The following is a 112364-nucleotide window of genomic DNA, read 5'->3' as shown; positions in this document are numbered from 1 at the left end:
GTTGGTCGAAGGTTACTGGTGCGCTCGGCGTGCCCTCGTAGAGGCGCAGTTCGAACCGCTTGGCAGGGGAAAAGGAATAGACCTGATGACGGATGTCATCACGATTGGGGAAGCTCACCGCTGTGCCGGTCGCTACGGCGAGCACCGCCGGCACGAACTGTTTGTCGATCTGATCCATGACCGCTGCGGCGCTTGGCTTGACCTGTGCCGTGCCCGTCAGGCTGAGTACGGCGCCCGCAACCGGCTGCCCCTGGGCGTCGACGACAAGCGCGCTAAAAGGCTGGGCCTGCGCAGACGCCGCAAATGCGCAACACAGCATAAATAAACTGGACCGCAAAACACCGTTGAACATCTGGCTGGCTCCGCCATCGTGATTACCGTTGGGACTACCGCCTTCCTTGGCAACCTGCTGGCCGCATCAGGCTAGCCTATCGCCATCACTTGATCAGCATAATTTTCATGTTCCGGCGTGCTTCCATCAGGCTCGATCAGCGCTGCACGCCAAACGGATCCTCTTGGCCACGGTCTCACTCTCAGTAGCTGCACTTTTCTGTGCGGTTTCAGCGCAACCCAAGGAGCCCGCTATGACAGTCCATCTCGATACCGATAACGGCACCTGTTCAACCACACTCGAAAACGCTACCCATACCAGCGCAATCAAGGACGTCCGTGTCTCGACAGATCCTGCGGCCCGCATGTCCATGGCGCATATCAGCGGTCACAGCGTTCACGTGACCGAAGACATGGCCGAGCACCTGATCGCCGCTGGCGCAAAGGACGATCGCAGGAACCTTGTTGTCGACGATTGAGTCCGCCGCATGAGCCACTGCCGACCAGCGGTAGGCGGTAGTGCATAAAAGAAAACCCCGCTGCCGGAACACCGGCAGCGGGGTTTTTTGGGTGGGCCAATGAATCAGCGACCCTGGTATTCGCTCTCGGCGTCTTCGAAGCGCTTGAGCATGCTCGGTGAAGCACCGGCGCCGACTTTGCTGAAGATCACGATAGCCAGGCTGGCGAGGATGAAGCCGGGAATGATCTCGTAAAGACCCATGCCAATGAATTCCTTCCAGACCACGACAGTGACCGCACCGACGACCATGCCAGCCAGCGCGCCATTGCGGGTCATGTGCTTCCACAGCAGCGAGATCAGTACCACCGGCCCAAAGGCGGCACCAAAGCCGGCCCAGGCGTAGGACACCAGGCCCAGCACCTTGCTGTCAGGGTTCGAAGCGATGCCAAGGGCGATGAAGGCGATCAGCAGCACCATCGCACGACCGACCCAGACCAACTCGGTCTGTGAGGCGTTCTTGCGCAGCATGGCCTTGTAGAAATCCTGAGTCAGGGCGCTGGAACTCACCAGCAGCTGGGCACTGAGCGTACTCATCACGGCAGCCAGCACACCGGAAAGGATGATGCCCGCCACCCAGGGGTTGAACAGGATCTTCACCAGCTCCATGAACACACGCTCACCGTTCTCGCTGACCGGGCCGGCCAGTTCCGGATGGCCTGCAAAATAGGCGATTCCGAAGAAGCCCACCGCCACGGCACCGGCCAGGGTCAGGATCATCCACGCCATGCCGATGCGGCGGGCGTTGGGGATGGTCTTCACCGAGTCGGCGGCCATGAAGCGCACCAGGATGTGCGGCTGTCCGAAATAGCCGAGGCCCCACGCCAGCAACGAGATGATGGCAACGAAGGACAGGCCGTTGAACATGTCGAAAGCGGCTGGGTTCTGGGTCGCGATGGTGTCCATCGCAGCGCCCATGTCGCCCAGTGCCAGGATCACGAACACCGGGGTGATCAACAGCGCGAAGATCATCAGGGTGGCCTGCACGGTGTCAGTCCAGCTGACCGCGAGGAAGCCGCCGATGAACACGTAAAGAATGGTGGCTGCTGCACCGATCCACAACGCGACGTCGTACGGCACGCCGAAGCTGCTCTCGAACAGCCGCGCACCAGCCACGACACCCGAGGCGCAGTAGATGGTGAAGAACACCAGCACGACCAGCGCCGAGAAGATGCGCAGCATGCGGCTTTCATCTTCGAAACGGTGCGAGAAGTAGTCCGGCAGGGTCAGCGCATTCTTGTTGCGCTCGGTGTGTACACGCAGGCGTCCGGCCACGAACAGCCAATTCAGCCAGGCACCGGCGATCAGGCCGATGGCGATCCAGCTTTCCGAAAGACCAGCGACGAAAATTGCGCCCGGCAAACCCATCAGCAGCCAGCCGCTCATGTCCGAAGCGCCGGCAGACAGTGCCGTGACAAAACTGCCCAGGCTACGTCCCCCGAGGATGTAGTCATCGAAGTTCTTGGTTGCACGGTAGGCAATGAAGCCGATCAACAGCATCGCGCCGATGTAGATCACGAACGTGATCAAAGTAGGAGTACTGATGCTCATTTTGTTCCCTCGTTAGTTGTTGTTGATGGGCGCGAGGGTATTCCCGATCCCACCTGGCAGAGGGCGATGGCGGTTCGCGCCATCACCGGGACGGGCTCACCTGAGCCCATCAGAGGCGGAAGAGCGATCCGCCAACTGTTCTGGTTGTTTTGATGAGCTGGCGGTCTCTGAACCGAGCCGCCAGCCATTTCCTGCCGAGTCGACGATCAGTCGTCACCCAGCGACAGCAAGGACGCGTTACCGCCGACAGCCGTGGTGTTGGTCGAGGTGGTGCGCTCGTTGACGAAGCGCAACAGGTAGCTCGGACCACCCGCCTTCGGACCGGTACCGGACAGGCCACAGCCACCGAACGGCTGCACGCCGACCACCGCGCCGACCTGGTTGCGGTTGACGTAGAGATTGCCGACCCGCGCCAGGGCTTCAATGCGCTCAGCGGTTTCCTCGTTGCGGCTGTGCACGCCAAGCGTCAGGCCGTAACCGGTGGCATTGATGTCGGCGACGACCTTCTCCAGATCGGCCGCATCGAAACGCACCACGTGCAAAACTGGACCGAACTGCTCCTTCTTCAGCTCGAGAATGCTGCCGATCTCGAACGCTACCGGCGCCACGAAATGGCCGTTGAGGCTGCCAGGCAGCTCTGCTTCGGCGATCAGCTTGCCTTCGGCCTTGAGCTGCTGGATGTGCGCCAGCAGGCCCTCGCGCGCTTCGGCATCGATCACCGGGCCGAGGTCGTTTTCGCGCAGGTGGGTCGGGCCGACCTTCAGCTCGGCCATGGCGCCCTTGAGCAGTTCGATCACACGGCCGGCGATGTCGCGCTGGACGTAGAGCACGCGCAGGGCCGAGCAACGCTGACCGGCGCTGGTAAAGGCCGAACCGACGGCATCCTTGACCACTTGCTCAGGCAGCGCGGTGGAATCGACAATCATCGCGTTCTGGCCACCGGTCTCGGCGATCAGGGCAGCAATGGCGCCCTCCTTCTCGGCCAGCTGGCGGTTGATGATACGTGCCGTGTCAGTGGAGCCGGTGAAGCACACGCCCACCACGCGCGGATCGCGGCAGAACACGCCACCGAGCGTGGCGCCGTCGCCGGGCAGGAAGGCAATCGCCTCCTTCGGCAGGCCGGCTTCGAACATCAGCTCCAGCGCGCGGGCAGCGATCAGGCTGGTCTGTTCGGCTGGCTTGGCCAGTACGGTATTGCCGGCCACCAGCGCCGCGGTGATCTGACCGAGGTAGATCGCCAGCGGGAAGTTCCAGGGGCTGATGCAGACGAACACGCCGCGGCCTTCATGGAACAGCTCGTTGCGCTCGCCGGTTGGGCCCTTGAGCTCTTCACGACCGAGCTTCAGGCGGGCCTGTAGCGCGTAGTAACGGCAGAAGTCCACCGCTTCGCGGACTTCGTCGATGCCGTCCTGCAGGGTCTTGCCTGCTTCCAGCGTGCACATGGCCATCAGCTCGGCACGGTTGGCTTCGAGCAGGTCACCAAGGCGCTCGAGGATCTGTGCGCGCTGTTCGATCGGCGTGGCGTTCCAGCGCGGCCAGAAAGCGGCCAGACCGTCGATAGCCTGCTTGGCCTGCTCGGCGGTGGCGAACTGAGCGGTGCCCACCTCCTGGCTGAGCTGATACGGGCAGTGCACCTTGTGCGGCGCACCGGTGAGCTTCTGTCCGGCGATTACCGGGGCGGCCTGCCACTGGCGGCCAAGGAACGTCTGATAGGCGCTGGACAGTTCGTTCCACTGGGTCTGGATGTTCATGTTGATGCCTTGCGAGTTGGTCCGGTTGCCGTACAGCGCCGGCGGAAGCGGAATGCGATGGTTGCCGAGAGTCTTGAATTGACGCAGCTGGGTCACCGGGTGGTCGATCAGGGAATCGACCGGTACGCGCGGGTCGACCAGCTGGTGGACGAACGAGGAGTTCGCGCCGTTTTCCAGCAGACGACGAACCAGGTACGGCAGCAGGTCTTTATGCGCACCGACCGGCGCGTAGATGCGCACGTTCTTGCGGTACTTCTCGATCACGGTGTCGTAGAGCGCGTCGCCCATACCGTGCAGACGCTGGAACTCGAATTCACGCGGCGTCTTCAGTGCGCCGACCATCGACAGGATGCAGCTGACGGTGTGCGCGTTGTGGCTGGCGAACTGCGGGTAGATCACGCCACGTGTCTGTTCGGACAACAGGTAGCGAGCGCAGGCCAGATAGGAGGTGTCGGTGCCTTCCTTGCGGGTGTAGACCGGATAGCCGTCGAGGCCCTGGACCTGGCACTGCTTGATCTCGCTGTCCCAGTAGGCACCCTTCACCAGACGCAATGGGATCCGTGCATTCAGCTCCTTGCCCAGCAGGGTCAGCCAGACCAGCACCGGCAAGCAACGCTTGGAATACGCCTGAATGACCAGGCCAAACTCGCCCCAGCCAGCGATGGCTGGGTCACGCATCAGCTTTTCATAAAGCTCCAGCGACAGCTCGAGGCGATCGGCCTCTTCGGCGTCGATGGTGATGCCGACATCCAGGCGGCGCGCCAGGATCGCCAGTTCGCGGACGCTGGCGAACAGCTCGGTCAGTACGCGCTCACGCTGAGCCACTTCATAACGCGGATGCAGCGCCGACAGCTTGATCGACACCGACGGACGTGGACCGAGGCCTACCTGGGGCTCTGCGCCAACGGTTTCCACGGCCTGACGATAGTCGGCCATGTACTTGCGCGCGTCCTCGACAGTCAGTGCCGCTTCGCCGAGCATGTCGAACGAATAGGTGTAGCCCTTTTCGCGCTCGGGGCGGCCGTTCTTCAGCGCCTCAGAGATGGTGCGGCCCAGCACGAACTGCTTGCCCATCAGCTTCATCGCCTGGTTCATCGCGGCGCGGATAACGGGTTCGCCGGAGCGTTTGACCAGGCGGCCGATGACATTCTTTGGGCGACCATCGGCGTTTTCCGGATCGACCACCTTGCCGGTCATCACCAGGCCCCAGGCAGCGAAGTTGACCAGCACGTTGTCGCTCTGGCCGAGGTGGCGTTCCCACTCGGCGGCATTGAGCTTGTCGCGGATCAAAGCGTCAGCGGTGGCCGAGTCCGGCACGCGCAACAGCGCTTCGGCCAGGCACATCAGCATCAGGCCTTCGTGGGTGTCCAAACTGTACTGGCGCAGCAGCGCGTCGAGGGTGTCAACGGCGTTATCACGGCCGCGTACGGCTTCGATCAAGCCACGTGCTTCGCGGCGAATGGCTTCGATGCCTGCCTCGCCGGGGTCGGCGAGTTGCAACAGCTCGTTCAGGTAGGCCGCCTCGTCAACGCTGTAATTCGCGCTGATGGCGGGGAAGAATTCGGCGGCTTTCAGATTGGCGAAATCGCCCTGCAAGACTTGACCGGCTTTGAACATCGCGCCGCTCCTCTCGTGGAGTGTTGTTGTGATGAATCAGGCCCGGCGGGTCGCCCACACCAATGATGGCGCAGCGGTGGCCGCCAAACGGGTAGGGGAATCTACGGCGAGAGAGTTTTGCGTTGTTGCAGATATCTACTGAACTTTTACAAAAACCTACGGCTTTACGTGGCCGTCGAAATACGGTCATAAAAGCTCACTAGAGCGGTGCAAAAAGTTAGCTGAAAAATGAAAAACGCACCGATGCGGTGCGTTTTATCGTTCTAGCCGTCGCTGTGTCGCAGCTTTTTAGGCGTCAGCCCCAGATAACGGCGCGTCGCCGTCGTCAAGGCACTCTGGCTTGAAAAACCGCACTCCTCAGCAATCCGAACCAAGGGCAGCGGACTCTCGCGTAGCAGCCGTGCGGCACGGTTGAGGCGGCTTTTGAGCAGGTATTGATGCGGCGTCAGGCCAACGCTGTCCTTGAATTGCGCGTGAAAATGGCTGGGGCTCAGGCAGACGACCTGCGCCAGCTCGGCAACGGTAATCCGTCGAGCAAGGTTGCTTTCGATGTGTGCATCCAGCCGGGCTACGTCCAGTGGACCAGTCGGCTGGCGCGTGCCTTCCCCGAACACCCGCAGGTGCAACGCACGCAACAACACGCCACCCAGCGCCCGCGCCAGCAAGGGGTCACTGCCGTAACGGGCCAGTTCGGCACCGGCATAGTTCAACAGGTTGTGAAAGTCAGCGTCGAGCGCGGGGTAACGCGGCGTTTCGAACAATTGCGCCAGCAGGCGTGGGTCGTCGGCACTCAGGTCATTCTCATCGAGGTCAATGATGAGCATGCGGTTGTCGCCCTTGCCGGCGAACTCGTGCTCGGCGTATCCCGGCACAAGGCAGGCACGCATACGGCACACCTCTCCACCCGTCCCGTCCACTTCAAATTCGGCGCAGCCCGACAGCGACATGACCAACTGGTGGTAGTCGTGAGCGTGTTCGTGAGCCTGGTCATCGAGGCGAAGCAGACGTGCGTTGAGCATGGGGGATACCTGACGTATTGCCGCACTCTACCGGAGGCAAACCCGTTTTTACAGCCAGCCCCAACGGTCGATGACGGGATTGGATTGAAATCATTTGTCGGATACCCATCTAAAGATCACGTACTCGCCACAGGTGCCGCATGAACGACGACATCCATCAGGACCTCGAGCAGGACCATTCATCTACCGGGCTGGTGTTGCCGGACCAGGAGCAGCCCGACAAGCTGTACATCATCCCGATCCACAACCGGCCGTTCTTCCCGGCCCAGGTGCTGCCGGTCATTGTCAACGAAGAGCCTTGGGCCGAAACCCTGGACTTGGTCTCCAAAACGCCGCATCAGCGCCTGGCCCTCTTCTTTATGGACTCGCCGGCGCAGGATGCTGCCAGCTTCGACCCGGACAGCCTGCCCGAGCACGGCACCATGGTTCGCGTGCATCACGCATCGAAAGAAGGCGGCAAACTGCAATTCGTAGCCCAGGGTCTGGCGCGGGTGCGAATCCGCGGCTGGCTGCGGCGCAAGCCGCCGTATCTGGTGGAAGTGGACTACCCGCAAAGCGACGAAGACCCGCGTGATGAGGTGAAGGCCTACGGCATGGCGCTGATCAACGCGATCAAAGAGCTGCTGCCGCTCAACCCGCTGTATAGCGAAGAGTTGAAGAACTACCTCAACCGTTTCAGCCCGAACGCGCCCTCGCCCCTGACCGATTTCGCCGCCGCGCTGACCACTGCGCCAGGCCCGGAACTGCAGGAAGTGCTCGACACCGTGCCGGTACTCAAGCGCATGGAAAAGGTCCTCCCGCTGCTGCGCAAGGAGGTCGAGGTCGCCAAGTTGCAGAAGGAGCTGACCGGCGAAGTGAACCGCAAGATCGGCGAACGCCAGCGCGAGTTCTTCCTTAAGGAACAGCTAAGGATCATCCAGCAGGAACTCGGCATCACCAAGGATGACCGCAGCGCCGACGCCGATGAATTTCGCTCGCGACTGGAGGGCAAGGTCGTGCCACCCGCGGCACAGAAACGCATCGACGACGAATTGCAAAAGCTATCAGTGCTGGAGACCGGATCCCCGGAATACGCCGTCACCCGAAACTATCTGGACTGGGCCACCTCCATGCCCTGGGGCCTGTACAGCGAGGACAAGCTGGACCTCGAACATGCGCGCAAGGTGCTCAATGCTCACCACGCCGGGCTCGACGACATCAAGAGCCGGATCATCGAGTTTCTCGCCGTCGGCGCCTTCCGTGGCGAAATTTCCGGCTCCATCGTGCTGCTGGTGGGCCCGCCCGGCGTGGGCAAAACCAGCATCGGCAAGTCCATCGCCGAGTCACTCGGGCGCCGCTTCTATCGCTTCAGCGTCGGCGGCATGCGTGACGAGGCCGAGATCAAAGGCCATCGACGCACTTACATCGGCGCCTTGCCCGGCAAGCTGGTCCAGGCATTGAAAGAAGTCGAGGTGATGAATCCGGTGATCATGCTCGACGAGGTCGACAAGCTCGGCAACAGCCATCAGGGCGACCCGGCGTCGGCGCTGCTGGAGACCCTCGACCCCGAGCAGAACGTCGGCTTTCTCGACCATTACCTCGACCTGCGCGTGGACCTGTCCAAGGTGCTGTTCGTCTGCACCGCCAACAGCCTTTACTCGATCCCCGGCCCACTGCTCGACCGCATGGAAATCATCCGGCTGTCCGGCTACATCACCGAGGAAAAGCTGGCCATCGCCAAGCGTCATCTCTGGCCGCGACAGTTGGAGCGTGCCGGCGTGCCCAAGGCTCGTCTGGCGATCAGCGACAGCGCGTTGCGCAGTCTGATCGAAGGCTATGCACGAGAAGCGGGTGTACGCCAGCTGGATAAGCAACTCGGCAAAGTGGTGCGCAAGGCGGTGGTCAAGCTGCTCGACGAGCCCGAGAGCAAGATCAAGATTGGCCCGAAAGATATCGAAAGCTACCTGGGCATGCCGTTCTGGCATCCCGAGCAGTTGCTCACCGGGGTTGGCGTGGTCACCGGTCTGGCCTGGAACAGCATGGGAGGCGCCACGCTGCCCATCGAGGCGACGAGGATCCATACGCTCAACCGTGGTTTCAAGCTCACCGGCAAGCTCGGCGATGTGATGAAAGAGTCGGCCGAAATCGCCTTCAGCTACGTGAACTCCCACCTGAAGGAGTTCAAGGGCGACCCGAAATTCTTCGACCAGGCCTTTGTGCACATGCACGTGCCTGAAGGCGCCACGCCTAAGGACGGTCCCAGCGCCGGCATCAGCATGGCCAGCGCCCTGCTCTCGCTGGCACGCAACCAGGCGCCCAAGAAAGGCGTGGCCATGACCGGTGAGCTGACCCTGACCGGGCTGGTTCTGCCCATCGGCGGGTTGCGGGAAAAAGTAATCGCCGCGCGGCGCTTGAAGCTCTACGAGCTGATCATTCCCGAGCTGAACCGGGGTGACTTCGAAGAACTGCCGGATTACCTCAAGGAAGGGCTGACGATGCATTTCGCCAAGCGCTTCAGCGACGTGGTCAAGGTCCTGTTCTGACAAAGCGGGGCCGTGAACCCTGCGCCACGGCCCCTCTGCCCGGATCCGCTGCCAGCAGAGATGGCTTTACGCGCGCGTCTGCGGGTCTTATGGTTCAACCGACGCCCGAGCGTTTCCTTTCCCTTGTTTGAGTCGGTCGCCTATGCCCGTAACCCGCCTGCTGTCGTCGTTCGCCCCTTTGCTCCTGCTTGCCGGCTGCGCCAGTGGCCCGTCCAGCAGTATCGCGCTGAGCGATGATGCTGACTGTCCTCTGACCTTGCAGCCCGGCCAGATGCTGATCCTGAGCCTGCCAAGCAATCCCGCCACGGGTTATCGCTGGAACCTGCGCGAGGTTTCGAGCGAACAACTGAAAAGCCTCGGCCCGGAAGTGTTCAGCTCGCCTGAAAGCGACGTCATTGGTGGCGATGGTCTGTCTACCTGGCGCTTCGAGGCAGCCGAGGCCGGCAGTGGCCGCCTCTACCTCACCTATCAGCGACCCTGGGAAGCCGACGCCGAACCGGCCGGCCTGTTCGACTGCCGAATCGAAGTGGAATAGCCGGGAACGGGCACCGGCCGTCCACTCGGGCACGGCCATCGGCGCGGCTTTCCGCTACAATGCCGCCCCTGTTTTTCAGCCTGCCCAGACGCCGCCGTGAGCCACGAACCCGATCGCCTGTTCGCCCAGCCCCTTGCCCAACCCCAGGACTTCGTCTTCAACGAAGACGTGGTCCGGGTGTTTCCCGACATGATCAAGCGCTCGGTGCCGGGCTACCCCACCATCGTCGAGAACATCGGCGTGCTGGCGGCGCAATTCGCCCAGCCGAACACCTGCCTGTATGACCTCGGTTGCTCGCTGGGTGCGGTGACACAAGCGCTGCGTCGGCACGTCAAGACCGATAACTGTCATGTAATTGCCGTTGATAACTCTGCAGCGATGGTAGAGCGCTGCCGTGAGTATCTGCACGGGCAGGATTCGATGTTCCAGGAGCTGCTCCCGGTTGAAGTGATCGAAGCCGACGTGCTCGCTCTCCAGTTCCAGCCGGCCTCGCTGGTCGCCCTCAACTTCACCCTGCAGTTCATCCCGCCTGAACAGCGGCCTGAGCTGCTCAGCGCCATTCGCCAGGCGCTGGTGCCGGGCGGCGCGCTGATCCTCTCGGAAAAGCTGCGTTTCGAAGACGACCAAGAACAGGATCTGCTGACGGAGCTGCATATCGCCTTCAAGCGTGCCAATGGCTACAGCGAGCTGGAAATTGCGCAGAAACGCAGCGCCATCGAGAACGTGATGAAACCCGACAGCCTGGAAACCCATCGCCAGCGATTGCTGGACGCCGGTTTTTCCAAAGTTGTGCCCTGGTTCCAATGCCTGAATTTTGCCTCCCTGATTGCCCTGCCATGAATCTCGACCTGACTCCCCTCGCCTGGCGCCTGGCCGGCACCCCGCTGGCGGCCTGGGCCAACGGCCTGCAAGCGCAACTCGACGCCAAACTCGCCATTGGCCACGGCGACTTGCCGCGCTGGCGACGTGCCGTCGAAGCACTGCCTGATATCCAGCCTAGTGGGGTGGAGCTACGTGAGGCCTTCCGGCTGGAGTCCGACTGCGACGAGGCCACACGCGCAATCACACACGATGCCCTGTTCGGCCTGTCGCCCTGGCGTAAAGGGCCCTTCGATGTGTTCGGCGTGCATGTCGACACCGAATGGCGCTCGGACTGGAAGTGGGACCGCGTCTCCCCACATCTGAACCTGACCGGCAAGCGCATCCTCGATGTCGGCTGCGGTAACGGCTATTACATGTGGCGCATGCTCGGTGCGGGCGCCGACTCGGTTGTCGGTATCGATCCGAACTGGCTGTTCTTCTGCCAGTTCCACGCCATGAAGCGCTACCTCGATTCCCTGCCGGTCTGGCATTTGCCGATGGCGCTGGAGGAGCTGCCGAGCAAGCTCGAAGGCTTCGAAACCGTGTTCTCCATGGGCGTGCTCTACCATCGGCGCTCGCCTGTCGATCATCTGCTGGACCTGAAAGACTGCCTGATCAAGGGTGGCGAACTGGTGCTGGAAACCCTGGTGGTTGACGGAAACGAGCACACTGCGCTGGTTCCTGAAGACCGCTACGCACAGATGCGCAACGTCTGGTTCCTACCATCGTTAGCCGCACTTGAGTGCTGGCTGCGCCGCGCCGGATTCGTCGATGTACGCTGCGTCGACGTCAGTATCACCAGCGTCGAGGAGCAGCGCAGCACCGACTGGATGCGCTATCAGTCGCTCCCCGAGTTCCTCGACCCGCAGGATCACAGCAAGACCATCGAAGGTCTTCCCGCACCGATGCGCGCCGTGATGATCGCCCGTAAGCCTTAACGCCGAGCCCGCCCGTTTCGCTGTTCTTGCACGATCTGCCGCAACGGCGTCGAAGCCTTCGCCAGCAGAAGGGGGCGGCTGAGGTCACGCAAGCGCAGCTGCCTGTCGCTGAGGCGAAGCAGACGCCGATACAAGCGGCGCTTACGCCATGCCTTGAACCAGTCGAGCGCTAACGCGTGCATCTCCACCGGCCACATCGCGGGTAGATACACGTTAGGAATGGACGGCTCTTGTATTCCCGCTGATCGATCACGCTTCAACTGCTCTTCTGTACAGTTCATCAGACGCTCCTGCCTAGAAGGGATGCATTAATGCACCCGTTGCCTGCCGACGACTTGATGTCGACAGAACCAGACTGAGCCTCGTTGACACTTCAAACAATCGACTAGAATAGAACCGTCATTTAAGAAATATTGAAGGGTTGACCAATGTCCGGGATGCCTGAACGACCGCCGCAATCCGCCATGCCTTTACTCGAGATCGATGTGCTGCGCACGTTCGTATCCATTGCAGAAAGCGGCAGCTTTACCCGCACCGCCGCGCAGATTTTCCGCACCACGTCCGCCGTCAGCATGCAGATCAAACGCCTGGAAAACACCCTGGGCTGCGCCTTGTTCAGCCGAGAGGCCCGGCGCGTCGCACTGACCGCTGAGGGCGAGCGACTCCTCAGTTACGCTCGGCGCCTGCTCAAGCTAAACGAAGAAGCCGTGGGCGCTTTCATCAAGCCGAGCCTGAGTGGCCAGGTGCGCTTCGGCGCGCCAGCCGACATCGGCACACATATCCTGCCGGGACTATTGTCGCTCTTTGCACGAACGCATCCCGGCATCGAGGTGAATGTGTCGGTAGGGCGTAGCGTCGACATGATCCAGCGAATCGATGCAGGTGAACTGGACGTCGCCTTGATCAGCGTTGGCAATCTTGGTCAGGACGACACCCGCGGCGAGGTCGTCCACCGTGAGCCACTGGTCTGGGCCGGTCGGGTGGGTGGCGTCGCGATGAGGCGCAACCCGTTGCCGCTGGCGCTGGCCAGTGCAGAATGTGCCTGGCGCCGCCAGGCTCTGGATGCACTTGACCGTGTCGGTCGCAGCTACCGCATCGCCTATTCCAGCGAGCAATGCGCTGGACAGGAGGCTGCCATGATTGCCGATCTCGCAGTTGCGCCCTACCCGCTGAGCCTGGTCAGGCCACCGCTCAGACGGCTGGACGAAGACGCCGACCTGCCAACACTCGGTGAGTACCAGATCAAGTTGCTAAGCGCGGCAAAATGCAGCGAGCCGGTGAAAGTGCTGTCGCAGCAGGTAGTGGCGGCCTTTGCGGCGTACCACTGATGAGCAGCTCAAGCGAATACGCGCGGGGGGGGGAGCGGAAATGGCTAAATGGTTGATCGGCGCAGGCGTCGTGTTGCTGTTGCTCGGCGTTGCCCTTCACTACGCGCCCGGACTGCTGAGCTGGTTCGGCAAGCTGCCCGGCGACATTCGCCTCGAATCAGAACGCAGCAAGACGTACATTCCGATCACGTCGATGATTGTGCTGAGCGTTGCGCTGACCGTACTGGTAAACCTGTTCAAACGCTAGGTGACCCGCCTTATGCGGGCCACCTAGCGTTGTCAGCCGCGAGCTGCGGCGGTGAGGATCAGGTGCTTCATTTCCTTAACAGCCTGCTTGAACCCGACGAATAAGGCATGAGCAACTATCGCGTGGCCAATGTTCAGCTCGTTGACGCCACGAATCGCGGCGATCGCTTCCGCGTTGTGGTAGTGCAGACCATGGCCAGCATTGACGATCAGCCCATGGCTCAAGCCGGACTCGACACCGTCGCGAATGCGGGCAAGCTCGCAGGCCCGCTCGGCCACGCCATGCGCATCGGCGTAACGGCCGGTGTGCAGCTCGATCGCCGGCGCGCCCACACGAGCAGCCGCTTCAATCTGCCGCGGATCGGCGTCAATGAATAGCGACACCTCAGCACCGCAAGCAGCCAGGCGGTTGACCGCTTCTCGAATCCGAGCTTCCTGGCCCGCGACATCCAGGCCGCCCTCAGTGGTGAGCTCCTGGCGTGTTTCAGGCACCAGGCAAACGTGTTCGGGCCGCAATTGCTCGGCAAATGCCAGCATCGCTTCGGTGACACCCATCTCGAAGTTCATCCGCGTCTGCAGCGCATCCTTCATCATCAGCACGTCTCGCTCCTGGATGTGCCGACGATCCTCGCGCAGGTGTACCGTAATGCCGTCGGCCCCGGCCTCCTCGGCATCCAGCGCAGCCTTGACGGGGTCCGGGTAGCGGGTACCACGCGCCTGTCGCAGGGTGGCGACATGATCAACATTAACGCCGAGCAGGATTCGATTCGCTTCAGTCACGCGGGACCTCCTTGATGTTCATGAACAGTTCGCGGCTAACCAATGGTCGACCGCCCAGATGCGGCGCCAACGCCTGACGCATGAGTCTCTTTGCGGCGGCCAAAGCCCCCGGCACACTCCAATCGGCCTCTGCCATGGCCAGGAGTTCCGCGCCATTGAACAGACCCGGCTGAAAATGCCCGACCGGCTCGAGCCCGGTCTCGGGCAGCAAACGATATAGCCCATCGCCAGCGATGGGCTGGTCAGCCACATCCCGGTCCAGGGCAAAGCCATAACCAAGCTCGGTTAGCAGGCGCCATTCAAACGAACGGAGAATCGGCTCCAGCGGTCGTTTAGCCGCCAGCGCTGGTAGAGTTGCAGCGTAGTGATCGAACATGGCGGGATGAGCATCTTCGGCCGGCAGCAACCGGATCAGCAATTCGTTCAGGTACATGCCACTGAATAGCGCGTTGCCATCGAGCCAGTACGCCAGGCCAGCACTGTCTAGCCGTCCGACGCTTTTCAGATCCCCGCGACCACGAAACTCGACCTCGAGTGGCACGAAGGGACGCGCCAACGTGCCCGCCTTGCCGCGCGCACCGCGCAACACTGCTCGTAGCCGCCCTTCGGGCGTGAAGAAATCCACAAGCGCGCTGCTTTCACGATAGGGCCGGCTGTGCAGCACAAAAGCGGATTGGGCAGTCATGGGAGGTAGGTCACGCGCAGAGACGGAACAAATGCCGGTTGCCCGACCGCCAAAGGCTGAGGCAGTCGGGCAGGTGTCGCAGAACTTGCGTCAGCTGTAGCCGAGCGAGTGCAGTGCGCGCTCGTCGTCGGACCAGCCGCTCTTCACCTTCACCCAGAGATTGAGCATGACTTTGGAGTCGAACAGCACCTCCATGTCCTTGCGCGCCTCCTGGCCAATGCGCTTGATGCGCTCGCCCTTGTCGCCAATGATGATTTTCTTCTGGCCGTCGCGCTCTACCAGAATCAACGCATGGATATGCAGCACATGGCCCTGCTGCTTGAAATCTTCAATCTCAACGGTGATCTGGTAAGGCACCTCGGCGCCGAGTTGACGCATGATCTTTTCACGCACCAGCTCTGCGGCCAGGAAACGGCTGCTGCGGTCGGTGATCTGGTCTTCGGGAAAAAAATGCTCGCCCTCGGGCAGGTGCGAAGCTACCAGCTTCTCAAATACATCCAGATTCTGCCCGTGCTGGGCGGAGATCGGCACGATCTCTGCTCTTGGCAGTTGTTGAGCCAACCATTCGAAATGCGGCAGCAGCTCGCCCTTGTCTTCGACGCGATCGGTCTTGTTCACCGCAACGATGACCGGACCTTCGACATACTGGACACGCTCAAGCACGAGCTGATCCTCATCAGTCCAGCGAGTGCGATCAACCACGAAGACGACCACGTCGACGTCCTTCAACGCTGAAGAGGCGGTGCGGTTCATATAGCGGTTCAGCGCCGTCTCGCCATTCTTGTGCAGGCCGGGGGTGTCGACGTAGACCGCCTGAACGGCCCCCTCGGTCTTGATTCCAAGCATGTTGTGACGGGTTGTCTGCGGCTTACGCGAGGTGATCGCGAGCTTCTGGCCCAAGACGTGATTAAGCAGGGTCGACTTACCCACATTGGGCCTTCCGACAATGGCTACATAGCCGCAGCGGGTGATTTCTTCACCTTCAACTCGTTCTTCAGTCATTACCGTTCTCCACGCCCAGCGCTATCAGTGCCGAGGCAGCGGCAACCTGTTCGGCAATACGCCGACTGGCGCCCTGCCCTTGTGTTTTCTCATGCAACAGTGACACTTGGCACTCGACGAAGAAGGTCCGGCAATGTGGGTCCCCTTGAATCGCCACGACTTCATACTTTGGCAATTCGCACGCCCGCGATTGCAAAAACTCCTGCAAACGGGTCTTTGGGTCCTTGTTCGTATCAACCAGCGTAAGCCCTTCCAGCTCGTTGGCAAGCCAAGCCAGCACGCGGTCACGCGCCGCCTCCATGCCGGCATCAAGATAGATGGCGCCAATCAGGGCTTCCAGGGTATCGGCAAGAATCGACTCGCGGCGGAAACCACCGCTCTTCAGCTCACCGGAGCCGAGCCGCAGGTATTCACCGAGCTCAAACCCCCGAGCAAGTACAGCAAGCGTTTCACCTTTAACCAGGCGTGCTCGAAGGCGCGACAGCTGCCCTTCCTTAGCCTGAGGGAAATGGTTGAATAGCGCCTCGCCAGCGATGAAGTTGAGAATGGCATCGCCCAAAAACTCAAGACGCTCATTATTGCGTCCGGCATAGCTGCGATGGGTCAGTGCCAGGAGCATCAGCTCCTGGTCCTTAAATTGGTATCCGAGCCTACGCTCGAGACGGGCTAACGAAGTGCTCACGGCATCCTTAGGCGATATTCTTTATCGAAGTTCGCCACCAGATCGAGATTACGGATCAGGGGCTCGCGTTTTTCATAGTCCAAGTGCACCTTGAACTCGTTATTTTCAATCACGACCTTCAGTGCCTCTTCGAGGTTCAGATCGCGGATGCCGTTGACATCCATGCCCTTGCGTACATGGCTGTAAAAGTCTCGTACGGTGCGGATGTCTGCGGCCTTGTCACTTTCGACCCCGGAGATGATCTTGTCCATCGACATATAGTCGAAGTAATGCGGCAGCATCTTGAATGCGGTACTGGCAAAAAACGCCACCAGTGCCAGCACCATGATCCAGCTCAGCATGGACAGCCCTTTTTGCGAACGAGCGAAACTCATGTCGACCTCTATGTCGTACGTTACCCGCGGATCGGGGCTGTGCAAATATAACGGTCCGGCTCGCTGGAACCGGGCGCTGATTCACAGACTTAGTGAATCAATCCGACGCGCGAAAAGTGCGGCAGGTTGCTGAACTTCGGATCGGGCCAGCTCATCCATACGGCGAAGGCCTTGCCGACGATGTTGCGGTCCGGAACCATACCGGCAAATTCCTCCGGAATCGCCGCGTCATGCCAGTAGCGACTGTCATTGGAGTTGTCGCGGTTGTCACCCATCATGAAATAATGACCAGCCGGAACCCGCCACTCGCGGTTGGGTTCGATCCGATAGCGGGCCATTTCCTTGCGAATCAAGTGCTCCACTTCGCCAAGTTTTTCCTGGTAGAGCTTGGCGCTGCCCAGACTCCCGGGCTCTTCGCCAATAAGCATTTCAGGAACCAGCTCGCCGTTAATGCTCAGCCGCTTGTCGCTGCTGTACCGAACCACATCGCCCGGCAGGCCTATGACACGCTTGATGTAGTTGATATTGGGATCGCTGGGATAACGAAACACCATGACATCGCCACGCTGCGGATCACTAACCTCGATGATCTTGGTGTCGACCACCGGCAGCCGAATGCCATAGGCGAACTTATTGACCAGAATGAAATCGCCGACCTCAAGTGTTGGAATCATTGAGCCCGACGGAATCTGGAACGGCTCGATCAGAAACGAGCGCAATACCAGCACGATTGCCAGAACTGGGAAAAACGATTTGCCGTACTCGATCAGAACCGGCTCTTTATTCAAAGCGTCCAGCGTTGACTGATCAGGCTCCCCGGTCTGGCCCTCGTAGTTAGCGATTGCAGCCCGACGACGAGGTGCGAACACCACCAAATCGAGCAGCGCCAGAAAACCGCACACAGCAACGGCAATGACCAGCAACAGCGGGAAGTTGATCGACATATCAGCTATCTACCTTGAGCACTGCGAGGAAGGCTTCTTGCGGAATTTCCACGTTGCCGACCTGCTTCATCCGCTTTTTACCGGCCTTCTGCTTCTCAAGAAGCTTACGTTTACGGCTCACGTCGCCGCCGTAGCACTTCGCCAGAACGTTCTTGCGCAAGGCTTTGACGGTGCTTCGCGCGACGATTTGACCGCCCAGCGCAGCCTGGATGGCCACGTCGAACATCTGTCTGGGAATCAGTTCCTTCATCTTCTCGACGAGGATTCGGCCTTTGTAATGCGCATTGTCCCGATGCACGATCAGCGCTAGCGCGTCGACCTTGTCACCATTGATCAGGATATCCAGACGGGTGAGATTGGCTGACTGGAAGCATTCAAAGCTGTAATCCAGCGAAGCGTACCCGCGACTGACTGATTTGAGGCGATCGAAGAAGTCGAGTACCACTTCGCTCATAGGCAGGTCATAGCGAACCTGGACCTGCGTTCCGAGAAACTGCAGATCGCGCTGGATGCCACGCTTTTCAACGCAAAGCGTAATAACGCTGCCGAGATGTTCTTGAGGTACAAGAATGTTGGCCCGGACGATAGGTTCACGCATGTCTTCAATGGAAGACAGATCGGGCAGCTTGGATGGGCTATCGACATAGATAGTCTCGCCGCTCTTCAACAACAGCTCATAGACCACGGTCGGTGCCGTAGTGATCAGATCCAGGTCGTACTCACGCTCGAGGCGCTCCTGGATGATTTCCATGTGCAGCATACCGAGGAAGCCGATACGGAAGCCGAACCCAAGCGCGTCCGAGCTCTCGGGCTCGTACTGCAGCGCGGCATCGTTGAGAGTCAGCTTTTGCAGCGCTTCACGAAAATCTTCAAAATCATCGGAGCTTACGGGAAACAGGCCCGCATAAACCTGCGGCTTAACCCGTTTGAAACCAGGTAGCATCTCGACATCAGGCGTATTGGACAGCGTCAGGGTGTCACCAACGGGGGCACCATGGATATCTTTGATGCCGGCAATGATAAAGCCTACTTCGCCGGCTTTGAGGTCGGCCGTACTGGTATGTTTCGGATTGAATACTCCGACGCTATCGACCTGGTGCACCTTGCCGGTGGACTTGACCAGGACCTTGTCACCCTTCTTGATCCGGCCATGGCGAACGCGGACAAGCGAGACAACACCGAGATAGTTGTCGAACCAGGAGTCGATGATCAGAGCCTGCAGCGGTGCATCGATTTCGCCGGTTGGAGGAGGAATGACCGCAACCAGACGCTCAAGCACATCGTCTACGCCCATGCCGCTCTTGGCGCTGCAAGCCACTGCGTCGGTCGCATCGATGCCGATGATATGTTCGATTTCGTCCTTGACCTTATCGGGGTCGGCCTGAGGCAAATCCATCTTGTTCAGCACTGGCATGACTTCCAAGCCCTGCTCAATAGCCGTGTAACAGTTGGCTACCGATTGCGCTTCTACGCCCTGCCCCGCATCGACCACCAGCAACGCACCCTCACAGGCGGCCAGCGAGCGGCTGACCTCGTAGGTAAAGTCCACGTGGCCTGGAGTGTCGATAAAGTTCAACTGATAAGTTTTGCCATCCTTCGCTTTGTAGTACAGCGTGACGCTGTGCGCCTTGATGGTGATGCCTCGTTCGCGCTCGAGATCCATCGAATCAAGCACCTGAGCGTTCATTTCACGCTCGGTCAAACCGCCACACATCTGAATGAAACGGTCAGCCAGGGTCGACTTGCCATGATCGATGTGCGCGATGATGGAAAAATTGCGGATATGACTCAGGTCGCTCACAGCTCAACACTCTAATACGTCGCGAGCCGATTGCCCGCCGAAAATAGCCGCAAAGTGTACCTGATAGGTCTAATCAGTGCCACGCCGCTCCCAGCGACTTGCAACACCAGGCCTCCTCGACATCAACTGCACACCGTAGCCATCAATAGGCGCGAAAAGCGATCGAACTAGCGCATATCATCACTGCGGGCATGCGGTTCTACGCCATATACGATGGAAATTTCACTGCCGCTGAGCAACACGCGAATTAAACCTGAGCGATTTGCGGAAGATGGTTGACGCAAAGAACGAGGAGATAGAAGTGGATGACTGGCCAGGCTGGCCTTGACATACCTGCAGCCACAAAGCCTGATTACACCGCCGCAGTGGCCATTGAGGCGCGCAGAACGACCGGTTGTAACGCTGGATCCATTGCTGTTTGCTGACTGCGCTTGCGCACGAGGAGCCAGGCCACCAGAAACCCACTAAGCCCGGCGAGCATCACGTATGGCTCGGCAGCCGAAAGCTCAGAAGCGACGAGTGCAGCGATGAAGAGCATGATCAGCGGAAAAAGGTAGACAAGCACTGCGCCACGTAGCAACACGCTTTCGCGGATACCGACCACAACGGTGTCCCCTACACTGAGCCGAAGGTCAGAGACCGCCAGTATTAAACCCCGGCGCTCGCGAATACCAAGTCTTTCACCCAGCCCCTGGCCGCAGCCACTCCTCGCAGAGCAGCCTGAACAGGTGCTATGGCGCTCAGTCTCAACCCAGACAGCACCGGGCGCCAACGCGACTACACGACCTGACTCCTCGATCATTGCGGCGTCTGATCAACTCCAGAGCGCATGGACAATGCGATTCGCTCCGCAGTACCTAGAGGAATTTCCCCAATGACAGTGACCATCACATCGCCGCCAGCCGTGGATATACGCTTCGATACGGCCACAGTCGGCCCCATCTGACTACGCGCATCCTCGACCACAGCGCCGCCCAATGGCTCGATAAATACCGATACACGAGCAATGCCATCACCGTAAGCCAGCCAAGTCACCGACTCTTGTGAAGCGGGGCTTGGACGCACGCTTGAGTCGATTAGCTGAAACCCATCAGGCAGCCAATCAGAGCGCCATTGAATTGATGCCGGCTCCGCTTGCCCTGCGGGAACCGAGACCGATTTGCAATCAGCTCCACCTTTTACCTCTGCGGCAGCCACCGAGCCTGGTGCAAAATGCGTGAACTGAAAGCGCTCGAGCAACTGTCCGCTTTCGTCAAGCAACAACGATTTAAGCGGCAGGGAGGTTTCACGATCGAGATGCAGCTCGAAGCCATAACGATGCTGATCCCGGGGACGAACCGCTAGCGCGACCGTGGGTCGCCCTGCAACTCGGGATTCGCCAATAACTTGAAAGTTGTACCACTTGGATAGCAGTTCCGGCTCCAGTTGCTGCTGGCGCCACGGCGTCACTTCTCTCACTTGGGAAGCCATGTCTTCAGATGCACACTGAATCTTCCCATTGAGCATCACAACCTCTGCCGCCGGACCATCAAGCTGCAAAAGTCGCTCATGCAGCTGTCGTTCTTTTACCAGCTGCCAAACAGAGTGACTGGAAAAACTTCCGTTGCGCTCATAGACAAAAGTGCCTTGATAGCTTTGCTTTTTCTCAGCGTCAGCAAGTCGCTGCATCAGCACATCGGCCTCAGCAGCAAAGGCCGGCATAGATAGCCAGCCTCCGAGCACCACAAACAGCGGCATTACACGCATGTTGTTCCTTAACGATCTTCCATGCTGGCAGCACGAGCATAGGGCAGAGCACTTTCCGAACCGCTACCGAAAGCGGCCTGCTGAGCATGCTGACGCACATAAGCCGGCAATCTCTTTTCATGCCAGCTTTCAGCCGGCGCCTCCGCACCCGACACCTGGGCACCGGAAGTAACCGTACCTTCGCTATAACCAGCTAGTACAGCGGGACCTTGAGTAGCTTGCGGGACTGCAATGCTCGGTTGCGCAGGTTGCTGAGCAATCTGAGGGCCGGCTACTTCACTCTGATTGTACAGGCGCACACCTGCCAACACAGCGACTGTAACCGATGCCGCTACAGCAAGACGACCAACATTACGCCAAGCGAAGCGCTGTGGCTTAACGGCGGTGATTGCAGGCTCATCAGCCAACGCCGCCGACACTGCCGAGGCAATATCCAGACGAGGCTCGATCAGCTCCTTATGCATTGCGGCACGCGCGATCTGGTAGCGCGACCAGGTCGACCGCATTTCATTGTCGCCCTCTGCGGAGAGCACTCGACGTAATTCCAACTCGTCCGCTTCGTTATCCATCACCGCGGACAGCGATTCATGCAGGGCTTCACGACTCATGGCGGTTCCTCTCTTGGCTATCGCCGCTGTCTCAGGATTCATGCAACAAGGGTTGCAATGCTTTATCGATGGCTTCCCGCGCCCGGAATATCCGTGAGCGGACCGTACCCACCGGACACTGCATGACGTTTGCAATGTCTTCATAACTAAGACCATCAAATTCACGCAGTGTTAGAGCGGTACGTAAATCTTCTGGAAGTTGCTGGATAGTTCTATGAACTGTGTCTTCAATTTCATCCCTGAGAAGCGCTCGTTCCGGCGACTCGATATCTTTGAGGGCGTGATCGCCTTCATAGAACTCGGCATCCTCGGAACTGACATCGCTGTCAGGCGGCCGCCTTCCTCGAGCAACCAGATGATTCTTTGCCGTATTGATGGCAATGCGGTACAGCCATGTATAAAAAGCACTGTCCCCGCGGAAATTCGCAAGCGCGCGATAGGCTTTAATAAAGGCTTCCTGCGCAACATCCTGGGCTTCGTGAGAATCATGCACAAAGCGCACGATCAACCCTAGAATCTTGTGTTGGTATTTCAATACCAATAAATCGAAAGCCCGTTTATCTCCCCGCTGCACTCGTTCGACCAGTTGCTGGTCCTGCTCCTGGGTTAGCATAAACACTCCTCCATGACCCGGAAGGGGTGCTGCGCTCGCCTACGAGCTGACCTGCCAGAATAGACCCGGGCTTTACACAAAAGTTCTCCCCCTCCAAGCAAGCATTCCTGCAACACACCTGACGGCATTGACGAGCGACGCGCCAAAACGAACCGTTTCGACGACACCCCTCTAATATCCACAGCAAAAAACCGCCGCCCACCGAACGATGGCCAGCCGGTCAGCATCCACAACTGTCTATAGAGACGAGCCTGCAAGAAAAGTTCCAAAGCATCCAGCCAAGTCCAACAAGGCCCGCTATTTTGCCGGGGGACGCGCCTATATACTAGCGCTCGCCTCAACGTGAGATTCGAAATGAGCCGACATTATCAATACGACGTTCTAGTCATAGGCAGCGGCGCAGCCGGTCTGACCCTGGCGCTCAACCTTCCACCCTCGCTTCGGGTCGCAGTGCTGAGTAAGGGCGAGCTGGCGAACGGCTCGACGTATTGGGCTCAGGGCGGTGTGGCCGCAGTACTGGACAACACCGACACAATCGAATCGCATGTCGCCGACACCCTCGTTGCCGGCGGCGGACTGTGCAAGGAAGAAGCGGTACGCTTTACCGTCGAACACAGCCGCGAAGCCATCCAGTGGCTGATCGAACAAGGCGTTCCCTTCACCCGCGACGACGCCGAACGCGAAGAAGACGGCTTCGAATATCACCTGACCCGGGAGGGCGGACACAGTCACAGACGCATCATTCATGCGGCCGATGCGACCGGCGCAGCGATATTTAACACCTTGCTTGCCCGCGCTCATGATCGGGAAAACATTGATCTGCTGCATCAGCGCGTCGCCGTTGACCTGATCACTGAACGCAAGTTGGGATTGAGCGGCAAGCGGTGCCTTGGCGCGTACGTACTGAACCGAAACACCGACGAAGTGGATACCTTCCACGCGAAGTTCACCGTACTGGCAACGGGTGGCGCCGCGAAGGTATATCTATATACCAGCAACCCCGACGGGGCATGCGGCGACGGCATCGCGATGGCGTGGCGCGCAGGATGTAGAGTAGGCAACTTGGAGTTCAATCAGTTTCATCCGACTTGCCTTTACCATCCAAAAGCCAAAAGCTTCCTCATTACCGAGGCATTACGCGGCGAGGGTGCCGTACTGAAATTGCCCAACGGCGAACGCTTCATGCCACGTTTCGATCCACGCGCGGAATTAGCGCCACGTGACATTGTGGCCCGCGCGATCGATCATGAAATGAAGCGCCTCGGCATCGATTGCGTCTTCTTGGACATCAGCGACAAGCCTTCGGAATTCATCAAAGCGCATTTTCCGACCGTATATGAGCGTTGTCTGGAGTTCGGCATCGACATTACCTGCGAGCCAATTCCCGTAGTGCCTGCGGCTCACTATACCTGCGGCGGCGTGCTGGTTGACCAAGCCGGCAGAACCGACATACCTGGGCTCTATGCAATCGGCGAAACCAGCTTCACCGGCCTGCACGGCGCCAATCGCATGGCCAGCAATTCGCTGCTCGAGTGTTTCGTCTACGCGCGCTCTGCTGCCCAGGACATGCTGCGCGAACTACCGGGCGTCGCCTCGCCCAACGTCCTGCCGACGTGGGATGCAACTCAGGTTACGGACTCAGACGAAGACGTCATCATTGCGCACAACTGGGACGAGCTGCGACGGTTCATGTGGGACTACGTTGGCATCGTTCGCACCACCAAGCGACTGATGCGCGCACAACACCGGGTTCGCTTGCTGCTTGGGGAAATCGATGAGTTCTACAGTAATTACAAAGTCAGTCGGGACCTCATCGAGCTGCGGAACCTAGCAACGGTTGCCGAGTTGATGATCGGGTCGGCCATGCAACGCAAGGAAAGTCGAGGCTTGCATTTCACGCTGGACTACCCTGAACAGCTACCCGAAGCGACAGACACTATTCTGGTGCCGCCCACCTACGACGACTGAACTTCAGTCTGAGCCGTAAGCGTCGGTGCTGCTCCGGCGCCATAGCCCCGCGCGGAATGCATAGCCCTTGAGAGAACCAGTCGCCCGGCAATTTGAATCGCAATACTACAACCAGCGGTAGCGCAATGCTGTCAGGTAACAATTGCACCGGCTGCCAACCGCCCTCCCGACTCCTTAGCGACCAGCCGTGCTGATCATGGCGCAGACCAAGCCATGAACAACCACGACAGAGCAAGAGGTGCGACGGTATAACCCAGGCTGCGTGCAGCGCGCACAGCAACAACCCGAGCACATTCAGCCAGGATGGCACCGGCAATAACAACAGTGTGATTACGGCCAGCATCACCATCAGCAGATACAGCGCCAACAGCGCGCCAGATGCATGCCACCGACATTCGAATGCCTGGCTACTATGGCTGGACACGGTCAAGAATCATTCGAACCATGTAGCGCAGATCTTCGTCGTCGGGCACGGCGCGCTCCATGAACCAGCCAAACATATCCTGGTCCTCACAGCTCAGCAGTTTGCGGTAACGGCGCTGATCCTCTTCGTCGAGCTGCGGATAGACCTCCTTGACGAAAGGCACCAGCAGCACATCCAGCTCGAGCATGCCGCGACGGCTCTGCCAGAACAGGCGATTGAGTTCGGATTGTTCGACCATGCAAAAGCTCCTGAGTTGAAGCGCGGCATTATACCGACTGCAGCGTTCAGGCGGCACACGCATTAACAGGGCCCGGAGTGGCAGTTGGCGCACACTGTATTTCACCGATGGCCTGCTATGATGCCGGTCCGGATTTCTCCACGGCGACTCGTCATGACTGACACTGCTTTCTTTTGCGTTTTGTCGCACGAAGGCGTCCTGGCCGTACGCGGCGCGGATGCTAGCAAGTTTCTGCAGGGACAACTGACCTGCAACCTCAATTACCTCAATGAACAGCATTCGAGTCTCGGTGCGCGCTGCACACCCAAAGGTCGGATGCAGTCCAGCTTCCGCATCCTCCCAGAGGGAGACGGCTATCTGCTGGCGATGGATCGCGAATTGGTCCAGGCACAACTGGCCGAGCTGACCAAGTTTGCCGCGTTCTCAAAATCCAAACTGCATGATGAGAGCGCAGAATGGGTTCGATTCGGACTCAGCGAAGGTGACGGTGCTCTTGTCAGCCTTGGCCTAGATCTTCCCCAGACGGCCGACGCCGTGGCCGCCGCGCACGGATTGATCGCCGTGCGCCTCAGCGATGGCCGCGCCGAGCTCTGGACCCGCTCGAAGGACGCCGAGACCACCCAGCTTCGGCTGGCGGCCCAGCTCCCCGAGGCGTCAACAGATCGCTGGCTGCTGGCACAGATTCGCGCCGGTATCGGCCAGGTGGCAGCCGCGACCCGTGAGCTGTTTATCCCACAGATGATCAACCTGCAGGCGCTGGGCGGCGTCAGCTTCAAGAAGGGCTGTTACACCGGCCAGGAAATCGTCGCGCGGATGCAGTATCTGGGTAAATTGAAGCGCCGGCTGCATCGCCTTGCGGTTCAGAACATCGATGCACCGGTGCCGGCCGCCGGGCTTGAAATCTACTCCCCGGTTCATGGCTCAAGCGTTGGCGAAGTCGTCATGGCAGCAGCCGCTGAGGGCGCGCTAGAACTGTTGGCCGTGCTGCAGGAAGATGCGGCGACTGATGGTCGACTTTTTCTAGGGTCTCCTGACGGCCTGCCGCTGACCCTGCTGCAGTTGCCCTACACGCTAGACGCGGACCGTGAGATCCAGCGCTAACCGTTGCCAGCCACATTCCACACCGAATTATAAGTAAGGAAAGACATGAGCACTCTTGCCGACAAGGTCCAGCAGGCGCTTACACAGGCTATCGAAAATGACGAACTGGTCCTGCCGACGCTTCCGGAAGTCGCGCTGCGGGTGCGAGAAGCCGCAGAGGATCCGGACGTAAGTATTCCGACGCTGGCCAAGGTGATCGGCAATGACACTGCCCTTACTGCTCGCATCATCAAAGTGGTAAACAGCCCGCTGCTGCGTACCAACAGGGAGATTAACGACCTACAGATGGCGATCAGCCGCCTGGGCATCAACTACACGTCAAACCTGGCGACCGGCTTGGCGATGGAACAGATGTTCCAAGCGACTACCGACGTGGTGGATCGCAAGATGCGTGAGGTCTGGAACAAGAGCACCGAGATTGCCGCTATCAGTCATGTGCTTTGCCGCAACTACACCCGCCTGCCGGCCGACCAAGCGACGCTCGCGGGCCTGGTTCATCAGATCGGAGTCCTGCCGATTCTCACCTACGCAGAAGAGCACAGCGCGCTGCTCAGCGATTCGATCAGCCTCAACCACGTCATTGATCGGATCCATCCGATTATCGGGGAAAAGATCCTTCGCGCCTGGGAGTTTCCCGACCCAATAGCCACGGTCCCCGGCCAGTACCTGGATTTTTCCCGAGCCTCAGTGAAGGTGGACTATGTAGATATCGTCCAGGTGGCGACATTGCAGAGCTATATCGGCACCTCGCACCCCTATACCCAACTCGACTGGAATCAGATCCCCGCATTCGCCCAGCTCGGCCTCGACCCGAGCACATTGTTACAGGAAGACGAAGATCTCTCCGCCGCGATGGACGCCGCGATGAGCATGCTCCAGTAAATAGCCGTGCGGGTGCCATTCAGCGCCCGCGTATACCGTCACTTCTGCTGTCACCTCCATCTTAATCCCGTCGACCAGCCTACCGTTCGCCTGCTGTGAGGAACCGCTACCGCGACCTCAAGTCACTTAATAGACGGCGTTCTTGCCGCATCTTGCCCGTGCCCTGGGCACATGCCCCGGCGCTACGAGCTTGTCAGGTTGAAGGAGACTTTAGATGAACCGCACGACCAACTTTTTCTTCTCCGGGACCGCAGCATTGCTGTTCAGTGTTGCTGCAAACTTCGCACTCGCCGCAGAAGGTGAAAATTTCGTAGACGAAGCATCGGCAAAAGGCATCGCCGAAATCGAAGCCGCCAAATTGGCCATGAGCGAAAGCGAGTCCCAGGACATCAAAACGTTTGCTCAGAAAATGATCGACGACCACACCAAGGCGAACAAGGCGCTCGCTGAGCTAGCCCGCCAACATGAAGACCTCGAAATGTCCGACGACGCTACGTTGATGGACCAGGCAAAGGCGATGATTCTTGAACTGCGTGAAGGCGAGAATTTTGATGAGGCCTATGCGAACAATCAGGTCGTAGCCCATGAGCAAACCATCGAGCTATTTCGTGAGTACGCCAAAAATGGTGAGAACGCTGAGCTCAAGAAGTACGCTGAGTCGACGCTCAAGACCCTAGAGCAGCATCTAAACAGGGCTCAAGAGCTGGCCTCGAAGCACGGCGAACAGCAATAACCGATCCGGTCAGCGGCGCTTCGGCGCCGCTCAGACTGACTCCGGCAACTTCCAGTCGATAGGCTCAAGGCCCCGCTGTTTTAGAAATTGATTGGTGCGACTGAAGTGACCGTTACCGATGAATCCCCGGTGCGCTGAAAGTGGCGAGGGATGAACGGACTTCAGTAACAGGTGCCGGGTCGGATCAATCAGCTTCGCTTTGCTTTGGGCATGGGCGCCCCACAATAGAAACACCACGTCCGAGCGCTTTTCGCTTATCACCTCGATGATCCGATCGGTCAGACGCTGCCAGCCCATCTTGGCGTGCGATCCGGCCATTCCCTGCTCCACAGTCAGAGAAGTATTGAGCATCAGCACGCCTTGATCCGCCCAGTACTGAAGATAGCCGTGGCTGGGTACGTCCAGATTCAGGTCGCGCTTGAGCTCTTTGAAGATGTTTTGCAATGAGGGCGGCGGCGCCACACCTGGCTGCACCGAAAAACATAGCCCGTGCGCCTGGCCGGCCCCGTGATAGGGATCTTGCCCGAGAATCACGACGCGAACCTGCTCCAACGGAGTCGAATTCAAGGCGCTGAATATCAGAGGCCCCGGCGGATAGATGACTTTCCCGGCCGCCTTCTCGCGACGCAGAAACTCGCCCAGCTGTTTCATGTACGGCTGCTCGAATTCTTCCTTCAGCGCTGCTTTCCAGCTGACTTCAAGTTTGACGCGGTCATCTTGATTCATGGCGTTGCCCTGGCTGCTGAGGCGCCGAACCCTAGGGAAAGGATCTGGCGGAGTCAATGCGCCAGTCTGAGCCTGTCCTTACCGCCAATAACTCTCAGAAAATGTCGGCTACCTCACAGCCAAGCGAAAGACTGCCCCCATACGACCAATGAGTGCGTGACGAAGGGCCGCAGCGCGCAGTAAAAAAGCCTCTCGCCAATAAAAACTACAACAAGGAATCAGCAATGAAACGGACTACGCTCCTCGCCCTCGGGCTGGGGTTCTGTCTGGCAGTTGAAGCTGCCGATCCGATCACCCTCGGCCTCAATTACCCTCGCACCGGTAGCTATAAAGAAGAAGGACTATCGCAGATGCGTGGGGCGTTGCTGGCAGTCGATGAAATTAACGCCAGAGGCGGCGTTCTAGGCAGACCGCTCCAGCTATCCAGCCGTAACTCTGCATCCAGACCCGAGAAAGCCGTCGCCAACGTGGACAAACTGGCCGACGAGGGTGCGGTCATGCTGTTCGGTGGCGCGTCCAGCGCCGTGGCCATCGCCGCAGGCAAGCGTGCCAAGGAAAGGGGTTTACTCTATTTCGGCACCCTGACCTATTCAAACGACACAACAGGCAAAGACGCCCACCGCTACATGTTCCGCGAATGCAACAACGCCTGGATGAGCGCGCAGGTGCTTGGCCAATACCTGAACAAGCATCTGCCGAACAAACGCTACTTCTACATCACCTCTGATTACACCTGGGGCCACACCAGCGAAAGCTCGCTACGCCAGGCCACTGGCACCCAGAACAGTAATCAGCACCCGGGCATCAAGACGGCGTTTCCCGGTGCACGCCTCTCCGACTACCGCGAAGCACTGACCCAAGTCGCCAGCAGCGATGCCGAAGTCCTGGTACTGGTCCTGTTTGGCGAGGACCTGGTGCGCGCCATGCGGATCGCCGACGAACTCGGCCTGAACAAGCGGATGCAGGTCGCAGTACCCAACCTGACGCTGAGCATGGTCGAAACAGCCGGCCCGGACATCATGCGCGGCGTACTGGGCACCGAACCCTGGACCTGGCGCGTACCGGAGCTGGAAGGCTCGGTAGCGGGCAAGCAGTTCGTGCAGAACTACGATGAACGCTATCAGACCCACCCGTCCAGCTCGGCCGCCTCGGCCTACAGCATCGTCTATCAATGGGCCGACGCGGCTACTCGGGCCCGTAGCCTCGATAGCGAACGGATCATTGCCGCGCTGGAGGGCCACCGTTACAGCCTACTCAAGGGCGAACAAGAATGGCGCAGCTTCGATCACCAGAACGTGCAGACGGTGTACGCGGTGAAGGTCAAGCCGCGCGAGGAAGTACTCAAGGATCGTTTCAAACAGGACTATTTCGAAATCGTCCATCGCCTCACCGGCGACCAGGCTGCCCCATCGCTTGCCGAATGGCAGACCGAGCGCCGCGCTGGCGGACAGACGCTCGCCCTCCAGTAAACGGACGCAAAGGAGCGGCTCTGGGATACCAGGCCGCTCCAAAGCCCATCGCACGTACCTCTCTCACCTTGCGCCGCTCCTGCAACAACTCCCGCTATGCACCCGCCCGCGCCACAGCGCCTCGCCAGATCGAAAAGATTGCAACTAGACTCGGTTGAAGGCATTCGATCCTGACGAGGATGACCAACACCATGAGCACCACTGCAGTAGAGCCGTATAAGTCCGGTTTTTTCGATTTGACCCATAAACTGACCGTCGAAAAGCATGGGCACACCGCGCTGATCACCATCAACCACCCCCCTGCCAACACCTGGGACCGTGACTCGCTGATTGGCCTCAAGCAAGTCGTCGAACACCTGAACCATGACGATGAGGTCTATGCGCTGGTAATCACCGGCCAGGGTGAAAAATTCTTCAGCGCCGGCGCCGACCTCAAGCTCTTCGCCGATGGCGACCGCACCCGTGCACGTGAAATGGCGAAGCGCTTCGGTGAGGCCTTCGAAGCCCTGCGAGAGTTTCGCGGGGTATCCATAGCGGCCATAAACGGGTTCGCGCTTGGGGGAGGTCTGGAGTGCGCTCTGGCATGTGACCTGCGCATCGTTGAGCAACAGGCGCAGCTAGGCCTACCTGAAGCCTCGGTCGGCTTACTGCCCTGCGCTGGCGGCACCCAGGCACTTGCATGGCTTGTAGGCGAAGGCTGGGCGAAGCGGATGATTCTCTGCGGCGAACGGATCAATGCGGACACGGCTATGCGTATCGGCCTGGTCGAACAGGTTGTGGAGCCGGGTGAAGCTCGAGGCCACGCTCTGTTGCTGGCCTCCCGCGTGGCGCGTCAGAGCCCGGTGGCCGTGCGCACAATCAAAACACTGATTGATTCGATGCACAGCCGCGGCCCGGCCAGTCTTGCAGCGGCAGAGCGTGAGGCATTCGTCGACCTGTTCGAAGCCGACGACACTCTGGAAGGAGTCAATGCGTTCTTGGAAAAGCGCGATCCTCGCTGGAGAAACCGCTGAGTAAAATCCGAAAACATACGCAGCGAAGGATCTACGCCAAACGCAACCCGGCAGACACCAATAGTGGCGCGTCCGCGATTCTTATCTACAGCGGGGGCGGTTAACCCCACGTGCCTCAGCGGCGATAGTGGCGACCGTCGAAATCGCGCCGGTGATGCATACGGTAGTCGCGACCATCGCGCACTAACGGTGGGCGGCGAAAACCTCTCGAATGATCACGATCCCAGCGCGAAGGGTGATCGAACCTGGAGTTACGCTCATCCTTCCACCGCTGCGGATGACGACCTTCTGTCCGTCTCCTATGGTCCCAGCTGTGCCGATCAGCCCCTCGGTGGCGATCGTAATACTGCGGAGGGAGCTGCCGCTGATAGCGAGGCGGAAGGTTCTGTGGATACTGCCTGTGCTGCGGATATGGGCTGCGCGGATCGTACTGATATCCGCGGCTTTCTACACGATAGCTGCCGCCATCAGGTTGGTAGACCCACACACCACCCCGGGAGTCGGCAAACGCATGGTTTCCAAACCCCAATGCCAGCAGCAAAAGCGCCATTGGTATCTTCACTATGCACCTCCACGAACCGTTCCGCCTGAGAGTTACGGCCTCACTTGATCAGACCACAGCAAATGGTCGGCTGGCTTTCAACCGGACAGGTGGTGCATGTCCATATGTGTCATCAGACCGCAGTTGCCTTGGGGCCACATCACCTCCCGGCCTTGTACGGCTGCTGCCGCTTCCCGATAATAGCGGCCTTTTAGCCTCGGCTCATGCAGAGCGCCACAGGAACCCGCGATGACCGAACTCGCCCTGATCATGGTTAGCGCCATCCTGGTCAACAATTTTGTCCTGGTGCAGTTTCTCGGTCTGTGCCCATTCATGGGTGTTTCGAAGAAAATCGAAACCGCCATTGGCCTGTCGCTGGCCACAACCTTTGTTCTGACCCTGGCGGCGATGTGCAGCTACATCGTTCAGCAGTATGTCCTCAAGCCCCTGGATCTGGAATTTCTTCGCACCATCAGTTTCATTCTGGTGATTGCCGTGGTGGTGCAGTTCACCGAGATGGTGGTGAATAAGACCAGTCCCTTGCTGTACCGCGTGCTGGGCATTTTTTTGCCGTTGATCACAACCAACTGCATCGTGCTGGGCGTCGCGCTCCTAAACGCCAACAAATCCGAGTTCACCTTTCTGACCGCTACCGCAAACGGCTTTGCCGCTGGCCTGGGTTTTTCGCTGGTATTGGTATTGTTTGCGGCCATGCGTGAGCGCATCGCCATTGCCGACGTGCCCAGATCCTTCCAGGGCGCTGCCATCGGCATGGTCACGGCAGGCCTCATGTCGCTGGCGTTCATGGGCTTCAGTGGGTTGATCAAGCTATGAGTCTGGTCGTGATAGCGGTGCTTGCGCTTCTCGCGCTGTGCCTGGTTTGTGGAGCCATTCTCGGCTTCGCCGCGGTGCGCTTCCGCGTCGAAGGCGACCCGATTGCCGAACAGATCAATGCGTTGCTGCCGCAGACCCAATGCGGTCAGTGCGGCTACCCCGGCTGCAAGCCCTACGCCGAGGCGATCGCCGGCGGCGACAAGATCAACAAATGCCCCCCGGGGGGCGAGTCAACGATCCAGGCACTGGCCGACCTGCTCGATGTCGAGCCTGAGCCGCTGGACGCGGTGGAAGGCGAAGTGCCTCCGCGGGTCGCCTATATCCGCGAAGCGGAATGCATCGGCTGCACCAAGTGCATTCAGGCCTGCCCGGTGGACGCCATTGTCGGCGCCGCCAAGCAGATGCACACCGTCATCGTGTCCGAGTGCACCGGTTGCGACCTTTGCGTCGAGCCGTGCCCGGTGGACTGTATCGACATGATTGAACTCGGCAGCAATCTGCAGAGCTGGAAGTGGGACCAACCGCTGACGCCAGGCCAGTTGATCGCCAGTGACCGGGAGCAGGCCGCATGACCTCACTGAACGTCTGGGATATTCATGGCGGCATACACCCTCCGGAGTGCAAGGAGCTTTCCAACCGCACGCCGATTCAGCGGCCACCCCTTCCCGCTCGTCTGGTGGTTCCGCTGGTCCAACATCTCGGTGCGCCCGCTGAGCCCTGCGTTACGCTGGGGGAGCGTGTGCTCAAGGGGCAGAAGATCGCCGAGGCCGCTGGCTTTGTCAGTGCGCCGGTTCATGCACCGACGTCCGGAACGGTCAGTTTCATCGGCCCCCAGCCCTACCCTCACGTGTCAGGGATGCTCAGCGCGGCGGTCGTGATCGACAGCGATGGCCAGGACGAATGGATCGAACTGCAGCAGCAACCGGATTACCGAGCAGCGCAGCCTGACCAGCTGCTGGAACAGATCCGTCAGGCAGGCATAAGCGGACTCGGTGGCGCCGGCTTCCCAACGGCCGTCAAGCTGAACGGGCCGCCCACCCGGGAAATTCGTGCACTGATCATCAACGGCACCGAATGCGAGCCCTATATCACGGCCGACGATAGGTTGATGCGCGAGAAGGCAAACGAGCTTGTCGCGGGGATTGAGATACTTGTTCAGCTGATCCAGCCGAAGCAGGTGCTGATCGGCATCGAGGACAACAAACCGGAGGCGATCGAAGCCGTCCGCACCGCCGTGGGCGAACGAGGATTCCTGGTCAAGGTGTTTCCTACCAAGTACCCCTCGGGTGGCGAAAAGCAGCTGATACAGATTCTGACCGGCGAAGAGGTCCCCAGCGGCGGCCTGCCGGCCGACATCGGCATGCTGTGCCAGAACGTCGGTACCTGCGTCGCCATCCATGACGCCGTACTGCTGGGTAAACCGCTTATCTCCCGTGTTACGACACTGACCGGCGAAGCCTTGGCGCGCCCCATGAATGTCGAGGCGTTGATCGGTACGCCAGTGGCTGATCTGCTGGAATTCGCCGGTCTCGACCCCGCCCGGCTCAATCGGTTGATCATGGGCGGACCGATGATGGGCTATACCCTGCCGTCAATGGACGTGCCGCTGATCAAGACCACCAACTGCCTGCTCGCCAGCACACTTTCGGAACTGCCTCCGCCACCACCAGCACTGCCATGCATTCGCTGCGGCGAGTGTGCAGAAGCGTGCCCGGCAAGCCTGCTACCGCAACAATTACACTTCTTCGCGCTGGGCCAGGAGCACGAGCAGCTCAAGGCCTACAACCTGTTCGACTGCATCGAGTGCGGCGCTTGTGCCTACGTCTGCCCGTCGAGTATTCCGCTGGTGCAGTACTACCGCGCTGCCAAGGGCGAAATCCGCGAACTGGAGCAGAAACAGCAGAAAGCCGAACACTCCAAGCAGCGCTTCGAGCTGCGCCAGGAGCGCTTGCGCCGTGCCGAAGAGCAGAAAGAGGCCGACCGTAAAGCCCGAGCCGAGCGCGCTGCAAAAGCCAAGGCGGCTCAAGCCGAGACCAGTTCAGTACCGAATCAGGACGATCCGGTCGCCCGCGTCCAGGCGCAAAAGGCGGGCCTGTCCGAGCAGCAGAAGAAGCTCAAGATCGAAGCCAGCATGGCGCAGGTCGCGCTGAAAAAGGCGGAAAAGCAGCTGGCTATCCATGCGACGCCTGAACTGGAAGCTCAGGTTACCGAGCTGCGTACCGCTGCTGCCAATGCGCAGAAGGCACTGGACGAAGCCGCTGGCCCTGCTGATGCTTCCCCCGCGGCTCCGCCGGTCAACGATGAGGCTGCCAAAAAAGCCAAAATCGAAGCGGCGATGCTGCGCGCTCAGATCCGCAAGCTGGAGAAGCTCGACGCCCGTGATACCGCCCAGGACGGCGAGCTGAGTCGCCTAAAGGCTCAACTGACCGAAGCGGAGAAAACACTAGCTTCAGTGCAGGAAACCACCCCTGCGACGCCAGCCAAACCCGCCAATGACGACGCGGCAAAGAAAGCCAAGATCGAAGCGGCGATGCTGCGCGCTCAGGTTCGCAAGCTGGAGAAGCTCGACGCCCGCGATGCCGACCAGAACGCCGAGCTGAGCCGCCTTCAGGCCCAGCTGACCGAAGCGGAGAAAACACTAGCTTCTGTGCAGGACACTCCCCCTGCGACGCCAGCCAAACCCGCCAATGACGACGCGGCAAAGAAAGCCAAGATCGAAGCGGCGATGCTGCGCGCTCAGGTTCGCAAGCTGGAGAAGCTCGAAACAAGAGACGCTGAGCAGGAGGCAGAATTGAGCCGCTTGCGGTCACAACTGGCCGAGGCTGAAACCGCGCTCGAGCCGCCAAAAGAAACCAAGCCTGCAGCCAAGACACCTGGCGAAGAGGCGCTCAAGAAAGCCAAGATCGAGTTGGCGATGAAACGAGCAGAACTCAAGAAAGCCGAAAAGGCCGGTGCCGAAGAGGCGCAGCTGAGCAAGCTGCGCGATGCTCTGGCGAGTGCCGAGCAGGCGCTTCATGACGCTGAGGCTGGATCCGGCAGGCCGGCACCAGACCTGGTGCGCACCGACAAGCAGCCCATAGATGAGCAGACCCGGACACTCAAGACCGAAGTTGCGTTTGCACGCGCCGATCTGCGCAAGCTCGAGCGCGACGACAACGGCGACCCAGCGGCCATCGAACGCGCCCAGGCACGCCTGAGCGATGCCGAGCGCAAACTTCAGGAACATACCTAATCGTCAGGAGCAGCGCCGTCGGCGCTGCACAGGGAGTGTGGTGATCGACAGGTGATCGCCCTCCCTTCCAAGTATTCACCGGAGAGCCAATGGCCCTGCCCCGCATCACCTCACCGCACACCAAAGGAAACAACCGCACCCAGCGAGTCATGTTGCTGGTGCTGGCGGCAACCTTGCCCGGCGTAATCGCCCTGACGTGGCTGTATGGCGCCGGCACCCTGATCAACCTGCTCTGGGCTAGCGCTGTAGCCCTTGGTTGTGAGGCGCTGATCCTGAGACTAAGGCAACGCCCAGTGCAATTCTTCCTGCGCGACGGCAGCGCATTGGTTACGGCGGTCCTGCTAGCACTGGCGCTGCCACCCTACTCGCCTTGGTGGCTGACATTGATCGCCACGGGCAGCGCCATCGCGCTCGGCAAGCAGCTCTATGGTGGACTGGGTCAGAACCCCTTCAATCCCGCCATGATTGGCTACGTGGTGGTGCTCGTTTCGTTTCCGGTGGAAATGACCACCTGGCCCGTGCCCCACACGGTCGGCTTGAGTGCCGGACTGCAGCACATCCTTGGCATCGCCTCGCTGCCCGATGGCTGGACACAGGCTACCGCGCTTGATGTTCTCAAGGTCAACAAGAGCCTGACCGTGGACGAGCTTTGGGCCAACCCAGCTTTCGGTCACTTCGGCGGGATCGGCTCGGAGGTCGTCAACCTCGCGTTTCTGGCCGGCGGCCTGTTCCTCCTGCACAAGCGCCTGTTCAGCTGGCATGCGCCGGTTGGCATGCTTGCCGCGTTGGTCGTCATGAGCTTGTTGTTCTGGAACGGTTCAGGCTCTGATAGCCATGGTTCACCGCTGTTCCACCTGCTCAGCGGCGCTACCATGCTCGGTGCCTTCTTCATCGTCACCGACCCGGTGAGCAGCGCCACCAGCAACCAGGGCCGACTTATTTTCGGTGCAGGCGTAGGCATTCTCGTCTATGTCATTCGCGCGTGGGGCGGCTATCCGGATGCCGTGGCGTTCGCCGTGCTGCTGATGAACCTGTCAGCTCCCACCATCGACTATTACACCCGTCCGCGCACCTACGGCCATCGCAAGGCCGAGCGCGGCTTCAAGCTGGGTGAATGACATGATCATCCCTGAACTCAGCCGCTCGATGCTCAAGAACAGCCTGGTGCTCGGCCTGTTTGCGATTTTCACCGTTGGTGGCGTAACCCTGCTCCAGCAGTTCACGGCAGAACGGATTCAAGCCTCGGAGCGTGCCGCACAGCTACGGGCCCTCAACGAGATCCTCCCTAGAGACAGCTATGACAATCAGCTGCTCGACAGCAGCGTTGTTGTGCAGGATCCGCTGCTCGGCACTCGCCAGCCCATGCCGGCCTATGTCGCAATGAAGAACGGCCAGCCAAGCGCGGTGATCCTGCAAGCCATTGCACCCGACGGATACAGCGGTGCGATCCAGCTGCTGGTAGGCGTGCAGGCAGACGGGCGAGTCGCCGGCGTTCGCGTGGTCGCGCACCGTGAAACACCCGGCTTGGGCGACAAGATCGAACTGGCCAAGAGCCCCTGGATACGCAGCTTTGAAAACCGCTCACTGAGCGATCCAGACGCGTCAGGCTGGGCGGTGAAAAAGGATCGTGGCGAGTTCGACCAGTTTGCCGGAGCCACCATTACGCCGCGGGCAGTAGTGGGCGCCGTGCATCGGGCCCTGCAATACTTTGCAGCCCACAAGCAGGAGCTGCTCGCTGCCGACAGGGCGCCGATAGCAGCCGAAGCTGCGCTGGAAGATGAGGTCGAGCCGGACGAGGTCACTACCCACTCGCGCGCCGGCGCCGCTGCGACCCGCGACACATTGCAGACCAACGATCCGCAAGCCGAGCAGGAAGGCCGAACCCAATGAGCAATCCAAGCTATCGCGAACTGAGCGTCAACGGCCTGTGGAAAAACAATCCGGCACTGGTCCAGCTACTTGGCCTGTGCCCACTGCTCGGCGTGAGCAACTCGGCGGTCAACGCGCTCGGGCTCGGACTCGCCACAGCCCTGGTGCTGATCTGCTCGAACGTTGGCGTGTCGCTGGTACGGGGCGTCGTCAATACTGCGGTGCGCCTGCCCGCGTTCGTGATGATCATCGCGGCACTGACGACCTGTATCGAGCTGCTCATGCAGGCCTATACCTATGAGCTGTACCAGATACTCGGCATTTTCATCCCGTTGATCACCACCAACTGCGTCATCCTCGGCCGTGCCGATGGCTTCGCCGCCAAGCATAATCCGTTGATTGCGGGCTTTGATGGCTTGCTCATGGGGCTCGGGTTCGCCCTGGTCCTCGTGGTGCTGGGTGGCGTACGCGAATTGATTGGCACCGGTGCGGTGTTCGCCAACATGCATCTGCTGTTCGGCCCGATCGCCAGCGACTGGCAGCTGACGCTGTTCAGCGACTACAAGGGCTTCCTGTTGGCCATCCTGCCACCAGGCGCCTTTATCGTGCTCGGCCTGCTGATTGCCCTGAAGAATCGTATCGACGAGCACCTCGCTGAGCGCGCCAAGGCGACGCAGGCAGAGACGCCAGTGCAGAGCCGTCGCGTTCGTGTCACCGGAGTGATCGAATGATGCTGGATGGAGCGCGGTAAATGAACGCGGCCAAACGCCTGGAGATCTTCCGCCGGTTTCATGCGGACAACCCGGAGCCGAAGACCGAACTGGCCTACAGCACTCCGTTCGAGCTCTTGATTGCCGTGATCCTCTCGGCCCAGGCCACCGACGTGGGCGTCAACAAGGCAACGGCCAAACTTTACCCTGTCGCCAACACCCCCGAGGCCATCTATGCGCTCGGCTATGACGGCCTGTGCAGCTACATCAAGACCATCGGGCTTTATCCAAGCAAAGCCAAGAACGTTCTTGAGACCTGCCGCATCCTGATCGAACAACACGACAGCCAGGTGCCTGATAACCGTGAGGCCCTCGAGGCGCTACCGGGCGTTGGCCGCAAAACGGCCAATGTGGTGCTGAACACGGCGTTTCGCCAATTCACCATGGCAGTCGACACCCACATCTTCCGTGTTGCCAACCGCACCAAAATTGCGCCCGGCAAGAACGTGCTCGAGGTCGAGCGCAAACTGGTCAAATTCGTGCCGAAGGATTACCTCCTGGACGCCCATCACTGGTTGATCCTGCACGGGCGCTACGTCTGCAAGGCGCGCAAGCCGCAATGCGGCAGTTGCCGTATCGAGGATCTCTGCGAATACAAGCACAAGACCTCTGACGATTGAGCGCCCCAGCAGAAAACCTATCGCCTGATTGAAAAAATCTTTTTTACGGCCTTCACTTTTGTCGCTATAAGGTGCGCCAACAGCGCGCCTTAGCCGTGGAGTGAGAGAAGTGTCCGAGAAAGAAGATATTCAGATTGAAGACGACTTCGTCGCCGAGGATGACGATGATACCGCCGAGACTCCGGCAGAGGTCGCGAAGACCAATCTGACCAAACGCCGGATCATCGACAACCTGCTCGAAGAGCGTCGTTTGCAGAAGCAACTCAACGAGTTCGACTTCGACCTCTGAACTGAAAAAGCCCCGTCGCAGGGGCTTTTTTGCACCGAATCAGTCGCGTCGCGAGGGCGATAGCAGCTCGACCTTGTAGCCATCCGGGTCTTCGATGAACGCCAGGATGCTGGTGCCATGTTTCATCGGCCCCGGCTCGCGGGTGATCTTGCCGCCTCGACTACGGATATCCTCGCAGGCTTTGTAGACGTCTTCGACCTCCAGCGCGATATGGCCGTAACCGTCTCCCAGGTCATACTTCTCGACGCCCCAGTTGTGGGTCAGCTCCAGCACGCTGTTATGTGCTTCGTCACCGTAGCCCACAAATGCCAGAGTGAACTTGCCTTCCGGGTAATCCTTGCGGCGCAGCAGCGTCATGCCCAGCACTTCGGTATAAAAGGCGATGGATCGCTCCATATCGCCCACTCGCAGCATGGTATGCAGCAGTCTCATGGGTATCTCTCCTAATCAGCGGTGCATAAAGCATAACCCCGGCTCGCGGCCGGGGTTATGGTCAGGCTGCGTAGCAGTCTCTATTAGAACTGCGTCCGGCCCTTGTTCGCGGCGATGCGCATGCGCAGCGCATTGAGCTTGATGAAGCCACCCGCATCAGCCTGGTCATAGGCGCCCGCATCGTCTTCGAAGGTCGCAATGTTGGCGTCGAACAGCGAGTCGTCCGATTTACGGCCGGTGACGATGACGTTGCCCTTATAGAGCTTCAGACGCACCACACCGTTCACATTGACCTGCGAGGCGTCGATCATCTGCTGGAGCATGCTGCGCTCAGGGCTCCACCAGTAGCCGTTGTAGATCAGGCTGGCGTACTTGGGCATCAGCTCGTCTTTCAGGTGCGCCACTTCACGGTCTAGGGTGATCGACTCAATGGCGCGGTGGCCCTTGAGCATGATGGTGCCGCCCGGGGTCTCGTAGCAGCCGCGCGACTTCATGCCGACGTAGCGGTTCTCGACGATGTCCAAGCGCCCGATGCCGTTCTCGCCACCGACCTTGTTCAGATAGGCCAGCACGTCGGCCGGGGTCATGTCTTTGCCATCAATGGCAACGATGTCGCCCTTGCGGTAAGTCAGTTCGATATAGGTCGGCGTATCCGGCGCCGTCTCAGGCGAACGGGTCCAACGCCACATATCTTCTTCGTGCTCGGTCCAGGTGTCTTCCAGCACACCGCCTTCATAGGAGATGTGCAGCAGGTTGGCATCCATGGAGTACGGCGACTTCTTCTTGCCGTGACGCTCGATCGGGATCTCGTGGCTGGCGGCATAATCCATCAGCTTCTCGCGCGAGAGCAGATCCCACTCGCGCCACGGCGCGATGACCTTGACGCCCGGCTTCAGCGCATAGGCGCCCAGCTCGAAGCGGACCTGGTCGTTGCCCTTGCCGGTGGCGCCGTGAGAAATGGCGTCGGCGCCAGTCTCGTTGGCAATCTCGATCAGACGCTTGGCGATCAGCGGGCGGGCAATGGAGGTACCCAGCAGGTACTCGCCTTCGTAAACGGTGTTGGCGCGGAACATTGGAAAGACGAAGTCGCGGACAAATTCTTCGCGCAGATCGTCGATGTAGATTTCCTTGACGCCCATGGCCTTGGCCTTGGCACGAGCAGGCTCGACTTCCTCGCCCTGACCGAGGTCGGCGGTAAAGGTCACCACTTCGCAGTTATAAGTGTCTTGCAGCCACTTGAGGATCACCGAGGTGTCCAGGCCACCGGAATACGCCAGGACTACCTTCTTTACGTCGGCCATTGCCATCCACTCCCGGGATTGTAAGGAAAGCGGGGATTCTACTGGTCGCGACGTTTGTTTTACAGGGGCGTAAGCGCCGCTCGCCTTCAGGACGAAGGTGTACCGCCCTCTGCTGCCGCGGTGGTGGTCGCCGGCCCGCGCTCCAGACGCAGAGTCACCCGCCGGTTCTTGGCCCGGTTGGCCTCGCTGCTATTGGGAACGATGGGGTAGCGTTCGCCGTGAAAGCGCAGCGTAATCTGTTCCTTGGGAACCCCATTGCCTATCAGATACTCTTCCACCGCCAGCGCCCGGCGACGGGACAGGTCGCGATTGGTCAGCCGGTTGCCGCTGTTATCAGAGTGACCATCGAGCTGGATGCGATTGACGCTGGGGTCGGCCTTGAGGAACTGCAGAATGATGTCGAGCTTGGCCTGGCCCAACGCGTCGAGCGCGACGTCACCGGCGGGGAATCCAACCTGCGACGTGCGAATCTGCTCGAAGTTGACCGGCAGCAGCTTGGCCGCACAGCTGCGAAAGTCCTCATAGGCTTTGCCAAAGCGCACTGGCAACAGTCGCACTTCCAGCGCATCACCACCAAGCCGGGTCCGGTGACGCACCACCGGGCTGCGGCCTTCGAGAAGACCACTCAACAGGCGGCCGGCTTGCAGGTAGGTGCTGTTGAACGGAATATCGCCGCCGACTACGGAAACCAATCCGAGATTGATATCGCCACGGCTCGGCTGCCAGGGCGCGGCTGCCGCCAGCAGCGTGGCTGAACCGTTGCCAAGCCAGCGATCCGGCGACTGCAAGCGAAAAGTTGGTTGCTCGCCCGCTCGCCGTACGAACTCTCCCGATCCAAACCCTGCGACCGGCTGCGTTAACCGACACTCGAACTGATCGCCTTCCACCTGCCACTGCGCACGCTCCAGACGAGTCTGGAACGTGAGGGCATTGGCTGGAGAAGCCAACAGACAGGCAATCACAAGAAGGCGCAAGCGCACGTAGGGCTCCACGGTGAACGACATTCAACCGGGGTATCGGTGCCTACCCCGAAAACTTGAACCCGCCGCGGCCCAGGTCGTGCCCACCGCATCATCGCCCGTTGCATGGCAACGTCCCGCCTGCAGCGATTTTTTCCCACGTTTCCGGTAGCATTCCCGCACGTTTTACCGCCTGGAACTCTGCATGTCCGACCGACTGACATTACTGCGCCCCGACGACTGGCACATCCACCTGCGCGACGGCGCAGCGCTGCCACACACCGTGGCAGACGCTGCACGCCAGTTCGCGCGCGCCATCATCATGCCGAACCTGGTCCCGCCGGTCCGAAATGCTAGCGAGGCGGACAGCTATCGCCAGCGCATCCTTGCCGCCCGCCCTGCTGGCAGCGCCTTTGAGCCACTGATGGTGCTCTACCTCACCGACGGCACGCAGCCCGAAGATGTGCGCGCCGCCAAAGCCAGTGGTTACGTGTTCGCCGCCAAGCTTTATCCGGCCGGGGCCACCACCAATTCGGCATCAGGCGTCACCCGCATCGACAACATCTTCCCGGTGCTCGAGACCATGGCCGAGGTTGGCTTGCCGTTGTTGGTCCATGGCGAAGTGACGCGCTCGGAAATTGACATCTTCGATCGCGAAAAGTACTTCATTGATGAGCAGCTCAGCCGCGTCACCGAGCGCTTCCCGAGCCTCAAGGTGGTGTTCGAGCACATCACCACGCGCGACGCAGTGCAGTTCGTCGAGGCTGCCAGCAGCAATGTCGGGGCCACCATCACGGCTCACCACTTGCTCTACAACCGCAACCACATGCTGGTGGGCGGCATCCGCCCGCACTTTTTCTGTTTGCCCATTCTCAAGCGCAACGTTCATCAGGAAGCGTTGCTCGATGCGGCTACCAGCGGGAACCCGAAGTTTTTTCTCGGCACCGACTCGGCGCCGCACGCCCAACATGCCAAGGAAAACGCCTGCGGTTGCGCCGGTTGCTACACCGCGTTTGCTGCGATCGAACTCTATGCCGAGGCCTTTGAGCAGCGCGGCGCACTGAATCGTCTGGAAGCCTTTGCCAGCCACTTCGGCGCCGACTTCTATGGTCTGCCGCGCAACACCGACACCATCACTTTGATCCGCGAGTCTTGGAGCGTGCCGGCCAACCTGCCGTTCGGGGAGCACAACGTCGTGCCCTTGCGTGCAGGCGAAACCCTGCAGTGGCGGCTGGAGGCAGAAGCATGAGCGACGATCAGTTTGACGACGAGCTGGAAGGCAACCAACCAGGCAAGCCGCGCTCGCCTATGGCGAGACGCTTTCGCGGCTTCCTGCCAGTCGTTGTCGACGTGGAGTGCGGTGGATTCAACTGCGCCACAGACGCACTGCTGGAAATCGCCGCCGTGACTATCGGCATGGATGAGCAAGGTCTGCTTTACCCGCAGGACACCCTCTTCTTCCGTGTCGAACCTTTCGCCGGCGCCAATATCGAGGCGGCCGCATTGGAGTTCACCGGCATCAAGCTCGACCACCCGCTGCGCATGGCGGTCCCCGAATCGCAGGCGATGAACGAGATCATCCGCAGCGTGCGCAAAGCAGTGAAGTCAGCCGGCTGCAAACGCGCCATTCTGGTCGGTCACAACAGCAGCTTCGATCTCGGTTTTCTGAACGCGGCGATTGCCCGCTGCGACATCAAGCGCAATCCGTTTCACCCGTTCTCCAGCTTCGACACCGCGACGCTGGCCGGCCTCGCCTATGGCCAGACCGTTCTCGCAAAGGCTTGCCAGGCAGCCGGCATCGACTTTGACGGACGCGAAGCACATTCTGCGCGTTATGACACAGAAAAGACCGCCGAGCTGTTCTGCGGCATAGTCAATCGCTGGAGGGAAATGGGCGGCTGGGAAGAGTTCGACGAGTAATCTCGGCATCGTCCTTCGCCCGTAACGAAAAAAGGCCAGTCGTGAGACTGGCCTTTCTTGTTACTGCTGGTCGCTTACAGCGGCTTGCCGCGATTGCCATGTTCGCTGACGAACGCCTGCATGGCTTTCAGATCATTCTTCAGCACAGTGCAACGCTCCGGACGCTCGAACAGGTCAGCCAGATGCGCTGGCAACTCCAGCGCCTTGCCAACCCCGGCCTTCTCCACCGCTTCAGGAAACTTGACCGGATGAGCCGTTCCCAGTGTAACCATAGGTGTCGCCAGGCTGCGGCGACACTCGCGCGCAGCATAGACGCCAATCGCCGTGTGCGGATCGAGCAGCTCGCCGGTCTTGGTGAACACCTCAGCGATAGTCTTGCAGGTCTGTGCATCGTCTACGGCCAGCGAATCGAACAGCTTGCGCGCCTCGATCCAGCGCTCCTCCTCGACAGACAACTTGCCGCTGGCCTTGAATGCGCTCATCAGTTCGGCGACCGCAGCGCCGTTACGGCCGTGCAAATCGAACAGCAAACGCTCGAAGTTGGAGGACACCATGATGTCCATGGAGGGCGACAGCGACGGGTGCAGTGTGTCCTTGTCGTAGCGGTTGCCACTCATGAAACGGTGGAGGATGTCATTTCGGTTGGTCGCCACCACCAGCTGACTGATTGGCAGACCCATGTTGCGCGCCAGGTAGCCCGCGAAGATATCGCCGAAGTTTCCGGTCGGAACGGAAAACGCCACCGAACGGGCCGGACCGCCTAGCTGCAGCGCCGCATGGAAGTAGTAAACAATCTGAGCCATGATCCGGGCCCAGTTGATCGAGTTGACCGCTACCAGCCGCGTACCCTTGAGGAAGCCTTGGTCAGCGAAGCTGTCCTTGACCATTTCCTGGCAGTCATCGAAGTTGCCTTCGATAGCGATGTTGTGGATGTTGTCGCCGAAGATGGTCGTCATCTGCCGACGCTGCACTTCGGAGACCCGGTTATGCGGGTGGAGGATGAAGATATCCACGTTGTCACAACGGCGGCAGCCTTCGATCGCTGCCGAGCCGGTATCGCCCGATGTGGCGCCGATTATCACTACGCGCTCACCGCGCTTGGCCAGCACATAGTCGAGCAGCCGACCCAGCAGCTGCAGGGCGAAGTCTTTGAACGCCAGTGTCGGGCCATGGAAGAGTTCGAGCACCCACTCGTTGCTGTCCAGCTGGCGCAGCGGTGCGACCGCACTATGGGCAAACACGCCGTAGGTTTCTTCCAGGATCTGCTTGAAGTCAGCATCCGGAATGCTGCCGGTAACAAACGGGCGCATCACCTTGAACGCCAGCTCGTGGTAGGGCAGCCCAGACCAGGATGCGATTTCCTCGACGGTGAAACGCGGCAGGTTTTCCGGCACGTATAAACCGCCGTCGCTGGCCAACCCGGCAAGCAGCACGTCTTCGAAATTCAGGGCGGGCGCCTGGCCACGGGTACTGATGTAGCGCATTGTTCAAACCTACGTTGGACGCTGACTGCGGGCCGCCAGAGCAGCCCGACGTTGCTGAGTTAGTTCAATTGCTCGACACGAATCCGCACCACGTTGCCCACCACGTCGGCAAGCGCTTCAAGTGCTGCGATGGCGTCGTCGATTCGCTGCTCGACCACTCGATGCGTGACCAGGATGACCGGAACCAACCCGTCTTGCTCCTCGGCTTCCTTCTGCATGATCGATTCGATATTGATGCCACGCTCCGAGAGAATAGTGGCGACCTGAGCCAATACGCCCGGGCGATCCTTGGCCTGAATGCGTAGGTAATAGGCACTTTCGCAAGCGCCGATCGGCAGGATCGGATGAGCAGAGAGTGAATCCGGCTGAAAGGCCAGGTGCGGGACGCGGTTGTTCGGATCGGTGGTCAGCGCACGGGCCACATCCACCAAGTCCGCTACCACAGCCGAAGCCGTCGGCTCCATGCCGGCACCGGCGCCGTAATAAAGGGTCGAGCCGACGGCATCACCGTTGACCATCACCGCGTTCATTACGCCATTGACGTTGGCGATCAGGCGATCGGCCGGGATCAGCGTAGGGTGGACGCGCAGCTCTATACCTGAGGCAGTGCTGCGCGCGACGCCCAGGTGCTTGATGCGGTAGCCCAGCGCCTCGGCGTAGTTGACGTCAGCCGTGGTCAGCTTGGATATGCCTTCGGTGTAGGCCTTATCGAATTGCAGCGGCACGCCGAAGGCAATGGAGGCAAGGATGGTCAGCTTGTGGGCGGCGTCTATGCCTTCGACGTCGAAGGTCGGATCGGTCTCTGCATAACCGAGCTCCTGAGCCTCCTTCAGTACGTCCTCGAAGGTCCGACCTTTCTCCCGCATCTCGGTAAGAATGAAGTTACCGGTTCCGTTGATGATACCGGCGAGCCAATTGATCTGGTTGCCCGCCAGTCCTTCGCGAATAGCCTTGATGATCGGGATACCGCCGGCTACCGAGGCTTCGAAGGCTACGATGACGCCCTTCTCGCGCGCCTTGGCAAAGATCTCATTGCCATGCACGGCGATCAGCGCCTTGTTTGCCGTGACCACATGCTTGCCGTTCTCGATGGCCTTGAGCACCAGTTCGCGGGCTAACGTGTAGCCCCCGATCAGCTCGACGACGATGTCGATCTCGGGGTTGTTGGCGACATCGAAGATATCGGCGGTAATCGGGGTGTCACCGGTGTTGCACTTGGGGTTCGCATGACGAGCCGCAATCTGCGCGACCTCGATTCCACGTCCAGCACGGCGCGCGATTTCCGCTGCGTTGCGCTCGAGCACATTGAAGGTACCGCCACCGACGGTTCCCAGCCCACAGATGCCAACTTTCACCGGTTTCAAGTTGCACTCCCCATTACCAACGGACGGCCCTACACGGCGGCCGAACAAAAGAGTCGCACATTACGAAGCACAGGAGCTTTAGTCAAATCGGCAGCGCTTGGCGGACCGGCGGCTAGCTGGACTTGCTCTGCAACCCCTGCCGCTGGTGCCACTGCGCAAGCGACTCATCCGGATACTCATCGAAGCAACGATCGTCTGGCCCCAGCTGCGGCTCGACCCACGACGCCTTCGACGCCAGCATCAGGTGTGTCGACTCGGGCGGGCTCGGCAGGTCGCTATCGATTGCCGAGGCATGTGGATGCACCAGATCTGGCCAGTTCCGGTCCCACAACCAGAGCGCGCTGCCACACAGCTTGCAGAAATGACGTTGCCCATCACTGATACGCACCGCGCCGGTTTTGGCATCGACCATCCTCGCCTGATAGATGCTCAGGTTTTCGCGGCCCTGCACCGTAAGCGTCCGGTGATCCCCACCCAGATTGATCGCATAGCCGCCCGCTCCGGCCGTTTTGCGACAGATCGAGCAATAACAGCGCATAAATGGATAGGGTTCGGCCGACTCCACAGAAAAACGAACGGCCTTGCAATGACAGGAACCTTCGAGCTTCATTTTCTCCACCTCCTCGATATGCCTTCTGGCTTTGAACACGAGAGGGGAAACAGTTCAGCCGCAGCTGAAATGGACAGCCTCTTCGCGACAGAAGAGGCTGTCCAGGCGGCTACTTGGCTTTCAGAGCGAGTTCCGCGAGCTGCGGCGCCGGCTGGTAGCCAGGGATGATCTGGCCATCCGCGAGGATAATTGCCGGGGTACCCTGAACACCGATCAGCTGGCCTAACTCATACTGCTCGGCTACCGGGTTGTCGCAGCTGGCGGCCGGTACATCCTCACGTGCCTTGGCTTTGTTCATCGCAGCCTGACGATCCTTTGCGCACCATACGCTGGTCAGGGTGTTGGCACCGTGACTGCCCATCCCCTGCCGCGGAAAGGCCATATAGCGAACCTCGACGCCAAGACGGTTCAGCTCCGGTACTTCACTGTGCAGCTTCTGGCAGTAGCCGCAATCGGTGTCGGTAAATACAGTAATATGAGTCTTCGGATTTTCAGGCGAGAAAACCACCATCTCGCTGGTTGGAACTGCGTCAATCGCTTTCGCAACGGATCGGCTCTGCGCCTGCTCGGTCAGGTTGGTCGCCTGGCCGTCCTTGAACTGATACATATAGCCCTGAATCAGGAACTGACCGTCCGCGCTCGCGTAGAGCTGACGCCCACCCTTCAGCTGAACCTGATAAACGCCGTTCATGGGGCTTTCGGCGATCGCCTCGATGGGCATATCGGGTTGAAGTGCGTTAAGCGACTCACGGATCGCCTGTTCAGCGTCAGCGGCCAGGACAACGGAGCTGGCGAGGCCCAGGGCAACGGCAGCAAAAATACGATTCACGCGCATGAAATCTCCTGGCGACTTCGATCGAGGGAAGGTCGGCAGATTAACATAGCCCCTGTCGCCTGTTGCAGGCGGCAGACCTTCGCTCATCGGCTTTGTGGTCTGCACCGCATCTTCTAACGTCAGCCGCTCAACCACGCGGATGGTGTTGCGCGTGGAGTTCCTGCAGCCTGGCGCGGGCAATGTGCGTGTAGATTTGCGTAGTTGACAGATCACTGTGGCCGAGGAGCATCTGCACGGTTCGAAGATCCGCTCCATGATTGAGCAGGTGAGTAGCAAATGCGTGACGCAGTGTGTGGGGAGAGATCGACACGGCTATTCCGGCCTGCCGGGCATGCTGTTTGACTCGATGCCAAAACGTCTGCCTTGTCATCAGATCCCCTCGTCGGCTTGGAAATACCACATCGCTGGCCTTGCCACTGAGCAGCTCGTGACGGGCGTCGCGAAGATAGCGTGCCAGCCAGTGCATAGACTCCTCGCCCAAAGGCACCAGGCGCTCCTTGTTTCCTTTACCGAAGGTACGCAAGACGCCCTGGCGAAGATTGATCTGTTCAAGACGAAGTTCGATCAGCTCCGTGACCCGCAGCCCGGTTGCATAGAGGACTTCGAGCATCGCCCGGTCGCGTAGCCCCAGCGGCTCGCCGATATCCGGCGCCGACAGCAGCGATTCGACATCAGTCTCCGACAACGCCTTGGGCAGTGGCCGCCCCAACTGCGGCAGATCCACTCGCAGCGTTGGATCGACCATGATCAAGCCTTCGCGCAACAGAAATCGATAGAACCCGCGAAGCCCGGACAACAGCCGCGCGGTTGAACGAGCCTTGTAGCCGTTAGCCAGGCGCCAGGCGAGGTGATCGAGAATGGCGTCCCGTCCCACATCGACAAGACGCACATTGCGCTCGCCCAGCCAGCCGTTGAATAGCGCTAAATCGCTGCGATAGGCGTCGCGGGTGTTGTCCGAAAGTCCTTTTTCGAGCCAAAGAGCGTCGAGGAACCGATCGATAAAGGGGTCGTCTTGAGCCGGCATGCACAGAAACACTGGACGGAAAGGCGGCCAGTGTTCCATAGACCGCTCGGACCGAACAGCCACCTTGCTCATTCCAAATAGACCTGATTGGCCCGAGCAGTGTCAGACTATCCAGTAGCTCCGCAACAACGGACCCACACGGAGTGTGAGCCTGATCTAACCGACCCGCCACTTTGAACACCTGGTAACCATGACCGAACAAGACATTCTCATCGCCCTCGCTGCGCTCGGCATCGCCTCGCTCGCCAGCCAATGGCTGGCATGGCGATTACGACTGCCAGCGATTCTGTTTCTCTTGCTAAGTGGGATCCTGGCCGGCCCCGTGCTCGGCTGGCTGGACCCGACTCGCCTGTTCGGCACACTGCTCTTTCCGCTGGTTTCCCTGGCGGTGGCGTTGATCCTTTTCGAAGGCAGCCTGACGCTACGCGTCTCGGAGTTGCCTGGCATCGGCACCGTCGTGCGCCGCCTGATTGGCATCGGCGCACTGACGACCTGGGGCGTGATCACCCTGTCCGCTCATTGGCTGCTTGGCTTTGATTGGGACCTGGCGTTGCTCCTGGGAAGCTTAACGCTTGTGACGGGCCCGACCGTGATCGTACCGATGCTGCGCGTGGTGCGCCCCAACGCGGCGGTTGCCAATATCCTGAGGTGGGAAGGCATCATCATCGATCCGATTGGCGCTTTGCTTGCAGTGGTGGTTTACAGCTTCATCATTACAAGAGGCACCGAGGCTGCCTGGACCCAGAGCTTGCAGACGTTCGGCGGGGTCCTGCTGTGCGGAATCGTGCTCGGGATAGCAGGAGGATGGACGCTGGGTCAACTGGTGAAAAGACACTGGCTGCCGGAGTATCTGCAGAATCTGGCGACACTGGCGTCAGTGCTCGGCGTATTCGTCACCGCCAATACCCTAGTGCATGAATCCGGCTTGCTGGCCGTCACGCTGATGGGGATCTGGCTTGCGAACATGCGGGATGTCGACGTGCGCGACATCCTTCACTTCAAGGAGAACCTGAGCATTCTGCTGATCTCGGGGCTGTTTATCCTGCTCGCAGCGATGCTCGACTTGACAGCCTTGGTGCAGCTGGGGCCGGCAGTGTTGATTCTTCTGGTGATCGTGCAATTCGTGGCCCGACCGCTGGCGATCACCCTGAGCACTTGGGGTTCCCAGTTAAACTGGCGGGAGAGGCTGCTGCTGGCATGGATTGCACCCCGTGGAATCGTGGCGGCTGCCGTGTCCGCAATCTTTGCGGTTCGCCTGGACGAAGCAGGCCACCAGGGCGCGCTGCTGCTCGTGCCCCTCACCTTCGCCGTCATCATCGGTACCGTCGTACTGCAAAGCGCAACTGCACGCCCACTGGCGAGACTGCTGAAAGTCGCGGAGCCGTCGCCAAGCGGCTTTTTGATCGTAGGCGCCAATCCGGTTGCAAGAGCGATAGGGCGCGCGCTGAGCGAACAAGGCGTGAGAATCATGCTCACCGACTCCAGCTGGGACAATATTCGCGCGGCGCGGATGGAGAACCTGCCAACCTATTACGGGAACCCCGCCTCGCAACACGCCGATAACCACCTCGACCTAGTTGGACTCGGGCACCTGCTGGCGTTGTCGCCTGTTGGAGAAATGAACACCCTCGCCGCCATGCGCTTCCGTCATGAGTTCGGCGTTGATCGACTGTTTAATCTGGCAAGCACACAAGAGAATCGACGCAGCGACAAACATCGTCCCAGCGACGAACACCGAGGCCGCCCGCTAGGTACGCCCACTCTGACCTACTCGCAACTTGCCGGGCGGCTGGGCCGAGGTGACTCACTTAAAAGCAACAAACTGACCGAAACCTTTGGCTGGCCGGAATACCAGACTCTAAATGGGTCAGGCGCAATCCTGTATTTCGCCATTGACAACCACGGCCATACACACGTATTTCACCCGGATGCCCGCATCAAGCCGGAGGCTGGCTGGACCCTGATCGCCCTGACCGATAACGCAAACGTCCAAGCAGCCGTAAACAAACCCGAACCGGACCGTCCGAAAGCCTGAGCGCGCTAACACTTCCAGGCCCTACGAACAGCAACGGCCGCCGGCAGTAAGCCGCTCGCGCCCTGGCTACCCGGATTCGAGCAAAACCAACCGCCCACAAAAAAGCAGCCCGGAGGCTGCTTTTTTTTGTTAAGGAAACTTTCCTCAGGAAAGCTTTTCCTTGATGCGGGCTGCCTTGCCGGACAGCGCGCGGAGGTAGTACAGCTTGGCTTTACGGACATCACCACGGCGCTTGACGCTGAGGCTGTCGACCATCGGGCTGTAATACTGGAAAGTACGCTCAACGCCTACACCGTTGGAGATCTTGCGAACGGTGAAAGCACTATTCAGGCCGCGGTTACGCTTGCCAATCACAACGCCTTCAAAGGCCTGCAGACGCTCACGATCGCCTTCCTTCACCTTAACCTGGACAACTACGGTGTCACCGGGGGCGAACGGGGGCAGCTGCTTGGTCATCTGCTCGCTTTCAATCGCCTGAATAATCTTGTTGGTCATGCTGTGCTCCTGAGACAGGCCATGCTGGCGTGCCATCGATACGTTTAACTATCGTCCCGCTGGCGGATGAATTCCGCTAGCAGCTTTTGTTCTTCCCCAGAAAGCGAGCGGCTATCCAGAAGATCAGCGCGGCGTTCCCAGGTCCTTCCGAGGGACTGCTGTAAACGCCAGCGCCGGATGTGTTCATGATTGCCGCTGAGCAACACTTCAGGAACACGTTTATCCGCATACACTTCCGGTCGCGTGTAATGCGGACAGTCGAGCAGGCCGTCAGTAAACGAGTCCTCCTCGGCTGAATCAGCATGACCCAATGCTCCAGGGAGCAGGCGGGTCACAGCATCGATCAGCACCATGGCCGGCAACTCACCGCCGGATAGCACATAGTCACCAATCGACCATTCCTCATCCACATGCGCTTCTATGAAGCGCTCGTCGATACCTTCGTAACGACCTGCGATGAGGATCAATCCTTCCTCACCCGCCAATGCACGGACGTCAGCCTGTTTAAGCTGTCGCCCCTGGGGAGAGAGATAAATCACCTTGGCCTTCTCACCTGCAGCATGCCGAGCATCTGCAAGCGCGAGTTCCAGTGGCTTGATCTTCATCACCATACCCGGACCGCCCCCGAAAGGCCGATCATCGACCGTCTGATGACGGTCTTCGGTATACGCTCGAGGATTCCAGCAATGCAGCTGGAGTAACCCCTGCTTTACTGCCCGGCTGGTGATTCCATATTCACTGATAGCAGCAAACATGTCCGGGAACAGACTGATGACATCGACACGAAGATTGGGCATGTTGACTAGAAGTCCGCATCCCATTCGACCCGCATCTCGCCTGCTTCCAGATCGATCTTCAAAACACACTGATCGGTGTAGGGCAACAAGCGTTCGCGATCATCCAGACTGCCGTCGAACGGCTTGACCACCATGACGTCATTGGCGCCCGTTTCGAGCAGATGATCGACCCGACCGAGCACCTGCTCGAGCTGGTTGATGATCGTCAGACCCTGCAACTGGTACCAGTAGTAATCATCACCGGTCAGCTGGGGTAGCTCACTGCGAGGAATACAGATCTCGAAGTCGGCGTATGTACGCGCTTCTTCTCGTTCCGTCAGCCCTTTCAGCGTAGCCACCAAGATCTTGCCCTGGAGGCGACCCTTCACCAGCTCAACCTGCTTGACTTCATCGCCTCGCCTCAGCGTCCAGCGACGATACTCCAGCAGATTGTCGATTGGATCGGTGAAAGAATAGATCTTCACGTCACCACGCACGCCATGCACCGATACGATCTTGCCTATGACGATCAGGTCTTCGGCCGGAGCTGACGTTGCGTTCATATTGTTCAGGCAGCGGCCTTAGCAGCTTCCTTCAGCAGCTGAGCAACACGCTCAGACGGCTGTGCGCCCTGACCCAGCCAGTAAGTAGCGCGCTCCTGGTTTACAGAAAGCTTCACTTCCGCACCCGAGGCGATCGGATTGAAGAAGCCGATACGCTCAACGAAACGACCATCGCGCGGGTTGCGGCTGTTGGTCACGGTCAGGTGGTAGAAAGGGCGCTTCTTGGAGCCGCCACGGGCGAGACGAATAGTTACCATGTGAACATCGTTCCTGTAGTCGGTACAGCAAATCTGAATGCAGGGCCCAAGGCCCGAAAGGCCGCATATTCTAAGGAATATCCGGTTTTTTGCAAATGGCTTTTTCAAAAACAACTGCAGGCCTCGCCAGCAGGCCTGTTCAGCCTCAGCGCAGCCCGCTGAGGCGCTCGGAAAATTAGAACTTGGGCATTCCGCCGCCGCCCGGCAGCATCCCACCCATGCCACGCATCATCTTCGCCATGCCGCCTTTGCCGCTGACCTTCTTCATCATCTTTTGCATCTGCTTGTGCTGCTTGATCAAGCGACCGATGTCCTGAACCTGCGTGCCGGAACCCATCGCAATGCGACGTTTGCGCGAACCGCTGATGATATCCGGATTGCGGCGCTCGACAGGGGTCATCGAATTGATGATGGCCTCCATCTGTTTGAATTGCTTTTCCGCAGCGCCCTGGGCATTTCCCATCTGCGACAAATTCATGCCACCGATCGAGGGCAGCTTATCCATCAAGCCGCCTAGGCCACCCATGTTCTTCATTTGCTGAAGCTGATCACGGAAATCTTCCAGATCGAATCCCTTGCCCTTCTTCAGCTTCTTGGTGAGCTTCTCTGCCTTTTCCCGGTCGAGCGTTTGCTCGGCCTGCTCGATCAGACTGAGCACATCGCCCATGCCCAGGATTCGAGAAGCGATCCGGTCCGGATGGAACGGCTCGAGCGCATCGCTCTTCTCACCCATCCCCAGAAACTTGATCGGCTTACCGGTGATGTGGCGTACCGAAAGCGCAGCCCCGCCACGCGCATCACCGTCGACCTTGGTTAGCACAACGCCCGTCAGCGGAAGCGCTTCACCAAAAGCCTTTGCAGTATTAGCGGCGTCCTGACCCGTCATGGCGTCAACTACGAACAAGGTCTCTGCGGGCTTGATCGCCGCATGGACGGCCTGGATTTCGGCCATCATCTCCGCATCAATCGCTAGACGACCCGCGGTATCGACCAGAACCACATCGATGTATTTGAGCTTGGCCTCGCGGATAGCCGCTTGAGCAATCTCGACCGGTTTCTGGCTGGTGTCAGAAGGAAAGAAAGTCACCCCCACTTCCGCAGCAAGCGTCTCCAACTGCTTGATCGCTGCAGGGCGATAGACATCGGCAGACACCACCAATACCGACTTCTTCTTGCGCTCCTTCAGAAATCTAGCCAGCTTGCCGACGGTAGTCGTCTTACCTGCCCCTTGCAGGCCTGCCATCAGAATTACCGCAGGCGGAACCACACTGAGAGCGAGGTCTTCGTTCGCCGCGCCCATCAACTCTTCCAGCTCGACGCGCACGATTTTCACAAATGCCTGACCAGGCGTCAGGCTCTTGGAGACCTCCGTACCGACTGCCCTGTCCTTGACCCTGGCCACAAACTCCTTGACCACGGGTAGCGCCACGTCGGCTTCTAGCAATGCCATTCGTACTTCGCGCAGGGTGTCCTTGATGTTGTCCTCGGTCAGCTTGGCCTTGCCGGTGACATGGCGAAGGGTCTGCGAGAGGCGGTCGGTTAGGTTTTCAAACATGTGCCATTTCCACGCTGGGTGTGGTTAAGGCCCCGATTATAGAAGCTGCGCACCCCTGGCCGGTACCCCGCCATCAATGCTTTTCATCGAGCGCCCCCAATCATAACTGTCCTGATGATCGCCAGCCGGTCGACGGCTGTCCCATCAACCGGCTTTACGGCGGCAGCCGCGGCCAACCGCACACTTTTGCGCACCCGACGTTTATGCCACACTCATCGCCTTTCGAGCCTACTAACAGACCTATGCACCCTTTGCTCCCGAGCCTAGCTGCCGCTTGCCTTTATGCCGGCGTCACCGGATACCAGGGCCTGCGCCTGGCGCAACGCACCGTGCCGGACAAGCGTTTGCTGCTTATCTTGGGCGCATTGGCGCTCGCCGCACATGGCGTGAGCCTGTTTATCCAGCTGCTTTCACCGAGCGGCCTGCATCTGGACTTCTTCACCGCCTCGAGCCTGATTGCTGCTGCTGTGATCTTGTTGATCCTGCTCGCGCTTTACCGAATGCCCGTGGAAAACCTGCTGCTGTTGCTCTTTCCGCTGGGCTGCCTGACCGTGCTATTTGCCCAGTTCGCGCCGTCCGGCACGGCACCTGCCATTGCCGAGCAGCCGGGCATCCTGGCGCATATCCTGTTTTCCATCCTCGCCTACGGGATGCTCACGATTGCCGTGTTTCAATCATTGCTGCTACTGCTGCAGGATCATCATCTTAAGCACAAGCACCCGTCCGGCCTGATCAGGAACTTCCCACCGCTGCAGACCATGGAGAGCCTGCTATTCGGTTTTCTGCTCGCCGGCTGGCTGCTGCTCTCGGCATCGCTCATTTCCGGCTGGATCTTCCTCGACAACCTGTTCGCGCAACATCTAGTGCACAAAACCTTGCTGTCCGTGGTCGCCTGGGTGGTGTTTGGCATGCTGCTATGGGGGCGTCATCAGCTGGGCTGGCGCGGCTACAAGGCCATCCGCTGGACGCTGGCTGGCTTCTGCTTGCTGATGCTGGCTTACTTCGGCAGCAAGCTGGTCCGCGAATTCATTCTGCATATCTAGGACCACCACGTGGAGAATCTACACCCCGGCTTTCTGGTCGGCATGCTGGTCGGTCTGCTGTTGTGCTCGGCATTCTTTTCCAGCTCCGAAACCGGAATGCTCAGCCTCAATCGTTATCGCCTGCGTCATCAGGCCAAGGAAGGGCACCGCGGCGCAAAACGCGCCAGCGCCCTGCTTGAACGTCCAGATCGGCTGCTCGGGACCATCCTGGTCGGCAACAACTTCGTCAACATTCTCGCTTCCGCGATTGCCACCGTCCTGGCCATCAAACTGTGGGGCGAGGCGGGAATCGCAATCGCGACCATCGGCCTGACGATCGTCCTGCTGATCTTCGGGGAAATAACCCCCAAAACCCTCGCCGCTTTGCGCCCTGAAGCCGTGGCTTATCCCGTCAGCCTGCCGCTGCTGATGCTGCAGAAAGTGCTGTACCCCTTGGTGGCATTGCTCAACTGGATCAGCAATGGCCTCCTCAAGCTGCTCGGCGTTGACCTGTCCAACAAAGGCAGCGACAGCCTGTCCACGGAAGAACTGCGCAGCGTGGTGCACGAATCAGGCAGCGACATGCCGATGAAACGGCAAAGCATGCTGCTCGGCATCCTTGACCTGGAACGGGTAACAGTCGACGACATCATGATTCCGCGTAACGAGGTCGCCGGCATCGATCTCGAAGATGACCTCGAGACCATCGTGACTCAGTTGCGCACGACGCCACACACCCGCCTTCCCGTGTTTCGCAAGGACATCAACCAGATCGAAGGCATTGTGCATATGCGCCAAATTGCGCGCCTGCTCAGCCATGACCAGCTGACTCGGGAGAGCCTGCTGGAAGCATGCGACGATCCTTACTTCATTCCAGAGAACACCCCGCTCTCCACACAGCTGGTCAACTTCCAGAAGCAGAAACGCCGAATCGGTATCGTCGTTGATGAGTACGGCGATGTGCTGGGCATCGTGACCCTGGAAGATATTCTCGAAGAAATCGTCGGTGAGTTCAGCAATCAGGACGCGTTGCGCAGCCCGGACATACATCCTCAGGACGACGGCACCCTGGTGATCGACGGCGCCGCTTACCTGCGCGAAGTCAACCGCGCGTTGGGGTGGCAGCTACCCTGTGATGGCCCCAAGACGCTTAACGGGTTGATTACTGAAGCGCTTGAACATATTCCCGACAGCGGAATATGCCTGCAAATCAACCAGTACCGACTCGAGATCTTGCAGGCGGCAGATAACCGCGTCAAAAGCGTACGCGCCTGGGTGATCGAGGAGCCTCAGAATTCAAAGGGCGACGGTCAATAACCGGCGACGCCCAGGTTGCCCAGGACTAGAGCGCTGTATCGATCGCCGAGACCGCCCGCAGCGCTTTTGCACGCGCCGCCTCTATCGATGCGTCACGGGCCAGCGCAACACCCATGCGCCGCTGACCACTGAGACCGGGCTTGCCAAACAGGCGCAGCGCAGTATCCGGTTCGTCCAGCGCAGCAGCCAGATTGCCGAAGCTCACCTGATCGGATTCACCCTCTACCAGCAGCACAGCAGAAGCAGACGGACCGAACTGACGAATTGCCGGAATCGGCAGTCCGAGAATCGCTCGCGCGTGCAGGGCGAATTCGGACAGGTCCTGGGATATTAGGGTTACCAGCCCCGTATCATGTGGCCGCGGTGAAACCTCGCAAAACCACACCTTGTCGCCCTTGATGAACAGCTCGACCCCAAAGATGCCACGCCCACCCAGGGCACCGGTGACCGCCAAGGCGATTCGCTCGGCCTCCGCCATCGCAGAGACGGTCATCGCCTGCGGTTGCCACGACTCCTGGTAGTCACCCTTTTTTTGACGATGCCCGACCGGCTGGCAGAAGGTAGTCCCGCCTGCGTGGCGGACCGTCAGCAAGGTAATCTCGTAGTCGAAATCAATGAAGCCCTCCACGATCACGCGCCCTTTACCCGCGCGACCGCCGGCCTGGGCATACTCCCACGCCTTGAGAAGATCGTCTTCACTGCGCAAAACCGATTGCCCCTTGCCTGACGAACTCATCACAGGTTTGATCAAGCAGGGAAAGCCCAGCTCGGAGACCGCCGCACGGCACGCCTCCAGGGAATCAGCGAAACGGTAAGGCGAGGTTGGCAGCCCCAGCTCTTCGGCAGCCAGTCGGCGGATACCCTCCCGATTCATGGTGAGCTGCGCGGCCCGCGCGGTAGGGATAACGGTATAGCCCTCGCGCTCCAGTTCCACTAGCGTCGCAGTGGCAATCGCCTCGATTTCGGGAACGATGAAATGCGGATTTTCCTGCTCGATGATGGCCCGCAATGCTGTGCCGTCGAGCATGTCGATCACATGATGGCGGTGCGCAACCTGCATGGCTGGCGCGTTGGCGTAGCGGTCCACCGCGATGACTTCCACGCCCAGACGTTGAAGCTCGATGACCAGCTCTTTGCCGAGCTCACCAGAACCACAAAGCAGCACGCAGGTAGCACTGGCCGATAGCGGCGTACCAATTCGGGGCATGACATTCCTCGCAATACGGAAAAGAGAAAGATGATCAGCAGCGTGGTGCGCTTCGACTAAAACAACAGACCGCTTTGGCGAGCACGCTCGTGACAACGCAACAGCACCTGTCGCCGTTCAGGATTATCCATTCGTCCCCAGCGCCGAATCTCATCGATACTACGCTGGCAACCCGTGCAGATATCGTCTTCGTCCAACGCGCAGACACTTACGCAGGGGGATGTCACTGGCTTCTCCGCTGCTATCAATCGCCCTGCTCCGCCAGCTCACGCGCATAGCGCTGAGCGTTGTGCACGTAGTGCGCCGCGCTGGCTTCAAGCATTTTCTTCTGCTGTTCGGTCAGCTCACGGACCACCTTACCCGGCGAACCGACGACCAACGAACCGTCCGGTATCTCCTTGCCCTCGGCAATCAGCGTGTTGGCGCCGATGATGCAGTATTTGCCGATCTTCGCGCCGTTGAGAACCACGGCATTGATACCAACCAGGCTGTAGTCACCCACCGAGCAGCCGTGCAGCATGGCGTTGTGACCAACAGTGACTCCGGTACCCAGCGTCAGCGGATAGCCCATATCAGTGTGCATGACGCTGCCATCCTGCACATTGCTGTTCTCACCGATATGGATCAGCTCGTTGTCACCACGCAGCACGGCACCAAACCAGACGTTGGCGCCGGCGTCGAGGCGAATCTTGCCCACCAACGTGGCATTTGGTGCTACCCAGCTCTGCGGATGGGTTTCAACGAGGGAATCGCCCAGGCGATATTTCACGGTTATGACCTCTTCTGGCTCAGATCGATGTAGGAGGTGGGAGGCCGGCGCATTTCGATCCCGGCGTCGTACACCAGGTTGACTAACTCGACGACCATGATCGCTGTCAGACCCCAGATCTTGTATTCGCCATATTGGTAAGACGGGACGTACCATGCGCCGCCCTGGTAGTCGATCCGGTGGGTTACTTCACGCGCATCCTCGCAGAAGAACTCCAGCGGGACGGAAAACACCGACGCGATTTCCGCATCGTTGGCGCGATATTCGACGTAGTCCGGGACGATTCCGACGTAGGGCGTGACATGGATCCCGTGCAGTGAAACCAGACTGCTCAAAGGCCCAACGATTTCAACTATCCCCGGCGCCAGCCCGACTTCTTCCTCAGCCTCGCGCAAAGCGGTGTGGATGAGGTCACGATCCTCCGGATCGCGTCGCCCCCCAGGGAATGCTACCTCACCGCCATGGGTAGACAGACCACTGGCGCGCAGGGTCAGCACCAGTTCCGGCGAGTCGCTGCGGGTAATGGGCATCAATACGGCCGCCTCGGGCATCCTGCCTTCCGGCTCCAGAAGATGCGGAGAGTAATCACGCACCCGTTGGAGAATCTTGTCCAGCATCGAACTTCTCTTTCTGTCTTTGCCTCGCATCATGGCATGAATCACCGAGGCGCCCAAGGCAGGCCTAACCAAAATCCAGCGGCCCTGGCACCCTTGGCAATGACGCGTTCGACGAGGCCAACCGTTGCTGGCAAACTTTCCCCTGCCAGCCGGCTCTCAGCAATAGCCAGCTCGATGATCGAAACTGGAATTAGCCAACTACCGCAATTGAAGGAGTCGCGATGAAATTTTGTAGTCAGTGCGGCGACTCGGTCATATCGCGGGTGCCCGAGGGCGATAATAGGCAACGTTTCGTCTGTACGTCCTGCGATACGATCCACTACCAGAACCCGCGCATCGTCGCGGGCTGTCTGCCAGTCTGGGATGAGTGCGTGCTGCTTTGCCGGCGCGCAATCGAGCCACGACGGGGATATTGGACACTGCCGGCGGGCTTTATGGAAAACGGCGAAACCGTTCAACAGGCAGCAGAACGCGAAACTCTCGAGGAAGCGTGCGCCCGTGTCACCGGCCTGCAGCTGTACACACTGTTCGACTTGCCGCATATCAACCAGGTCTACATGTTCTTTCGCGCCGAACTGGTCGATGAACGATTCAGTCCAGGAGACGAAAGCCTCGAAGTCCGGCTCTTTCGACAAACCGATATCCCTTGGTCAGAGCTGGCTTTTCCGACCGTCGGCCGTACCCTAGAATACTTCTTCGCCGACCGGGTGCAGCAGGCCTTCCCGGTGCGCAACGAAGCCATCGAAGCAATGCGGGTGGCGCGCAAACAGGTCTGATGCAGTTTTGATTCAGGATTCGCCCCAATGCGCTGGCTGTTAGCAATAGTCTGCTTTAGTTTCGCCACCCTCTCTTGCGCAAACGCGGCCCCCACCCTCGACGACTCGTTCATCGACAAAGTCCTGGTGGTCAAGTCCGAGCGCAAGCTTCACTTGATCAGCCGCGGCGTCAGCATGAAAAGTTACCGTGTCTCTCTCGGTAAACAAGCAGGTCCCAAACAACGCGAAGGAGACCAGCGCACCCCTGAAGGTCTTTACTGGATCGACTGGCGCAAAGTCTCAGACAAGTACAACCTGGCGATGCACATCTCTTACCCGAACGCCAAGGACCTGGCACGCGCGAGCAGCGAGGGCGCGAGACCGGGCAGCATGATCATGTTGCATGGCACGCCGCTCGACGAAGAATACCCCGAGTGGTACTTCCACACGCTCGACTGGACGGAAGGCTGCATCGCCCTGAAGAACGACGATATGCGCGAGATCTGGAGTCTGGTTAAAGACGGCACCTTGATAGAAATTCGCCCATGAACGAGGCCGAGCTTGGCAATAGGCAAGGCCGCGCGCTAGGGTGAAAGCCATTTTCTCGCTATTCGACCTCTCATGACGAAGCGCCCCTCCGACGAACAACTGCAGCTGGATCACCAGCTGTGTTTCGCCCTGTATTCTGCCTCTCTGCAGATGACCAAAGCGTACAAGCCGCTTTTGCAGAGCATCGGCCTCACCTACCCGCAATACCTGGCCATGCTCGTCCTTTGGGAGCGCGACGGCCTGACCGTCGGGGAGATCAGCGCGCGCTTGCTGACCGAGCCCGGGTCATTGACCCCTTTACTCAAGCGCCTGGAGGCCGAAGGCCTGATCAGCCGGACCCGCAGCAGCCGCGACGAGCGAGTGGTCGAACTGCGTCTTACGGAGGCCGGGCGGGCCATGAAAGTGCAGGCTCGCGACTTTCCGGCCTGCATGCTCGAATGCACAGGGCAATCACAGGAAGCGTTGTTGGCACTACGCGATCAGCTCGTTTCCCTTCGAAGCGCATTGCTGGCCCGCGACTAACTGCACCCCTCCTCCACACCTTGATGCAAGCGCGTGGACATTGAAGCCATTTTATCTTGCGCGACAAACATTATCGCGATAATTTAAATGGACTACCCATTCTTGGAGGACGCGAACCATGCAAAGCATCAAGGCTCTCTATACCGCCACGGCCACCGCAACCGGCGGTCGCGATGGCCGTGCTGTATCGCCAGACGGTCTACTCGACCTGAAACTGTCCACGCCTCGCGAGCTCGGCGGCCAAGGCGGCGATGGCACCAACCCGGAGCAGCTCTTCGCCGCGGGGTATTCGGCTTGCTTCATAGGCGCACTCAAGTTTGCCGCGAGCCAGCTGAAGCAGCCGCTTCCTGCCGACACTTCGGTCTCGGGTCAGGTCGGCATAGGCCAGATTCCCGGAGGTTTCGGTCTTGAAGTGGAGCTGAACGTCAATCTTCCAGGCCTGGAGCAGACCGCAGCCGAGCAGCTGACCGAAGCGGCGCACCAAGTCTGTCCCTATTCCAACGCTACACGTGGGAACATCGAAGTACGCCTGAACGTCAGCGTCTGATTACCTGACAAGATGCAAAAAAGCCGAGTCACCAGTGGCGACTCGGCTTTTCTATCGACATCGATCAGTCAGAACTGCAGGTCGGACAGCCGCCAGACTTCGAAAGCTGGCGTCTCGTAAGGATGAGTGCGTTTGAGCGCCTTGACGCTATCGTGGATCAGCTCATCAGCGACCACCAACTCGACCTTCCACTCGGAAACCGATTGAACCTGGCCCTGCTGCCCCAGATAGGGCGTGCTGCCCTCCAGCGGGCGATATTGCCCATGCCCCAACACCTGCCAGCAGCAACTGTCGTACGCACCGATACGCCCGCCACCCGCCGCAAAAACCGCTTGTTTGACGGCATCCAGATGGCTCTCTGGGACATAGAAACACAGCTTGTACATCAACATCTCCGCACTGAAAAACGGTGAGCAGAGCACGAGCTCCGCCGGGTGGATTATGTTCAGGTCCAGAGCGTCCTTGCGTGCCCCAGGTCAAGATCAGACGTTGACCTCGGTGCTTGGTTCAGCGGTCGCGAGGTAACGCCTCACAGGCAATAAAAAGCCCGAAGCGCTCGCACGCTTCGGGCTCTTTATCTCAGCTCAACTTCAATCCACCCACACCCGCGCATTACGGAACATGCGCATCCAGCCGCCGTCTTCCTGCCACTCGTCCGGACGCCAGGAGTTGGTCACGGCACGGAATACGCGCTCAGGGTGCGGCATCATGATTGTTACACGCCCGTCCCGAGTGGTCAGGCCGGTAATGCCACGGGGCGAGCCGCCAGGGTTGGCCGGGTACCGCTCGGTAACCTTGCCGTGATTATCGATGTAGCGCAGCGCTACCGTGCCGGACAAGTCGGCTTCAAGCAGCGCCTCCTCGCTTTCGAATTCCGCGTGACCTTCGCCATGAGCAATGGCAATCGGCAAACGCGATCCGGCCATACCTTGGAGGAAGATCGACGGCGAATCCTGAACTTGGACCATCGCCACACGCGCTTCGAACTGCTCGGAACGGTTGCGCACGAAGTGCGGCCAGGATTCGCTGCCAGGTACCAGCTCGTGAAGGTTAGACAACATCTGACATCCATTACAGACGCCAAGGGCAAAGCTGTCCTTACGCTCAAAGAAGGCAGTGAAGTCTTCACGAGCGCGAGCATTAAACAGTATCGACTTGGCCCAGCCTTCGCCGGCCCCCAGCACGTCGCCGTAAGAGAAACCGCCACAAGCCACCAACCCCTTGAAGCGCTCAAGACTGATGCGGCCTGACAGAATATCGCTCATGTGCACGTCGACCGCGGCGAAACCCGCGCGATCGAATGCTGCCGCCATTTCAGTCTGGCCGTTTACGCCTTGCTCACGAAGGATCGCCACCTCAGGCCGTACGCCACGCTTGATATACGGCGCAGCGATATTGTCGTTCACGTCAAAACCTAACGTGACGCTCAAGCCGGGGTTGTCTTCCTCAAGCAGTGCATCGAACTCCTGATCGGCGCAGTCGACATTGTCCCGAAGGCGCTGGATCTGATAGCTCGTCTCGGACCACTGCCGCTGTAGCAGACGGCGATCACCTGCAAAGACATCTGCGCCTTCGAACTTGATTGCCACATGGCCGTTGTTGACTGGCTGCCCGATGACCGACACGCAGTCGGCAAGCCCTGCCGCGCTGAACTGTGCGAGCACGATTTCCGTGTCGCCCTGACGAACCTGGACCAGCGCACCCAGTTCTTCGTTGAACAAAGCTGCCGGGATATGAGCAGCGGTTTCAACAAGCGAATCGAGATTCAGGTTGAGACCGCAATGACCGGCAAAGGCCATTTCCAGTGCGGTAGTCAGCAAGCCGCCATCGGAACGATCGTGGTAAGCCAGCAACAGCCCGTCGGCGTTAAGCCCCTGGATCACGGCGAAGAAGGCTTGCAGATCTTCCGCATCGTCCACATCCGGCGCTTGACGGGCCATCTGGCCGTAGACTTGCGCCAGGATGGATGCGCCCATACGGTTCTGGCCGCGGCCAAGATCAATCAGGATCAGGTCGGTTTCGCCCTTGTCCAGACGCAGCTGCGGGGTGAGGGTCTGGCGAATGTCGACAACCGGGGCAAAGCCGGACACCACGAGCGAGAGTGGTGAGGTAACGCTCTTGTCTACGCCCTCCTCGCTCCAACGGGTCTTCATCGACATAGAGTCTTTGCCCACTGGAATAGTGATACCCAGCTCAGGACACAGCTCCATGCCAACCGCCTTGACCGTGTCGAACAGACGCGCATCCTCGCCCGGATGCCCGGCAGCGGCCATCCAGTTGGCAGATAGCTTGATGTCGGAAATCTTTTCGATACGCGCTGCGGCAAGGTTAGTCAGCGTTTCGCCGATAGCCATACGACCCGATGCTGGCGCGTCGAGCAGGGCCAGCGGCGTGCGCTCGCCCATGGCCATGGCTTCACCGGTATAGACGTCATAGCTGGTAGCCGTAACCGCGCAGTCGGCCACCGGCACCTGCCAGGGCCCGACCATCTGATCGCGCGCGACCATGCCAGTGATGCTGCGATCACCGATGGTGATCAGGAAGCTCTTGCTCGCGACCGCAGGGTGATGAAGCACGCGATTGATCGCCTCGGAGAGGTCGACCTGATCAGCTGAAAAGTCATCCCCCAGTTCGGCTTCACGAACGGCGCTGCGATGCATGCGCGGCGCTTTGCCGAGCAAAACGTTGAGCGGCATATCGACCGGCTTATCACCGAAATGGCTGTCGGCCACCGTCAGGTGCGGCTCGGCCGTGGCTTCGCCGACTACGGCGAAGGGGCAACGCTCGCGCTTGCAAATCTCTTCGAAACGCTCGAGATCAGCCGCATCGACCGACAGGACATACCGCTCCTGGGACTCATTGCACCAGATCTCATGCGGCGCCATGCCTGGCTCATCGTTAGGCACCTTGCGCAGTTCGAAACGACCGCCACGACCGCCGTCATTGACCAACTCAGGGAAAGCGTTGGACAGGCCGCCGGCACCGACGTCGTGGATGAACTTGATCGGGTTCTTGTCGCCGAGTTGCCAGCAGCGATCGATAACTTCCTGACAGCGACGCTCCATCTCCGGGTTGTCACGCTGCACTGACGCGAAATCCAGATCGGCCGAACTGCTGCCGGTCGCCATGGAGGATGCCGCGCCACCGCCCAGACCGATGAGCATCGCCGGGCCACCTAGCACGATCAGTTTGCCGCCGACCGAGATTTCGGCTTTCTGAACATGATCTTCACGAATGTTGCCCATACCGCCGGCCAACATGATCGGCTTGTGATATCCGCGGACTTCCTCACCACGCGGCGTGCTGATCGCCTGCTCGAAGGTCCGGAAATAGCCATTCAGAGCTGGACGACCGAATTCGTTGTTGAACGCCGCGCCACCCAGCGGGCCTTCGATCATGATGTCGAGCGGCGTGACGATGCGCTCTGGCTTGCCGTATGGCACCTCCCAAGGCTGTTCGAAGCCCGGGATGTTGAGGTTGGAGACGGTAAACCCGGTAAGGCCGGCCTTCGGCTTGGCGCCACGTCCGGTTGCGCCTTCATCTCGTATTTCGCCACCGGAGCCGGTAGCCGCGCCCGGGAATGGCGCAATGGCGGTCGGGTGGTTGTGCGTTTCGACCTTCATCAAGATGTGCACGGGCTGCTGGTTCGCCGCGTATTCGCCCGTTTCCGCGTCCGGGTAGAACCGTCCGGCTACGTTACCGACGATGACCGCAGCGTTGTCCTTGTAGGCTGACAGCACGCCCTCGCCGTGCATCTGGAAAGTATTCTTGATCATGCCAAACAGCGACTTGTCCTGGCTTTCGCCATCAATGTCCCAGCTGGCATTGAAGATCTTGTGACGGCAATGCTCGGAGTTGGCCTGCGCGAACATCATCAGTTCGATATCGTGCGGGTTACGGCCGAGCCCGTTGAAACTGGTAACCAGATAGTCAATCTCGTCTTCGGCCAATGCAAGACCCAATTCCACGTTGGCCTGTCCCAGCGCGGCACGGCCACCCGCCAGCACATCGATCGCGCGCAGCGGCTTGGGTTGTGCGTGGCTGAACAGTTCTGCCGCGCCTTCGAACTGCTCGAGCACCAGCTGAGTCATCCGGTCGTGCAAGGCCGCTGCGATCAGGCTCGCATCGGCCTCCGAGAAATCGCCTTCGACATAGTAGGCAATACCGCGCTCAAGGCGCTGAATCTTGTCGAGGCCACAATTTCGCGCAATGTCGCTGGCCTTGCTGGACCAGGGCGAGATGGTGCCGAAACGCGGAATTACCAGGAACAGTCGTCCTGCAGGCTCCTGAACTGGAACGCTGGGACCGTATTTCAACAGCCGGGCCAGTACTTGCTGCTCGTCCGCACCAAGCGTGCCGGACACCTCGGCGAAATGAGCAAACTCGGCGTACAACCCGCGCACAGCGGGGACCTTATCGGTCAATTGGGCCAGGAGCTTACCGTGACGGAAGGCGGAAAGAGCGGGAGCGCCGCGCAGGATCAACATCGTCGGAACAGCCTCGGAGGGGGGAGCAGTGGGGCCGCGTATTCTAGCCCATGACGGCGCCCGAGGCTAAGGGGACCGCCGTCGAATTAAGCTCGGAGACAGAAGCTGAACATTCAGTCAGAACTGAACGTTCAGCCCGATGCAGCGACCAGTCAATGCAGAATCTGACTGAGGAACAGCTTGGTGCGCTCGTTGCTGGGGTTGGTGAAGAAGGTCTCAGGGTCGGCCTCCTCGACGATCTCGCCCTTGTCCATGAAGATCACCCGATCAGCGACGGTGCGCGCAAAGCCCATCTCATGGGTCACGCAAAGCATCGTCATACCGCTTTCGGCGAGGCCGACCATGGTATCGAGCACCTCCTTCACCATCTCCGGGTCCAGTGCCGAGGTGGGCTCGTCGAACAGCATGATCTTTGGCTTCATGCACAGCGCCCGCGCAATCGCGACCCGCTGCTGCTGACCGCCAGACAGCTGCCCTGGAAACTTGTCGGCCTGCTCCGGGATACGTACCCGCTCGAGGTAATGCATGGCAACCTCCTCAGCCTGGCGCCGGGGCATCTTGCGTACCCACATTGGAGCCAGGGTGCAGTTCTGCAGCACCGTGAGATGGGGGAACAGGTTGAAGTGCTGGAACACCATGCCGACCTCGCTGCGAATCGCTTCGATCTGCTTAAGGTCATTGGTCAGCTCAACGCCATTGATGACGATACGACCCTGCTGATGCTCTTCCAGCCGGTTGAGGCAGCGAATGGTAGTGGACTTGCCCGAACCGGACGGACCGCAAAGGACGATACGTTCGCCCTGGGTGACGTTCAGATTGATGTCCTTGAGCACGTGAAACTGACCGAACCACTTGTGCACACCCTGCATCTGGATCACGGATTCACCGGACTGCTGGGGCTGCTGGCTATTCAAAGATGTTTCATTCATGTGTGTCGCTCCTAATTCCGGTGACCCGTGTCGAGCTTGCGTTCCAGATGCATGGAATAGCGCGACATGCCAAAACAGAAAATCCAGTAGACCAGCGCCGCAAACACATACCCCTCGGTCGACATACCCAGCCAGGCAGGGTCCGAGGTGGCGCGCTTGATGCTGTTGAGGAAGTCGAACAGGCCGATGATGATCACCAGGCTCGTGTCCTTGAACAGTGCGATGAAGGTGTTGACGATGCCCGGAATGACCATCTTCAGCGCCTGCGGCAGGATGACCAGAATCATGCTGCGCCAGTAGCCCAAGCCCATCGCTGCGGCCGCCTCGTATTGCCCTTTGGGGATCGCCTGCAAGCCTCCGCGCACGACTTCGGCGATGTAGGCCGCCTCGAAGAAAATCACCATCACCATGGCGCGCATCAGCTTGTCGAGGTTCATGCCCTCCGGCAGGAACAACGGCAGCATCACCGAGGACATGAACAGCACGGTGATCAGCGGGACACCGCGCCAGAACTCGATGAAAGTGATGCACAGCACGCGGATAGCCGGCATGTCTGAACGCCGCCCCAGCGCCAGCAGGATACCGAGCGGCAGTGCCCCAGCGATACCCACGGCCGCGATGACGATGGTCAGCATCAGCCCGCCCCAGCGGCTCGTAGGCACTGTTTCCAGCCCCAGAAAACCACCGTGCAACAACCAGTAAGCAACCAGCGGGTAAATCACCAGAAAGGCGATACCGTAGCTTGCTTTATGCCGCATCTGCTTCAGGAACAGCGGCGCCGCACCGATGATGGCGAGCCAGGCAGTGGCATCCACACGCCAGCGCAGCTCCGGCGGGTAAAAACCGTACATGAATTGGCTGAAACGTGTCTGCACGAACACCCAGCACGCCCCCTCACGACTGCAGTCGGCACGGGTGTCACCGGTCCAGTCGGCCTTGATGATGGCCCAGTCGATGAGGGGCGGCACTATCAGCCAGATCAGATAGAGGCCGACCAAGGTCAGCAGCGTATTGATCCAGCTAGAAAACAGATTGGCCCGCATCCAGCCCAGCACACCAATATTGGTGGACGGAGCCGGCAGGTCCGGTTTGAAAGTATGGCTTGTCATGCGCTGATCCTCACCGCTCGATTAGCGCAATGCGCTTGTTGTACCAGTTCATCAGCAGCGAAATGCTGATGCTGATGGCGAGGTACACACTCATGGTGATGGCCATGGTTTCGATCGCCTGGCCGGTCTGGTTGAGCACCGTGCCGGCAAACAGCGAAACCATGTCCGGATAGCCGATCGCAGCGGCGAGCGAGGAGTTTTTGGCGAGGTTGAGGTATTGGCTGGTCAGCGGAGGAATGATCACCCGCATGGCTTGGGGAATGATCACCAACCGCAAAACACGACCCGGACGAAGGCCCAACGAAGCCGCCGCCTCGGTCTGACCGTGGCTCACTGACTGGATGCCTGCGCGCACCGTTTCACCGATAAAGGCGGCGGTATAGATCGACAACGCCAGCACAATCGACACCAGTTCCGGAATCACCACCCAGCCACCGCGAATGTTGAAACGCTGCAGCTCCGGCACTTCCCACAGAAAGGGCGCGCCCATGATCAGCGAGCAAAGCCCTGGAATTGCGATAAACAGCGCCAGGCTGGCGGAGAACACTGGAAATGTCTGGCCGGTGGCGTGACGCCGAGCGCGTGCCCAGCGATTGAGCATCACGATTGCGACCAGCGCCACAAACATGGCTACCCAGAACGACCAGAACCCCTCTCCGGCGCTCGGGGCCGGCATCTGCACACCTCGGTTGTTGATGAACACCACGTCCCAAAGACTCAAGCTTTCCCTGGGCCCGGGCAGCGGGCTGAGCACCGCAAAGTAGACAAAGAAAATCTGTAGCAACGGGGGGATGTTGCGAAACGTCTCGATATAAACGGTGGCGATCTTGCGGATCAACCAATTGGGAGACAGCCGGGCTACACCGAGAATGAAACCGATGATGGTCGCCAGGATGATGCCGATGATGCTTACCAGCAGCGTATTGAGCAGGCCGACCCAGAAGACCCGACCGTAAGAGTCGCTCTCGCTGTAGTCAATCAGATGTTGGGAGATGCCGAAGCCGGCAGCGTTATCGAGAAAACCGAAGCCTGACGTGATGCCTCGGTGGGCAAGATTGGTCTGGGTGTTGTGAAACAAAAACCAGCCAATCCCTACTACGGTTATTACGGCGATGATCTGGAACACCCAGGCACGCGCCTGCGGATCCGTGAGCAGCGAGCCGCGCGCGGCTCCCGCTTTGGCAATGGTTCGCATCAAGAAACCTCATACGGCGCTGCCGGTGCTCTGGCACCGGCAGCGCTCATCCTTGAAACAAGGCCGGCTGCGCGCCGGCCCGGCTCGGTCAACGCACCGGAGGTGCGTACTGCAGACCTCCATTGGTCCAAAGCGCGTTCAGGCCGCGTTCGATCTTCAGATCGCTACCGGAACCGATGTTGCGCTCGAACACTTCACCGTAGTTACCAACTTGCTTGATGATCTGTACGGCCCAGTCCTTAGGCAGTTTCAGATCCTTACCATATTCACCTTCGGCGCCCAGCAGACGCGCCACGTCAGGATTCTTGGTGTTCTTAGCCTTCTCTTCGACGTTCGCCGAAGTGATACCCAGCTCTTCGGCATTGATCATGCCGTACAGAGCCCAACGAACGATGTCGAACCACTCTTCATCGCCCTGACGCACGGCCGGGCCAAGCGGCTCTTTGGAAATGACTTCTGGAAGCACTACATAGTCGCCCGGCTTCGCCAGCTTGATGCGCTGGGCGTAGAGCTGAGACTGGTCAGAGGTGAGTACGTCGCAACGCCCTGACTCCAGCGACTTGGCGCTCTCGTCGGAGGTGTCGTAGGTGATCGGGGTGTATTTCAGGTTGTTGGCGCGGAAATAGTCAGAGAGATTCAGCTCTGTGGTAGTGCCGGCCTGAATGCAGACCGTCGCGCCATCGAGCTCCTTGGCGCTGGAGACACCAACTGCCTTGTTGACGAGAAAGCCCTGCCCGTCGTAGTAGGTCACGCCGGTGAAGTTCAGGCCCATTGCTGCATCGCGTGAACTGGTCCAGGTGGTGTTCCGCGACAGCATGTCGACTTCACCGGACTGCAACGCGGTGAAACGCTCCTTGGCGGTCAGCGGGCTGTACTTGACCTTGCTCGCATCGCCAAAAACTGCGGCCGCAACGGCACGGCAGATATCCACGTCGATTCCCTTGTACTCGCCCTTGGCATCGGTATAAGAAAAGCCCGGTAGCCCGTCGCTCACGCCGCATTGCACGAAGCCTTTGCTCTTCACCGCGTCCAGAGTCGCCCCTGCTTGAGCCAAGCCGCTTGCGCCCAAAAGTGTCGCGGCACCAAGCACGGCCAGTGTGGATTTAACCCTTATCATCGAAACCTCCAGTTTGCTTTTATTCTTGTGGTTAGAGTCTTCCGCCTGGATCGCAGGCTGCCGCTCGATACCTTTCGAGGGGACGAAGAAGAAACTGACCTCAGTCTAGCCGCCGTTTGATTATCAGCAACTCTTCCCTACACGCATGGTTTCAGAAGTGCCGACGACTTCCGGCGCATTGGGTGTCTCGACCAAAGCAAGCGGCGTACCAGAACCTGAAACGCCGTCGCGCGCGGCTGCGCGCTTCATTGCAAGGCTCGCTACAGGTAACCTCGCTGCAGATTGCTGCATTTTTCTCTGCGCCCGCACCATCCTGGCGCGCATCATCCGAACGGAGCCCATCATGAGTGACCCCCTGATCATCGAGCCCGCAACAACCGCCGACGCTTGCGTCATCTGGTTGCATGGTCTCGGCGCCGACCGCTACGACTTCCTGCCGGTTGCCGAAGCCCTGCAACAACGCTTGACGACGACCCGCTTCGTGCTGCCCCAGGCCCCGACTCGCGCAGTCACCATCAACGGTGGCTGGGCCATGCCGAGCTGGTACGACATCGTCGCAATGAGCCCAGCTCGCGCCATCGACCAGGCTCAGCTGGAACAGTCCGCGCAGAGCGTGATCGACCTGATCGAGGCACAGCGCGACAGCGGCGTCGATCCCGCGCGTATTTTTCTGGCCGGTTTTTCCCAAGGCGGCGCTGTGGTCTACCACACGGCCTTCCTGCGCTGGCCCGGCCCGCTGGGCGGCGTCATTGCCCTCTCCACCTACGCACCGACCTTCAATCCCGACCTGAAGCTGTCGCCCTTGCAGGCCATGCTCCCGGTACTGGCGCTACACGGCACCCGAGATGATGTTGTGCTGCCGGCGATGGGGCGCGCCGCCTATGACTGCCTGATACAAAATCAGGTGCAGGCACAATGGAAGGATTACCCGATGGCCCATGAGGTGGTACCCGAGGAAATCCGCGATATCGGCGAATGGCTGGCCGCTCGGTTGGCTTGATGTCCTCAGCGATAGTGGACCGACTGCAAAGAAAAAATGTGACGCTGCGCGCCTGTCCCGGTAAGCGAATACGGCTACGCTTGGCATGGGTAGAGCAAGACTCGATGCGCCTGCCGTAGTAGCGAGCATTGCGGCCAGAAGAAGCCGACCCAGCCAGCCCTAAAGGGACGCGTGCGAGAGCCATGACGAGGATGTCACCCGAGCAGATGGTGCAGCCATGAACCCAGCCAATTGGCGGGTGGAAATGCAGCACCTCAAAGAGGCGCGGCTACTAGACCGGGTGGACGAGCCCTGTCTGCGCCTGCTGCAGGAAGTCTTCGAGTCCTGCACGGCCGCGCCTGGCGAGGTTCTGTTATCGCCGCACGAACATAACCACTACCTTTATCTGGTGCTCGGAGGCGAGCTGGCGGTTCATCTGGATTCGCTCGAAGGCAGCCCTGTTCGACTGATTGGTCCAGGCGAATGCGCTGGCGAAATCAGCTTCATGGACGATCTGCCACCTTCGGCTTACGTCCTCGCACTGGAAGATACGGTCTTGCTGCGCGTGCATCGACGCTCGATGCAGTTGCTGACCCGCTCGCCACAATTGATGCAGAACCTGGCCGAACTGCTCTGCCAGCGCGTGCGCCTGAGCGACCGGCTGATCATCAACAGCGAGCAGAACGCTAACATCGACAAGCTGACCGGCTCGTTCAACCGCCGCTGGCTTGAGCATATTTATGGGCGCGAAAGTGCCCGTTGCGCACTTGGTGGCCAGCCACTGTCGTTGCTCATGCTCGATGTCGACCGCTTCAAGGAGTACAACGACAGACATGGCCACCTGGCTGGCGATCATGCGCTGTGCCTGGTAGTCAATACGCTCGGCAAACTCCTGCGCCCGGCCGACAGTCTGGTGCGCTATGGCGGTGAAGAGTTCGTAGTGCTGCTGCCCGAGATGACCTTTGGAGATGCACAAAACACGGCAGAGCGATTGCGCCGCAGTCTTGCAGAGATCAACTCGTTTCATTCGCCGATCGGCTTATTGCCGGGAGTGACCATTTCGATCGGCGTAGCGCCGATGCGATTGAACGATGACCTGGACAGCCTCATCAACGTGGCTGATCGAGCACTTTACCGGGCCAAGGAACAGGGCCGAAATCGAGTTTGCGCGTGACAGTGGGCGGCGGACCATCCCGGGGCACCCTTCGCCGTATCTGCTTCTTGCATTACACTGCCGGGCAAACCTTACAAGACACAGACGAGAAGACCGTGCTCAAAGCACTCAAGAAGATGTTTGGCAAAGGCTCGGATGAGTCTGCAGCCACCGAAACTGAAAGCAGCACCTCAACACACCAGGGCGTTAGCGGTCCGGCGCACGCCGAAAAGGCCAAAACGCAACAGGATGAGGCCCCAAAGGCGACCAGCAAGCCGCGCCGCGAACGGGCAAGCAAGCCGACCGCTCCACCCGCGCCAGCCTGGAAGCCGGAAGACTTCACCGTCGAACCAGCCGAAGGCAAGACCCGATTTCACGATTTCAAGCTTGCCCCCGAGCTGATGCACGCCATCCACGACCTCGGCTTTCCTTATTGCACGCCCATCCAGGCACAGGTCCTCGGCTTTACGCTCAAGGGCCGTGATGCCATCGGCCGGGCCCAGACCGGCACCGGCAAGACCGCCGCGTTTCTTATCTCGACCATCACACAACTGCTACAAACTCCACCACCGGCTGATCGCTACATGGGCGAGCCACGCGCGTTGATCATCGCGCCGACTCGGGAGCTGGTTGTTCAAATCGCCAATGACGCACTGAACCTGACTAAGTACACCGGCTTGAACGTCATGAGCTTTGTTGGCGGTATGGATTTCGACAAGCAGCTCAAGGCGCTCGAATCCCGCTATTGCGACATTCTGGTGGCGACGCCAGGACGCCTGCTGGACTTCAACCAGCGCGGCGAAGTGCACCTGGACATGGTTGAGGTGCTGGTCCTCGACGAAGCGGATCGCATGCTGGACATGGGTTTCATCCCTCAGGTCCGCCAGATTATTCGCCAGACGCCGCCGAAGAGCGAACGCCAGACGCTATTGTTCTCGGCCACGTTCACCGAAGACGTAATGAACCTTGCCAAACAATGGACCACGGATCCGGCAATCGTCGAGATCGAAGCGGTCAATGTCGCCAGCGACACGGTCGAGCAGCATGTCTACGCGGTGGCAGGCAGCGACAAGTACAAGCTGCTGTACAACCTGATCACCCAGAACGACTGGACCCGAGTAATGGTGTTTGCCAACCGCAAGGACGAGGTGCGCCGCATTGAGGAGCGCTTGACCCGCGACGGCATCAGCGCCGTACAGATGTCAGGCGACGTTCCGCAGCACAAGCGTATCCGCGCCTTGGAAGGCTTTCGCGAAGGCAAGATCCGCGTCATGGTGGCCACTGATGTGGCAGGCCGCGGCATCCATGTCGACGGCATCAGCCACGTGATCAATTTCACCCTGCCTGAAGTTCCTGACGACTATGTGCATCGCATCGGCAGGACAGGTCGGGCGGGGGCCAGCGGTACCTCGATCAGCTTTGCCGGCGAAGATGATTCCTTTGCCCTCCCGGCCATTGAGGCGTTGCTGGGTCGAAAGATTAGCTGCGAGATGCCGCCGGCCGAGCTGCTGGCAGCCGTCCCACCCAAGCGCTAAAGGCTGAAATGGAAAAGGCGAAGCCGTAACGGCTTCGCCTTTTTTTTATATTTCGCCGCTGCATTCAGGCTTTGATTTCCGCGAGTAACGCTGGGAGCCGCGCTGCCTAGGACGGGCATGGCTTCCATGCTATCGCCGCGCTGCTCTGCTAATTGCAGATCGCGCTCGGCTAGCTGCCCTGCCCCTGCTGCCAGCGATCGGCCGCAGCCTGATCGCTGCAGCGACCTTCGACCCAGCGCGATCCCTCCGGGGTGTCTTCCTTTTTCCAGAAAGGCGCACGGGTCTTCAGGTAATCCATGACGAATCGACACCCATCAAAGGCCGCCTCTCGATGGGCGCTAGCCGCACCGACAAAAACGATCGCCTCACCCGGTTCCAGCCGGCCTACCCGATGCAGGATCTCCAGCGTCAGCAGCGGCCAGCGTTCAGTGGCCTCGTCGACAATTTTCTGCAGCGCCTTCTCTGTCATCCCAGGGGCATGCTCAAGGAACATTCCCGCGACGTCGCGACCGTCATTGAAATCGCGCACGTAGCCGACGAAACCAGTTACCGCACCGATACCGAGATTGGCCGCATGCAAAGCATTAAGCTCGGCGCCTGGATCGAATGGATCCTGCTGGACTCGTACACCCATGATCAGCCTCCCGTCACGGTGGGAAAGAACGCCACTTCATCGCCATCAGCCAATGGTTCGTCAAGGCTGCATAGCTCCTGATTGCGCGCGCACATCAGGTTCTGCTCGCCTAGCACCGTCCACTCGCCGCCACGTGCCAGCAGTTGCAAGCGAAGGTGGTCAACGATTTGCCAGGAGGCGTCCCAATCCAACTGCTCCGAATCGCGGCCAAGGGCCTCACGGTAGCGTGCGAAAAACTGAACCTGGATCATGCCGGCACCTGCCAGTGGCCACTCTTGCCGCCAAGTTTTTCCAGCAGTCGAACCCCCTCGATGACCATGCCTTTATCGACTGCCTTGCACATGTCATAGATCGTTAGGGCAGCGACACTTGCGGCGGTCAGCGCCTCCATTTCCACACCTGTCTGGCCCGCCAGCTTGCAACGCGCTTCGATGCGCACGCAGTCGTTGCCGTCCGGCTGTAGATCGAGCTTGATGCTGGTCAGCAATAGCGGGTGACAAAGCGGGATCAGGTCATGGGTCTTTTTCGCCGCCTGAATGCCCGCGATTCGGGCAACCGCGAAGACGTCGCCCTTCGGATGTCCGCCTTGCTGGATCATCTGCAGGGTTTCGGGAAGCATGCGGACCCTGGCCTCCGCCACCGCCTCGCGCGCCGTGACGGCCTTGGCGGTTACGTCGACCATGTTGGCCCGCCCTTGGGAATCGAGATGGGTGAGCATTTTTCATCCTGCTAAAACTGTGGGGGTCCCGCAGTTTAGCGCAGCTGGAAGCTGGAAGCTGGAGGCGCGTTTCCTTCCAGGTCAGCCTTTGCTTGAAGCATTGGCTCCAGCCTCCAGCCGCTCTCTTACATATGGGCCTCGGCGTATTCGGCCAGGACTGAACGGGGAACGCCCTGCAAGGTGATGTGCATGCCGTGCGGGAAATCCTTGAAGCGTTCGGTGAGGTAGGTGAGGCCCGAGCTGGTTGCGGACAGATATGGCGTATCGATCTGAGCCAGGTTACCGAGGCAGACCACCTTCGACCCGCTACCGGCGCGGGTAATGATGGTCTTCATCTGGTGCGGGGTAAGGTTCTGGCATTCATCGATCAGGATCAGGCTCTGCTGGAAGCTGCGTCCGCGAATGTAGTTGAGCGATTTGAACTGCAACGGCACCTTTTGCAGGATGTAGTCGACACTGCCATGGGTGCTTTCGTCGTCCATATGCAGCGCTTCGAGGTTATCGGTGATCGCACCCAGCCAGGGCTCCATCTTTTCCGCCTCGGTGCCCGGCAGAAAGCCGATGTCTTCATCCAGCCCCTGCACGCTGCGCGTCGCGATGATACGGCGGTAGCGCTTGCTCACCACCGTCTGCTCGATGGCCGCAGCCAAGGCCAGAATCGTTTTGCCGGACCCGGCGGCGCCCGACAGATTGACCAGATGAATATCCGGATCAAGCAGTGCGAAGAGCGCCAGTGCCTGGTGGATGTCACGTGGTTTCAGGCCCCAGGCTTCCTGATGAAGCAACGGCTCCTGGTGCATGTCGAGCAGTAGCAGCTCGTCAGCCTTGATGCCCTTGATCCAGCCAACGAAGCCTTGCTCATCAAGGATGAACTCATTGACGTGCACGGCAGGCAGGTTGTCTATCAGTTGTACCCGGTGCCATGTGCGTCCATGCCCCTGGTGGGTATCGACCTTACTGACTCTGTCCCAGAACGACCCGCTGAGGCTGTGGTAGCCGCGTGACAGCTGCCCGACATCGTCGACCAGCTTGTCGGTGTGATAGTCCTCCGAGGCAACGCCACAGGCACGCGCCTTCAGACGCATGTTGATGTCGTTGGTGACCAAGACCACCGGAACGCCCGCACTGCGCCGCTGCAGGTCGACGACCTGATTGATGATCTTGTTGTCGTTGAGATCCTCTGGCAGTCCGCTAGAGTCGGCGACTTTGCTCATCAGGATCGACAGGCTGCCACACGGGCCGCTTTTCTCACGCTGGATGGGCACGCCGAGTTCCACTTCTTCAGGGGTGGCATCACCCAACACCTTGTCGATCAGGCGGATCGCCTGTCGGCATTCGGCAGCCACGGTGTGCTTGCCGGTCTTGAGCTGGTCCAGCTCTTCGAGCACGGTCATCGGAATGGCGACCTGATGCTCCTGGAAATTCAATAGCGCGTTGGGGTCGTGAATCAGAACGTTGGTATCGAGAACGTAAAGGGTGGGCTGAGTTGCGCGGGGTCTGCCGTAGTCATCCATACGCGATCACCTTTTCGGAGCCGGTTCGACGGAGGGCCAAAGCACTCCGCCGTAGAAAGAACCACCGTGCGCAAGATGAGCGGACTTGGGTAGCAGGGGCTTGGGGCCACCCAGAGGCCGCCACCTGTGAGTGCAGGTTTCGGCGGTCTTACATCAGGTAATACCGCAAAAAAGATGACAGGAAAAAGTCTTTTTCGAACTGATGACGTTTTTTTAACGAAACGACGGATAGCGCTTGGCGCTGGCCTGTTCGAGGACTAGTCTCGCTGATCAACCTGTGCGTTTTCGCCGCACCGGTTCACCTCCGCTGTAACGTGAACCAGCTCTGGAAACCCGGCCAGTTGCGCTTTGTAGCAATCGGGCGAGTATGGCTGGTGAGTAACGATGCTGACGATGCAACTGTATTGCGCTCGCCCGACGCGCCACAGGTGCAAGTCGGTCACATCGGTATCCGGCATTTGCTCCAACTGTTCCCGCACTCGACGCACCAGCGGGTCGTCCATTTCCCGGTCAAGCAAAGCCTTCGTCGTTTCACGCAGCAAGCCTTTGGCCCAGATCAGAATCACGATCGCACCGATAATCCCCATCAGGGGATCCAGCCACCCCCAGCCGAAGTACTTGCCCCCCAGCAAGGCAACGATTGCCGCAACGGAAGTCAGGCCATCAGTCAAGACATGGATAAAAGCTGCATGACGGTTCAGGTCCTTGCCTGGCCCGCCTGAATGAGCGTGATCGTGATCGTGATCGTGATCGTGATCGTGGCCATGATGGTGGTGCTGGTCGCGCAGTAACCACGCGGACAGCATATTCACCAACAAACCGATCACAGCGACCCATAGCGCCTCGTCAAAACCGATCAGGGCCGGTGACCAGAAGCGCACTAGCGACTCACCGATCATCAGCAAAGCCACCATGACCAGCAAGACAGCGCTGGCAAAACCTGCCAGCACCTCGACCTTCCAGGTACCGAAGGCAAAACGCCGATCATGCACGTAGCGTCGAGCCAGCCAGTAGGCAGTTGCCGCCATGCCGATAGCCACCATGTGTGACGCCATATGCCAACCGTCTGCCAGCAATGCCATCGAATTGAACCAGTAGCCGGCCATGATCTCTGCGACCATTGTCAGGCCGGTCAACAGCACCACCGCCCAGGTCTGTTTTTCCGCACCCTGCTCCAGAGGACGGTAATCGTGCGAGGGCTGCCAGTGCGCATGGTTGCAGTCGGTCATGTTTCCTCCTTCGTTAGCTACAGAGAAGCGTGCCCCCTTAGCTCGAGTCAAGGTCAACACCTAATCGAGGCCATAGCTGGAGCGGCGATGGGTATAGCGCCTAGAATCCGCTCACATCAAAGGAGACCGTTGCATGCTGATGGTGATTTCCCCAGCCAAGACTCTGGACTACGACACCCCACCGACAACCCTACGTTTCACCCAGCCCGAACATTTGGATCACGCGCAGGCGCTGATCAGTCAACTGCGCGATATGTCGCCTCAGCAAATCGGCGAACTGATGCACCTCTCCGATAAGCTCGCGGCGCTTAACGTCGCTCGCTATGGCAGCTGGGATTCAGACTTTACGCCGGGTAATGCCAAGCAGGCGCTGCTTGCGTTCAAGGGCGACGTCTACACCGGGCTGGACGCCAATGAGCTCACTGAAGAAGATCTCGATTTCGCCCAGCACCACCTGCGAATGCTGTCCGGGCTCTATGGCGTGCTGCGGCCACTGGATCTGATGCAGCCCTATCGTCTGGAAATGGGCACAAAGCTGGCCAATCCACGCGGCAAGGATCTTTACGCTTTCTGGGGCGAACGGATAAGCGAGTGGCTCAACGAAGCACTGGCGGCGCAGGGTGACGACGTACTGCTCAACCTGGCATCAAAAGAATACTTCAGTGCTGTGAAACGCAAAGCGCTGAATGCCCGGGTGATCGACGTTGACTTCAAGGATATGAAGAGCGGCCAATACAAGATCATCAGCTTCTACGCAAAGAAAGCCCGGGGCCTGATGAGCCGCTTCGTCATCAAGGAACGCGTCCAGGATCCTGAGCAGCTGAAAGACTTTGATTACGACGGCTATCGTTATTGCCCTGACAGCTCAGCCCCTGACCACTTGGTCTTTTTACGAGACGCTCAGGACTGAAAGCAGCGCCACCCCCTCGTTCTTAACGCTGGGGGAGTCACATCTCCCGCATAAAAACACTGCCGCTGGTGCACCACGGACCTGGAACCTGCCGAGGATAAAGGCCTCCTGCGCCAGCGGACTGTCGCTTTTTCGATGCCCGTCAAAAACTCCCCGATCGACGGCAGGCGTACGGGGAACTATCCGAAGGCACCTGCAATCATAAGCGCGTACCGGCATTTCCAGACGGAAAGGGACGTCGCACATGAACGTGCAGTGGAATTCAAAACAATGCATTCGGCTTGTCAGCCAGGACACACTTTTAGTGACGTCCGGCATGTCCGACAGAGGACAGACGGGCTGGATCGGCGCGGTGTCAGTGCGTAAGCGAGACTGTCAAACGCGCCAATTTCGGGCAGCTGGCCCACAGCAGAGCAGCACGGCTCCCGGCCTTTTCAAGATTGATGAAAGCCTTGCAGGCGCCCGCTTCGAATCCGCGATCCGCTCTGCATTAGCAAGTGCGGCGCCCATCGACTATCAGACAGCACCCCCCACATTCAGGCTCGGAGCACGCAGTTCGCCCCGAAAGCAGTTTTCCTGTTGGAAAACGGAACTTGATGGCACGCGGCACCTGAAGGCCCGACCAAGAAGCGCATGGCGAGCACAGACATCTGGCCGCCCACATGGACAAGAAGAACTTCCCCTTCTCAACGATTCAGGAGAAACAACATGATTCCGGTCATCCTCTCAGGCGGCAGCGGTTCCCGACTCTGGCCTCTTTCGCGCAAGGCCTTTCCCAAGCAGTTCCTCGCGCTGACGGCCGAGCAAACGCTGTTTCAGCAAACCATCGAGCGCCTGGCCTTTGAAGGCATGCAAGCGCCGCTGCTGGTCTGCAACAAGGAGCACCGGTTCATCGTTAAAGAACAGCTGGCCGCACGAAAGCTTCAAACCCAAGGCCTCATGCTCGAACCCTTCGGCCGTAATACCGCGCCGGCGATTGCCATTGCCGCGATGAAGTTGCTTGCCGATGAACGTGACGAGCTGCTGCTGGTGCTGCCGGCCGACCACGTCATCGAAGACCACAAAGCCTTCCAGCGCTCCCTCGCCCTGGCCACCAATGCAGCCGAAAACGGCGGGATGGTACTGTTCGGCATTCCGGCCACCAGCCCGGAGACCGGCTACGGCTACATCAAGTGCGATCATCAGGGACGCAACGGCCTGCCTGAAGGCGTCAACCGCGTCACACAGTTCGTCGAGAAGCCGGACGAGATTCGCGCTCAGGAATATGTCGATTCCGGCGACTACTACTGGAACAGCGGCATGTTCCTGTTCCGCGCCAGCGTATTCCTTGACGAGCTGAAGAAGCACGACCCGGACATCTACGACACCTGCTGGGTAGCGCTGGAGCGCAGCATCAAGAATGGTGAAGAGCTGCTGATCGACCCGGCCACCTTTGCCTGCTGCCCCGACAACTCGATCGACTATGCCGTGATGGAAAAAACCGAACTGGCATGTGTCGTTCCGATGTCGGCAGGCTGGAGCGATGTGGGTTCCTGGTCATCGCTTTGGGATGTTCTGGAAAAAGACGAAAACGGTAACGTGACCCGCGGCGACGTGATTGTCGAAGACAGCCGCAACTGCCTCGTGCACGGTAACGGCAAGCTGGTAACCGTGGTTGGCCTGGACAACATCGTAGTAGTCGAGACCAAGGACGCCACGATGATCGCCCATAAGGACAAGGTCCAGGACGTCAAGAAGCTGGTGAACAAGCTCGACGCCATGAAGCGCTCTGAAACGCAGAACCACTGTGCGGTCTACCGCCCTTGGGGATGGTACGACTCGGTCGATATGGGCGGTCGCTTCCAGGTCAAGCGGATCTGCGTCAACCCAGGCGCACAGCTGTCATTGCAGATGCACCATCATCGTGCCGAGCATTGGATCGTCGTCTCCGGCACTGCGCAGGTCACCTGCAACGACAAGACCTTCCTGCTCACCGAGAATCAGTCGACCTACATTCCGGTGACCTCCATTCACCGACTTGCGAATCCGGGCAAGATTCCACTGGAAATTATTGAAGTCCAGTCGGGCAGTTATCTAGGCGAGGATGACATCGAGCGTCTGGATGACGTATATGGCCGCGCGCCAAATGACCTGGCCAGCCAGTCGGCTCGCTAAAGATCAGATGTGGCAAAAAAACCGCGCCGAATCAGGCGCGGTTTTTTATTAATGGATTTTCAACGGCGGCTAGATACTGCTGAACCCGCTTGTTTGCGCTGGTCAGAGCCTGCCTCACAAATATTGTCGTTACAGCCAAAGCTGGGGCTTTCCTTTTCCCATGACTCACGCAGACAGAGTTCATAAGACCTACATCGCACTTAACTACCGGGCTGAATGCAGTTTTAACGTCACACTTGTTTAGCCCAGGCCGCTTGCAGTACTGTCTCTCCTATCGCATACGCACCCAATTCGAGCCGGGCCTCATTTCGAGCCCAGAAGCTCGCGCCCCTTAGCGCGCCGCGCTGAAAATAAACTTTAATAAAGAGGCCATACAAGACGTGACAAAAGAAGAACTACGCGCCGAACTGGAGAAGCAAGCCAACCGTTTCCAGGCTGTCTACGGTGGGGAAATCACGACCTATGCCGCGCAGCCTGATCCAGAACGAAAGCCATGGCGTAAAAAGCCGACCGTCCATGATCAAGTATTCAAGGCCGAGTTGCAGAAGATCGAGAAAGAGTTGTCAGAGCAAGCCTCAGAGGCAAAGTGAACTGCGGCACCGTGAATGCGCACCGCAAGCACAGCAGTCAGAAACTAAGCAGCTGTAGCCGATTTTTTGCTCAGCGCTTACCGCCCAATAAAGAGCCCAGAAGCCCTCGTGCCAACTGCCGACCTAACTGTGTTGCAGCCTGGCGCATTGCGCTCTTGAAGACCTGTCCGGCCGCTTCACCTAGCGCATCGGCAACACCATTTTTTGACACATCGCTCTTCGCTTGTGGCTGGTCCTCGGAAGCCTGCTTTGCCCGTTCGAGCAATATTTCGTAAGCAGATTCACGATCGACCGGTCTGTCGTAACGTCCTCTCAGGGGTGAGCTGGCGATCAGGTCGTGTCTCTCGCGCTCGGTCAGCGGCCCGACCCGCGACTGAGGCGGCGCGACCGCAACACGCTGTACCATCGACGGCATGCCTCTATCCTCGAGGCCACCGACCAGCGCTTCGCCGGTTCCCAGACTGGACAAAGTGTCCAGCGATGAAAACGCTGGGTTGGCGCGGAAACCGTCCGCCACCGCACGCAGCGCTTTCTGCTCCTTGACCGTGTAGGCCCTGAGTCCGTGCTGTATGCGCAGGCCCAACTGAGCCAGCACATCATCCGGCAGGTCTGTGGGGCTTTGGGTTACGAAATAGACGCCAACGCCCTTCGAGCGAATCAGCCTGACTACTTGCAGCAACCTGTCCTGCAATGCTTTCGGGGTGCCGCTGAACAGCAGATGCGCTTCGTCGAAGAACAGCGCGAGCAGTGGTCGATCAGCGTCACCGCGCTCGGGAAGCTGTTCGAACAGCTCAGCCAACAGCCACAGCAGAAAGGTCGCATAGACTTTGGGGGCCTGATGGACGAGCTGGCTGGCGTCAAGCAGGTGGATCCGTCCACGCCCGTCGCTTGCAGGCTGCAGAATGTCCTCAAGCGCCAGAGCCGGCTCACCAAACAGCGCCTCGGCACCTTGCTGCTCCAGCGTTGCCAGTCGCCGTAACAGCGCCTGGGACGATGCGCTGGTTAGCAAGGCCGCATCGTCACCGAGCACCTCAGGGTGTTTTTTCAGATGAGCAAGCAAGGCCTTGAGGTCTTTCAGGTCGAGCAACAGCAGCGCTTCACGATCAGCGACCTTGAATGCGGCATAGAGTGCTGCCTGCTGGCTGTCGCTCAGCTCCAGCAGATTGCCCAACAGCAAGGGGCCCATCTCTGTCAGCGTGGTCCTCAGCGGATGACCGCTCACACCGTGCACGTCCCACAAAATCACCGGATAGGCCTGGGGTCGATGGTCGAGCCAAGGCATGCTGGCGATTCGCTCGGCGATCTTTCCTTGCGGCTCGCCAGCCGCGCCCAGGCCACACAAGTCACCTTTGATATCCGCTGCGAAAACCGCGACGCCAGCCTCGCTGAATTGCTCAGCGAGGCGCTGTAAGGTCACGGTCTTGCCGGTGCCTGTAGCGCCGGCGATCAAACCGTGTCGGTTGGCCAGATGCAGCGGGTGGGAGTTCGGCTCGCCCGTCGCGTCAGCACCCAGTACCAGGCAGTTTGTCTGTTTCATCCGCAGGCCTCGAACTGAACAATGGAGTATCCGGCAACGTCAATCAGCCGGCCTTCGAGCCGCTGGCTTCAGCGCCGACCACAACGTCGCTTTCGCCGTCGCCAACAGAGGCATCGAGCGTCGCCACATGCCGCTCCCAGAGTGTTTTGGCACCTGGGAAGTCGGTGCCCAGGTCGGGGCCCAGCCGGTCCGGATCGTAGCGTTGAGTACAACCGCTACCGATGATCGGCGGCGCTTTCGCGCCTGCCTTGTCCAGTGGATCGCTCATCTCGCCTCCCGCGCCAATAACGATGGATCAGTTGAATACCAGCGTCTTGTTGCTATGCACCAGCACCCGCTCTTCTAGGTGATAGCGCAAACCACGGGACAGCACCATCTTTTCCACGTCCTTGCCCAGCCGAACCATGTCCTCGATGCTGTCTCTATGGCTGACGCGCACCACGTCCTGCTCGATGATCGGCCCAGCATCAAGCTCTTCTGTCACATAGTGGCAGGTCGCACCTATGAGCTTGACCCCTCGCAGCGAGGCCTGGTGGTACGGTTTTGCACCGACGAACGACGGCAGAAAGCTGTGATGGATATTGATCACCCGTTGCGCAAATTCCTCGCAAAGTTCAGCCGGCAGAATTTGCATGTAGCGCGCTAACACGATGGCGTCAGCGCGCTGCTCGCGCACCAGGCGCGACACCTCGGCGAAAGCTTCTTCTTTGCGCGCCGGCTGGACGGGGACATGGAAATACGGAATGCCATGCCATTCGACCATACTGCGCAGATCGTCGTGATTGGAGATCACGCAAGGAATGTCACAGTCCAGTTCCCCGCTGTGCCAACGATGCAGCAGGTCGGCGAGGCAGTGCGACTCGCGGCTGGCCATCAGCACGACTCGCTTGCGCTGGGCAGAGTCGGTGATGCGCCATTCCATGGAAAACTCGCGCGCTATTGGCGCAAACGCCTGGCGAAAGCCATCGAGATCAAAAGGCAGCGAATCGGCCCGAATCTCATGCCGCATGAAGAACCAGCCACTCTGATGATCGGAATGGTGATTGGCCTCGGTGATCCAGCCGTTGTAGGTCGCTAGGAAATTACCGACCTTGGCCACAATGCCGACGCCGTCGGGACAGGCGATAACCAGCCTGAAAGTGCGCATTCTTAAGTTAACTCCGGCTTACTCATAAAGACCCGGCATTCTAGCGCAGCGAAGAAAACCACCACCAAATTATTCAAGCCGGAGCATGGCACGCCTCTACTGTCGAAACACGCCGCAGGGTGCGAATCAGCTGATTTGTAAAAAACCATGATTGAAGCCTTAACATTCCTGGGTTCAAGTTACTGGAAAGGCGCCAACGAGCAAAGGAAACGCACACCGCAACGGGTTGCGGAACTGCGTATTCAAATACCGGGACGGCATAAATAAGCCTGACGTGGTCCGTCGCATGCTTCGTTATGTGCAGTAGTTCACCCTGGCTACGTTTAACTGCACCTCAGCGCGCCTAACGCACCACAATGAAACAAACTGAGTAAACTTTGTTCGGAGCAACATTTACTTGTCTGCAGCAGCTGTCTATGATTGCTGTCACTTGCGTTCAAACCTATACCAAGGAAGTGACATGTCGCTGATCAACGAATACCGCGCTACTGAAGAAGCTATCAAGGAACTACAGGAGCGCCTGAAATCCTTGTCTGAAGATGACAAGCTGAAAAAGGAACTCGAGTTTGAAGGCAAACTGCGCGAGCTGATGGGCGAATATCAGAAGTCCCTTCGCGACATTATTGCTCTGCTCGATCCCGATGCCCGCAGCAACAAGACGCAACGCGCATCCAAAACCCCCGCTGCAACCAAACGCGCCCGTCGCGTCAAGCAGTACAAGAACCCTCACAACGGTGAAGTGATTGAAACCAAAGGCGGCAATCACAAGACGCTGAAAGAGTGGAAAGCACAATGGGGTTCCGACGAGGTTGAAAGCTGGGCCACTCTGTTGGGCTAAGTTTTACGCCGCACCCAAAAGCCATCTGACGCAGTCATGCTGCGTCAGATGGCTTTTTTATTTCCCGGCTAAGCATTTTCAGAACATGTAACGTTCGCGCAATCCGCGAACATGTATTAACCATTGCTGCAAAAGACACGCTTGTTCGGGTGTGGTTGATGGCAATAAAACCTGAACGGCTTTTTCAAACTGCTCCGAGGTGTTCGGCGCGCCGAATTCAGGCTTCATCAAGCGCTGCCGACAGAATGCATGCCACTGCTCGGCTTCGGCGGCTGATAAACACTCGGGAAAATTACGCGCGCGATAGCGGAAATGCAGCTCTGGCAAGCGCGGGTCATCAAACGGCAGTGCGGCGCCTGTCGAAAGCGGCGAAGTACTTCGTACCTGCTCGCACAGTCGCCGGTCGCGATCATTGAAAAAGCCGTCATACAACTGCTGCTCCGGATCGGACGAACCCGCGAAGACATCCTCCTTGTAGATGTCGGCAAGCTTCCAGCTCCACTCCGGTTCGCGCCCACGTAACTCGGCCGCTTTCGCCTCGCAACATTGGATATCCAGTCCCAGCCGCGCAATATCCGATGGCCGCAGGACGCTCATGGGTGCCAGCACGGGGCAGCGGTTCATGTGCACGAGTTTCAAGGGAATCGGAAGTTTCTCGCCCAAGTCTTCCCGACGGGTATAGAGCCGTTCACGAATAGCCTCGGCCTGCTCTTCCCACAGCGGCGCGCAGTCGGCATTCAAGTCACAGACGATCAGTGCATTACGGTTGCGAGGGTGCCAGGCCAGCGGCAAGACCACCGATAGAAAATGACGCGCTGCGGAAAACCGCCCCGATACATGCACCATTGGTTTGAGCAGCTGGACTTGTTCGATCACCGCATGTTTACGGCGGAGCTTGTAGAGGTAGTCATAGAGACGCGGTTGACACGCGCGAATCAGGCGAGCCAAGGCAATCGTTGCCCGAACATCGGACAACGCATCATGGGCATTCAAGTGCTCGAGTCCATTGGCAGCACTGAGCCGCTCCAGTTTCAACGTGACTCGCCCCTCCTCTTCCGGCCAGACGATGCCTTCCGGCCGCAAGGCGAAAGCGGTGCGGACCAGATCAATGAGGTCCCAGCGACTGTTACCGCCCTGCCATTCACGCGCATAGGGATCGAAGAAGTTGCGATAGAGACTGTAGCGCAGCACTTCATCATCGAAGCGCAAGCTGTTGTAACCCGCGCCACAGGTGCCTGGCACCGCCAGTTCATGATGCAACCGGGCCACGAACTCGGCCTCGCACAGGCCTTTTTCCGCCAGCGTGGCAGGTGTGATACCCGTGACCAGGCACGCCGCGGGATGCGGGAGGATGTCGTCGCTCAGCCTGCAATAAATGTTCAGCGGTTCGCCAACTTCTTCCAGCGCCTCGGTGGTGCGTATGCCGGCCACTTGCACAGGCCGGTCACAGCGAGGCGATACGCCGGTTGTTTCGAAGTCGTACCAGAAGATGCTGGAGGTCAAGGGAGCTTCCTTCTCGATTGTCGCCCACAGTCTAACGCGCCAGACTCGCCCTTACCGAATGGTCCGGCGCCTGGTGCAGGTAAGGATTGAGTGCTGACGTAAATAATCCGTTGGCGCATCAATCAAAGTGCCAAGCCGGTTATGGCCGCAGATGTCATTCAATGGTTTCATTCAGCAGCACCGCTTCCGCCAGGCGTTGCTCGGTACGCAATGTGCGCATAGCACCCAGTCCCCCATTTACGAGCCAGAGCCGTGCAATCCGCCTCTTCAGCCACCGCCTTGCTGGATAACACACACCGCGTCGAAACGCCGGAAGGTATCGATTTGTTGCTCCATCCAGCCGGCCTGGTCCCTCGCGCCTTGGCATTTGCACTGGATCTGCTGATACGGGGCGCGCTATTGGCGGCTTTGGGTTTTGCGTTCACGTTGCTAGGCAAGTTCGGCATGGGTGTTGGGGCGTTGCTGCTGTTTCTGGTGCAATGGTGGTACATGGTGCTGTTCGAAGTGCTGAACCAGGGCCGCACCCCGGGCAAGCAATGGATGGGGCTGCGCGTCATCCATGATGACGGCACACCGGTCGGTTGGGCTTCCTCCCTGACACGCAATCTGCTGCGCTTCGTCGACATGCTGCCGTTCGGCTATTTCCTCGGGGCTCTCTGCTGTCTCTGGCACCCATCGTTCAAGCGCTTGGGCGACCTCGCCGCGGGCACCATGGTGGTGTACCGCGAGCGCAACGTCAGCGCACCAGACCTGCCAGCAGCTGAAGCAGTAACGCCCCCGCTACCGCTTACACTGGCTGAGCAGCAAGCGCTGATCGCCTTTGCCGAGCGCCATTCGACGCTCACGGCGCAAAGGCGGCTCGAACTGGCTTCAATCCTGGCCGAGCCGCTGCAGCTCGAACCCACTCAGGCGGAAGCCCGAATCCACGGCATCGCCCGAAACCTGGTGGGTCCGATATGAAGCAAAGCCAGTTCGAAACCCGGCACCAGGCGGAATGGCAGGCGTTCGAAGAAATGCTCGAAACATTGGAGCGCGGCAAAGGCCGTGCGCCAGAAGCAGTCGCTGGCTTTCCGGCCGCCTATCGACGGCTTTGCCAGCAGCTGGCTCTGGCACAGTCGCGCGGTTACAGCATGCGCTTCGTCGAGCGTCTGCAGCTGCTGGCTCAGCGCGGGCACCATCAGATGTATCGCCACCGAAGCCCGTTGGGTGGTCGCCTGCTCGGTTTCTTTCTTGGCGGTTTTGCCAGACTCGTCCGCACAGAGTGGCGCTATCTGGCAGCCGCGAGTCTGATTTTCTACCTTAGCCTGCTGGGCATGGCTGCGCTGGTGCTGGCCTTTCCGGAGTTGGTCTACAGCCTCATCAGCCCGGAACAGATCGCAGAAATGGAAGCCATGTACGACCCTGACGCCAGTCGTCTCGGCCGCTTCGGCGAGCGTGGGTCCGCTGACGACTGGGTCATGTTCGGTTACTACGTGATGCATAACATTGGCATCGCTTTCCAGACTTTTGCGGGTGGCCTGCTCTTCGGCCTTGGCAGCCTGTTCTATCTGTTGTTCAACGGCTTGATCATCGGCGCCATTGCCGGCCACCTGACCGGCATCGGCTACGATCAGCCGTTCTGGTCATTCGTTATCGGCCATGGCGCGTTCGAACTGACGGCGATCACATTAGCGGGGGCTGCCGGGTTGAAGCTGGGTGCTGCCCTTGTCGCACCCGGCCGTCGAACACGCAGCGAGGCATTGCGCTTGGCAGCCGCCACAGCAGTGAGGCTGATTGTCGGGGCCACGTTGTTTCTCTTGATCGCAGCCTTTATCGAGGCCTACTGGTCCTCGATGACTTATCCCCCAGCCCCCGTCAAATACGCCGTCGGCGTTTTGTTGTGGCTACTGGTCGGGGTCTATTTGACGCGGAGCGGGCGACATTTCCATGCGCTTGAATGATGCCAGCATGGCGATCCGTCCCCGCACCGAGTGGGAGGCGCTGGATCTCGGCATTCTGTTAGCACGGCGTCATGCTGCATTGCTGATGGGCAGCTGGGCGCTGGTGACGTTGCCGATCTTCGCCCTGTTCAGTCTGTTGTTCTGGCAACACCCGACGCTCTCGTTGTTGCTGTTCTGGTGGTTCAAGCCGCTCTATGAAAGGCTGCCTCTGTTCATCCTGTCGCGAGCACTGTTCGGCGACACACCGTCGCTGCGCCAGAGCATCACGACACTGCCACCCCTGCTGCGTCCCCAGTGGTTTTCCAGCGTGACATGGCGCCGCTTCAGCGTGACTCGCAGTTTCGATCTGCCGGTGCTGCAGCTCGAGCAACTGGCTGGCTCGGCTCGTCAGCAGCGCCTCGCGGTGCTGGGACAACGGGACAGCCGGGCCGCATCCTGGCTGACCCTGGTGGGCATGCATCTGGAGATGGGGCTGTGGTTTGGTGCTCTGGCGCTGATGTATATGCTCATCCCACAGCAGATGTTGGCGGACTGGAACTGGCAAGACCTGCTCGGCATGAGCGGCGATTGGCTGTGGTTCGAACACCTGTCCAACCTGCTCTATGCCTTGGTGCTGGTGGTCTGGGAGCCAATTTATGTCGCCAGCGGTTTCAGTCTTTACCTCAATCGCCGCACAACGCTTGAGGCCTGGGATATCGAACTGACGTTTCGCCGCTTGCAGACACGCATGAAGTCGTTGCTGCCAGTGCTGCTGGTGGGGCTGGGCCTGTGGTTGTTATCGCCACCCGAGATGGCACTCGCCGCTACTGGCGCAGAGGGAACGACGCAAGCGATCGAGGCCTCCGGCCCAGACAGTAATCGCCTGCTCAAGCAGCCCTTGACCAGCAAAGAAGCCAGTGAACGGATTGATGAATTGCTTGACCAGCCGCCCTTCCGAAACCGCGAGACCGTGACCCGCTGGCGCTTCACGGAAGAGTCTAGGGACGAGCCGGGTTGGCTGGCACGTCTGCTGGAGCGACTGCTGCGCAGCGACCTGCTGACCCAGCGCCCCGACACACTCGCAAGCATGATCGAAGTGTTCCTCTGGGCCGCCCTGTTCGGCCTGACCGGCTGGCTGCTGTGGCGCTACCGTGAGTGGCTCAAGCTATATGTGACACCTGGCCAGTTGCGGATCAGGCAGCGCCAAGCAACGCCTGCCGTACTGTTCGGGCTTGACCTGCAACCCGAAAGCATTCCGACGAACGTCGTCGCCGAGGTGCAGAGGCTCTGGCACGAACACCCACGCGAAGCGCTTGGCCTGCTCTACCGGGCCTTTCTCAGCCGCCTGCTGCACGAACAGCAACTGCCAATGAAGAGCTCGCATACCGAGGGAGAAATACTCGAACTGCTGCGCCTGGAAGCTCGGCCAGAGCTGCTCGAGTACGCCGAAACCTTGACGCGCCACTGGCTGCGCCTGGCCTACGGGCATCAGCTGCCACCTGAGAGGGCCCGCGACGAGCTATGCGAGGGCTGGGGCGCACTGTTTGGCAGTGAGCGGCTCGCATGAGCAAGCCACGTCGGCTCTTTCTGCTTGCCGCGGGCGGGCTGCTGCTTGGGCTGTTGCTGCTTTTTGCCCTGAGCAAGGCGACGCCCTATGAGGAAACGATCGAGCATGGCCCCGCGCCGGAGGTACGCAGCAATCCGTATCTGGCCGCAGAGCGTTTCCTGATCGACCAGGGACGCGCCATCGATCATGCACAAGGCCTCGGTGGCCTCGCCGAGTCCACAAACAATCAACAGGTGCTGTTGTTGCTGGGCGAACGCAGCAACATGACGCCCGGCCAGGCCGAACGCCTGTTGCACTGGGTCGATCAGGGTGGCCACCTCGTGTTCATCGCTGAGCGTATCTGGAACGAAAAAAACGGAAGCAGCGGCGACCTGCTGCTCGATGCGCTGAACCTTCAGCAGCACGAGGCAGGCGAAAATCTCGATGACAGCCATACCGCTGATGCCGCCGCGAACGCCGAGAAACGCCCTGTGTTGACTCGCCTCTATCTGGAGAACGAGGATGCCCCCGCCTATCTCGCCTTTGATACCAACTATCACCTCTACGACGCCGGTGGCAGCGCGCACGCATGGGCCAACAGCGCCAGTGCGACGCATATGCTGCAACTGCAGCGTGGGAACGGCCTGATCACGGCCCTGACCGACAGCTGGATCTGGCGAAACGATGCCATTGCCCAATACGACCATGCCTGGCTGCTGTGGTACCTCACCCAGGACCGCGACGTAACGCTGATCTATCGCACTGAACATGATGATCTGCTGCAACGGTTGCTGCGTTACTTCCCCGAAGCACTGGCGGCGCTGCTACTGATGTTGCTTGCCACGCTCTGGCATGTGGCGCAGCGACAGGGCCCGTTGATAGAGCCGGTCGAACGAAACCGCCGGCGGCTGCAAGAGCATCTGCGTGGCAGTGCCGATTTCCTATATCGCAGGGCCGGACAACGCCAGTTACTTAGCAACCTGCAAGACGATATCCGGCGACAGGCGCAGCGACGCCACCCGGGCTTCAAAACCCTCGGACACGTTGAACAGTGCCAGGTATTGGCAGCGATCAGCCGAACCACCTCAGGGGCTGTCTCGCAGGCCATGCAGCCGCCATCGAACAAACCCGTCAGCGCCACCGAATTCACCCGCCAGGTTGCCCACCTGCAAAGCCTCAGGAACAGCTTATGAGTGACTCACCCACGGATCCGAACAGTGTCAATCCAGACGCGCCGCCGAACAACCAGCGCCAACGTGCCAGTCAGCTCGCCCAGGCGCTACGCCACGAGCTGCACAAAGCCGTGATCGGCCAGCACGACGTCGTTGACGGGTTGCTCACAGCGCTGATCGCCGGTGGTCACGTTCTGGTCGAAGGCGTGCCGGGTCTAGGCAAGACGCTATTGGTGCGAGCATTGGCGCGCTGCTTTGGAGGTGACTTCGCGCGTATCCAGTTCACGCCGGACCTGATGCCCAGCGACATAACCGGCCATGCGATCTACTACATGGCCAGCGAACAGTTCAAGTTGCGCAAGGGCCCGGTGTTCACCAACCTGCTGTTGGCCGACGAGATCAATCGTGCGCCCGCCAAGACCCAGGCGGCGTTGCTGGAAGTCATGCAGGAGCGTCAGGTCACCCTTGAAGGCCGCGCCCTCGCTGCACCCCAGCCGTTCCTGGTCATGGCCACGCAGAACCCCATTGAGCAGGAAGGCACCTACCCGTTGCCGGAAGCCGAGCTCGACCGCTTCATGCTGATGCTGCGCATGGACTACCCGCAGGCGGACGAGGAATTGACGCTGGTTCGCCAGGTTACTCGCTCGGTGCGCACTGACATTCTTGACGTCAGCGGCTTGCGCGTCATGCTGCAGGCGAAAGATGTCCAGGCGCTGCAGAAAATCGCCAGCGACCTTCCGCTGGACGACCAGGTGCTCGACTATGCCGTTCGGCTGGCCCGAGCCACGCGCAGCTGGCCCGGCCTGGCGCTGGGCGCGGGGCCACGAGCGTCGATCGCGCTGGTGCGCTGCGCCCGTGCACGCGCCTTGTTGCGCGGCGGCGATTTTGTCGTCCCTGACGATGTAAAAGGCTGCGCACTGGCTGTGTTGCGGCATCGGGTCAGACTCTCGCCCGAACTCGACATCGAAGGCACTTCGGTGGACCAGCTGCTCCAACAGCTGCTGGAGCAGATCGCGGCGCCGCGCCTGTGACGCTCATCGGCATGCGAGCGCCTCGATGAATCCGTCGCGTCGATTGCTCTACGCCCTGGCCGCTGTGCTTTGCCTTGGGCTTTTGCTGGGTACCGCGGCGGCACTCGAAAGCACCGTGCCGTCGGCTATCCGTACGGCCTGGTGGGGTCTGTTGCTGTGCCTGGGACTGGTTGCGACGTTTGACGCCTTGCATCTGCACCGCATGCCGTCCCCAGAGCTGCGGCGCGTATTGGCCGGCAACCTTGCTCTGGGCCGCTGGCATGAAGTTCAGCTCGAGATTCGACACCCACTGACGCGCGCCATGCGTGCCGAGATTTTCGACCATGTGCCTGCGGGGCTGGACATGCAGGCGCTGCCACAGCAGTTGTTGCTGCCTGCGCAGCAGTTCTGCCAGCTCAGCTACCGTCTGCAGCCGACGCGTCGCGGGCACTTCCATTTCGAGCATTGCGAGATTCGCTTGTTCAGCCCTCTGGGTTTGTGGCGAGAGCGGCGCCTACTGCCGCTGCAATCGCAGACGCGGGTCTATCCCGATTTTACCCAGCTGCACGGTGCGCCACTGATGGCGGTGGACCGCTGGCTGAGCCGGCTGGGTGTGCGCCAGCAGCCGAGGCGGGGGCTTGGCATGGACTTTCACCAGTTACGCGAATTCCAGGAAGGCGACACCCTGCGGCAGATCGACTGGAAGGCCACGGCGCGCAACCGCACACCCATCGTCCGGGAGTATCAGGACGACAGGGACCAGCAGATCCTGCTGATGCTCGATTGCGGCAGACGGATGCGCAGCCAGGACGGCCCGCTTACGCACTTTGATCATGCGCTCAATGCCAGCCTGCTGCTGGGCTATGTCGCGCTGCGCCAGGGCGACGCTTTGGGACTCTATACCTTTGCCACCGAGCAACGGCGCTTCTTCGCTCCCGCCAAAGGCCAGACGCAACTCAATGCGTTGCTCAACGGTGTTTATGACCTGGTCAATACGCAGCGACCAGCCGATTTCGCCCTTGCCATCAACGATGTCCTGGCCCTGCAGAAACGCCGCGCACTGGTGATCATCGTGAGCAACCTGCGCGACGAAGACGACGAAGAGCTGCTCGGAGCCGTCCAGCGACTTTCCCGCCGCCACCGTGTACTGATCGTTAGCCTGCGCGAGCCGGTTCTGGACAGGTTACGTCAACAGCCCGTCGATACCTTTCAGCAAGCCCTCGATTATTGCGGAACACTCGACTACCTCAATGCCCGCGGCAAGCTTCATGAACAGCTTGTCGCCCATGGCGTGCCAGTGCTCGATGCCCGCCCGCACGAACTCGGACCAGCACTGATCAGCCGCTATCTGGCCTGGAAGAAAGGCGGAGTGCTGTAACCGGTTTTCAGAAGTTGCTGTGCAGAGCGATCAAGCGTTGCACGCTTGGCCAAGTCGCGTAGGTTCAGCTGCCTTTGCAGCAATCCTGGTCGGCGGGCTTGTTCCCGGCTGATTCGATACGGGGCAGACGCGCTGGCGGGATATGCTGCATGGGCCGAAAACTGAAGTAGTGGTGCAGCGCATCGATCATTTCACGAATCTCACGCGGCGGTGAGGCAAACACGAAACCGGAGTCGAAACTGCCGGGCGTGACGTCCTCACGCGACCAGCGGCAGACGGCACTGAAATCGATATAGCGCAGCTGGCTATGCTGCCCGGGGATTTTCAGGCGCATATCGAAACGTACGTCGGTCATCATGGGATAGGGGCTGATCAACATCAGCCCTGTCTCGGACAGGTTGCCAATGAAGCCCAAGGGCTTGTCCGAGAAGCGGTTGAATACGTTGAGGTAATACGGCAACTGGTGCCGTTGAATGCTGCGCTGATTATGCATGTCCATCGGATGCGGGCCTGCCGCCAAGTGTTATTGCTGCTGCCGTGTCCGGCCTTCAGCGGCAGATCTGACTGATACGACTGGCCAACTGCCGCCGCGCCGCCCCTATTTCTTCATCACTGTAGTAGACCCGCCCACCCTTTGCATCGGCACTGAAGTAGCGCCCGCCCTGAGACAGCCTCGATAAGCGGTCGCGCAGCTGCTGGCACTCCTGCTCACGCTGCCCCTGCCTGGCGCTCGCTGCCATCCTGGCCGCCTCCTGTTCCTCCCGGCGAGCCTCGAAGAAGCGCTCCGTGCGCGCCTCGCGCTCCCGGGTCGCATCGTCTCTGTCGACCACCTGCGGCCGGACCTCGAGCTGCTCTGCGCCGGGCTGCGGCTTCGCACTGAAGTGCACGTTGCCTCCCGGATCGACCCAGCGGTAGATGTCGGCCGTCGCCAGCGGGGTCAACAAAACGCTAGCAATCAATAATGCGATACGCATGGGATCCTTCCCTGCCGGTCGCAATGACCGGGCTCTCGTTTCAGGGTTTGACGGCGTGGATCACCACCCGTTCCTCGGGCTGATAGTGCCCCAACTGACGCAGCGTCTCCAGCCTGGCGCGACTGCGAAAAGCGTATTCGCTGGCTGGATAGCGCGTCTGAATGAACTGGTAGGTCTGTGCCGCATCGACAAACAGGCCCTGACGTTCCAGGCATTGCCCACGCAATAGCGACATTTCCGGCTGAAGATTATCCCGTGGCCGGCTGCGGCGCTCAGCCTGGGACAGCTCGAGCATGACCTGGCCGCAATCACCCAGCTCGTATTGCTTGTAGGCCATATCGAGATGGCGATCGAGCGCATTTCTGCTGCTGCAGCCTACGCTGAGGGTGGCCAGAAAGATGATGAACAGTGTGCGCATAGGTGGTTCCTCCGATGCTGGCGTATCGACCGTCAGCAAAAAAACTACAGCCCGTTCGGCTGCCGAACGTCGCTTGAACACCCGCCAGGCCACTGCCAAAAGAGTAGTGCAGCCCAACAATGACTACAGCCGCCCGGCATAGTAGCCTCGCCGCCATTCTGAAAAAGGAGCATTGAATGATCTCGCGCCGTACCAAAATCGTCGCCACTCTGGGTCCAGCCAGCAGTTCGCCAGAGGTGCTGGAAAAAATGATCGTTGCCGGGCTCGATGTGGCCCGCCTGAATTTTTCCCATGGGACGCCGGATGAGCACCGCGCACGCGCGCAGCTGGTACGGGACATTGCCGCGAAGCACGGTCGCTTCGTAGCGCTGCTCGGTGATCTGCAGGGGCCGAAGATCCGTATCGCCAAGTTCACCAACAAGCGCATAGAGTTGGCCGAAGGCGACAGCTTCCGCTTCTCGGTCACCCACCCCCGTGATGCTGGCACCCAGGAAGTGGTCGGGATCGATTACCCGGATCTGGTGAAAGACTGCAGCGTCGGTGACGAACTGCTGCTCGACGATGGTCGCGTGGTCATGCGCGTGGACGCCACCACGGCCGACGAACTGCACTGCACCGTGCTGATCGGCGGGCCACTGTCGGACAACAAGGGCATCAACCGTCGTGGCGGTGGCCTGACCGCACCGGCGCTGACGGCCAAGGACAAGACCGACATCAAGCTGGCCGCCGACATGAACCTGGATTATCTCGCCGTCTCTTTCCCGCGTGACGCGGCTGACATGGAACTGGCTCGGCGCTTGCGCGACGAAGCCGGCTCGAGCGCATGGCTGATCGCCAAGATCGAGCGTGCCGAAGCCGTCGCCGATGACGAAGCACTGGATGGCCTGATCCGCGCCAGTGATGGCGTGATGGTCGCGCGTGGCGATCTGGGCGTGGAAATCGGCGATGCCGAGCTGGTAGGCATTCAGAAAAAGATCATTCTGCATGCGCGCCGCAACAACAAGGTGGTGATCACCGCGACCCAGATGATGGAGTCGATGATTCAGAACCCGATGCCGACTCGCGCCGAAGTGTCCGATGTAGCCAACGCCGTGCTCGACTACACCGACGCAGTGATGCTCTCGGCCGAAAGCGCCGCGGGCGAGTACCCGGTCGAAGCCATCAAGGCCATGGCGCGCGTATGCGTCGGTGCCGAGAAGCATCCGACCAGTATCAAGTCGGGCCATCGTCTTGGTCAGCGCTTCGAGCGCAGCGACGAAAGCACCGCCCTGGCCGCGATGTACACGGCGAACCACTTCCCCGGTGTCAAGGCGATCATCAGCCTGACCGAAAGCGGCTACACCCCGCTGATCATGTCGCGGATTCGCTCGTCAGTACCTATCTTCGCCTTTTCGCCCCATCGCGACACTCAGGCGCGTGTCGCCATGTTCCGCGGCGTGCAAACCATCCCCTTCGACCCGGCAGCCCTGCCCGCCGACAAGGTCAGCCAGTCGGCTGTGGACGAGCTGCTCAAGCGCAACATCGTCAATGTTGGCGACTGGGTGATCCTGACCAAGGGCGACACCTACCACGGCACCGGTGGCACCAACACCATGAAGATCCTGCGTGTGGGCGATTCGTTGACCTGATTGGCGCGGCGCGCCAGCTGCCGGTCAGAGCGGCCTGGCGCGCCGTTCCCAATTAAAGAAGGTCTATGCCTGCTTCGGTTCGTTATGCCCCGAACTGACGGGTCAGAAAGGCGTCACTCAATACCTGCCCCCGCGGCAGCCCCGCCAGAAACATGCGCTTTGCGCAGTCTTCGACAAAGCCGCTTCCACCGCATATCAGTGCGATCTCCTGACGCGATGCGGCGCGCAGCGACTGCAGACGGCTGCCTGTATGCCCCCTATCGACGTATTCGATGCTCAGGTTGCTATTCGCCTCGGCAAGCGCTTCGAGCGGCCCTTGCAGATAGGAGGCTCCACGGCAGAAATGCAGCAAACGGATCGGTCCCTGGTGCTCCTGATGCAGCGCTTCTCGCATCAGGCTCCAGAGCGGGGCAAGTCCCGTCCCGGCAGCCAGCAACAGTAAAGGCCTCGACTGCCATTCGGGCTCGTAGCGCAGCGCGCCGGTATGCGGTTGGCCCAAGTGCAGAGTGTCGCCGACGGTCAGCGTACGCGCCGCATCGCAGAAGGCACCGTTGTGCCGACAATCGAGGTGAAACTCAAGCCAGTGGTCTTCCCAGGGTACGCTTGCCAATGAATAGGGCCGGGCGACTCCATGGTTACTCCACAACAGCACATGCTGACCCGTCTGGTAGCGCAGCGGTCGTGCGGTGGGCAGCAGGCGCAACCGCAAAACCCGGTCGTCCAGCCAGTCGTGCCCCACCACCCGCGCCGGCAGACCTTCGCGCGCCGGGTCGAAAATCGCAACATCGAGGTTTTCCGCCACACTGCATTGGCAAGCGAGCCGCCAGCCTTCCAGGCGCCGCGCAGAGTCGAGTGCCTGCGGGCGGGCATCCTGCGGTTCCCCTTGCAGGCAGCGCACCAGGCAGGCATGGCAACTGCCCGCTCGGCAGCTGAAGGGTACGTTCAGGCCGGCATCATTGAGCGCATCAAGCAGATTGCTGCCCTTCGCCACCCGCCAGGTCCGCTCCCCGTGGGTGATCTCAGGCATTCACCGCAGCCCAGCTGGTCTCGCACCGATTTCGACCATTTCCCTTGGCTCGGTACAGCGCGTCGTCGGCGCGCTGCAAGGATTCATCCAGATCGTCGCCTTCACGAAGCAGGGTCAAGCCGACCGAGAGGCTCAAATGACCAGCCTGCTTAGCCCCTTCCGGCAGCGGGGCATTGGCGAAAGCTTCGCGCAAGCGCTCGCAACAAGCGCTGAATTGCTCGGCGTCGGTGTTCGGCAACAATAGAACGAACTCTTCACCACCGTAGCGAGCCAATATGTCGTCGTCTCGCAGACAGGACCGAGCCACGGACGCAAAGGTTTGCAACACCCGATCACCCACCGCATGTCCATGCAGGTCGTTGACCCGTTTGAAATAGTCGAGATCGATCAGCGCCAGGCCGGACTGATGCCCTGCCCGTAGCCGACTCAGCTCGGCTTCCGCCTTGCGCAGGAAATGTCGACGATTGAAGAGCCCCGTCAGCTCATCGGTCGAGGCCAGATCTTCCAGCTGTCGCATCATGCCGCGCAGCGTTTCCTGGTGAGCCTGCAGGGCAAAGCGGCGCTGACGCATGCGTTGGCGCAACCTGTAGACATAGCTGACGAACAAGCACATCCAGACCAGGGTCACCAGCAGCACGCCAGTCTGCAGCAGTGCCGTCTGCGGATCATTCAGATGACCCATTTGCGCATCGAAATACACCATACCGACGAAGCTGGCGAGCGCCAGCACGGCATAACGAACGAAGATTTTTGGCGGGAGGAACACGGCAAACATCAGCACCAGCACGTACAGCACCAGCAACGATCCACGGTTATCGCCGAGATTGAACAAAAAGAAGGTCAGCCAGACCAGGGCAACCAGCACTTGTGGTTCGGTCAGACTGGGGTCGCGAAAGCGCAGGTTGTGGCCGCGATAGAAGACCCAGAAAAAGGTTAACTGGCTGGCCGCAATCATCACCGACCCCGCCACCGCCGTCTCGACCGGCGCCTGGTAGAAACCGGCAGCCACAGTAATCCAGGTGAGCAGCAATGCCAGACCGTAGGTGGCGGCCGCCATGCCAAAGCGCTTGGTCACCAATAACTGCAGCGCTTGCTGTTCGCTTTCGTCACGACTAGCACGCATGGAATCCATCCCATAGTGGCAATTCGTCACACTTTACGCTGCGCGTTGTAAAAAACCTATACGCAGCTGTATCGACAGTATGAGAAAACATCACCAGAAACCGCTGCCATCGGACGATCATCTTCAACAAGACCTTTGCTATTGCGCTCGCGCCGATGTGGAGCCGACATCTCGGCCCGTAGTGCAACGCCGTGTCGCTGCCAGCGTCATGCCAGTTTCCGCAGTGCATCCCTTCACCTTTGGTCCGTCTGTGTTCCCTGCTCTACGGCAGGTTATACTGCCGCGCATTTTTTACTGAGCGTGTCGGTCGCTTTCTCGATACGCACTGTTTTCGCCCCGCCAAGAGGACGCGCTGCATGACCGTGATCAAGCAAGACGACCTGATACAAAGCGTTGCTGACGCTTTGCAGTTCATCTCCTACTACCACCCCGTCGACTTCATCCAGGCGATGCACGAGGCCTACCTGCGCGAAGAATCGCCAGCAGCCCGCGATTCCATGGCACAGATCCTGATCAACTCGCGGATGTGTGCGACCGGCCACCGGCCGATCTGCCAGGACACCGGCATCGTCACTGTATTCGTGCGCGTGGGCATGGACGTACGCTGGGACGGCGCAAGCATGAGCCTGGACGACATGATCAACGAGGGTGTTCGCCGCGCGTACAACCTGCCGGAGAACGTTCTGCGTGCTTCGATCCTGGCCGACCCGGCAGGTTCCCGCAAGAACACCAAAGACAACACGCCAGCGGTAATCCACTACTCCATCGTCCCCGGCGACAAGGTGGAAGTGGACGTCGCAGCCAAGGGCGGCGGTTCGGAAAACAAATCGAAGATGGCGATGCTCAACCCATCCGACTCCATCGTCGACTGGGTGCTGAAGACCGTTCCGACCATGGGCGCCGGCTGGTGTCCGCCGGGCATGCTCGGCATCGGCATCGGCGGCACCGCCGAGAAAGCTGCGGTGATGGCCAAGGAAGTGTTGATGGAATCCATCGACATCCATGAGCTGAAAGCCCGCGGCCCGCAGAACCGCATCGAAGAGCTGCGTCTGGAGCTGTTCGAGAAGGTCAACCAGCTGGGCATCGGCGCCCAGGGCCTCGGCGGCCTGACCACCGTGCTCGATGTGAAGATCATGGATTACCCGACCCACGCCGCCTCGCTGCCGGTCTGCATGATCCCCAACTGCGCCGCCACCCGCCACGCACACTTCGTGCTTGACGGTTCCGGCCCGGCCGAACTGACCCCACCGCCGCTGGATGCCTACCCCGAAATCGTCTGGGAAGCCGGCCCGAGCGCACGCCGCGTCAACCTCGACACCATCACCCCGGAAGAAGTGCAGAGCTGGAAGCCGGGCGAGACCGTCCTGCTCAACGGCAAGATGCTCACCGGCCGCGACGCCGCGCACAAGCGCATGGTCGACATGCTGAACAAGGGCGAAGAACTACCGGTAGACCTAAAGGGTCGCTTCATCTACTACGTCGGCCCGGTCGATCCGGTCGGTGACGAAGTGGTTGGCCCGGCTGGCCCGACCACCGCGACGCGCATGGACAAGTTCACCCGTCAGATTCTTGAGAGCACTGGCCTGCTGGGCATGATCGGCAAGTCCGAGCGCGGCCCGATCGCCATCGACGCGATCAAGGACAACAAGGCTGTCTACCTGATGGCGGTCGGCGGTGCGGCTTATCTGGTCGCTCAGGCAATCAAGAAGTCCAAGGTACTTGCCTTCGCCGAACTGGGGATGGAAGCCATCTACGAGTTTGAAGTGCAGGACATGCCTGTCACCGTTGCGGTCGACACCAACGGCGAGTCAGTGCACATCACTGGCCCGGCAATCTGGCAACAGAAGATCGCCGACAGCCTCGCGGTCGAAGTGCAGTAAGCGACACGCCAACACAAAAAAGCCCGGCCAATTGCCGGGCTTTTTTATTCTTTCAACGAGCGATTAGCGATTGAAGCGCTCAACCAGCGCGCGCAATCCACGTGAGGCGTCTTTTAGCTCGCGCCCACGTTGCATGGTCAGGTCCGCCTTGCCGGCATTCGTGTCGGTGGTTACGGCGATATGGGTAACCTGCCGTGCGATGTCTTCCGCCACATGCGCCTGCTCTTCCGCGGCGGCAGCCATTTGCTCGCTCATGCCGGTGATCCGGTTCACCGCTTCACGAATACCTTGCAGCGCCTGCTGAGCCTCGATGACCTGAGCCAGTCCTTGCGCCGCTTCCCTGTCACCCACTTGGGCGATCGCGACCGCCTCGCCAGCCTTGGTGGTCAATGACTGGATGATGCCCTGGATCTGCTGTGTCGACTCTCGAGTCTTGCTGGCCAACGCCCGCACCTCGTCCGCAACCACGGCGAAACCCCTGCCCTGTTCGCCGGCACGCGCAGCCTCGATCGCTGCGTTAAGGGCCAGCAGATTGGTTTGTTCGGCGATGGTCTGAATCATTCCGGCGGCCGACATGATTTGCTGGGTTTCGCCCGCGAGTTCGTTCACCGCATTACCGATACTGGTCACGGTGTTCGCGAGCGACTCCATGGCCTTGCGCGAACTTGCTGCGACCCGGTCACCCTCGTTCGCCAGGCCGTTAGCAGCGCTCGCCTCAGCTGCAGTTTGTTGCACATGGCTGGCGACTTCAGTGATTGATGCCGTCATCTGAGTGACAGCCGTGGCCGTCATGTCGGTCTCACCGCGTTGCTGGCGCAGGTCGTTCTCGGTCTGGCTAGCGAGCGTAGACGTTTGCGCCGAGGCGCTTTCGACCTGTACGGCAAGATCCGACACACGCGTCAACGCGGTACGCAAACGTGCGTCCTCACTGATCAAGGCCATTTCCAAACGCGCCGCATGGCCTGAGTGATGGGTATATGTGAGTGCAACGACCGGGTCGGTAAACGCTTCAGGAACACGCATGAGAATCCGCTTCAGCTGCCTTTCGGCCGAGACATGAGAGCTCAGGCCCAGCGCGAAGAACAAGCCAAGCACCACGACCACTTCAACCACAGGCGGCAGCCAGAACATACCCGCCGTAGCCAGCGCGGCTGCGCTCATAGGCAGTGCCAATACACGTGCCCAGCCAGACGCCCGCCGGCCGAGCGAAACGGCAGGCTGCCCTGCCCGCAGACGCGCATAGAGCTCAGTGGCTTTGGCGATCTGCTCGGCAGTCGGCCTGACCCGTACCGACTCGAAGCCGGTCAGCTTGCCGTCGTCGAGAATCGGCGTGACATAGGCGCTGACCCAGTAAAAGTCGCCGTTCTTGCAGCGATTCTTCACCACGCCCATCCAGCTTTTACCCGCTTTCAGGTAGCCCCACATCGCCTGAAATACCGCCGGCGGCATATCTGGATGGCGGACCAGATTATGGTCACTGCCGATCAGCTCAGCCTTGGCATAGCCGCTGACTGCAACGAACTCGTCATTGCAATAGACAATCTTGCCCTGGGTATCGGTGGCAGAGATCAAACGCTGATGCGCCGGAAAGCTCCGCTCGGTATTGCTAACCGGTCCGTTGTTTCGCACTTTGATCTCCGTATGGTTAGTCGATTCTAGACAGACTCACTGGTCATGACGAATCAATTTGTTACAGACATCGGGCATGGACCTGAGAACTTGAACGAGCGCCGTGCTTATTTGACGAAAAGCGACGAATGGAGGGCAGTGGATGGCTAGCGCGGAGCTATAGAGCGGTTTGACGCAACTGCACGAACATTGCTTCGACTTTTGACCTGGCCCATGGCGTCTTGCGCAGAAACGTTAGGCTCGACTTGATACTGGGGTCGCTCTTGAAGCAGCGGATATCAACCCGCTCCGCCAGCCCGTCCCAGCCATAGTGAGCCTGCAGTTCGACGAGCATCGATTCCAGTGTCACGCCGTGGAGAGGGTCTCGGGGTTGGGTCATGGTGGCCTCAGACCTTGAGCAGGCAGCGCCTGCGGAGTGAAACAAAAAGGCCCGCCGGAGCGGGCCTTCGAACGGAGCGGCATCTTACAGGCTGATGCGGGTCCCTAGCAGCTCGAGAAATGCAGCCAACCAGGCGGGATGTGCCGGCCACGCTGGCGCAGTCACGAGATTGCCCTCGGTGTGCGCTTTATCAACGCCAATATCGATGAACTCACCACCGGCCAGACGAACCTCCGGCGCACAGGCGGGATAAGCGCTACACGCACGCCCTTGCAGCACGTCTGCGGCGGCCAGCAGCTGAGCGCCATGGCAGACCGCAGCAATCGGCTTTTTCGCTTCACCAAAGGCCTTGACCAGACTGATCACCTGCTCATTGAGTCGCAGGTATTCAGGCGAACGGCCTCCCGGTACCACCAGAGCATCGTAATCTTCGGCCCGCACCGCAGCGAAATCGAAGTTCAGCGCAAAATTATGGCCGGGCTTCTCGCTATAGGTCTGATCACCCTCGAAGTCATGAATCGCGGTGCGGACGGTGTCGCCAGCCTTCTTGTCCGGGCAGACCGCATGCACGGTATGACCAACCATCTGCAAGGCCTGAAACGGCACCATGGTTTCGTAATCTTCGACGTAGTCACCGACCAGCATCAGAATTTTCTTCGCAGCCATCAGAACGCTCTCCCTTCAGTTGGACACTTTATAACCGGCCCGGCCAGTGCCGTCAGCCGCTTCGGTTGAAGATGTTAATCACGAGCCGATCAAGCAGCCCCCACAAGCGCTGGTAGACGCGCTGGCTCAGCGGACGAGAATGCCACTGCTCAAGATCAATTTCGAAACTGTGCGAGAAATCAGTTTCAAAGCTGCTGGCCACCGACTCACTGAATTGCCGGTCGACCGCTTCAAGATTGGCTTCCAGGTTCCAGCGCAAATTCCAGTGATCGAAATTACACGAGCCGACACTGACCCAATCATCGACCAATGCCATCTTCAGGTGCAGAAAGTGTGGCTGATATTCATGAATGCGCACGCCGGCTCGCAGCAGCCTTGGATAATAGCGCTGCCCGGCATAACGGACCGAGGGGTGATCAGTGTTGCGGCTGGTCAGCAACAGCCTTACATCGACGCCGCGTCTCGCCGCGCGCATCAGCTCCCGACGAACGCGGCCAGTGGGCAGAAAATAAGGGGTCGCCAACCAGATTCTGCGTTCGGCGCGCTGCAGGTTGCGCAGCAGGCTATGGAGAATGTCCCGATGTTGCCGCGCCGCCGAGTAGGCTACTCGGCCCATGCCATCATCGAGTGACGGATTGGCTGGGACCTTTGGAAGTCGTTGCGGTAGCGGCAGCTGCCAGATTCTCTTTTTCAGGCACAACGTCCATTGCACATCGAACAGATGCTGCCAGTCGGCAACGAGCGGGCCGCTGATTTCAACCATCGCTTCGTGCCAATGCTCATCCGGCTCAGAAGGGTTCCAGAACTCATCGGTAGCCCCTGTCCCGCCTACAAAACAACGGGTGTCATCGATAAGGATCAGCTTGCGGTGATCGCGGTGCAGGTTGCGAAACTTCAACCGCAGTCTCAGCGGATTGTACTGACGCAAATCGACCCCAGCGTCGGTCAGCCGCTGTCGCGCCTTCTGTCCCAGTTTGAGGCAGCCGAAGCCATCGAACAGGCAGCGAACCCGCACACCGCGACTAGCGGCCGCGACCAGAGCATCGGTCAACTGGTCTGCGCAGGCGCCATCTTCGACAAGATAGAGTTCGACATCCACCCGATGCTGGGCAGCGTTGATGCACGCCAACATGCGCGGGAAGAACTGCGGCCCGTCGAGCAGTAGCTGGAATTGATTGCCCTCTCGCCAGGGGAAGACCTTTCCGGCAAGCATCATGACCGGCATCCCCGCAGCAACGCCGCGCCAGGGACCAGAGTAGGGATACAGCTCAATGGCATTGAAATCCTTGTCAGGTAATTTCACAGGGGCGCTTCGATCACCTGCGTTGCTGAGGCCTGGGGAGACTGACCCGTGCTACTTCAGCACGCCTGTTATAGGTCCGCAGCGCAGCGAGGAGTTCCCGGAGACTGGCGATTAGCTAGTCAAGCCTGCGAGTCATCGGGCATCAGCCCAAACAGCTCGGCTGCCTGCGCCAACCGCTTGGCCTGTGCGCCACGAGCCAGCTGCAACACACCGCGGTCGCGCTGCCAGAGATCCGACCAGTTCTGTGGGCCGGCTGCCAGCGCAGCATCGAGCGCCTCGGTGAGCGCCATGAATTGCAAATTCAGCGCAGCCAGCAACAGATGCGTCGCCGCATCCGCTGGCGGCAACCGGGAGATCTCAGCCGCGCCAGGCAGGATGCCGAGTAGTTGCAGTTGCAGCCGTTGCGGCCAGCCACATTGCAACCCGACGCCATAAAGCCAGCTGACCAGAGCCACTAGCACGTGAAGGTCTTCCAGCGTCCGAAACGGCTTGACGTAATCGTCCCAGCCGTCGCCAGCCAAGCGGTCGCAGGCCACGTTCGCCAATCGCAAGCGGCCGTGCGGGATATCCGGCACCAGCGCCAAGGCCGGCCCCGCCTCGACACGGACGCCAGGATCAGTCGTGCGAACCACGCAGACGCTCAGCCGCGGGCGCTCACCGAGCACTTCATCACGTGCTGGCACCAGCAACCAGGCAGCAGCCGAGCCCGCAATGACGAAATCCTTGTGGCCGGTCAGTCGCATACCCTCTAGCCGGGTTTGCATGTCAGCCGGTCGCAGCAATCGACGCTCGGTCGCGCACAATGCGCCAAGACCTGCTGGAGCATCCGGCCATAGCTGCCGCAGGGCAGCCTGATAGCCGGCCAGAAACGCCAGCCCCGGCGTGGCGGCCCCGCGCCCGCCCAGCACGGCGAGCTCAAAAGTATCGCGCGGACCATACGCTTGCAGGGCTGCGAACCAGCCGTCCAACGATGCAGACGGCGGCAGGTGTTCCAACGGACCAAGCAGCTCATGCCAGGACATCATCAGGCTCCATGAACAGCGAAAAAAAAGTGGCAATCAACATCGACCCGTGATAGCGAAAGCATCACCTCTGCCCTTTCCAAGCTGACAGCGGTGATTGACGGAACACCAACCATATCAATCAAGCGCTGGGAACGCATGCAAGCTGAATGCAAGGAAGCGCTGCTAAACTTGCCCCATGAATTTTCTTGCACACCTGCATCTCGGCGGCGAACGACCCGGGCAGCTGCTCGGCAGCCTCTACGGAGACTTTGTCAAAGGCCCCTTGCAGGACCGCTGGCCAACCGACATCGAAGCAGGCATTCGCCTGCATCGACAGATCGACGTTTTTACCGACAGCCACCCTGTTGTGCTCCAGGCGAAACAGCGCTTTCCGCGCGAGCGCAGACGCTATGCAGGGATATTGGTCGACCTGTTTTTTGATCATTGCTTGGCCGCGCACTGGCACGACTACGCCAGCGAACCCTTGCACGACTTCACCGCACGGGTTTATCAGGTGTTGCGTGAGGAAGCCAAGCTACCCGCCAAGTTGGCCCTGATTGCGCCGCGCATGGCGGCGCAGGACTGGCTCGGCAGCTATCGTGAATTCGCCGTGATGGAGCAGGTCGTGGCCGGCATGAGCCGCCGACTGTCTCGCCCCGAAGGCTTGGCAGGCGGCGCCATCGAGCTCGAACAGCTCTACACGCCGCTGCTGCAGGATTTTCGCGAGTTCTATCCGCAACTGCATGCATTTGCCAGCGCCCGCATTATCAGCCCGACAGACGCGTATCGACCACCTGGCAGTTAGTCACTCGGCGCTCCATTCAACCGCGCAGAGCGGCGCCAAAGCTCTCCAACCAGGGCTCCGCGTCACTTTCAGGCGTGACCGTTTCGCTGGCATCCAGACGCAGCATTTCCTGTACTTCACGGACACCCAGCTCGGCGTACAACTCCCGAACCAGTTCCCCGGCACCGCAGAAGGTGTCGCCATAGCTGGCATCGCCCAGCGCAATCACCCCGCCTGGCAAGCCCTGCCAGGCCGGAAACTGATCGCGGATCGCCGTATACAGCGGGACGAAACTGTCCGGTAACTCGCCCATTCCGGTGGTGGCAGTCACAACCAGCAATGCTTGCGGTCCGAATTCCAACACCTGCGCAAGTTGCGCGCGAGGGTCGTGCCAGGCATCGAAGCCCGCCGCGTTGAGTACCGTAACAGCGTGTCGGGCAACGTCTTCAGCGGTGCCGTAGACCGTACCGGAGAGAATGGCGACTTTCATGATGCGCTCCGTTTCAAGTTAAAGCCGAGCATTATGCCGCATCCGACACATACTCCCCGCCCCAGCGGTTCTACACTCACTAGAGTACTGCCGCCTGGTGAAAGGGAATTAGTTCGCGAGCGCGTGGTCGCAAAGCCGTCCTGGCAGAGGATCTCGCGGAGGTCTCTGCCACGTTCTGGAGCGACTAGGCATGACAGACAGGTTCTGCCCATGCCCTTGAGAGGGAAATCGGGATGCCGAACAAAGTGGATCTGACCAGCGCCGAACTGGCCTATATCAATGAACTCGTCAGTGGCTCGTCAACGGAGCCGGGCGAAACGCGGGCAGGCTTTCGCGTCGACGGCGGTGAAAAGGCCAACGGCCTGCTTTTACAACTGGCCGCGAAGGCAAACCTGACTCTCGAAGCCGAGCTCGACGAATATTGCATGTCGTTCCCTCTGCAGCTGAAGCAGGACGAGTTCCAGTCGGTCCAATTACAACTGGCGCCTCCGACCATCTACGAGCGGGGACCGGTTCTGCGCGCTTGGCGCTTGCATCTGGATGAGCCGCTGCCACTGCTCTCCAATGATGGCAACGAGACCGCGCTGAGTGTCCACGAGCTGTCACCCAACGGCCTGTTGGTGGACGCTGGAACCAAAAACCGGGCCCCCAAACACCTGCATATGCGCCTGGCATTGCCGGGAGAGGACTCCTTTCAGATCAACGCGCACCGGATTCGCCATGCCGAAGGTGGTATGACTGCTTATGAAGTCGCATATCCGCAGGACAAGGATGCCGAACGCATCCGCTCCTATCTGTACGAGCAACACCAGCGCCTGCATCCCGAGCTGCAGCCGGAACTCGCCGTCGACATGCCCGAGAGCTCTTAACCGGGCCGCTGGCTCCGCCTTCCCGTGCACGATGCGGCCGACGAGATAGGGCCGTTGCGCCCCCTGGTGTAAGCTGGCCGACACTGCAGCCTTGCAAAGGCAGCGCGACCACTCTTCCACCTGGTATCCCAGCATGAATCAGCCGACGGCCCCGATACTGATTACCGGTGCCAGCCAGCGCATCGGCCTGCATTGCGCAGAGCGCCTGCTTGATGAGGGCCAGCCGGTAATCGTGAGCTACCGCACCTCACGCGCCAGCCTGGCTCGGCTTCGCGAACGCGGCGCCGTGACCTTGCATGCCGATTTTTCCGCTGCCACTGGCATACTGGCTTTTATCGCTGCTCTCAAGCAGCACACCAGCGTCCTGCGCGCGATCGTACACAACGCGTCGGACTGGCTCCCCGAGACACCGGGGGAGGAAGCTGAGACCTTCCAGCGCATGTTCGAGGTGCACATGCTCGCGCCTTACCTGATCAACCTTCACTGCACCGAACTGCTGCAGCATGGTGGTCCGGCAGACATCATCCATATCGGTGACGATGTCACCCGTGTCGGCAGCAAAAAGCACATCGCTTATGCGGCCAGCAAGGCCGGGCTGGACAACCTCACCTTGTCGTTCGCAGCCCGGCTGGCGCCAGCGATCAAGGTCAACGGCATAGCCCCCGCGCTGATCCAGTTCAACGAAGGCGACGATGAGGCCTATCAGCGCAAGGCGCTTGCCAAGTCCGCCCTGGGCATCGAGCCCGGTGCCGAGGTGGTCTACCAGAGCCTGCGTTATCTGCTGGATAATCCCTATGTCACCGGCACCACGCTGAGCGTGAACGGTGGCCGACACCTGATCTGATAGGCCAAGGAATCCCATGCCTCGATTGGAACCCGCCATGGCGCGCATCCGCGTCAAAGACCTGCGCTTACGTACCTTCATCGGTATCAAGGAAGAGGAAATCCTTAACAAGCAGGACGTCCTGATCAATCTGACCATCCTTTATCCGGCAGCCGATGCCGTGCGCGACAACGATATCGACCATGCGCTGAACTACCGAACCATTACCAAGGCGATCATCCAGCACGTCGAGGACAACCGCTTCGCCCTGCTCGAGCGACTTACCCAGGAAATCGTCGACCTGGTCATGGCGCATCCGCAAGTGCGCTACGCCGAGGTCGAAGTGGACAAACCGCACGCTCTGCGCTTCGCCGAATCGGTATCGATTACCCTTGCCGCTCATCGTGAGTGACCGCCAGCGTCAGTCGCTGCCGTAGGCCAGGGTCGTCATCAGCGCCCGGTCACCGCTGCGCGCATCCAACCGCGTGTGCTGAATGACCACCGGTATGTTGGAGATAAACACGCTGGCGTAGTCGGTCTCACGGGGCACCGCCTCCGGCGTCTGCAGATCATCGAAACGCAGGTGCAAGGTTCGCCGCGCGGGAACGCGTATGGAATACGGTCCGACCGGCTCGCGGTCAGCGAAGTACAGCGTCAGTTCAATCACGGCCTCCAGCGGGCCAGCGTTCAGAATGCATGCCGTCTCGTGGCTGCGCAGTGCTGGCTCATCGGGTTTGGGCCCCAGCGCCGGCAGGTAACCTTCGGCTATCACCCAATGCTTTTTTCCAATCACATCCAATCTCCTTCAAGCTTGATGACCGGCTGGCCATCCTGCTTAGCGGAGACGGTTCATGCCGCTAAAGTTCCCCGTCGCTCGCTGGCCCAGGACCTGCGTCGAGGTTATGATCCCGCCCACGTCTGCAACGCCGAGACCTTTGAAAATGAATGAGCAAGAACGCACTGAACTCGAAGCCGCTGCCTTTCGCCGCCTGGTCCAGCACCTGCGCAGCCGACCGGATGCACAAAACATCGATCTGATGAACCTGGCCGGCTTCTGCCGCAACTGCCTGTCCAAGTGGTACAAGGCCGCCGCCGACGACCTGGACATCGAAGTCAGCCTCGACGAAGCGCGCGAAGAGGTCTATGGCATGCCCTACGCGGAATGGAAGAAACGCTATCAGAAGGACGCGACGCCAGAGCAACAGGCGGCGTTCGACAAGGGTCAGAAAACATGAGCAGCCTCCGGGACTTCCGCGCCAGCCTGCGTAACCGAAACCACCCTTTCAGCGAGACGCTGGCATTCATCACCACCGCCTACGACTACCAGCCAACCCGTTTCTTCAATGGCGGCATTGAAAACGCCGCCGGACAGAACGAGGGTTCCTGCAAAACGCTGGGGCTGGCCGTGCTGGAAGGATTCACCACTGAAGAAGCCTTGTTGGCATTCGGGGAGCACTATCAGTCGGTACTGGAGAATCCCAGTGGAACTGACCACCAGAACATTCGCGCGCTGATGGATACCGGGCTTCCGGGCGTACGTTTTGATCAGCAGCCGCTCAGGCGCAAGCCGGTGAATTTCGAAGAGAAATAAAAAAGGGCCGGCCAGGCACTTGGGGAAGGCTTGAAGCGGACGGCCCTGAAAAACCAAAAGGAGAGTTCGGGATTAGCCTAATGGCCAAGCGCAACGCTTGGCCATTATCTAAAGCGGATCGGCCCCATAGCGCTGAACTATCGATTGCTACGCCGCTTTTCCCGTCCCAACAAAATCGGTAAGGTCCGGACCGTCCTTTCCGGAGTATCGTCCATGCCCCTCGCTGCCCTTTCCGGCCCTCAATACCTGCGTGAAGGTTTGAAGCTGATTCTCAGCCCAGGACTCAGGCTGTTCGTCATTCTGCCGCTGACCGTCAACCTGCTGCTGTTCTGCGGTCTGATCTACCTGGCCATGCGCCAATTCGGCGGTTGGGTCGACGCCTTCATGCCAAACCTCCCCGAGTGGCTGATGTTCCTCGAATACATCATCTGGCCTCTGTTCGTGGTGCTGGTGGTGCTGATCGTGTTCTTCACCTTCACCATACTCGCCAACATCATTGCCGCGCCGTTCAATGGTTTTCTCGCCGAAAAGGTGGAAACCGTGGCGCGCGGCGTCGACAGCGCGCCGCCGTTCAGCTGGAGCGAACTGCTCGCGATGCTGCCGCGGACCCTTGGACGCGAGGCACGCAAGCTGGCGTATTTTGCACCTCGGGCGCTGGCGCTGCTGGTGCTCTCATTTATTCCAGTGGTCAATCTGGTCGCGGCGCCACTGTGGCTGCTGTTCGGCGTCTGGATGATGGCGGTGCAGTACATCGACTATCCAGCGGACAACAACAAGCTGAGCTGGGCCGAAATGATGGTCTGGCTGCGCCAGCGCCGCTGGAAGAGTCTGAGTCTCGGCGCGGTAACCTACGCAGCGCTGCTGATTCCCTTCGTCAATCTGCTGATCATGCCGGCAGCTGTGGCAGCCGCAACGCTGTTCTGGGTGCGTGAAGGAGGCAAGACGACAATGCCCACGACCGTCGATTCGTGAACTGCGAGAGGTGAAGGTGTCTAGATCTGAACACCTTCACACCGGGAGACTCGCAATGGCGCTTACCGCCCTCGCAATCAACTGCACCCTCAAGGCATCGCCCGCAGAATCGTCCTGTGGCCTGTTGCTGAGCCAGGCTCAGCGCGAGCTTGAAAAGCTCGGCGTCAGCTGCGAGCAGGTCCGCGCAGTGGATTTCAATATCAAGCCGGGCGTTACGTCAGACGAAGGCGAAGGCGACGACTGGCCGATGATCAGGGAAAAGGTGCTTGCAGCGGACATCCTGATTCTTGGCACGCCGATCTGGCTTGGCCATCCAGCCAGCGTCTGTCAGCGCGTACTGGAACGCCTGGACGCATTCATTGGTGAAGTGGATGACGAGCAGCGGATGGTGTCCTACGGGCGGGTCGCTTGCGTCGCGGTGGTAGGC

At 59.8% G+C, this 112364-nt stretch carries 117 protein-coding genes (2 of these 117 cut by a window edge); 53 read left to right on the top strand and 64 right to left on the bottom strand.

Annotated elements, in window-relative coordinates; genetic code table 11:
• On the bottom strand, window positions 1-352 hold the 5' portion of the coding sequence (locus tag CXK96_RS07025) for a methylamine utilization protein (RefSeq protein ID WP_102835759.1). Its footprint begins 320 nt before the window's first position; 352 of the gene's 672 nt are visible here — the first part of the coding sequence; it begins with the start codon at window positions 350-352; the stop codon falls past the left edge of the window.
• A 232-nt stretch (window positions 353-584) separates the two neighbouring features.
• On the opposite strand from CXK96_RS07025, the gene CXK96_RS07020 reads away from it, so the two are divergent.
• Window positions 585-809 carry a DUF3203 family protein gene (locus CXK96_RS07020; protein WP_102835758.1) on the top strand — a complete coding sequence of 75 codons (225 nt, stop codon included), beginning with the start codon at window positions 585-587 and terminating at the stop codon, window positions 807-809.
• Window positions 810-913: 104 nt separating this feature from the next.
• On the opposite strand, the gene putP is transcribed toward CXK96_RS07020, so the two are convergent.
• The 3 genes from putP to CXK96_RS07005 form a co-directional block, all read right to left on the bottom strand.
• Window positions 914-2398 carry a sodium/proline symporter PutP gene (gene putP / locus CXK96_RS07015; RefSeq protein WP_102835757.1) on the bottom strand — a complete coding sequence of 495 codons (1485 nt, stop codon included), beginning with the start codon at window positions 2396-2398 and terminating at the stop codon, window positions 914-916.
• A 206-nt stretch (window positions 2399-2604) separates the two neighbouring features.
• Window positions 2605-5766 carry a bifunctional proline dehydrogenase/L-glutamate gamma-semialdehyde dehydrogenase PutA gene (putA, locus tag CXK96_RS07010; protein ID WP_102835756.1) on the bottom strand — a complete coding sequence of 1054 codons (3162 nt, stop codon included), beginning with the start codon at window positions 5764-5766 and terminating at the stop codon, window positions 2605-2607.
• Between the two features lie 263 nt (window positions 5767-6029).
• A complete protein-coding gene (locus CXK96_RS07005; protein WP_102835755.1) occupies window positions 6030-6785 on the bottom strand; it encodes a helix-turn-helix transcriptional regulator in 756 nt (251 codons plus the stop codon).
• A 140-nt stretch (window positions 6786-6925) separates the two neighbouring features.
• Here CXK96_RS07005 and lon point away from each other — a divergent pair, with 140 nt between their 5' ends.
• From lon to cmoB, 4 genes are all read left to right on the top strand, one after another.
• Complete coding sequence (gene lon / locus CXK96_RS07000) at window positions 6926-9307, top strand: endopeptidase La (RefSeq protein ID WP_102835754.1); 2382 nt, start codon at window positions 6926-6928, stop codon at window positions 9305-9307.
• Between the two features lie 142 nt (window positions 9308-9449).
• A complete protein-coding gene (locus CXK96_RS06995; protein WP_102835753.1) occupies window positions 9450-9842 on the top strand; it encodes a protease inhibitor I42 family protein in 393 nt (130 codons plus the stop codon).
• Window positions 9843-9938: 96 nt separating this feature from the next.
• Window positions 9939-10682, top strand: a complete 744-nt coding sequence (gene cmoA / locus CXK96_RS06990; protein ID WP_102835752.1) for a carboxy-S-adenosyl-L-methionine synthase CmoA — start codon at window positions 9939-9941, stop codon at window positions 10680-10682.
• Window positions 10679-11641, top strand: coding sequence for a tRNA 5-methoxyuridine(34)/uridine 5-oxyacetic acid(34) synthase CmoB (gene cmoB, locus CXK96_RS06985; protein ID WP_102835751.1), 963 nt, complete (start codon window positions 10679-10681; stop codon window positions 11639-11641). The genes cmoA and cmoB overlap by 4 nt, the downstream gene beginning before the upstream one ends.
• On the opposite strand, the gene CXK96_RS06980 is transcribed toward cmoB, so the two are convergent.
• Entirely contained in the window at window positions 11638-11922 is a 285-nt protein-coding gene (locus tag CXK96_RS06980; protein ID WP_180981500.1) for a hypothetical protein, read from the bottom strand. The genes cmoB and CXK96_RS06980 overlap by 4 nt on opposite strands.
• 156 nt (window positions 11923-12078) lie before the next feature.
• On the opposite strand from CXK96_RS06980, the gene CXK96_RS06975 reads away from it, so the two are divergent.
• Window positions 12079-12969, top strand: coding sequence for a LysR family transcriptional regulator (locus CXK96_RS06975; protein ID WP_102835990.1), 891 nt, complete (start codon window positions 12079-12081; stop codon window positions 12967-12969).
• 40 nt (window positions 12970-13009) lie between these two features.
• A complete protein-coding gene (locus CXK96_RS06970; RefSeq protein ID WP_102835749.1) occupies window positions 13010-13216 on the top strand; it encodes a DUF2905 domain-containing protein in 207 nt (68 codons plus the stop codon).
• Between the two features lie 32 nt (window positions 13217-13248).
• Here CXK96_RS06970 and pdxJ read toward each other — a convergent pair whose 3' ends face one another.
• The 11 genes from pdxJ to rpoE form a co-directional block, all read right to left on the bottom strand.
• The gene (gene pdxJ, locus CXK96_RS06965) at window positions 13249-13995 is read right to left on the bottom strand and encodes a pyridoxine 5'-phosphate synthase (protein WP_102835748.1); all 747 of its coding nucleotides are present in this window, start codon (window positions 13993-13995) and stop codon (window positions 13249-13251) included.
• The gene (recO, locus tag CXK96_RS06960) at window positions 13988-14680 is read right to left on the bottom strand and encodes a DNA repair protein RecO (protein ID WP_102835747.1); all 693 of its coding nucleotides are present in this window, start codon (window positions 14678-14680) and stop codon (window positions 13988-13990) included. The genes pdxJ and recO overlap by 8 nt, the downstream gene beginning before the upstream one ends.
• 90 nt (window positions 14681-14770) lie before the next feature.
• On the bottom strand, window positions 14771-15682 hold the full coding sequence (gene era, locus CXK96_RS06955) for a GTPase Era (protein WP_102835746.1): 912 nt from the start codon (window positions 15680-15682) through the stop codon (window positions 14771-14773).
• Window positions 15675-16364, bottom strand: coding sequence for a ribonuclease III (rnc, locus tag CXK96_RS06950; RefSeq protein WP_102835745.1), 690 nt, complete (start codon window positions 16362-16364; stop codon window positions 15675-15677). The genes era and rnc overlap by 8 nt, the downstream gene beginning before the upstream one ends.
• The gene (locus CXK96_RS06945) at window positions 16361-16738 is read right to left on the bottom strand and encodes a DUF4845 domain-containing protein (protein WP_102835744.1); all 378 of its coding nucleotides are present in this window, start codon (window positions 16736-16738) and stop codon (window positions 16361-16363) included. The genes rnc and CXK96_RS06945 overlap by 4 nt, the downstream gene beginning before the upstream one ends.
• A gap of 89 nt (window positions 16739-16827) precedes the next feature.
• Window positions 16828-17682, bottom strand: coding sequence for a signal peptidase I (gene lepB / locus CXK96_RS06940; protein ID WP_102835743.1), 855 nt, complete (start codon window positions 17680-17682; stop codon window positions 16828-16830).
• 1 nt (window position 17683) lies between these two features.
• Window positions 17684-19483 (bottom strand): translation elongation factor 4, encoded by a 1800-nt coding sequence (lepA, locus tag CXK96_RS06935; RefSeq protein ID WP_102835742.1) that lies wholly within the window; start codon window positions 19481-19483, stop codon window positions 17684-17686.
• 352 nt (window positions 19484-19835) lie between these two features.
• Entirely contained in the window at window positions 19836-20285 is a 450-nt protein-coding gene (locus tag CXK96_RS06930; RefSeq protein WP_102835741.1) for a SoxR reducing system RseC family protein, read from the bottom strand.
• Complete coding sequence (locus CXK96_RS06925) at window positions 20282-21229, bottom strand: MucB/RseB C-terminal domain-containing protein (protein WP_102835740.1); 948 nt, start codon at window positions 21227-21229, stop codon at window positions 20282-20284. Before CXK96_RS06925 ends, CXK96_RS06930 begins: the two co-directional genes overlap by 4 nt.
• 8 nt (window positions 21230-21237) lie before the next feature.
• Window positions 21238-21837 (bottom strand): sigma-E factor negative regulatory protein, encoded by a 600-nt coding sequence (locus CXK96_RS06920; RefSeq protein ID WP_102835739.1) that lies wholly within the window; start codon window positions 21835-21837, stop codon window positions 21238-21240.
• A 31-nt stretch (window positions 21838-21868) separates the two neighbouring features.
• Window positions 21869-22450, bottom strand: a complete 582-nt coding sequence (gene rpoE, locus CXK96_RS06915) for an RNA polymerase sigma factor RpoE (protein WP_019342233.1) — start codon at window positions 22448-22450, stop codon at window positions 21869-21871.
• Between the two features lie 354 nt (window positions 22451-22804).
• Here rpoE and nadB point away from each other — a divergent pair, with 354 nt between their 5' ends.
• On the top strand, window positions 22805-24418 hold the full coding sequence (gene nadB, locus CXK96_RS06910) for an L-aspartate oxidase (protein ID WP_102835738.1): 1614 nt from the start codon (window positions 22805-22807) through the stop codon (window positions 24416-24418).
• On the opposite strand, the gene CXK96_RS20915 is transcribed toward nadB, so the two are convergent.
• A complete protein-coding gene (locus tag CXK96_RS20915; RefSeq protein WP_102835737.1) occupies window positions 24387-24842 on the bottom strand; it encodes a protein YgfX in 456 nt (151 codons plus the stop codon). The two genes, nadB and CXK96_RS20915, sit on opposite strands and share 32 nt — an antisense overlap.
• Entirely contained in the window at window positions 24829-25080 is a 252-nt protein-coding gene (locus CXK96_RS06900) for a succinate dehydrogenase assembly factor 2 (protein WP_102835736.1), read from the bottom strand. Before CXK96_RS06900 ends, CXK96_RS20915 begins: the two co-directional genes overlap by 14 nt.
• A 153-nt stretch (window positions 25081-25233) precedes the next feature.
• Between CXK96_RS06900 and CXK96_RS06895 the strand changes: the two genes are divergently transcribed.
• The 3 genes from CXK96_RS06895 to CXK96_RS06885 all read left to right on the top strand — a co-directional run bounded on the left by CXK96_RS06895 (window position 25234) and on the right by CXK96_RS06885 (window position 27796).
• Window positions 25234-26181, top strand: coding sequence for a YgfZ/GcvT domain-containing protein (locus CXK96_RS06895; RefSeq protein ID WP_102835735.1), 948 nt, complete (start codon window positions 25234-25236; stop codon window positions 26179-26181).
• 45 nt (window positions 26182-26226) lie between these two features.
• Complete coding sequence (locus CXK96_RS06890; protein WP_102835734.1) at window positions 26227-27063, top strand: HDOD domain-containing protein; 837 nt, start codon at window positions 26227-26229, stop codon at window positions 27061-27063.
• A gap of 214 nt (window positions 27064-27277) precedes the next feature.
• Window positions 27278-27796: a DUF4142 domain-containing protein gene (locus CXK96_RS06885; protein ID WP_102835733.1), complete on the top strand. Its 519-nt coding sequence runs from the start codon at window positions 27278-27280 to the stop codon at window positions 27794-27796.
• A 30-nt stretch (window positions 27797-27826) separates the two neighbouring features.
• Here CXK96_RS06885 and ung read toward each other — a convergent pair whose 3' ends face one another.
• Window positions 27827-28522 carry a uracil-DNA glycosylase gene (gene ung, locus CXK96_RS06880; RefSeq protein WP_102835732.1) on the bottom strand — a complete coding sequence of 232 codons (696 nt, stop codon included), beginning with the start codon at window positions 28520-28522 and terminating at the stop codon, window positions 27827-27829.
• A gap of 224 nt (window positions 28523-28746) precedes the next feature.
• On the opposite strand from ung, the gene CXK96_RS06875 reads away from it, so the two are divergent.
• The 10 genes from CXK96_RS06875 (at window position 28747) to CXK96_RS06825 (ending at window position 39159) form a co-directional block, all read left to right on the top strand.
• Window positions 28747-29991 (top strand): ABC transporter substrate-binding protein, encoded by a 1245-nt coding sequence (locus tag CXK96_RS06875; protein WP_102835731.1) that lies wholly within the window; start codon window positions 28747-28749, stop codon window positions 29989-29991.
• Between the two features lie 191 nt (window positions 29992-30182).
• A complete protein-coding gene (locus tag CXK96_RS06870) occupies window positions 30183-31004 on the top strand; it encodes an enoyl-CoA hydratase (protein WP_102835989.1) in 822 nt (273 codons plus the stop codon).
• Window positions 31005-31794: 790 nt separating this feature from the next.
• Window positions 31795-32379 carry an electron transport complex subunit RsxA gene (gene rsxA / locus CXK96_RS06860; RefSeq protein WP_019342223.1) on the top strand — a complete coding sequence of 195 codons (585 nt, stop codon included), beginning with the start codon at window positions 31795-31797 and terminating at the stop codon, window positions 32377-32379.
• Window positions 32376-32951, top strand: a complete 576-nt coding sequence (rsxB, locus tag CXK96_RS06855) for an electron transport complex subunit RsxB (protein ID WP_102835729.1) — start codon at window positions 32376-32378, stop codon at window positions 32949-32951. The genes rsxA and rsxB overlap by 4 nt, the downstream gene beginning before the upstream one ends.
• Entirely contained in the window at window positions 32948-35611 is a 2664-nt protein-coding gene (gene rsxC, locus CXK96_RS06850) for an electron transport complex subunit RsxC (protein ID WP_102835728.1), read from the top strand. The genes rsxB and rsxC overlap by 4 nt, the downstream gene beginning before the upstream one ends.
• Window positions 35612-35700: 89 nt before the next feature.
• Window positions 35701-36729: an electron transport complex subunit RsxD gene (rsxD, locus tag CXK96_RS06845; RefSeq protein WP_102835727.1), complete on the top strand. Its 1029-nt coding sequence runs from the start codon at window positions 35701-35703 to the stop codon at window positions 36727-36729.
• A 1-nt stretch (window position 36730) separates the two neighbouring features.
• Window positions 36731-37501, top strand: a complete 771-nt coding sequence (gene rsxG / locus CXK96_RS06840) for an electron transport complex subunit RsxG (RefSeq protein ID WP_102835726.1) — start codon at window positions 36731-36733, stop codon at window positions 37499-37501.
• The gene (locus CXK96_RS06835) at window positions 37498-38211 is read left to right on the top strand and encodes an electron transport complex subunit E (RefSeq protein ID WP_102835725.1); all 714 of its coding nucleotides are present in this window, start codon (window positions 37498-37500) and stop codon (window positions 38209-38211) included. Before rsxG ends, CXK96_RS06835 begins: the two co-directional genes overlap by 4 nt.
• Window positions 38212-38231: 20 nt before the next feature.
• Entirely contained in the window at window positions 38232-38870 is a 639-nt protein-coding gene (nth, locus tag CXK96_RS06830) for an endonuclease III (protein ID WP_102835724.1), read from the top strand.
• 109 nt (window positions 38871-38979) lie between these two features.
• Window positions 38980-39159, top strand: a complete 180-nt coding sequence (locus CXK96_RS06825; protein WP_102835723.1) for a PA3496 family putative envelope integrity protein — start codon at window positions 38980-38982, stop codon at window positions 39157-39159.
• A gap of 39 nt (window positions 39160-39198) precedes the next feature.
• Here the strand turns inward: CXK96_RS06825 and gloA are convergent, their stop codons facing one another.
• The 3 genes from gloA to CXK96_RS06810 form a co-directional block, all read right to left on the bottom strand.
• Window positions 39199-39591, bottom strand: coding sequence for a lactoylglutathione lyase (gene gloA / locus CXK96_RS06820; protein WP_102835722.1), 393 nt, complete (start codon window positions 39589-39591; stop codon window positions 39199-39201).
• 83 nt (window positions 39592-39674) lie between these two features.
• Entirely contained in the window at window positions 39675-40892 is a 1218-nt protein-coding gene (locus CXK96_RS06815; RefSeq protein ID WP_102835721.1) for an argininosuccinate synthase, read from the bottom strand.
• 86 nt (window positions 40893-40978) lie between these two features.
• Window positions 40979-41872, bottom strand: coding sequence for a flagellar protein MotY (locus CXK96_RS06810; protein ID WP_102835988.1), 894 nt, complete (start codon window positions 41870-41872; stop codon window positions 40979-40981).
• 184 nt (window positions 41873-42056) lie between these two features.
• Between CXK96_RS06810 and pyrC the strand changes: the two genes are divergently transcribed.
• Window positions 42057-43100 (top strand): dihydroorotase, encoded by a 1044-nt coding sequence (pyrC, locus tag CXK96_RS06805; protein WP_102835720.1) that lies wholly within the window; start codon window positions 42057-42059, stop codon window positions 43098-43100.
• Window positions 43097-43771, top strand: a complete 675-nt coding sequence (gene rnt / locus CXK96_RS06800) for a ribonuclease T (RefSeq protein WP_064481720.1) — start codon at window positions 43097-43099, stop codon at window positions 43769-43771. The genes pyrC and rnt overlap by 4 nt, the downstream gene beginning before the upstream one ends.
• A 74-nt stretch (window positions 43772-43845) precedes the next feature.
• On the opposite strand, the gene thrC is transcribed toward rnt, so the two are convergent.
• From thrC to xerD, 5 genes are all read right to left on the bottom strand, one after another.
• The gene (gene thrC / locus CXK96_RS06795; protein ID WP_102835719.1) at window positions 43846-45255 is read right to left on the bottom strand and encodes a threonine synthase; all 1410 of its coding nucleotides are present in this window, start codon (window positions 45253-45255) and stop codon (window positions 43846-43848) included.
• A 59-nt stretch (window positions 45256-45314) separates the two neighbouring features.
• Entirely contained in the window at window positions 45315-46619 is a 1305-nt protein-coding gene (locus tag CXK96_RS06790; protein ID WP_102835718.1) for a homoserine dehydrogenase, read from the bottom strand.
• A gap of 112 nt (window positions 46620-46731) precedes the next feature.
• Entirely contained in the window at window positions 46732-47229 is a 498-nt protein-coding gene (locus CXK96_RS06785; protein WP_102835717.1) for a GFA family protein, read from the bottom strand.
• 109 nt (window positions 47230-47338) lie between these two features.
• Window positions 47339-48064, bottom strand: coding sequence for a DsbC family protein (locus CXK96_RS06780; protein ID WP_102835716.1), 726 nt, complete (start codon window positions 48062-48064; stop codon window positions 47339-47341).
• 127 nt (window positions 48065-48191) lie between these two features.
• Complete coding sequence (gene xerD / locus CXK96_RS06775) at window positions 48192-49088, bottom strand: site-specific tyrosine recombinase XerD (RefSeq protein ID WP_102835987.1); 897 nt, start codon at window positions 49086-49088, stop codon at window positions 48192-48194.
• Window positions 49089-49278: 190 nt separating this feature from the next.
• Here xerD and CXK96_RS06770 point away from each other — a divergent pair, with 190 nt between their 5' ends.
• On the top strand, window positions 49279-51123 hold the full coding sequence (locus CXK96_RS06770; protein ID WP_102835715.1) for a cation:proton antiporter: 1845 nt from the start codon (window positions 49279-49281) through the stop codon (window positions 51121-51123).
• Between the two features lie 144 nt (window positions 51124-51267).
• Here the strand turns inward: CXK96_RS06770 and rplS are convergent, their stop codons facing one another.
• The 5 genes from rplS to ffh form a co-directional block, all read right to left on the bottom strand.
• Window positions 51268-51618, bottom strand: a complete 351-nt coding sequence (rplS, locus tag CXK96_RS06765; RefSeq protein WP_102835714.1) for a 50S ribosomal protein L19 — start codon at window positions 51616-51618, stop codon at window positions 51268-51270.
• 44 nt (window positions 51619-51662) lie between these two features.
• Window positions 51663-52415 (bottom strand): tRNA (guanosine(37)-N1)-methyltransferase TrmD, encoded by a 753-nt coding sequence (gene trmD / locus CXK96_RS06760; RefSeq protein ID WP_102835713.1) that lies wholly within the window; start codon window positions 52413-52415, stop codon window positions 51663-51665.
• A 5-nt stretch (window positions 52416-52420) separates the two neighbouring features.
• Window positions 52421-52957, bottom strand: coding sequence for a ribosome maturation factor RimM (gene rimM, locus CXK96_RS06755; RefSeq protein WP_102835712.1), 537 nt, complete (start codon window positions 52955-52957; stop codon window positions 52421-52423).
• A 5-nt stretch (window positions 52958-52962) separates the two neighbouring features.
• Window positions 52963-53214 carry a 30S ribosomal protein S16 gene (rpsP, locus tag CXK96_RS06750; protein ID WP_102835711.1) on the bottom strand — a complete coding sequence of 84 codons (252 nt, stop codon included), beginning with the start codon at window positions 53212-53214 and terminating at the stop codon, window positions 52963-52965.
• A 175-nt stretch (window positions 53215-53389) separates the two neighbouring features.
• The gene (gene ffh / locus CXK96_RS06745) at window positions 53390-54769 is read right to left on the bottom strand and encodes a signal recognition particle protein (protein WP_102835710.1); all 1380 of its coding nucleotides are present in this window, start codon (window positions 54767-54769) and stop codon (window positions 53390-53392) included.
• 242 nt (window positions 54770-55011) lie between these two features.
• Here ffh and CXK96_RS06740 point away from each other — a divergent pair, with 242 nt between their 5' ends.
• Both CXK96_RS06740 and CXK96_RS06735 read left to right on the top strand, forming a co-directional pair.
• Complete coding sequence (locus CXK96_RS06740) at window positions 55012-55812, top strand: cytochrome C assembly family protein (protein ID WP_102835709.1); 801 nt, start codon at window positions 55012-55014, stop codon at window positions 55810-55812.
• Window positions 55813-55821: 9 nt separating this feature from the next.
• Entirely contained in the window at window positions 55822-57108 is a 1287-nt protein-coding gene (locus tag CXK96_RS06735) for an HlyC/CorC family transporter (protein WP_102835708.1), read from the top strand.
• A 25-nt stretch (window positions 57109-57133) separates the two neighbouring features.
• Here the strand turns inward: CXK96_RS06735 and purT are convergent, their stop codons facing one another.
• From purT to CXK96_RS06715, 4 genes are read right to left on the bottom strand one after another with little or no spacing between them, the layout of a single operon-like run.
• A complete protein-coding gene (gene purT, locus CXK96_RS06730) occupies window positions 57134-58315 on the bottom strand; it encodes a formate-dependent phosphoribosylglycinamide formyltransferase (protein WP_102835707.1) in 1182 nt (393 codons plus the stop codon).
• A gap of 56 nt (window positions 58316-58371) precedes the next feature.
• The gene (locus CXK96_RS06725) at window positions 58372-58563 is read right to left on the bottom strand and encodes a DUF1289 domain-containing protein (protein WP_102835706.1); all 192 of its coding nucleotides are present in this window, start codon (window positions 58561-58563) and stop codon (window positions 58372-58374) included.
• The gene (locus CXK96_RS06720; protein ID WP_102835705.1) at window positions 58560-59084 is read right to left on the bottom strand and encodes a gamma carbonic anhydrase family protein; all 525 of its coding nucleotides are present in this window, start codon (window positions 59082-59084) and stop codon (window positions 58560-58562) included. The genes CXK96_RS06725 and CXK96_RS06720 overlap by 4 nt, the downstream gene beginning before the upstream one ends.
• 2 nt (window positions 59085-59086) lie before the next feature.
• Window positions 59087-59701: a CoA pyrophosphatase gene (locus tag CXK96_RS06715; protein WP_102835704.1), complete on the bottom strand. Its 615-nt coding sequence runs from the start codon at window positions 59699-59701 to the stop codon at window positions 59087-59089.
• A 221-nt stretch (window positions 59702-59922) separates the two neighbouring features.
• Between CXK96_RS06715 and CXK96_RS06710 the strand changes: the two genes are divergently transcribed.
• The 4 genes from CXK96_RS06710 (at window position 59923) to CXK96_RS06695 (ending at window position 62074) form a co-directional block, all read left to right on the top strand.
• Complete coding sequence (locus CXK96_RS06710; RefSeq protein ID WP_102835703.1) at window positions 59923-60477, top strand: NUDIX hydrolase; 555 nt, start codon at window positions 59923-59925, stop codon at window positions 60475-60477.
• A gap of 27 nt (window positions 60478-60504) precedes the next feature.
• Window positions 60505-61005, top strand: coding sequence for a L,D-transpeptidase family protein (locus CXK96_RS06705; RefSeq protein WP_102835702.1), 501 nt, complete (start codon window positions 60505-60507; stop codon window positions 61003-61005).
• Window positions 61006-61077: 72 nt separating this feature from the next.
• Window positions 61078-61527: a MarR family winged helix-turn-helix transcriptional regulator gene (locus CXK96_RS06700; protein WP_102835701.1), complete on the top strand. Its 450-nt coding sequence runs from the start codon at window positions 61078-61080 to the stop codon at window positions 61525-61527.
• Between the two features lie 118 nt (window positions 61528-61645).
• On the top strand, window positions 61646-62074 hold the full coding sequence (locus CXK96_RS06695) for an organic hydroperoxide resistance protein (RefSeq protein ID WP_102835700.1): 429 nt from the start codon (window positions 61646-61648) through the stop codon (window positions 62072-62074).
• A gap of 68 nt (window positions 62075-62142) precedes the next feature.
• Here the strand turns inward: CXK96_RS06695 and CXK96_RS06690 are convergent, their stop codons facing one another.
• The 7 genes from CXK96_RS06690 to CXK96_RS20625 form a co-directional block, all read right to left on the bottom strand.
• Entirely contained in the window at window positions 62143-62460 is a 318-nt protein-coding gene (locus tag CXK96_RS06690) for a YqfO family protein (RefSeq protein WP_102835699.1), read from the bottom strand.
• Between the two features lie 204 nt (window positions 62461-62664).
• Window positions 62665-66561: a phosphoribosylformylglycinamidine synthase gene (gene purL / locus CXK96_RS06685; RefSeq protein WP_102835698.1), complete on the bottom strand. Its 3897-nt coding sequence runs from the start codon at window positions 66559-66561 to the stop codon at window positions 62665-62667.
• A 152-nt stretch (window positions 66562-66713) separates the two neighbouring features.
• Window positions 66714-67490 (bottom strand): amino acid ABC transporter ATP-binding protein, encoded by a 777-nt coding sequence (locus CXK96_RS06680; RefSeq protein ID WP_102835697.1) that lies wholly within the window; start codon window positions 67488-67490, stop codon window positions 66714-66716.
• Between the two features lie 11 nt (window positions 67491-67501).
• Window positions 67502-68599 carry an amino acid ABC transporter permease gene (locus CXK96_RS06675; protein ID WP_102835696.1) on the bottom strand — a complete coding sequence of 366 codons (1098 nt, stop codon included), beginning with the start codon at window positions 68597-68599 and terminating at the stop codon, window positions 67502-67504.
• A 10-nt stretch (window positions 68600-68609) separates the two neighbouring features.
• On the bottom strand, window positions 68610-69794 hold the full coding sequence (locus CXK96_RS06670) for an amino acid ABC transporter permease (protein WP_102835695.1): 1185 nt from the start codon (window positions 69792-69794) through the stop codon (window positions 68610-68612).
• 88 nt (window positions 69795-69882) lie between these two features.
• Window positions 69883-70911: an amino acid ABC transporter substrate-binding protein gene (locus tag CXK96_RS06665; protein WP_102835694.1), complete on the bottom strand. Its 1029-nt coding sequence runs from the start codon at window positions 70909-70911 to the stop codon at window positions 69883-69885.
• Window positions 70912-71034: 123 nt separating this feature from the next.
• Window positions 71035-71256: a hypothetical protein gene (locus tag CXK96_RS20625; RefSeq protein WP_146030695.1), complete on the bottom strand. Its 222-nt coding sequence runs from the start codon at window positions 71254-71256 to the stop codon at window positions 71035-71037.
• Between CXK96_RS20625 and CXK96_RS06660 the strand changes: the two genes are divergently transcribed.
• The 3 genes from CXK96_RS06660 to rhlB all read left to right on the top strand — a co-directional run bounded on the left by CXK96_RS06660 (window position 71255) and on the right by rhlB (window position 74578).
• Window positions 71255-71911, top strand: coding sequence for an alpha/beta hydrolase (locus CXK96_RS06660; protein WP_102835693.1), 657 nt, complete (start codon window positions 71255-71257; stop codon window positions 71909-71911). The two genes, CXK96_RS20625 and CXK96_RS06660, sit on opposite strands and share 2 nt — an antisense overlap.
• Before the next feature lie 217 nt (window positions 71912-72128).
• Window positions 72129-73064: a GGDEF domain-containing protein gene (locus CXK96_RS06655; RefSeq protein ID WP_102835692.1), complete on the top strand. Its 936-nt coding sequence runs from the start codon at window positions 72129-72131 to the stop codon at window positions 73062-73064.
• Between the two features lie 95 nt (window positions 73065-73159).
• Window positions 73160-74578, top strand: a complete 1419-nt coding sequence (rhlB, locus tag CXK96_RS06650; protein WP_102835986.1) for an ATP-dependent RNA helicase RhlB — start codon at window positions 73160-73162, stop codon at window positions 74576-74578.
• 169 nt (window positions 74579-74747) lie between these two features.
• Here rhlB and moaE read toward each other — a convergent pair whose 3' ends face one another.
• The 5 genes from moaE to dmeF form a co-directional block, all read right to left on the bottom strand.
• Window positions 74748-75212 (bottom strand): molybdopterin synthase catalytic subunit MoaE, encoded by a 465-nt coding sequence (moaE, locus tag CXK96_RS06645; protein WP_102835691.1) that lies wholly within the window; start codon window positions 75210-75212, stop codon window positions 74748-74750.
• A 2-nt stretch (window positions 75213-75214) separates the two neighbouring features.
• Complete coding sequence (locus CXK96_RS06640; protein ID WP_102835690.1) at window positions 75215-75463, bottom strand: MoaD/ThiS family protein; 249 nt, start codon at window positions 75461-75463, stop codon at window positions 75215-75217.
• Window positions 75460-75930 carry a cyclic pyranopterin monophosphate synthase MoaC gene (moaC, locus tag CXK96_RS06635; RefSeq protein ID WP_102835689.1) on the bottom strand — a complete coding sequence of 157 codons (471 nt, stop codon included), beginning with the start codon at window positions 75928-75930 and terminating at the stop codon, window positions 75460-75462. The genes CXK96_RS06640 and moaC overlap by 4 nt, the downstream gene beginning before the upstream one ends.
• A 125-nt stretch (window positions 75931-76055) precedes the next feature.
• Window positions 76056-77444, bottom strand: coding sequence for a PhoH family protein (locus CXK96_RS06630; protein WP_102835688.1), 1389 nt, complete (start codon window positions 77442-77444; stop codon window positions 76056-76058).
• 257 nt (window positions 77445-77701) lie between these two features.
• Window positions 77702-78673: a CDF family Co(II)/Ni(II) efflux transporter DmeF gene (gene dmeF / locus CXK96_RS06625; protein ID WP_102835687.1), complete on the bottom strand. Its 972-nt coding sequence runs from the start codon at window positions 78671-78673 to the stop codon at window positions 77702-77704.
• Window positions 78674-78806: 133 nt separating this feature from the next.
• Between dmeF and yaaA the strand changes: the two genes are divergently transcribed.
• The 3 genes from yaaA (at window position 78807) to CXK96_RS06610 (ending at window position 82327) form a co-directional block, all read left to right on the top strand.
• A complete protein-coding gene (gene yaaA / locus CXK96_RS06620; protein ID WP_102835686.1) occupies window positions 78807-79583 on the top strand; it encodes a peroxide stress protein YaaA in 777 nt (258 codons plus the stop codon).
• Between the two features lie 708 nt (window positions 79584-80291).
• Entirely contained in the window at window positions 80292-81737 is a 1446-nt protein-coding gene (locus tag CXK96_RS06615) for a mannose-1-phosphate guanylyltransferase/mannose-6-phosphate isomerase (RefSeq protein ID WP_102835685.1), read from the top strand.
• Window positions 81738-82117: 380 nt separating this feature from the next.
• A complete protein-coding gene (locus tag CXK96_RS06610; protein ID WP_102835684.1) occupies window positions 82118-82327 on the top strand; it encodes a hypothetical protein in 210 nt (69 codons plus the stop codon).
• Window positions 82328-82397: 70 nt separating this feature from the next.
• Here CXK96_RS06610 and CXK96_RS06605 read toward each other — a convergent pair whose 3' ends face one another.
• From CXK96_RS06605 to purU, 3 genes are read right to left on the bottom strand one after another with little or no spacing between them, the layout of a single operon-like run.
• Entirely contained in the window at window positions 82398-83864 is a 1467-nt protein-coding gene (locus tag CXK96_RS06605; protein ID WP_102835683.1) for a helicase HerA-like domain-containing protein, read from the bottom strand.
• A 43-nt stretch (window positions 83865-83907) separates the two neighbouring features.
• The gene (locus tag CXK96_RS06600) at window positions 83908-84132 is read right to left on the bottom strand and encodes a hypothetical protein (protein WP_102835682.1); all 225 of its coding nucleotides are present in this window, start codon (window positions 84130-84132) and stop codon (window positions 83908-83910) included.
• 27 nt (window positions 84133-84159) lie between these two features.
• Window positions 84160-85011 carry a formyltetrahydrofolate deformylase gene (purU, locus tag CXK96_RS06595; protein ID WP_102835681.1) on the bottom strand — a complete coding sequence of 284 codons (852 nt, stop codon included), beginning with the start codon at window positions 85009-85011 and terminating at the stop codon, window positions 84160-84162.
• Between the two features lie 460 nt (window positions 85012-85471).
• Between purU and mvaT the strand changes: the two genes are divergently transcribed.
• A complete protein-coding gene (gene mvaT / locus CXK96_RS06590) occupies window positions 85472-85849 on the top strand; it encodes a histone-like nucleoid-structuring protein MvaT (RefSeq protein ID WP_102835680.1) in 378 nt (125 codons plus the stop codon).
• Window positions 85850-85927: 78 nt separating this feature from the next.
• On the opposite strand, the gene sbcB is transcribed toward mvaT, so the two are convergent.
• Window positions 85928-87352 (bottom strand): exodeoxyribonuclease I, encoded by a 1425-nt coding sequence (gene sbcB / locus CXK96_RS06585; RefSeq protein WP_102835679.1) that lies wholly within the window; start codon window positions 87350-87352, stop codon window positions 85928-85930.
• A 252-nt stretch (window positions 87353-87604) separates the two neighbouring features.
• Here sbcB and CXK96_RS06580 point away from each other — a divergent pair, with 252 nt between their 5' ends.
• From CXK96_RS06580 to CXK96_RS06555, 6 genes are read left to right on the top strand one after another with little or no spacing between them, the layout of a single operon-like run.
• Complete coding sequence (locus tag CXK96_RS06580) at window positions 87605-88312, top strand: RDD family protein (protein ID WP_102835678.1); 708 nt, start codon at window positions 87605-87607, stop codon at window positions 88310-88312.
• A complete protein-coding gene (locus CXK96_RS06575; RefSeq protein ID WP_102835677.1) occupies window positions 88309-89292 on the top strand; it encodes a stage II sporulation protein M in 984 nt (327 codons plus the stop codon). The genes CXK96_RS06580 and CXK96_RS06575 overlap by 4 nt, the downstream gene beginning before the upstream one ends.
• On the top strand, window positions 89279-90838 hold the full coding sequence (locus tag CXK96_RS06570; protein ID WP_102835676.1) for a DUF4129 domain-containing protein: 1560 nt from the start codon (window positions 89279-89281) through the stop codon (window positions 90836-90838). Before CXK96_RS06575 ends, CXK96_RS06570 begins: the two co-directional genes overlap by 14 nt.
• Window positions 90835-92010 (top strand): DUF4350 domain-containing protein, encoded by a 1176-nt coding sequence (locus tag CXK96_RS06565; RefSeq protein WP_102835675.1) that lies wholly within the window; start codon window positions 90835-90837, stop codon window positions 92008-92010. Before CXK96_RS06570 ends, CXK96_RS06565 begins: the two co-directional genes overlap by 4 nt.
• Window positions 92007-93020: an AAA family ATPase gene (locus CXK96_RS06560; RefSeq protein ID WP_102835674.1), complete on the top strand. Its 1014-nt coding sequence runs from the start codon at window positions 92007-92009 to the stop codon at window positions 93018-93020. The genes CXK96_RS06565 and CXK96_RS06560 overlap by 4 nt, the downstream gene beginning before the upstream one ends.
• Window positions 93021-93045: 25 nt before the next feature.
• On the top strand, window positions 93046-94377 hold the full coding sequence (locus tag CXK96_RS06555; protein WP_102835673.1) for a DUF58 domain-containing protein: 1332 nt from the start codon (window positions 93046-93048) through the stop codon (window positions 94375-94377).
• Window positions 94378-94441: 64 nt separating this feature from the next.
• On the opposite strand, the gene CXK96_RS06550 is transcribed toward CXK96_RS06555, so the two are convergent.
• Genes CXK96_RS06550 through CXK96_RS06540 form a run of 3 tightly spaced genes read right to left on the bottom strand, consistent with a single transcriptional unit; the run spans window position 94442 to window position 95769 of the window.
• Window positions 94442-94876 (bottom strand): PilZ domain-containing protein, encoded by a 435-nt coding sequence (locus CXK96_RS06550; RefSeq protein ID WP_102835672.1) that lies wholly within the window; start codon window positions 94874-94876, stop codon window positions 94442-94444.
• 49 nt (window positions 94877-94925) lie between these two features.
• Window positions 94926-95351: a DUF4124 domain-containing protein gene (locus CXK96_RS06545; protein ID WP_102835671.1), complete on the bottom strand. Its 426-nt coding sequence runs from the start codon at window positions 95349-95351 to the stop codon at window positions 94926-94928.
• Between the two features lie 40 nt (window positions 95352-95391).
• Entirely contained in the window at window positions 95392-95769 is a 378-nt protein-coding gene (locus CXK96_RS06540) for a tetratricopeptide repeat protein (protein ID WP_102835670.1), read from the bottom strand.
• Between the two features lie 176 nt (window positions 95770-95945).
• Between CXK96_RS06540 and pyk the strand changes: the two genes are divergently transcribed.
• A complete protein-coding gene (pyk, locus tag CXK96_RS06535; protein ID WP_102835669.1) occupies window positions 95946-97397 on the top strand; it encodes a pyruvate kinase in 1452 nt (483 codons plus the stop codon).
• 82 nt (window positions 97398-97479) lie between these two features.
• On the opposite strand, the gene CXK96_RS06530 is transcribed toward pyk, so the two are convergent.
• Window positions 97480-98424: an iron-sulfur-binding ferredoxin reductase gene (locus CXK96_RS06530; protein WP_102835668.1), complete on the bottom strand. Its 945-nt coding sequence runs from the start codon at window positions 98422-98424 to the stop codon at window positions 97480-97482.
• Window positions 98417-99547, bottom strand: a complete 1131-nt coding sequence (locus CXK96_RS06525; RefSeq protein ID WP_102835985.1) for a GGDEF domain-containing protein — start codon at window positions 99545-99547, stop codon at window positions 98417-98419. The genes CXK96_RS06530 and CXK96_RS06525 overlap by 8 nt, the downstream gene beginning before the upstream one ends.
• A 356-nt stretch (window positions 99548-99903) precedes the next feature.
• On the opposite strand from CXK96_RS06525, the gene CXK96_RS06520 reads away from it, so the two are divergent.
• On the top strand, window positions 99904-101427 hold the full coding sequence (locus CXK96_RS06520; RefSeq protein WP_102835667.1) for a fumarate hydratase: 1524 nt from the start codon (window positions 99904-99906) through the stop codon (window positions 101425-101427).
• 63 nt (window positions 101428-101490) lie between these two features.
• Here CXK96_RS06520 and CXK96_RS06515 read toward each other — a convergent pair whose 3' ends face one another.
• The 5 genes from CXK96_RS06515 to CXK96_RS06495 all read right to left on the bottom strand — a co-directional run bounded on the left by CXK96_RS06515 (window position 101491) and on the right by CXK96_RS06495 (window position 106426).
• Window positions 101491-103056 carry a methyl-accepting chemotaxis protein gene (locus CXK96_RS06515; protein WP_102835666.1) on the bottom strand — a complete coding sequence of 522 codons (1566 nt, stop codon included), beginning with the start codon at window positions 103054-103056 and terminating at the stop codon, window positions 101491-101493.
• Between the two features lie 157 nt (window positions 103057-103213).
• Complete coding sequence (locus tag CXK96_RS06510; RefSeq protein WP_102835665.1) at window positions 103214-103435, bottom strand: VF530 family DNA-binding protein; 222 nt, start codon at window positions 103433-103435, stop codon at window positions 103214-103216.
• Window positions 103436-103519: 84 nt separating this feature from the next.
• Window positions 103520-104104 carry a DJ-1/PfpI family protein gene (locus CXK96_RS06505; protein ID WP_180981505.1) on the bottom strand — a complete coding sequence of 195 codons (585 nt, stop codon included), beginning with the start codon at window positions 104102-104104 and terminating at the stop codon, window positions 103520-103522.
• A 49-nt stretch (window positions 104105-104153) separates the two neighbouring features.
• Window positions 104154-105314 (bottom strand): phospholipase D-like domain-containing protein, encoded by a 1161-nt coding sequence (locus tag CXK96_RS06500; protein ID WP_180981504.1) that lies wholly within the window; start codon window positions 105312-105314, stop codon window positions 104154-104156.
• A 209-nt stretch (window positions 105315-105523) separates the two neighbouring features.
• Window positions 105524-106426 (bottom strand): acyl-CoA dehydrogenase, encoded by a 903-nt coding sequence (locus CXK96_RS06495; RefSeq protein WP_102835663.1) that lies wholly within the window; start codon window positions 106424-106426, stop codon window positions 105524-105526.
• Window positions 106427-106604: 178 nt separating this feature from the next.
• On the opposite strand from CXK96_RS06495, the gene CXK96_RS06490 reads away from it, so the two are divergent.
• Window positions 106605-107213, top strand: a complete 609-nt coding sequence (locus CXK96_RS06490; RefSeq protein ID WP_102835662.1) for an ACP phosphodiesterase — start codon at window positions 106605-106607, stop codon at window positions 107211-107213.
• Between the two features lie 16 nt (window positions 107214-107229).
• Here CXK96_RS06490 and CXK96_RS06485 read toward each other — a convergent pair whose 3' ends face one another.
• A complete protein-coding gene (locus CXK96_RS06485) occupies window positions 107230-107682 on the bottom strand; it encodes a flavodoxin (RefSeq protein WP_102835661.1) in 453 nt (150 codons plus the stop codon).
• A gap of 245 nt (window positions 107683-107927) precedes the next feature.
• On the opposite strand from CXK96_RS06485, the gene CXK96_RS06480 reads away from it, so the two are divergent.
• The 3 genes from CXK96_RS06480 (at window position 107928) to folX (ending at window position 109786) form a co-directional block, all read left to right on the top strand.
• Entirely contained in the window at window positions 107928-108551 is a 624-nt protein-coding gene (locus tag CXK96_RS06480) for a PilZ domain-containing protein (RefSeq protein WP_256061583.1), read from the top strand.
• A 133-nt stretch (window positions 108552-108684) separates the two neighbouring features.
• Window positions 108685-109395 (top strand): dihydromonapterin reductase, encoded by a 711-nt coding sequence (gene folM / locus CXK96_RS06475; protein ID WP_102835659.1) that lies wholly within the window; start codon window positions 108685-108687, stop codon window positions 109393-109395.
• A gap of 16 nt (window positions 109396-109411) precedes the next feature.
• Window positions 109412-109786 (top strand): dihydroneopterin triphosphate 2'-epimerase, encoded by a 375-nt coding sequence (gene folX / locus CXK96_RS06470; protein ID WP_102835658.1) that lies wholly within the window; start codon window positions 109412-109414, stop codon window positions 109784-109786.
• 9 nt (window positions 109787-109795) lie between these two features.
• Here folX and CXK96_RS06465 read toward each other — a convergent pair whose 3' ends face one another.
• Entirely contained in the window at window positions 109796-110167 is a 372-nt protein-coding gene (locus CXK96_RS06465; RefSeq protein WP_218581730.1) for a sensory rhodopsin transducer, read from the bottom strand.
• A 148-nt stretch (window positions 110168-110315) separates the two neighbouring features.
• Here CXK96_RS06465 and CXK96_RS06460 point away from each other — a divergent pair, with 148 nt between their 5' ends.
• The 4 genes from CXK96_RS06460 to CXK96_RS06445 all read left to right on the top strand — a co-directional run.
• Window positions 110316-110609: a DUF1244 domain-containing protein gene (locus CXK96_RS06460; protein WP_102835656.1), complete on the top strand. Its 294-nt coding sequence runs from the start codon at window positions 110316-110318 to the stop codon at window positions 110607-110609.
• Entirely contained in the window at window positions 110606-110965 is a 360-nt protein-coding gene (locus CXK96_RS06455; protein ID WP_102835655.1) for a HopJ type III effector protein, read from the top strand. Before CXK96_RS06460 ends, CXK96_RS06455 begins: the two co-directional genes overlap by 4 nt.
• A gap of 213 nt (window positions 110966-111178) precedes the next feature.
• On the top strand, window positions 111179-111937 hold the full coding sequence (gene cysZ / locus CXK96_RS06450; protein ID WP_102835654.1) for a sulfate transporter CysZ: 759 nt from the start codon (window positions 111179-111181) through the stop codon (window positions 111935-111937).
• 55 nt (window positions 111938-111992) lie between these two features.
• Window positions 111993-112364, top strand: partial view of a flavodoxin family protein gene (locus CXK96_RS06445; protein WP_102835653.1) — the 5' portion only. 240 nt of this gene lie beyond the right edge of the window; 372 of the gene's 612 nt are visible here — the first part of the coding sequence; the start codon lies at window positions 111993-111995; the stop codon falls past the right edge of the window.

The organism is Stutzerimonas stutzeri (assembly GCF_002890895.1).
GTDB lineage: Bacteria > Pseudomonadota > Gammaproteobacteria > Pseudomonadales > Pseudomonadaceae > Stutzerimonas > Stutzerimonas stutzeri_AB.
The sequence above is the reverse complement of the archived record's forward strand: the minus strand, read 5'-3'. Positions and strand labels throughout refer to the sequence as shown.

Excerpts from the sequence above, each read along its gene's own strand:
- CXK96_RS07020 (WP_102835758.1), top strand. The coding sequence starts at position 585 with ATGACAGTCCATCTCGATACCGATAACGGCACCTGTTCAACCACACTC.
- putP (WP_102835757.1), bottom strand. The coding sequence starts at position 2,398 with ATGAGCATCAGTACTCCTACTTTGATCACGTTCGTGATCTACATCGGC.
- putA (WP_102835756.1), bottom strand. The coding sequence starts at position 5,766 with ATGTTCAAAGCCGGTCAAGTCTTGCAGGGCGATTTCGCCAATCTGAAA.
- CXK96_RS07005 (WP_102835755.1), bottom strand. The coding sequence starts at position 6,785 with ATGCTCAACGCACGTCTGCTTCGCCTCGATGACCAGGCTCACGAACAC.
- lon (WP_102835754.1), top strand. The coding sequence starts at position 6,926 with ATGAACGACGACATCCATCAGGACCTCGAGCAGGACCATTCATCTACC.
- CXK96_RS06995 (WP_102835753.1), top strand. The coding sequence starts at position 9,450 with ATGCCCGTAACCCGCCTGCTGTCGTCGTTCGCCCCTTTGCTCCTGCTT.
- cmoB (WP_102835751.1), top strand. The coding sequence starts at position 10,679 with ATGAATCTCGACCTGACTCCCCTCGCCTGGCGCCTGGCCGGCACCCCG.
- CXK96_RS06980 (WP_180981500.1), bottom strand. The coding sequence starts at position 11,922 with ATGAACTGTACAGAAGAGCAGTTGAAGCGTGATCGATCAGCGGGAATA.
- CXK96_RS06975 (WP_102835990.1), top strand. The coding sequence starts at position 12,079 with ATGCCTGAACGACCGCCGCAATCCGCCATGCCTTTACTCGAGATCGAT.
- CXK96_RS06970 (WP_102835749.1), top strand. The coding sequence starts at position 13,010 with ATGGCTAAATGGTTGATCGGCGCAGGCGTCGTGTTGCTGTTGCTCGGC.
- recO (WP_102835747.1), bottom strand. The coding sequence starts at position 14,680 with ATGACTGCCCAATCCGCTTTTGTGCTGCACAGCCGGCCCTATCGTGAA.
- era (WP_102835746.1), bottom strand. The coding sequence starts at position 15,682 with ATGACTGAAGAACGAGTTGAAGGTGAAGAAATCACCCGCTGCGGCTAT.
- CXK96_RS06945 (WP_102835744.1), bottom strand. The coding sequence starts at position 16,738 with ATGAGTTTCGCTCGTTCGCAAAAAGGGCTGTCCATGCTGAGCTGGATC.
- lepB (WP_102835743.1), bottom strand. The coding sequence starts at position 17,682 with ATGTCGATCAACTTCCCGCTGTTGCTGGTCATTGCCGTTGCTGTGTGC.
- CXK96_RS06930 (WP_102835741.1), bottom strand. The coding sequence starts at position 20,285 with ATGATCGAGGAGTCAGGTCGTGTAGTCGCGTTGGCGCCCGGTGCTGTC.
- CXK96_RS06925 (WP_102835740.1), bottom strand. The coding sequence starts at position 21,229 with ATGCGTGTAATGCCGCTGTTTGTGGTGCTCGGAGGCTGGCTATCTATG.
- CXK96_RS06920 (WP_102835739.1), bottom strand. The coding sequence starts at position 21,837 with ATGAGTCGTGAAGCCCTGCATGAATCGCTGTCCGCGGTGATGGATAAC.
- rpoE (WP_019342233.1), bottom strand. The coding sequence starts at position 22,450 with ATGCTAACCCAGGAGCAGGACCAGCAACTGGTCGAACGAGTGCAGCGG.
- nadB (WP_102835738.1), top strand. The coding sequence starts at position 22,805 with ATGAGCCGACATTATCAATACGACGTTCTAGTCATAGGCAGCGGCGCA.
- CXK96_RS06900 (WP_102835736.1), bottom strand. The coding sequence starts at position 25,080 with ATGGTCGAACAATCCGAACTCAATCGCCTGTTCTGGCAGAGCCGTCGC.
- CXK96_RS06895 (WP_102835735.1), top strand. The coding sequence starts at position 25,234 with ATGACTGACACTGCTTTCTTTTGCGTTTTGTCGCACGAAGGCGTCCTG.
- CXK96_RS06890 (WP_102835734.1), top strand. The coding sequence starts at position 26,227 with ATGAGCACTCTTGCCGACAAGGTCCAGCAGGCGCTTACACAGGCTATC.
- CXK96_RS06885 (WP_102835733.1), top strand. The coding sequence starts at position 27,278 with ATGAACCGCACGACCAACTTTTTCTTCTCCGGGACCGCAGCATTGCTG.
- ung (WP_102835732.1), bottom strand. The coding sequence starts at position 28,522 with ATGAATCAAGATGACCGCGTCAAACTTGAAGTCAGCTGGAAAGCAGCG.
- CXK96_RS06875 (WP_102835731.1), top strand. The coding sequence starts at position 28,747 with ATGAAACGGACTACGCTCCTCGCCCTCGGGCTGGGGTTCTGTCTGGCA.
- CXK96_RS06870 (WP_102835989.1), top strand. The coding sequence starts at position 30,183 with ATGAGCACCACTGCAGTAGAGCCGTATAAGTCCGGTTTTTTCGATTTG.
- rsxA (WP_019342223.1), top strand. The coding sequence starts at position 31,795 with ATGACCGAACTCGCCCTGATCATGGTTAGCGCCATCCTGGTCAACAAT.
- rsxB (WP_102835729.1), top strand. The coding sequence starts at position 32,376 with ATGAGTCTGGTCGTGATAGCGGTGCTTGCGCTTCTCGCGCTGTGCCTG.
- rsxC (WP_102835728.1), top strand. The coding sequence starts at position 32,948 with ATGACCTCACTGAACGTCTGGGATATTCATGGCGGCATACACCCTCCG.
- rsxD (WP_102835727.1), top strand. The coding sequence starts at position 35,701 with ATGGCCCTGCCCCGCATCACCTCACCGCACACCAAAGGAAACAACCGC.
- rsxG (WP_102835726.1), top strand. The coding sequence starts at position 36,731 with ATGATCATCCCTGAACTCAGCCGCTCGATGCTCAAGAACAGCCTGGTG.
- CXK96_RS06835 (WP_102835725.1), top strand. The coding sequence starts at position 37,498 with ATGAGCAATCCAAGCTATCGCGAACTGAGCGTCAACGGCCTGTGGAAA.
- nth (WP_102835724.1), top strand. The coding sequence starts at position 38,232 with ATGAACGCGGCCAAACGCCTGGAGATCTTCCGCCGGTTTCATGCGGAC.
- gloA (WP_102835722.1), bottom strand. The coding sequence starts at position 39,591 with ATGAGACTGCTGCATACCATGCTGCGAGTGGGCGATATGGAGCGATCC.
- CXK96_RS06815 (WP_102835721.1), bottom strand. The coding sequence starts at position 40,892 with ATGGCCGACGTAAAGAAGGTAGTCCTGGCGTATTCCGGTGGCCTGGAC.
- pyrC (WP_102835720.1), top strand. The coding sequence starts at position 42,057 with ATGTCCGACCGACTGACATTACTGCGCCCCGACGACTGGCACATCCAC.
- rnt (WP_064481720.1), top strand. The coding sequence starts at position 43,097 with ATGAGCGACGATCAGTTTGACGACGAGCTGGAAGGCAACCAACCAGGC.
- thrC (WP_102835719.1), bottom strand. The coding sequence starts at position 45,255 with ATGCGCTACATCAGTACCCGTGGCCAGGCGCCCGCCCTGAATTTCGAA.
- CXK96_RS06785 (WP_102835717.1), bottom strand. The coding sequence starts at position 47,229 with ATGAAGCTCGAAGGTTCCTGTCATTGCAAGGCCGTTCGTTTTTCTGTG.
- CXK96_RS06780 (WP_102835716.1), bottom strand. The coding sequence starts at position 48,064 with ATGCGCGTGAATCGTATTTTTGCTGCCGTTGCCCTGGGCCTCGCCAGC.
- xerD (WP_102835987.1), bottom strand. The coding sequence starts at position 49,088 with ATGCCGGCTCAAGACGACCCCTTTATCGATCGGTTCCTCGACGCTCTT.
- CXK96_RS06770 (WP_102835715.1), top strand. The coding sequence starts at position 49,279 with ATGACCGAACAAGACATTCTCATCGCCCTCGCTGCGCTCGGCATCGCC.
- rplS (WP_102835714.1), bottom strand. The coding sequence starts at position 51,618 with ATGACCAACAAGATTATTCAGGCGATTGAAAGCGAGCAGATGACCAAG.
- trmD (WP_102835713.1), bottom strand. The coding sequence starts at position 52,415 with ATGCCCAATCTTCGTGTCGATGTCATCAGTCTGTTCCCGGACATGTTT.
- rimM (WP_102835712.1), bottom strand. The coding sequence starts at position 52,957 with ATGAACGCAACGTCAGCTCCGGCCGAAGACCTGATCGTCATAGGCAAG.
- rpsP (WP_102835711.1), bottom strand. The coding sequence starts at position 53,214 with ATGGTAACTATTCGTCTCGCCCGTGGCGGCTCCAAGAAGCGCCCTTTC.
- ffh (WP_102835710.1), bottom strand. The coding sequence starts at position 54,769 with ATGTTTGAAAACCTAACCGACCGCCTCTCGCAGACCCTTCGCCATGTC.
- CXK96_RS06740 (WP_102835709.1), top strand. The coding sequence starts at position 55,012 with ATGCACCCTTTGCTCCCGAGCCTAGCTGCCGCTTGCCTTTATGCCGGC.
- purT (WP_102835707.1), bottom strand. The coding sequence starts at position 58,315 with ATGCCCCGAATTGGTACGCCGCTATCGGCCAGTGCTACCTGCGTGCTG.
- CXK96_RS06715 (WP_102835704.1), bottom strand. The coding sequence starts at position 59,701 with ATGCTGGACAAGATTCTCCAACGGGTGCGTGATTACTCTCCGCATCTT.
- CXK96_RS06710 (WP_102835703.1), top strand. The coding sequence starts at position 59,923 with ATGAAATTTTGTAGTCAGTGCGGCGACTCGGTCATATCGCGGGTGCCC.
- CXK96_RS06705 (WP_102835702.1), top strand. The coding sequence starts at position 60,505 with ATGCGCTGGCTGTTAGCAATAGTCTGCTTTAGTTTCGCCACCCTCTCT.
- CXK96_RS06700 (WP_102835701.1), top strand. The coding sequence starts at position 61,078 with ATGACGAAGCGCCCCTCCGACGAACAACTGCAGCTGGATCACCAGCTG.
- CXK96_RS06695 (WP_102835700.1), top strand. The coding sequence starts at position 61,646 with ATGCAAAGCATCAAGGCTCTCTATACCGCCACGGCCACCGCAACCGGC.
- CXK96_RS06690 (WP_102835699.1), bottom strand. The coding sequence starts at position 62,460 with ATGTACAAGCTGTGTTTCTATGTCCCAGAGAGCCATCTGGATGCCGTC.
- purL (WP_102835698.1), bottom strand. The coding sequence starts at position 66,561 with ATGTTGATCCTGCGCGGCGCTCCCGCTCTTTCCGCCTTCCGTCACGGT.
- CXK96_RS06680 (WP_102835697.1), bottom strand. The coding sequence starts at position 67,490 with ATGAATGAAACATCTTTGAATAGCCAGCAGCCCCAGCAGTCCGGTGAA.
- CXK96_RS06675 (WP_102835696.1), bottom strand. The coding sequence starts at position 68,599 with ATGACAAGCCATACTTTCAAACCGGACCTGCCGGCTCCGTCCACCAAT.
- CXK96_RS06670 (WP_102835695.1), bottom strand. The coding sequence starts at position 69,794 with ATGCGAACCATTGCCAAAGCGGGAGCCGCGCGCGGCTCGCTGCTCACG.
- CXK96_RS06665 (WP_102835694.1), bottom strand. The coding sequence starts at position 70,911 with ATGATAAGGGTTAAATCCACACTGGCCGTGCTTGGTGCCGCGACACTT.
- CXK96_RS06660 (WP_102835693.1), top strand. The coding sequence starts at position 71,255 with ATGAGTGACCCCCTGATCATCGAGCCCGCAACAACCGCCGACGCTTGC.
- CXK96_RS20625 (WP_146030695.1), bottom strand. The coding sequence starts at position 71,256 with ATGATGGGCTCCGTTCGGATGATGCGCGCCAGGATGGTGCGGGCGCAG.
- CXK96_RS06655 (WP_102835692.1), top strand. The coding sequence starts at position 72,129 with ATGAACCCAGCCAATTGGCGGGTGGAAATGCAGCACCTCAAAGAGGCG.
- moaE (WP_102835691.1), bottom strand. The coding sequence starts at position 75,212 with ATGGGTGTACGAGTCCAGCAGGATCCATTCGATCCAGGCGCCGAGCTT.
- CXK96_RS06640 (WP_102835690.1), bottom strand. The coding sequence starts at position 75,463 with ATGATCCAGGTTCAGTTTTTCGCACGCTACCGTGAGGCCCTTGGCCGC.
- moaC (WP_102835689.1), bottom strand. The coding sequence starts at position 75,930 with ATGCTCACCCATCTCGATTCCCAAGGGCGGGCCAACATGGTCGACGTA.
- CXK96_RS06630 (WP_102835688.1), bottom strand. The coding sequence starts at position 77,444 with ATGGATGACTACGGCAGACCCCGCGCAACTCAGCCCACCCTTTACGTT.
- dmeF (WP_102835687.1), bottom strand. The coding sequence starts at position 78,673 with ATGACCGACTGCAACCATGCGCACTGGCAGCCCTCGCACGATTACCGT.
- yaaA (WP_102835686.1), top strand. The coding sequence starts at position 78,807 with ATGCTGATGGTGATTTCCCCAGCCAAGACTCTGGACTACGACACCCCA.
- CXK96_RS06615 (WP_102835685.1), top strand. The coding sequence starts at position 80,292 with ATGATTCCGGTCATCCTCTCAGGCGGCAGCGGTTCCCGACTCTGGCCT.
- CXK96_RS06605 (WP_102835683.1), bottom strand. The coding sequence starts at position 83,864 with ATGAAACAGACAAACTGCCTGGTACTGGGTGCTGACGCGACGGGCGAG.
- CXK96_RS06600 (WP_102835682.1), bottom strand. The coding sequence starts at position 84,132 with ATGAGCGATCCACTGGACAAGGCAGGCGCGAAAGCGCCGCCGATCATC.
- purU (WP_102835681.1), bottom strand. The coding sequence starts at position 85,011 with ATGCGCACTTTCAGGCTGGTTATCGCCTGTCCCGACGGCGTCGGCATT.
- mvaT (WP_102835680.1), top strand. The coding sequence starts at position 85,472 with ATGTCGCTGATCAACGAATACCGCGCTACTGAAGAAGCTATCAAGGAA.
- CXK96_RS06575 (WP_102835677.1), top strand. The coding sequence starts at position 88,309 with ATGAAGCAAAGCCAGTTCGAAACCCGGCACCAGGCGGAATGGCAGGCG.
- CXK96_RS06570 (WP_102835676.1), top strand. The coding sequence starts at position 89,279 with ATGCGCTTGAATGATGCCAGCATGGCGATCCGTCCCCGCACCGAGTGG.
- CXK96_RS06565 (WP_102835675.1), top strand. The coding sequence starts at position 90,835 with ATGAGCAAGCCACGTCGGCTCTTTCTGCTTGCCGCGGGCGGGCTGCTG.
- CXK96_RS06560 (WP_102835674.1), top strand. The coding sequence starts at position 92,007 with ATGAGTGACTCACCCACGGATCCGAACAGTGTCAATCCAGACGCGCCG.
- CXK96_RS06555 (WP_102835673.1), top strand. The coding sequence starts at position 93,046 with ATGAATCCGTCGCGTCGATTGCTCTACGCCCTGGCCGCTGTGCTTTGC.
- CXK96_RS06550 (WP_102835672.1), bottom strand. The coding sequence starts at position 94,876 with ATGGACATGCATAATCAGCGCAGCATTCAACGGCACCAGTTGCCGTAT.
- CXK96_RS06545 (WP_102835671.1), bottom strand. The coding sequence starts at position 95,351 with ATGCGTATCGCATTATTGATTGCTAGCGTTTTGTTGACCCCGCTGGCG.
- CXK96_RS06540 (WP_102835670.1), bottom strand. The coding sequence starts at position 95,769 with ATGCGCACACTGTTCATCATCTTTCTGGCCACCCTCAGCGTAGGCTGC.
- pyk (WP_102835669.1), top strand. The coding sequence starts at position 95,946 with ATGATCTCGCGCCGTACCAAAATCGTCGCCACTCTGGGTCCAGCCAGC.
- CXK96_RS06530 (WP_102835668.1), bottom strand. The coding sequence starts at position 98,424 with ATGCCTGAGATCACCCACGGGGAGCGGACCTGGCGGGTGGCGAAGGGC.
- CXK96_RS06525 (WP_102835985.1), bottom strand. The coding sequence starts at position 99,547 with ATGCGTGCTAGTCGTGACGAAAGCGAACAGCAAGCGCTGCAGTTATTG.
- CXK96_RS06520 (WP_102835667.1), top strand. The coding sequence starts at position 99,904 with ATGACCGTGATCAAGCAAGACGACCTGATACAAAGCGTTGCTGACGCT.
- CXK96_RS06510 (WP_102835665.1), bottom strand. The coding sequence starts at position 103,435 with ATGACCCAACCCCGAGACCCTCTCCACGGCGTGACACTGGAATCGATG.
- CXK96_RS06500 (WP_180981504.1), bottom strand. The coding sequence starts at position 105,314 with ATGCTTGCCGGAAAGGTCTTCCCCTGGCGAGAGGGCAATCAATTCCAG.
- CXK96_RS06495 (WP_102835663.1), bottom strand. The coding sequence starts at position 106,426 with ATGTCCTGGCATGAGCTGCTTGGTCCGTTGGAACACCTGCCGCCGTCT.
- CXK96_RS06490 (WP_102835662.1), top strand. The coding sequence starts at position 106,605 with ATGAATTTTCTTGCACACCTGCATCTCGGCGGCGAACGACCCGGGCAG.
- CXK96_RS06485 (WP_102835661.1), bottom strand. The coding sequence starts at position 107,682 with ATGAAAGTCGCCATTCTCTCCGGTACGGTCTACGGCACCGCTGAAGAC.
- folM (WP_102835659.1), top strand. The coding sequence starts at position 108,685 with ATGAATCAGCCGACGGCCCCGATACTGATTACCGGTGCCAGCCAGCGC.
- folX (WP_102835658.1), top strand. The coding sequence starts at position 109,412 with ATGCCTCGATTGGAACCCGCCATGGCGCGCATCCGCGTCAAAGACCTG.
- CXK96_RS06460 (WP_102835656.1), top strand. The coding sequence starts at position 110,316 with ATGAATGAGCAAGAACGCACTGAACTCGAAGCCGCTGCCTTTCGCCGC.
- CXK96_RS06455 (WP_102835655.1), top strand. The coding sequence starts at position 110,606 with ATGAGCAGCCTCCGGGACTTCCGCGCCAGCCTGCGTAACCGAAACCAC.
- cysZ (WP_102835654.1), top strand. The coding sequence starts at position 111,179 with ATGCCCCTCGCTGCCCTTTCCGGCCCTCAATACCTGCGTGAAGGTTTG.